This window comes from Streptomyces sp. P1-3 (genome assembly GCF_050613155.1).
Classification (GTDB): domain Bacteria; phylum Actinomycetota; class Actinomycetes; order Streptomycetales; family Streptomycetaceae; genus Streptomyces.
In genome coordinates this window covers 4165001-4276450 of the sequence record NZ_CP192512.1, presented here as the reverse complement: position 1 = coordinate 4276450, position 111450 = coordinate 4165001, and the positions used below count along the sequence as shown (strand labels likewise).

The window sequence follows — 111450 nt, the reverse complement described above, 5'->3', positions numbered from 1 at the left end:
ACCCGCGGCGGGCGGGTCGCCCGGCCCGCCCGCGCCGCCGACCCCCCGCCCGCACCGCATAGGGTGCGCACCATGACCGGTGACACCCGCACAGCCCCGCAGCCGCCCGCACAGCCCGTACGCCCCACCCAGGCCGTGGTCCTGGCCGGAGGCCAGGGCTCCCGGCTGCGCCCGTACACCGACGACCGGCCCAAGCCGATGGTCGAGATCCCCGGCACCGGGACGCCGATCATCGGCCACCAGCTCGCCTGGCTGGCCGCCGAAGGCGTCACCGACGCCGTCGTCTCCTGCGGCCACCTCGCCGACGTCCTCCAGGACTGGCTCGGCTCGGCCGACCTCCCGTTGCGGGTCACCACCGTCGTGGAGTCCGAGCCGCTCGGGCGCGGCGGCGGCCTCAAGTACGCCGCCGCCTCCCTCCCTCACCCGGACCAGCCCTGGTACGCCACCAACGGCGACATCTGGACCCGCTTCTCGCTGCGCGACATGGCCGACTTCCACCGCGAGCGCGACGCCGTCGCCACGCTCGCCCTGGCCCGCCCGCGCATCCCGTGGGGCGCCGTGGAGACCGACGAGTTCGGCCACGTCCTGGACTTCATCGAGTCGCCGCCCTCGCCCTACCTGATCAACGCGGGCGTCTACGTCTTCTCATCGGACTTCACCGCGCTGCTGCCCGACCGCGGCGACCACGAGCGCACCACCTTCCCCCGGCTGGCGCGGGAACGCCGCCTGGCGGGCTTCCCGCTGCCGCATGGTGCGTACTGGCGCGCGATCGACACGGCGAAGGACCTCACGGAGGCGGCGAAGGAGCTCGCGGCTCACGCCTGAGCCCGGTCTTCCACCTCCCCGCCCGGCCGACGAGCTGACGCATCTGCCCGGGCCCACCCCGGTCGCACACGCAACGGGCCCCACCGCGGTCGCACACGCAACGGGCCCGTACGGAGCGTTCTCACTCTCCGTACGGGCCCGAAGGAGCCGCCGAGCTCCGCTTCTCAGCCGAGCAGCCCGCCCAGCGCCCCGCCGCTGTCGGCACCGCTGTCGCCGGACGAGCCTCCGCCCGTCCCATCACTGCCGGTGGATCCGCCCGAAGCCGGTCCCGACGTCACCGCCGGGGCGTCCGGCTTCCGCTGCGGGGCCTGCTGCCGGGACTGCGCCCCCTGCGTGGCGCCCTGCGTCTGGCTGGGGACGCTGCCGGCCCCGGTGGTCGCCGCGGACTCGCGCGCCGCCCCCGGCCCGGCGGAGGACGACGCCGACGCCGACGGGCGTGCGCTGCGCTCGCGCGCGGACGGCGAACCGGCCGTCCCCGCCGGGCCCGTGGTGTGCCGCTGCCCGCGCTCCCCGGACTTCCGGGGCAGCGGTGAACCGGGCAGGTCATTGGTCGGAAGATCGCTCGGGCCCGGGGCGTTGACCATGTCGGACGAGCGCACCGCCCCGCCCAGCATCGACCCGAACAGCAGCGTCAGACCCGACACCACGGCCACCATGACCGTGCCCCGGCGCAGCACCCGCCGCCGCAGCTGCGCCAGTTCGACGCGCGGGCCCAGCCGGCGCCACGCCTCACTCGCCAGCCGCGCGTCCACCGAGTACACCGGCGCGCCCGCGATGATCAACGGGCTCCAGGCGGCGAGATAGATGATGTCCGGCGCGTCGTACGCCGGAACGGTCCGCCAGCTCACCGTCACCAGCAGGGCGGCCGACAGCAGCGCGCCGAACGCCGCCGCCACCCGCTGCCACAGCCCCAGGACCGTGAGCACGCCGACCAGGACCTGGAGGAACGCCACGGTCAGCCCGGCACCGACCGGGTGGCTCAGCGCGAAGTCCCGCAGCGGCTCGGCGACCGGCCACGGGTGCAGCGACTGGAGCCAGGTGACCATCGAGCCGCGTCGGCCGCCGTCGAAGTAGACGGGGTCGGAGAGCTTGCCCATCCCCGCGTAGACGGAGATCAGGCCCAGGAAGACCCTCATGGGCAGCAGCACGACGCCGAGGTTCATCCGGCGGCCCGGGTAGTACGCGTGCCGCACGCTCGACGCACCGGCGGACGACGCCGACGCGCCGGCGCGCCGCTGCCGACGGGACGACTCGGCCCCGGCGAACCCGGCGGACTCCTCGGCCCCGGCGGACTCGTCAGGCTCCGCGGTCCGCGTGGCCCTCACGAACCGCCGACCGGCCGCCAGGCGTTCGCCGCGACCCTCCCGCCCGTCCTCGGACCGGCCCCCGGAGCCGCCCGCGGCGCCCGTGCCATACCCGTCGTACTCCTCGTATGCCATGCGGGCCGCGGGCAGCTGGGCGGTCTCCTGCAACGGGTCGTGCCGGTCCTGCGGGCTGCGCGGACCCACGACGGTGGCCGCGGGGTCGGCGGGCCGCCGGGTGCCGTCCAGGCCCACCCGTGGCAGCACCTGGGTGGCACCGGCCTCCTCCTCCGCGGCGCCCGAGGCCCAGGTCCGGCCCGAGTGCCGGACGGCCTGGAGCAGTTGCGCCGCCGGGTCGCCACCCGGCTCGGTGCGCCCGCTCCACACCACAGGGCGGCGGCGGGTCCCGGCCGGCACGGCGTCCAGCCGCTCCGTGTCATCCAGCGTGCTGCCCGTGACCGGACTGGCGAGCTGCACACGGAAGCTCGCGTGATTGACGATGACCTGCGCGGGATCACTCGGCACCTTGGCCATGATCAGATGCGGCTCGTCATCGAATCCCGGTGAGCGTCCCCCCGTAGGCGTGCGGGGTTTTCTGGTGTCCACACTCATCTAACCGAGTGACCCGCGCTTAAGACACTGCCTCACCCGGGGCGAAGTGTCCGAGACCCGTCAAACGGCGATCGGGTGTACGACGCGCCGCCGCCCGTGCGACGGCGCGCCCCGGGGGTCAGGCGCGGCGGCGCGACGCCTCGTACAGCACCACACCGGCCGCGACGCCCGCGTTCAGCGACTCCGCGCCACCCGGCATCGGGATCCGCACCCGCACGTCGCAGGTCTCGCCGACCAGCCGCGACAGGCCCTTGCCCTCGCTGCCGACCACGATCACCACCGGGCCGTCGAGCACCTCCAGGTCCTGGAGCTCGGCCTCGCCGTCGGCGGCCAGGCCGACGACCGTGAGCCCGGCCTTCTGGTACGACTCGAGCGCCCGGGTGAGGTTGGTGGCGCGCGCGACCGGCGTACGGGCCGCGGTGCCCGCCGAGGTCTTCCACGCGCCCGCCGTCATCCCGGCCGCGCGCCGCTCCGGCACGACCACGCCGTGGCCGCCGAACGCGGACACCGAGCGCACCACCGCGCCCAGGTTGCGCGGGTCGGTGACCCCGTCGAGGGCGACGATCAGCGGGTCCTCGCCCGCGGTGGCGGCCTCGTCGAGGAGGTCCTCCGGGTGGGCGTAGTCGTACGGCGGCACCTGGAGCACCAGGCCCTGGTGGTTGAGCCCGTTCGTCATCCGGTCCAGCTCGGGGCGCGGCGCCTCCATGAGGTTGATGCCACCGCGCTCGGCCGCGAGCTGGAGCGCCTCGCGGACCCGCTCGTCGTTGTCGATGAACTGCTGGACGTACAGCGCGTTCGCGGGGACGCCCTCGCGGAGCGCCTCCACCACCGGGTTGCGGCCCACGACCAGCTCGTTGGTGCCCTTGGGGCCGCCGCGCCGGGGCGCCGGGCGGCGGGCCGCCTGCTTGGCGCGGGCGTTCGCGGCACGCTGCTTGACGTGTCCCTTGCGCATCTCGGCGGGCGGGGTCGGGCCCTTGCCCTCGAGGGCGCGGCGCCGCTTGCCGCCGCTGCCGACCGTCGCGCCCTTCTTGTTGGCGGTACGGCGGTTCCTGCGCTGGCTGTTGCCGGCCATGAATGTCACCTGTCTCTTCATTGCTCAGCACTGCTCAGCAAACGTACGTACGTGCTACTGGTCAACAGTGTGCCGCCCGGGCGACCGGGCGGCACAAAAGGCGAGGTCAGCGCGAGCCGAGCTCCCAGCGGGGGCCGGCGGGGGTGTCCTCGATGACCAGCCCGGACTGCTGGAGCTGGTCGCGGATGGCGTCGGCGGTCGCGTAGTCCTTGCGGGCGCGGGCGGCCTGCCGCTGGTCCAGCACCAACCGGACCAGGGAGTCCACCACCCCGTGCAGATCCTGACCGCGCTCCGGGACCCCCGCCCACCGCTCGTCCAGCGGGTCCAGGCCGAGCACGCCGAGCATCGCCCGCACCTCCGCCAGCCGCGCCACCGCCGAATCCTTGTCATCGGCGGCAAGAGCGGAGTTGCCCTGCCGGACGGTGGTGTGCACGATCGCCAGCGCCTGCGGGACCCCCAGATCGTCGTCCATCGCCTCGGCGAACGCCGGCGGCACCTCCGGCGCGGGCTCGACCGGCTCCCCCGTCAGCTCGGTGACACGCTGCATGAAGCCCTCGATCCGCGCGAACGCGGACTCGGCCTCGCGCAGGGCCTCCTCGCTGTACTCGATCGCCGAGCGGTAGTGCGGGGTGCCCAGGTAGTAGCGGAGCACGATGGGCCGCCACTGCTTGACCATCTCCGTCACCAGCACCGAGTTGCCCAGCGACTTCGACATCTTCTCGCCGCTCATGGTGACCCAGTGGTTGTGCACCCAGTAGGCCGCGAAGTCGTCACCGAACGCCTTCGCCTGCGCGATCTCGTTCTCGTGATGCGGGAAGATCAGATCGATCCCACCGCCGTGGATGTCGAACGCCCGGCCCAGGTACTTGTGGGCCATCGCCGAGCACTCCAGATGCCAGCCCGGACGCCCACGCCCCCACGGGGTCTCCCACGACGGCTCGCCCGGCTTGGCCGCCTTCCACATCGCGAAGTCACGCGGGTCCCGCTTGCCGGTCTCGACGTCCCCCGCCGCCTGGAGGTTCTCCAACAACTGGTTGGACAGCTCCAGATAGCCGGGGTACGAGCGCACGTCGAAGTACACGTTCCCCTCGGCGGCGTACGCGTGGCCCCGCTCGATGAGCCCGCGCATCATCTCGATCATCTCCGGCACGTGTCCGGTGGCCCGCGGCTCGTACGTGGGCGGCAGGCAGCCGAGCGCGTCGTAGCCCGCGTTGAACGCGCGCTCGTTCTCGTACCCGATCGACCACCACGCACGCCCCTGGTCCGCGGACTTGGCGATGATCTTGTCGTCGATGTCGGTCACGTTCCGCACGAACGTCACGTCATAGCCGCGGTAGGCGAACCAGCGGCGCATGATGTCGAAGTTCAGCCCCGACCTGATGTGCCCGATATGCGGGGCGGCCTGCACGGTCGCGCCACACAGGTAGATCGAGACACAGCCCGGAACGAGCGGAGTGAAGTCACGGATCTGCCGGGCGCTGGTGTCGTACAGGCGAATAGTCACGCATCAAGGGTAGACGGAACGCAGTGGTGCCCCGCGACCCCGCGGCACGAGGTCATCGAAGCGTGACACGGCGGGGACCGGTCAGAGGCCCATGCCGGTGATGTGGGTGGGCGTGATCCGCACGATGACGCGCGGCGCGTCGTCCGCGGCCGCCGGGTTGAACTCCGCGTACTTCCTGCCGGTGTACTTCATCGACAGGTCGTCGATCAGCTCCTGGGCGCGCTCCGAGGAGAGCTGCGCCCGGCCGCGGATCTCCGCGTAGGTGTACGGCGCGTCGCACGGCTGCACCACCACCGACACCCGTGGATCCCGCCGCAGGTTCCGCTCCTTGCGGCGCCCCTCGGTGGTGGAGATCAGCACGTCGTCGCCGTCTCGCGTCACCCAGGTCGGCGACGCCTGCGGGCTGCCGTCGTCGTTGAGCGTCACCAGGGTGACGAAGACCGGCGTGTCCAGCAGGGCCTTGACTTCGTCGGAGAGCACGGGTGGTTTCCTTCCGGGTCAAGCCCTCGCGGGCCGCGTACGGATACGTGTTCCGCGCCCGACCGTGCCGGGAGCCTGCCGGCATCCCGCTTCCACCCGTAGGGCCACGCACGTTACGCCGGAAGGACCAGCCGCTACGCCCGCGCCGGGTACACCAGCGCCGTGGCGATCGCCGCCAGCCCCTCGCCCCGGCCCGTCAGCCCCAGTCCGTCCGTCGTCGTACCGGACAGGGCGACCCGCGCGCCGACCGCCTCGGACAGCACGCGCTGCGCCTCGTCCCGCCGCTTGCCGATCTTGGGCCGTACGCCGATCACCTGGATGCCCACGTTGCCGATCTCGAAGCCGGCGGCCCGCACGATACGGGCGGCCTCGGTCAGCAGGGTGACGCCGGACGCGCCGGACCACTCGGGGCGGTCGGTGCCGAAGTGCGCGCCGAGGTCGCCGACGCCCGCGGCGGAGAACAGCGCGTCGCACGCGGCGTGCGCGGCGACATCGCCGTCGGAGTGCCCGGCGAGGCCGTACTCGGCGTCGTCCCAGCGCAGCCCGGCGCACCACAGCTCCCGGCCGCGCTCGAAGGCGTGCACATCCGTGCCGATCCCGACCAGCGGGAGCACCGGGCCCGTACCGTCAGAAGCCATCGGTGGCCCTCCGCCGCGCGAGTACTGCCTCGGCCAGCACCAGGTCCAGCGGCCGCGTCACCTTGAACGCCTCCTCGTGGCCGGGCACGACCACGACCTCGACGCCGAGCCGTTCGACCATGCCCGCGTCGTCCGTCGCGCCTTCACCCTCAAGGGCGATCTTCGCGTGCGCCTCGGCCAGCGTGGCGCGGTCGAAGCCCTGCGGGGTCTGCACGGCGCGCAGCAGGGCGCGCTCGGGGGTGCCGGTGACGGGCTCGGGCTCGCCCGCCCGATCGCCGGTGCGCGGGTCGACCTGCTTGACGGTGTCGGCCAGCGGCAGGCCCGGTACGACGGCGGGCGCCCCGTCCCGTACCGCCGCGACCACCGCGTCCACCGTGTCGACGGGGACCAGCGGGCGGGCGGCGTCGTGCACGAGAACGGTGGTGATGTCCTCCGGCAGCGCCGCCAGGCCGAGGCGGACCGACTCCTGGCGGGTGGCGCCGCCGGGGACGACCACGACGTCGGTGGAGCCGGGCTGCAGATACTCGTCCAGGAGGTGGCGGACCTCGGTGGCGCCGTCCGCCGGCGCGACCACGACGACGAGGGAGACGGCCCGGGATCCGGCCATCGCCCGTACGGCGTGGACCAGCATCGGTACGCCGCCGAGCGCGCGGAGCGCCTTGGGGGTGCCGGGGCCGAGGCGCACGCCACGGCCGGCCGCGGGGATGACCGCGGCGGTGCGGGAAGGCCGCTCGGAGCGCTCAGCTGCCCCGGAGGCGGACATTGCGTTGGCGTTCAGGTTTGCTTCCTCGGCCGAAATGGGTATGGGCTGGGGGTACCCCCTGCTCGTAGAGCTTGGGAGAGTGCCAGGCGTGATGTGCCCGACCGACCCCTTCCGTGACGACTGGTCGCGCCAGCTGCCCGGGCCCGGCACGCCCAGTACGTCCAAGGTACGCACAGATGCCGCAGCGCCCGGCGACAGCGGACACGGAACAAATGTCACCATGTCAGGTCGCGGGCGCCACGGCATCGACGCTGTGAATCAAGCCACTGCATCGGATCCAACGCAACATTGGATCCAACACGGTGTCAGGACGCGAGAACCTCGTCGAGCAGGGCCTCTGCCTTGTCCTCGTTCGTGCTCTCCGCGAGGGCGAGCTCGCTCACCAGGATCTGGCGGGCCTTCGCGAGCATGCGCTTCTCACCGGCGGACAGTCCACGCTCCCGCTCACGACGCCACAGGTCGCGCACGACCTCGGCGACCTTGATCACGTCGCCGGAGGCGAGCTTCTCAAGATTTGCCTTGTAGCGACGGGACCAGTTCGTCGGCTCTTCCGCGTACGGTGCGCGCAGCACCTCGAAGACCCGGTCCAGCCCGTCCTGGCCGACCACATCGCGCACACCGACGAACTCCGCATTGTCCGCTGGCACACGAACCGTCAGGTCGCCTTGCGCGACCTTCAGCACCAAGTAGGTCTTGTCCACGCCTTTGATCTGGCGAGTTTCGATGGCCTCGATCAGCGCGGCCCCGTGATGGGGATAGACCACGGTGTCGCCAACCTTGAACGTCATGTGACAGGTACCCCTTCCGTGGCTATCCAGGGTAACACGTGAGCGCCCCGTTCTGAATGGCGTTTCCGCAGGTCAGGGCATATCTCGGGGCTTGACAACAGCGGCCGCGACGTGCTTCGAGGGGGGTGCGGAACCGGGTATTCGCAGGTGGGAGCCGCTGTCCAGGGGAAGTGAAACGGGCACGTTACGGCTTCCGGAACGGCCATGCGAGTGGTTGTACGTCCCGTTTTGCCGGAGTCCACCGGCGGAACTTCCGCTACTCCGTTCGGTCGCCAGGCGCCGCGACCCGAGCGATTCCCGAATTGATCACGCCATACATGATCATCATCTTGATCAATTCTCCCGGAGCTCTCCGCATTCCTTACCGATAATCCCCGCTCCAGACACCGACGCGATATTCCGACCTACCGGAGATCGTCTCGGGGCGGGTCGGGTGCGGCGGCGCGGGGGCGGCTCGGTAACCTAAGCCCGCTGATCCAACCTTTACTTCGTCCTAGGAGATGCCGCCGCCGTGAGCAGCGACCTTCGACGCGGCGCCCTCGCCGCCACCGCCCTCGTGCTCTCGCTCGCCCCGCTCTCCGCCTGCGGGGCCGGAAACGACGCGCAGTCACTGGAGATCAAGCCGGACAACGCCGCGACGTCGGTCGGCAACATCAAGATCCAGAACGTGACGGTCGTCACGCAGCCGGACCGCAAGACGAAGGGGCCGGCCGTGATCACGGCCCGGATCTTCAACAACGGCGACGGCCCGCAGGCGCTCAAGGCCATCACCGTCGGCGACACCAAGGTCAAGCTCTCCCCGGCCAAGGGCACGGGCGAGCTGATCGTCCCGGAGCACGGCGAGCTGACGCTCGGCGGCAAGGGCAACGCCGCGGCGGTCATCGAGAACGGCCGGGAGGCCGCCCGCGACGGCGACGCCCAGTCCGTCGTCTTCGACTTCAACAAGACGGGCGAGGTCGAGCTGAAGGCGTTCGTCGTCCCGGCCACCAGCTACTTCGACAAGTGGGGCCCGGAGAAGCCGCCGGCCCCGAAGCCGACGCAGCCGGCCACGCCGACCACCCCGGCGGGCACGCCCACCGGCACCGCCCCGGCGTCCCCGGGCGGCGAGGCCGGGGACAAGAACCCGGGCAAGCCGAACGGCAGCACCGTGCCGGCCAAGCCGAACGGCACGGCGACCACGCCGCCGCAGGGCCAGGGCATCGCCTCGGGCGAGCCGGACCCGAACGGCCACGCCGGGCACTGACACAGATGGGCACCGACGCCCACGCGACAGCGGGCGGCCCGCCGGATCGAATCCGGCGGGCCGCCCGCTGCTGTCATGCGCCGATGGACCGCGGCGCCTCGTACGGCGCTGCTCTCTACGGCTCGAACTTGTAGCCCAGTCCGCGCACCGTCACCAGGTAGCGCGGCGCGCCCGGGTCCGGTTCGATCTTGGCGCGGAGCCGCTTGACGTGGACGTCCAGCGTCTTGGTGTCGCCGACGTAGTCCGCGCCCCAGACCCGGTCGATCAGCTGCATGCGGGTCAGCACCCGGCCCGCGTTGCGCAGCAGCATCTCCAGCAGGTCGAACTCCTTCAGCGGCAGGTCGACCTTGCCGCCGTCGACGGTGACCACGTGCCGGTCCACGTCCATCCGCACCGGCCCCGCCTCCAGCGCCGCCGGGGCGACCTCCTCCGGCTCGCCGCGGCGGCGCAGCACGGCGCGGATCCGGGCGACCAGCTCGCGCGAGGAGAAGGGCTTGGTCACGTAGTCGTCGGCTCCTATCTCCAGGCCGACGACCTTGTCGATCTCACTGTCCTTGGCGGTCACCATGATGACCGGGACGTTGGAGCGGCCGCGCAGCTGGCGGCAGACCTCCGTACCGGGCAGGCCCGGCAGCATGAGGTCGAGCAGCACCAGATCGGCGCCGTTCCGCTCGAACTCATCCAGCCCCTCGGGCCCCGTCGTCGCGATCGCGACCTCGAACCCCTCCTTTCTGAGCATGTACGACAACGCGTCGCTGAACGACTCTTCGTCCTCGACGACGAGCACTCGGGTCACGGAAGGACCTCCGGGGCAGAGAGTGGATCGTTGGTGAAGGTCTCGTACGCCCGGTCCTGCTCCTCGCCTTCGAGGTCGTCAGGACCGATCAGTGGGCGGCCACCGCGGCGGAGCTTCCGCTCCGCCTCGGCCCGGTCCCGGACGCTGCCGGCCTCCGGAAGCCGCAGGGTGAAGGTGGAGCCCTGGCCTTCGGCGCTCCACACCGTGACCTCCCCGCCGTGCGAGGCGGCCACGTGCTTGACGATGGCGAGACCGAGCCCGGTCCCGCCGGTCTGCCGCGAGCGCGCCGGATCGACGCGGTAGAACCGCTCGAAGATCCGCTCGCGGTCCGTCGTAGAGATGCCGATCCCCTGGTCGGTGACGGCGATCTCGATCAGGTCTCCGCCGGGCGCGTTGACGCGCCGGGCCGCGACGCCCACCCGGGTGCGGGCCGGGCTGTAGTTGACCGCGTTCTCCACGAGGTTCCCCAGGGCCGCCGCCAGCTGGCCGCGGTTGCCCCAGACGTGCAGCTCGGCGGTGCCGCCCGCGGCGATGTTGATCTGCTTGGTGCCCGCCTGGTGGCGGCAGCGGTCGATCGCCTCGGCGACCAGTTCGTCCACCCGGACCGGCTCGGCGTCCTCCAGCGGGTCGTCGTTCTGCACCCGGGAGAGGTCGATCAGCTCCTGGACCAGGCTGGTCAGCCGGGTCGCCTCGATCTGCATCCGGCCGGCGAAGCGGGTGACCGCCTCGGGGTCGTCGGAGGCGTCCATGACGGCCTCGGAGAGCAGGGACAGCGCACCGACCGGGGTCTTGAGCTCATGGCTGACGTTGGCGACGAAGTCGCGGCGCACGGCCTCGATCCGGCGGGCCTCGGTGAGGTCCTCCACCAGCAGCAGGACGAGCCGGGAGCCCAGCGGGGCGACCCGGGCGGAGACCGCCAGCGCGTCGCCGCGGCCGGTGCCGCGCCGCGGCAGGTCCAGTTCGATCTGCCGTATCTCTCCGTCGCGGCGGGTGTCGCGGGCCATGGCCAGCATCGGTTCCACGGCGAGCTTCCCGCCTCGTACCAGGCCCAGGGCGTACGCCGCCGAGCTGGCCTTGACCACCGCGTCCGCCTCGTCGAGCACCACGGCGGACGAGCGCAGCACCGACAGCACGGTGTCCACACCCGGCGGCAGCGCGGCTTCGGTGTGCAGCGAGGTACGGGTGGGCTTGGCCTGGTCACGCTCGCTCCAGCGGAACGCCAGCATGGCGATGACGCCGGTGCATACCCCGGCGATCGCTGCCACTGCGGCGACGGCCGCGTCCACGTTCATGCATCCAGGTTATGCACGGATCGAGACACCTCCACAGCCGCTGACCGGAGCCCTCGAACAGACGTTGCCGAGAGTTCACCGGGGGGTCGGCGCCGGTTCACTCCGTACGGTGCGCTTACCGCCTTCGCCCAGTTGGCGTACCTCCTCCGTCGCCCTCCGTACACCTGACCTGCACCATGCCACATCCTTGTGACCAGGATCACTCTTACGGTCGTAGTGAAAACGTATGTTCCCTAGAGTTCACCGGGGTGATGGTGGGGGTTCATACGGGATGCCGCCGCGCGACGCGTTTCGGCCGGACCTTGGAAGTCATCGACCACACGCAGGTTCACAGGGAGAGAAGGTCACTGATGCGGGACGCGTACCACGAGGAGCTGGACTCGATCGGCGAGGGCCTGGTCGAGATGGCCAGGCTCGTCGGCTCGGCCATCGGCCGCGCCACCACGGCGATTCTCGACGCTGACCTCAAGCTCGCCGAGAGCGTGATCGCCGCCGACGGCAAGGTCGACGACCTCCAGCGGGACCTGGAGCAGCGCGCCATCGCCCTGCTCGCCCGGCAGCAGCCGGTCGCCACCGACCTGCGGATCGTGGTCACGAGCCTGCGGATGAGCGCGGACCTGGAGCGCTCCGGCGACCTGGCCCAGCACGTCGCCAAGCTGGCCCGGCTGCGTTTCCCCGAGTCGGCCGTACCGCGCGACCTGCACGCCACGATCCTGGAGATGGGCCAGCTCGCGCAGCGGCTGATGGCCAAGGCCGCCGAGGTCATCATCACCAAGGACGTCGACCTGGCGATGCAGCTGGAGCAGGACGACGACGCGATGGACCTGCTCCACCGCGCCCTGTTCCAGCACCTGATGGACGACCGCTGGAAGCACGGCATCGAGACGGCCGTGGACGTGACGCTGCTGGGCCGCTACTACGAGCGGTTCGCCGACCACGCGGTCTCGGTCGCCAAGCGCGTGGTGTACCTGGTGACCGGCGAGCACGCGGACGAGATCGCAGCGGCGGCGGACCCGGTCGAGGGAGCGTGAGCGGTCCGGTCGAAGGGGCCTGAGGGGCCACTGTTGCGGGAGATGGCCGGACTTGGCGTTTTACCTCCACGCGCCGTTGATGCGCCCGTACCTGTGGCGGTCCAATGGGCTACGTCAGGTTCCGACCGACTCAAGGAGGTCACTCCATGACAGGCCCCTCCGTCCCGAACCCGGCCCCGCCCGCCAGCGGCTGCCAATGCGGCCCCGGCTGCAGCTGCGGCTGCCAGCAGGGCGGCTCGTGCCAATGCGGCGGTAGCTGTAGCTGAACCTGAACCGTACGACGTGTACGGAGAGCCCCCGGCCGGCATCCGGTCGGGGGCTCTGCCACGTCCGCGCGGGGACGACTTCTCCCCGCGGCCGGACTACTTCTTCTTGCCCTGGTTCTTCACGGCCTCGATGGCGGCGGCCGCGGCCTCCGGGTCGAGGTAGGTGCCGCCCGGGTTCAGCGGCTTGAACTCGGCGTCCAGCTCGTAGGAGAGCGGGATGCCGGTGGGGATGTTCAGGCCCGCGATGTCGGCGTCGGAGATGCCGTCGAGGTGCTTGACCAGCGCGCGCAGGCTGTTGCCGTGCGCGGCGATCAGCACGGTGCGGCCCGCGAGCAGGTCCGGGACGATGCCGTCGTACCAGTACGGCAGCATGCGGGTGACGACGTCCTTGAGGCACTCGGTGCGCGGCCGCAGCTCCGGCGGGATCGAGGCGTAGCGCGGGTCGCCGCTCTGCGACCACTCGGCGCCGTCCTCCAGCGCGGGCGGCGGGGTGTCGTACGAGCGGCGCCACAGCATGAACTGCTCCTCGCCGAACTCGGCGAGGGTCTGCGCCTTGTCCTTGCCCTGGAGCGCGCCGTAGTGCCGCTCGTTGAGCCGCCAGGAGCGGTGGACCGGGATCCAGTGGCGGTCGGCGGACTCCAGCGCCAGCTGCGCGGTGCGGATCGCGCGCTTCTGGAGGGAGGTGTGGACCACGTCGGGCAGCAGGCCGGCGTCCTTCAGCAGCTCACCGCCGCGGACCGCCTCCTTCTCGCCCTTCTCGTTGAGGTTGACGTCCACCCAGCCGGTGAACAGGTTCTTCGCGTTCCACTCGCTCTCGCCGTGGCGGAGGAGGATCAGCTTGTACGGTGCGTCGGCCATGCCCCTGAGCGTAATAGACGCCGCTGAGCCCGCCCGACGACGTCCGCATCGCGGCCTTGTTTGACGTGTCCAGTCAAAAGACTGGCGGCCGGGGATCATCGGGCCGTAAGGTACAGCTACCGCATGAGCCACTTACATCGTGGGGCATCGTGGGCTTACATCGTCGGGGGATTCGGGGGAAAGATGCTGTCCGCTGCGACCGCGAAACGGGCCGTACGAGAGAGCGTCTCGGGGCTGCCCCGGGAGTTCTGGTGGCTGTGGACCAGCACACTGGTCAACCGGCTGGGCGCCTTCGTGGCCACCTTCATGGCGCTGTATCTGACCATGGAGCGCGGCTATTCGGCCACGTACGCCGGCCTGGTCGCCTCGCTGCACGGGCTGGGCGGCGTCGTCGCCGCGCTCGGCGCCGGGGTCATGACCGACCGGCTCGGGCGGCGGCCCACCATGCTCGTCGCCCAGCTCTCGACAGCGGTGTCGGTGGCGGTCCTCGGCTTCATGACGCACCCGGTCGCCATCGCGGCCGTCGCGTTCGCCGTCGGCATGGCCAGCAACGCCTCCCGCCCGGCGGTGCAGGCCATGATGGCCGACATCGTGCGCCCCGAGGACCGGGTCCGCGCCTTCTCGCTCAACTACTGGGCGATCAACCTCGGTTTCGCGTTCTCCTCGACCGGCGCGGGCCTGCTCGCCGAGTACAGCTACCAGGCCGGCTTCCTGATCGAGGCCGCCATGACGCTGGTGTGCGCCCTGGTCGTCTTCGCCAAGCTTCCGGAGTCCCGCCCGGACCGCCCGGCCGGTCCGGGCGCGGCCGCCGAACCGGAGATCGGCCTGGGCACGGTGGTGCGGGACCGCCGCTTCATGGCCCTCGTCGGGCTGTCCTTCCTCATGGCCTTCCTCTTCCAGCAGGGGTCGGTGGGCCTGCCGGTGACCATGGGCGCGGAAGGCTTCTCCAGCTCGGACTACGGGCTGGCGATCGCGGCCAACGGCGTACTGATCGTCGCCCTGCAGATTCCCGTCACCCGTTACGTCGAGCACCGCGACCCGCGGCTGCTGCTCGCCCTCTCCGCCCTGCTGACGGGGTACGGCTTCGGGCTGACCGCGTTCGCGGGCTCGCTCGGCGTGTACGCGCTGACGGTGTGCGTGTGGACCCTCGCGGAGATCGTGAACCTGCCGACGCAGATGGGCCTCGTGGTGCGCCTCTCCCCCACCCACGGCCGCGGCCGCTACCAGGGCATGCACACCATGTCCTGGTCCGCGGCGGGTCTCACCGCCCCGCTCCTGTCCGGCCAGGTCATCGACCGGTACGGGGCGGGCTGGCTGTGGGGCGGGTGCGCGGTGGTGGGTACGGTCGCGGCGGCGGGCTACTGGCTGCTGATGCGGGCGCTGCCGACGGCCGCGCCGACGGTGGAGGCAGGGCCCGCGGGCCCTGCTCCGGCCGACCCGGTGGAGCGGGTGGCCTAGCCGGGCATGCGGCGGTCCTCCCTGGCCCGGGCCTCGTTGACGCTGATGTTGCGGCCGTCCAGCTCGGATCCGTCGAGTTCGGTGATGGCTTTGGCCGCGCCCCGGCTCATCTCGACGAAGCCGAAGCCTTTGGACCGATTCGTATCGCGGTCGTAGACGATCTGGGCGTCCAGCACCTCGCCGTACCGTCCGAAGAGATTCACAAGGTCGTCTTCCGTCACCTGGTAGGTCAAGTTGCCGACGTACAGCTTCTTCGCCATGACCGGCGCTCCCTCACTCTCGACGATGGCCGGACGGATGTCACATGCCAGGGTCAAGACTCCTGGGGCGGTACACGGCGGGCCAGCGGGCGTGGGCCGAACCGGTGACCGCCCCGCCGCGGCCTACTCCGTGACGCAGAGTTCGTTGCCCTCCGGGTCGGCGAGGGTGACCCACGTGGAGGGCCCCTGGCGGCCTCGGTGCAGGAACGTCGCCCCCTTGGCGGTCAGCCGCTCGACCACGTCGTCCATGCTGTCGGACCCCGTGCGCACGTCCAGATGCACCCGGTTCTTGACCGTCTTGGGCTCCGGCACGAGCTGGAAGAGAACGCGTGGCGCGCGGTCCGTGCCCTCCGGATGGCGGATGGCGGCGCCGACCTTCCACACGAGCGTGCCGTGGTGGGTGGTCGTGTCCTCCTCCCTCGCGCGGCCCTCCGCGACCATGCGCCGGATGAACGCCTCGTCACTCGGCTCCACCTCCCAACCGAGGGCATCGGCCCACCAGTCGGCGAGCACGTGAGGATGGGCCGAGTCGATGGTCACCTGGAAGTCGTAAGCCATGGCCGGACACTAGCGGGGGCCACAGACAACCGAGGCCGCGTCAGTCCGTCAGGTCGCGGGTCAGGTGTTCGAAGGCTTCGAGGTTCCGCGTGGACTCGCCGCGTGAGGTGCGCCAGGCGTACTCCTTGCGGATCGCGGTCGCGAAGCCCATCTCCAGGAGCGTGTTGAAGCTGCCGTCCGCGTTCTCCAGGACCGTGCCCAGCAGCCGGTCCAGTTCCTCCGGGGTGACCGCGGACAGCGGCAGTCGCCCCACGAGGTAGATGTCGCCGAGCCGGTCGACCGCGTAACTCAGGCCGTACAGCTTGGTGTTGCGCTCCAGCAGCCAGCGGTGCACGGCCGCCTCGTTCTCGTCCGGGTGCCGGATCACGAAGGCGTTGACGGAGAGGGAGTGCTTGCCGAGCCGCAGCGCGCAGGTGGTCGAGAGCTTGCGGATGCCGGGGAGCGTGACGACGTAGGCGCCGTCGGCCCCGCTCTCCCACTCCAGCTCCGCGTCGCGGAGCGTCCGCTCGATGACGGCGGCGGCTCCGCCGCCCGCACCGGTGGGGGCGCCGGCATCGGTGCTCGCGCCCGTACCGGTACCGGTACCGGTACCGGTGTTCGTGCTGGTGGTTGTCGTGTCGGCGTCCGCGTCACCCATGGGCATGGGCTGATCGTAGGCGACGACGCTCGTGCATCGCGGCCTGATAGACGTCCGCCGTCGCCGCGGCGGCCGTGTCCCACCCGAACGACTGCGCGTGCAGGGCGGCGGCGGCGCCCATCCGGTCGACGAGTTCGGCCCCCGCCGCCCCGGCGGCGAAACGGCGCAGCACGCGCGCGTAGTCGGCGGGGTCGTGGCCGCTGACCAGGAATCCGGACACGCCGTCCCGTACCGCCACGGGCAGTCCGCCGACCGCCGCCGCGACGACCGGCGTGCCGCACGCCTGCGCCTCGATCGCGACCAGCCCGAAGGACTCGCTGTAGGAGGGCATGACCAGGACGGACGCGGCCCGGTACCAGTCGGCGAGCTGGTCCTGCCCGACGGGCGGGCGGAAGCGTACGACGTCGCTGATGCCGAGGCACGCGGCGAGCTTCTGCAGCCGCTCGGGCTTGGCGAGCCCGGTCCCGCTGGGCCCGCCGACCACCGGTACGACGAGCCGGGACCGGAGCGCGGGCTCCTCGTCCAGCATGATCGCCACGGCGCGCAGCAGGACGTCCGGCGCCTTGAGCGGCTGGATACGGCCCGCGAAGAGCGGGATGACGGCGTCGGCCGGGAGCCCGAGCCGGGCGCGGGCGGCGGCGCGGCCGGCGGCGATCCGGCTCGCGGTGAAGTCGCGCGCGGTGGCGCCGCTCGCGTCGGTGCGGATCGTGTCGGTGCGGATCGTGTTCGCGCGGGTCGCGTCCGGGCGGCTCGCACCGGTGCGGATCGCGTCGTCCCGCGCGCCGTACCGCTGCGGCGGGACCTCGGGTCCGTACGGGCGGAACCGGTCGAGGTTGACGCCGGGGTGGACGACGGCGACCTTGCCGCGATCGGCGTCGTAGTGCCGGATCAGCTCGTCGGCCTCCTCCTCGGTGTTGGCGACGAGCCGGTCGGCGGCGCGGACGATCTGCGTCTCGCCGATGACGCGGGCGGCGGGCTCGGGCGTGTCGCCCTCGGCCAGCGCGGCGTTCTTGACCTTGGCCATGGTGTGCATGGCGTGCACGAGCGGCACGCCCCACCGCTCGGCGGCGAGCCAGCCGACATGGCCGGAGAGCCAGTAGTGGGAGTGGACGAGGTCGTAGTAGCCGGGCCGGTGCCCGGCCCAGGCCCGCATGACGCCGTGGGTGAAGGCGCACAGCTGGGCCGGCAGCTCCTCCTTGGCGAGCCCTTCGTAGGGGCCGGCGTCGATGTGCCGGACCAGGACGCCGGGGGCCAGCTCGACGGCGGGCGGGAGGGCGCCGGTGGTGGCGCGGGTGAAGACCTCGACCTCGATGTTCAGGGCGGCCAGGCGCTTGGCGAGCTCGACGATGTAGACGTTCATCCCGCCGGCGTCGCCGGTACCGGGCTGGTGGAGGGGTGAGGTGTGGACGCTGAGCATGGCGATACGGCGGGGCCGTCGGCCGTGCCACCGCAGCCGCTGATGCGGCGGCGCGGCCCCGCTCCCGGGACCGCGCCCCTGGGTACGGCCTCGCAGGTTGCCGAGCCGGGATATGTACTGGCTCACCGCGCGATCCTCCTTGCCGGGCGCCGGACGGGCGTCCACTCCAAGGGGTCAACGCCGGAACCGTCGGCTCCCATTTCCGCTTTGCCAAAGCGTGACGTATGCCCTCCCGGGCGGGGGCGCGGATACGGAGCCCCGCCCCGGGCAGGGGCGGGGGTCCGGGGCCGTCCCCATGGGTTCAGTCGCGGTCAGGGGATGGCGTGGCCGATGGCGTGGCTGATGGCGGGTGGGCGGGCGCGGAAGGCGCTGGGGCTCACGCCCCGTACCCGCTTGAACGCCGCGCTGAAGCCGAACGCGTCCGCGTACCCCACCCGGCGCGCCACCGACGCCACCGTCGCCGCCGGTTCCACCAGCAGGTCGGCCGCCAGCGCCATCCGCCACTGGGTGAGGTAGGCCAGCGGCGGCTCGCCGACCAGGTCGTGGAAGCGCTTCGCCAGCGTCGTACGGGAGACCCCCGCCCGGTCCGCCAAGGACGCCAGCGTCCACGGCTCGCCCGGGGCCTCGTGCAGCGCGCGCAGCACAGGGCCCACCACCTCGTCGCCCAGCGCGCGGTACCAGCCGGGCGTCTCCGCCTCGGGGCGGGCGAACCAGTCCCGCAGCGTGCACACCAGCAGCCAGTCCAGCAGCCGGTCCAGCACGATCTGCCGACCCGCGCCGCCCGCGCCGCCCTCGAGCAGCTGCGCCTCCAGGTAGTCGCGCATCGCCGTGCAGTCATGGTCGTCCGGCACCACCAGCACCGGTGGCAGCACCCGCAGCAGCCGCTCCGGCACCTCGCCGCGTACGTGGTACGCCCCCGCCATCAGCACCGTACGCGCCGCCGCGTCCCCCGCCAGCTCACCGGCCACGTCCCGGCCCGCCCGCTCGCCGGGCCACACGTCCCCGCACCGCACCTCGCGCGGCGTCGCCGCCCCCGAGGCGACGGTGGCGGGGTCGTCGGTGAAGACGAACGGCTGGGGACCGCGCACGACCGCCGCCTCGCCCATCCGTATCCGCCACGGCCCCTGCCCCGTGCCGCTCCCGCCCGCCGCACTCCCGGCGGCCTCGCCGGCGTCGGCACCCCTCTCCCGTACGATCCAGCCTTCACCGCGCAGCGGTACGCACAGCGTCAGGGACGCCCCGTCGGTGAATCTCAGCGCCCACGGCGGTGCCAGCACCGACCGCCCGAACACCGCGCCGTCGGCGCGCACACCCCTCAGCAGATCGTCGAACGGGTCCATGACCTCACCCTATGCGGGCCGTTCGAATCCCCGTACGCACACACATGCATGCCGTACGAGCAGCCATGTGCCCGGCCGCCTCCGCCCGGTTGACTCGCTGACATGACGACAGACAGCAAGCACGACAGCGACATCCTGATCCTCGCCGCCACCGGCAAGACCGGCCGCCGGGTGGTGGAGCGGCTGCGCGCGCAGGGCGCGGCGGTACGGGCGGCCTCCCGCTCCAGCGACGTACGGTTCGACTGGACCGCACCCGCCACCTGGAAGCCCGCGCTGGCCGGCGCCTCGGCGGTGTACCTGGTCGCGCCGGAGGACGCCGCCCCGGTGGAGGAGTTCGTGCCGCTCGCGGTCGAGTCCGGGGTGCGCCGCTTCGTGGCACTGTCCGGGCGCGGCCTGGACCGGGTCGGCCCGGACTTCGGCGCGGGCATGGCCGCCGCGGAGCGGGCCGTACGCGGATCCGGCGTGGAGTGGACGATCATCCGGCCCAACAACTTCAACCAGAACTTCGACGAAGACGTGTGGCGGCAGCCGCTCCGCGACGGCCGGCTCGCCCTGCCGATCGGGTCCACCCCCGAGCCGTTCATCGACGCGAACGATGTGGCGGAGGTGGCCGCCACACTGCTGACGGGTGCCGGGGACCGGCACACCGGGGAGGTCTACGACCTGTCGGGGCCGCGCGGGCTGTCGTTCGGCGAGGCGGTCGGGACGATCGCGCGGGCGGCGGGCCGGGAGATCGCGTACGTGGAGCTGACGCCGGAGGAGTACCACGCGGAGCTGCTGGCCGAGGGGTGGCCGGAGGAGGCGGCGAAGGCGTTCGGGGCGTTGTTCGCCCTGCACCGGACGGGATACACGGCGGCGCCGGTGGACGGGGTCCAGCGCGTGCTGGGCCGGGAACCGGCGGACTTCACGGCGTACGCGGAGCGGGCGGCGGCCGCGGGGGCGTGGGCCTGACACTCCGGCCTCGCCGCCCCCGCGCACGCTCGCCCGGCGCTCCGGCCCCGCGACCTCGGCCTGGCCCGGCCTGGCCCGCCCGCGCGGGTGTCCGGCTGGCGCGGGTGTCCGGCGGGCGCGCGGGTGTCCGGGAGCACGCCCGGCCGCTTAAAGTCACGCGCCCCGGCCGCTTACAGTCATACGTATGGCCGCACGCACCCCCTCGCCGACCCGACCCGTCGGATCGGCGACCCGCGGCACCACCAACCCCAACCGTCTGCGCCGCATGGACCGCTGGATCGCCGCCGTCCACGGCCCCGCCCTGCGCCGCGTCGCAGCGCCCGTCGCCGTCGACCTCGGGTACGGGGCCGCGCCCTGGACCGCCGTCGAGCTGCTGGACCGGCTGCGGACGGGGGCGCACGGGACGCCCGGCGTCCGCGTCGTCGGCATAGAGATAGACCCCGGCCGCGTCGCCGCCGCCAAGCCGTACGAGCGCGACGGCCTGACCTTCACGCACGGCGGCTTCGAGGTGCCGCTGCCCTCCGGACACGGCGCCCGCCCCGCCCTCATAAGGGCGGCCAACGTGCTGCGGCAGTACGACGAGGAGGAGGTCGCCGAGACATGGCGGCGGCTCTGCGCGCGGCTGCTGCCCGGCGGGCTCCTCGTCGAGGGCACCTGCGACGAGATAGGGCGGCGGCACGTCTGGGTGGCGCTCACCCCGGAAGGGCCGGCGACCGTCACCTTCGCCGCCCGGCTCGGTTCCCTCGACCGCCCCTCCGACCTCGCCGAACGCCTTCCCAAGGCCCTCATCCACCGCAACGTGCCGGGCGAGCCCGTCCACGCGTTCCTGCGCGACTTCGACCGCGCCTGGGCGGCGGCCGCCCCGTACGCGTCGCTCAGCGCGCGTCAGCGCTGGGTCCGCGCCTGCGCGGCGCTGCGCGCGGACTGGCCGCTGACAGACGGGCCGCGGCGGTGGCGGCAGGGCGAGGTCACCGTGGCCTGGGAGGCCCTGGCCCCACAGGCGGCGCCCACGGTGAGGTGACGCGGGCCGCTCAGCGCGCCCCGACCCGCACCGCGGCCTCCGCGCGCCCGGCCGCCTCCGCCGCGCCCCTCGCCTCGACGCCGCTCGCAACGTCCCTCGGCTCGTCGACCGCCGCCCCGTCGACCGCCGTCGCCTCTGCCGGCGCCGTGGCGCCCGAGGCCGCCAGTGCCCGCAGAGCACGCTCCGTACGGGAGCCGCGCTCCGCCGTGTACGTGCACAGCATCTGGCCCTCGTCCGTCGGCAGCAGCAGCACCTCGTACGTCACCCGCAGCTCCCCCACCCGGGGGTTCCGGATGCGCTTCGTCCCGTGCGTGCGCTCCGTCACCGCCTGCGCCTCCCAGTGGCGGCGGAAGTCGTCGCTGCGTTCCAGCAGTTCGCCGACGAGGCGGCACAGCCACGGGTCCTCCGGGTGGCGCCCGGCCTCCGCGCGCAGCGCCGCGACCGTCTCCTCCGCGAGCTGCTCCCAGTCCGGGTGGAGATCCCTGGCGTCCGGGTGCAGGAAGACCAGCCGGGCCGCGTTGCGCTCGGCCTCCGGGATCGCGGCCAGGTCGAAGCCGACCAGTCCGGCCAGCCGGTTCCAGGCCAGGATGTCCATCGCCGGGCCGTACACGAACGCCGGGACCGTGTCGTCCAGCGCGTCCAGGAGCTGCCGGACCTGCGGCCGTACCCGCTGCCGCGCCGCGCGCTCGCCCGGGTGCGGCCCCGTAGCGACACTGCAGCCGCCCCCGGCGCCGCCGCTCCCGCCCGGTACCCGGCGGCGCATCTGGGTGATGTTCCGCAGGTACGTGTGCTCGGCGGGGGTCAGCCGCAGCGCCCGCGCGACGGCGTCGAGGACCGCGTCCGAGATGGCGTGGGCGCGGCCCTGTTCGATGCGGGTGTAGTAGTCGACGCTGATCCCGGCGAGCTGGGCGACCTCCTCGCGGCGCAGCCCGCGCACCCGGCGCCGGGTCACTCCCTCGGGCAGCCCGACCGAGTCCGGGTCAAGCGCCGCACGGCGTGAGGTCAGGAACGCGTTGATCTCCGGTTCGGAAAACACCATCGGTCCATTATCGCGGCAGGCCGCCGAAGGTGGTCCTGCCGGACCCAGGTTGAAGCGGGCCTGTCGCCGCACGACACCGCACGCGAGGGTGGATCACGCAACGGAAGACACGGCCAGGCAATCAGCGAACAGGTACGGGAGACGGAACCATGCAGCGCAGGATCCTCGGCGGCACCGGCATCTCGGTCAGCGAGTACGCGCTCGGCGCGATGATGTTCGGGGGCTGGGCCAACAGCGACCACGACGACGCCGCGCGGATCATCCACCGGGCCCTCGACGGCGGTATCAACTTCATCGACACCGCCGACATCTACTCGGGCGGCGAGTCGGAGGAGATCGTCGGCAAGGCGCTCAAGGGCCGCCGCGACGAGGTGGTGCTGGCGACGAAGGCGCGCGAGTCGATGAGCGAGGAGCCCAACCACAGCGGCGGCTCGCGGCGGTGGATCACCCGCGAGATCGAGGACAGCCTGCGCCGCCTGGACACCGACCACATCGACCTCTACCAGATCCACCGCCCCGACCCGCACACGGACATCGACGAGACCCTGGGCGTGCTGTCCGATCTGGTACGCGCCGGAAAGGTCCGCGCGGTGGGCAGCTCGATGTTCCCCGCGGAGCAGATCGTGGAGGCGCAGTGGGTCTCGGACCGGCGCGGGCATGTCCGGTTCCGCTCCGAGCAGCCGCAGTACTCGATGCTGGCGCGTGCCGCGGAGGCGGCGGTGCTGCCGACCGCGCAGAAGTACGGGATGGGGGTGCTGACCTGGGGGCCGCTGGCCGCGGGCTGGCTGTCCGGCCGCTACACGAAGGCGTCCGACATCGATCTGGCCGATGGCCGCAGGTCGTTGGAGCGGCAGAAGTTCGACCCCTCGCTGCCGGAGAACGCGCGCAAGCTGGAGGCGGTCGGCGAGCTGGCGCGGCTCGCGGCGGAGAGCGGGCTCTCGCTGCCGCACCTGGCGACCGCGTTCGTCCGGTCGCACCCGGCCGTCACCTCGGTGATCATCGGTCCGCGTACGTACGAGCAGTTGGAGGACCTGCTGGCCGGGGCGGACGTGGTGCTGAGCGGGGACGTACTCGACCGGATCGACGAGATCGTGCCGCCGGGCACCGACCTGAACCGCGCGGACAGCTACTACGTGCCGCCGGCGCTGGCCGACAAGACGCTGCGACGGCGGTAGTCGCGGCGGTGGCCGCGGCGGTGGGCACCGCCGCGGCCCGCGGTCACGGCCCGGGTTCCGCGGTCACGGCCCGGCGCCCGCGGTCACTGCCGCGTCCCGCCCGAGGCGTCGTCGAGGCGGTCGAGCAGCGCGTCGACGAGCAGCCGGTCATGCGCGTAGGTGAGGACGCCACGGGCGGCGGCGGGCGGCAGCCACAGCAGCCGGTCGACCTCCTGGTTGGGGAGGAAGGCGTCGTCGGGGTCCGTCGTCTCGGCGGCCCAGTACCGGACCTCCTTGGGGCGGCCCCGCACCGTGTAGCGGACGGTCGGCAGCGGGGCGCCCGGCGTGCACCTCATCCCGGTCTCCTCCAGCACCTCCCGCACGGCGCCGCGCATCGGGTCCTCGCCCCGTTCGAGCTTGCCTTTCGGGTGGGACCAGTCGTCGTAGCCCGGGCGGTGGACGAGCGCGACCTCCAGCCGCCCGTCGCGCGGCGACCGCCGCCACAGCACGCACCCTGCGGCCCGTATGGGGCGGGCGCCGGGGGCGGGGTCGGGTTGCGAGGGCTGGGCCGCCGAGGCCATGGGGTGCCTCCTCCTGTTCGAGTACCGGAGTCCGGATTCCAGATCACGGATTCCAGATCACGGATCACGAATTCCGGACCGCAGATTACCGATCAAGGGGGCGCGGGCGTCGCGGTGGCGGCAGCGGCGGCGATCCGCTGCCAGACGCGGCCGAAGGCGAAGCGCGCCGCCTCCACCTCGTGCCGCTGGTCGGCGTGGAGCACACCGAGCGCGTACGCGGTGGCCGGAGCGATGCGCGGGGTACGGGCGGCGGCCGCGGCGGCCGCCGACGCCTCCGAGGCGTCGCGGTGCCGCTCCAGGGCCCGCGCGGCGGCCAGCAGCCGTACGGAGAGGGACGGTTCGGCCTCCACCGGACCCGCCCACTCCGCGTACCGGCCCTCGTCCAGCACCTCCAGCGCGTAACGCCGCATCCGTACAAGCTGCCGCACCTGGTGCCAGGGCGCGTCCTGCCGCTCGCTGGCGGGCGGGGCGTCGGCCGCCGGGGTGGCCGCGAGGCCGTGCACCAGCGCCTCGGCGTTGTACGGATGCCCGGCCCGGCCCAGCGGCAGCGCGTCCACGGCCTCGACGAGCCGCCGGTGCGCCAGCTCCGCGAGCGGCGACAGGACCTGCTCGGCGGGGCGTGCCGCTGTGTCGGGATCCAGCGGCACATCGGAGGCGAGCAGGGCGACCGCGTCGGCGACGGCGTGGAAGCGGGCGGAACCGAGCGCCTGGAGCGCGGCGGTGTGCGCGCGGGTCCGGGCGAGGGTGAGCTGCCGCTCCAGCAGTGCCCCGGCCCGCGCGGCGCCTACGGTGAGCGCCCCGCCGGGCTCGCCCGACCGCCCTCCGCCGCGCCCGGCACCGGCCCTTCCCGGCGCCCCGGCGGGCTCACCACGCCCGCCGCGCCGGGCGACACCGCCCCTTGCGGGTGCACCCCGGGCCGCACCGCCCTCTGCCGCTGCCCCGGCGGCCTCATCACGTCCGTCGGCCGCACCAGTCGTCCCTGCCGCGGCCCCTACCGTGGTCCCCGCCGCCGCCCCCGCGGGCTCACCATGCCCACCGCGCGGCGCCACGCGGGCGGGGCGTGCCGCGCCGTGCTCGGCCTCGCCCGACCAGCCGGCGCCCTCCGCGTCCCCGGCACTCTCACCGGAGGTCTCGTCCACCCAGGCAGCGGCCGGGTCGGTGTCCGCAGCCGTCGTGAGTGCGGCGCCCTGGGGGGCCGCGGGGGCTGTCTGCGAGCGGGCGCCTTCTTCGGCGCCCGGGCTGTGCGCCCCCTCGCCCGCCCCCGCGGTGCCCCGCGCGGCAGGCCGCGGGCCGGCCGGGGCCCCGGCCTCGGCGCTCCTGCCCGCGTCGGCACTCGGCGAGGCCCCGTACGGGGCCACCGGGTCGGCCGCGGTGAGGGAGACTCCGCGCCGGGCGCCGCGGCTCGTGGCGCGGACACCCGGTGCCGGGCCTCCGGCACCCGCCCCGACCGGGCGACCCGTGTCAGCGCCCGCCGCGTCGGACGCCGCTCCCGCGGCCGGCGCGGCCGGCCGTTCCGGCTCGTACAGCCCATACGGTTCGTTCGGCCCATACGGCTCCGCGTAAGGGTCCGGCTCGCCGCGAGGAGGCGCCAGGTACGCGTCCTGGGCCGGGATCCCCGCACCCGAGAGCCGGTGCAGGGCGCCGCGCAGTCGGGCCAGGCGGGCGGCGTAGGCGTGTTCGAGGGCGAGCGTGCCCGACAGCCAGGCCAGTTCGGTGCGGAGCTGGTCCGCCCACACCCTGTCCGTCAGCGGCCGGTACGCGTGCAGCGCGCCGCTGATCCGGCGGGCCGAGCGGCGCAGCTGCCGGGCGGCCTCCGCCGCCTCCGCCACATCCGCCCCGCTCTCGCGGTGCAGCCTCAGGCTGCGCAGGAACTCCCCGGCCTGCGCGTTCAGATAGCGCGCCAGCACCTCGCCCGCCGTGGCGGCTGCCAATGGCGTCGCGGGCGCCCCCGCGGGCGCGGCGGCCCCCCTCATGCGCTCCCCCTGTTCCCCCGTGTCGCCCATGCCGTACCCCCCGTGGCCGAAGACATCGGTCGGCGGAGTGCCGGGCGCCGACCGACCGCCCGTCGCCCCCGCCCCGGCCCCCGTAACCTCGGCCGGGTCATCGCGCGCCGGGTCCTGGTTCCGCACGTCCCCGCGGCGCGCGTCCTCGCGCCGCAGGTCAGGTCGGCGCAGGTCAGGTCGTCGCACGTCATGTCGTTGAACCACGTCGGCGCCTCCGGGCGTCGATGAGCATCTCCTGCACGTTCCGCAGCGGCTGCCCGTCCGCGTCCACGGAGTGCCGGGTCCATTCGCCGTCGGGGCCGAGGTGCCAGGAAGCGGTGGAGTCGGAGATACCGGTCTCCAGCAACCTGCTGAGGCTGGCTCGGTGGGCCGGGTCGGCGACCCGGACCAGCGCCTCGATCCGGCGGTCCAGATTCCGGTGCATCATGTCGGCACTGCCGAGCCACACCTCAGGCTCACCGCCGTTCCCGAACGCGAACACCCGTGAATGCTCCAGGAAGCGGCCGAGCACGCTCCGTACCCGGATGTTCTCGGACAGCCCCGGCACGCCCGGCCGCAGCGCGCAGATGCCGCGCACCCAGACGTCCACCGGCACGCCCGCCCGCGACGCGCGGTACAGCGCGTCGACGACGGCCTCGTCGACCATCGAGTTGACCTTGATCCGCACGTACGCGGGCCGGCCGGCGCGCTGGTGGGTGATCTCCTTGGCGATCCGGGAGACCAGCCCGTCCCGCAGCGACTTGGGCGCGACCAGCAGCCGCCGGTAGTTCTCGCGCCGCGAGTAGCCGCTGAGCCGGTTGAACAGGTCGGACAGGTCGGCGCCGACCTGCGGGTCCGCGGTCAGCAGCCCAAGGTCCTCGTAGAGCCGGGCCGTCTTGGGGTGGTAGTTGCCGGTGCCCACGTGCGAGTAGCGCCGCAGCGTGTCGCCCTCCTGGCGAACGACCAGCGACAGCTTGCAGTGCGTCTTCAGCCCCACCAGGCCGTAGACGACGTGGCAGCCGGCCTCCTCCAGCTTCCGCGCCCACTTGATGTTGGCCTGCTCGTCGAAGCGCGCCTTGATCTCGACCAGCACCAGCACCTGCTTGCCGGACTCGGCGGCGTCGATGAGCGCGTCGACGATCGGCGACTTGCCGGACGTCCGGTACAGCGTCTGCTTGATGGCCAGCACGTCCGGGTCGGCGGCGGCCTGCTCCAGGAACGCCTGCACGGAGGTGGAGAAGGAGTCGTACGGGTGGTGCAGCAGCACATCGCGCTCGCGCAGCGCCGCGAAGACGTCGGGCGCGGACGCCGACTCGACCTCGGCCAGATCGCGGTGGGTGCCCGCGATGAACTTCGGGTACTTCAGCTCCGGCCGGTCCAGCGCCGCGATCCCGAACATCCCGGTCAGGTCCAGCGGGCCCGGCAGCGGGTAGACCTCCGCGTCGGAGATCTTCAGCTCGCGGACCAGCAGGTCCAGCACGTACGGGTCGATGGACTCCTCGACCTCCAGCCGCACCGGGGGCCCGAAGCGGCGCCGCAGCAGCTCCTTCTCCAGCGCCTGGAGCAGGTTCTCCGCGTCGTCCTCCTCGACCTCCAGGTCCTCGTTGCGGGTGACCCGGAACATGTGGTGCGCCAGCACCTCCATGCCGGGGAACAGCTCCTCCAGGTGCGCCGCTATGACGTCCTCTAGCGGCACGTACCGCTGCGGGGACGCCTCCAGGAACCGCGACAGCAGCGGCGGGACCTTCACACGCGCGAAGTGGTCGTGCCCGCTGACCGGGTTGCGCACGACGACCGCGAGGTTGAGCGAGAGTCCCGAGATATACGGGAACGGGTGCGCGGGGTCCACCGCCAGCGGCGTCAGGACCGGGAAGATCTGCTGGCGGAAGAGCGTGAAGAGCCGGGACTGCTCCTTCTCCGTCAGGTCCGGCCAGCGGATCAGGTGGATGCCCTCATCGGACAGGGCCGGGGCCACATCCTGCTGGAAGCAGGCGGCGTGCCGGGCCATGAGCTCGCGGGACCGGGTCCAGATCAGGTCCAGCACCTCGCGCGGCTGGAGCCCGGAGGCGGAGCGGGTGGCCACCCCGGTGGCGATCCGCCGCTTGAGCCCGGCGACCCGCACCATGAAGAACTCGTCGAGGTTGCTGGCGAAGATCGCGAGGAAGTTGGCCCGCTCCAGCAGCGGCGTCGCCGGGTCCTCCGCCAGCTCCAGCACCCGCTCGTTGAACGCCAGCCAGCTGCGCTCGCGGTCCAGGAACCGGCCCTGCGGCAGCTCTCCCCCGTACGGCCCGTCGCCGTCCTCGCTCTGCCCGTCGAGCTCGCCGAGCTCGTAGCCGTCCACATCGGCGTCGAGGTCGGGGTCGAGCCCGCCGACGTGCCGTGCGGCGACGGCGTTGGGCCGGTGCGCCGCGATGGAACCGACCGACGGCTGGTGCGGCGGCTGCGGGGACTGCGGAGGCTGCGAGGGGACGGACGCCTGGCCACTGGGCTGGTTCATGTACTTATTCTTCCGCGTCCCGGGCGTGTCGGGCGCGCCGGAAGACGGCTCCGGGGCGGCTCGGAGCCTCCGGGGCCTGGGCGTGGGCGCGGCGGGCTGCATTCAGCGATGCTCGCAACCAAGATTGAATCGCCGGTAACGGAGACATGGCGCGTAGGAAATCGCGGCGCATCCCGCAGGGGTTCCGCCTCCCGGCGAGGGGCCGTGCACGCTGGGGGCACCCCTGGGGGCACCCCCAGCGGCAGCGCCGGGGAAGGAGACCGGGGGAGCTACGTCTCCGTGCGGTACATCAGGTCCACCTCATGCGTCGTGAACCCCATCCGCTCGTAGACCGTGACCGCCGCCTTGTTGTCCGCGTCCACGTACAGCATCGCGGTCGGCAGTCCCTGGGCCGCCAGGTGCCGCAGCCCGACCGCGGTGAGTGCCTTGCCCAGCCCCCCGCCCTGGGCGTCCGGGCGCACGCCCACCACGTACACCTCACCGAGCCGGTCTTCCGCGTGCACCTTCGTCCAGTGGAAGCCCACCAGCTCGCCACCGCGCTCGGCCAGGAAGAAGCCCTCCGGATCGAACCACGGCTCGGCCTTGCGGTCGTCCAGGTCGCGCTGGGTCAGTGAGCCCTGCTCGGGGTGGTGCGCGAAGGCGGCGGCGTTCGCGGCCAGCCACGCCGCGTCGTCCTCCCCCGGCCGGAAGGTCCGTACGGTCACCCCTTCCGGCAGCACCGGCTCGGCGATCTCCGGCAGCCCCGGCCCCAGCGCGGCCGCCGCCGCGGTGCCCGGCAGCGCCAGCGGCCGCCGCATCTGGCGCAGTTCGCGGAAGAGCGCCATGCCCAGCGACTGGGCCAGGTGGCGGGCGGCCGGGTGGCCGCCGTGCGCCCAGACCCGCAGCCGCCTGCCCGACTCCTTCAGCAGCGCCGTCCCCAGCGCCCGGCCGTGACCGCGGCCACGGTGCGCCGGGTGGACGACGAGCTCCGCCGCCGGGGCCTCCACCGGATCGGTGTCCTCCAGCTGGCCGTAGCCGACCAGCTCCCCCAGCTCGTCGCGGAGCAGCAGATGCCGCACCCCGGGCCGCCGCCCGCGCAGTTGCAGCCGCCCCTGCTCCGACACGGCGGGCTGCCCATCGGTGCGCGCGGCCTCAGAGACCAGCTCCAGCACGCGCCGCGCCATGTCGGGGGTCAGCTCGTCGACGACCTCGATCGGCCGCCCGCCGACCGTCTCGTTCAGCACGTGATCCATAAGGCCGAGCCTACGACCGACCCGGCCCCGCTGCCCGCATGACCAACGCATGGCCGAGAACCCCTGCCACCCCGGGACCGGCCACCACACGCAACCAGCTCGTAACCTCGTCCCCCCTGCCGCGCTACGCGCGTGGACCGTAAGCTTCCGCCGACCCGTACCTGATCTGTACGCAACAGTTCCGCGCATCACAAGGGGAGCAGATGCCAGCTACACCTCAACGCCGACGACCCTCACGCCGGTTGGCCGCCTCGGTGGGGGCCCTCGCCGCCACCGCCGGTGTGCTCGCCCTCGCGATACCCGCCGACGCCGGCACCCCCTCCGACGCCGATGCCAGGGCCGTCGAGCGGGCGTACCCCGGCCGCACCGTCGACGTGCAGCTGCTCTCCTTCAACGACCTGCACGGCAACCTCCAGCCGCCGCAGGGGTCCTCCGGCAACGTCACCGAGGTCCAGCCGGACGGCACCACCAAGGCCATCCCGGCGGGCGGCGTCGAGTACCTCGCCACCTCGCTGCGCACGGCCCGCCAGGGCCACCCGTACAGCGTCACCGCCGCGGCCGGCGACATGATCGGCGCCAGCCCGCTGCTGTCCGGGCTCTTCCACGACGAGCCGACCGTCGAGGCCCTGAACAAGCTCGACCTCGACGTCACGTCCGTCGGCAACCACGAGTTCGACGAGGGCGCGCGTGAGCTGGCCCGGATGCAGAACGGCGGCTGCCACCCCAAGGACGGCTGCTTCGAGGAAGGCAAGACCTTCGCCGGCGCGGACTTCCCGTACCTGGCCGCCAACGTCGTGAACGAGAAGACCGGCAAGCCCCTCCTCAAGCCCTACACCGTGTGGAAGCACAAGGGCGTGAAGATCGGCTTCATCGGGGTCACCCTCGAAGGGACCCCGGACGTCGTCAACGCCGAGGGCATCAAGGGACTGAAGTTCCGCGACGAGGTCGAGACGATCAACAAGTACACCAAGGAGCTCGAGCGCAAGGGCGTGAAGTCCGTCGTCGCGCTCATCCACGAGGGCGGCATGCCCGCCTCCGGCGCGTACAACTACGACTGCGACAGCCCCGGCCCGGGCAACGGCATCTCCGGCCCGATCGTCGACATCGCCAAGAAGGTGACCTCGAAGGTCGACGCGCTGGTCACCGGCCACACCCACCAGGCGTACGCGTGCACCATCCCGGACCCGTCCGGCACCCCGCGCACCGTCACCTCCGCCGCCTCCTTCGGCCGCCTCTACACCGACACCACGCTCACCTACGACCGCCGCACCGGCGACATCGTGCGCACCAGCGTGAAGTCGGCCAACCACGTGGTCGACCGCGAGCAGCCCAAGGCCAAGGACATGACCGCGCTCATCGAGCGCTGGGGCAAGCTCGCCGCGCCGATCGCGAACAAGCCCGTCGGCCACATCTCGGCCGACATCGCCGGCCGGGGCGCGACCACGCCCGAGACCCCGCTCGGCGACCTGATCACCGACGCCCAGCTCGAGGCGCTCGCACCCGCCGACAAGGGCGGTGCCCAGATCGCCCTGATGAACCCGGGCGGCGTCCGCTCCGACCTCGCGTACAAGGCCGCGGGCGGCGAGGGCGACGGCGTGGTCACCTACGGCGAGTCCTTCACGGTCCAGCCGTTCACCAACATGATGACCACGCTCGACCTGACGGGCGAGCAGCTGCTGACCGCGCTGCGCCAGCAGGTCAGCGGCCCGAACCAGGCGGACCCGAAGATCCTCCAGGTGTCGAACGGCTTCACCTACACCCTGGATCTGACGAAGACCGGTGCCGACCGGATCGTGACGGACTCGGTCAAGCTGAACGGCCAGCCCATCGACCCGTCGAAGACCTACCGCGTCGCGATGAACGAGTTCCTCGCGGGCGGCGGCGACGGCTTCCCCGCCTTCAAGGAAGGCAAGAACAAGCTGGTCGGGGCCTCCGACCTTGAGGTGCTCAACACCTACCTGGGGGCGCACTCCTCGGCGCAGTCCCCGCTGGCCCCGCCGAAGGCCGACCGCATCACCGTCGTGAAGTAGCACCGCTACGGCTTACCGGGGGCCGGGGCTTCAAGCCCCGGCCCTTCGGTTTCAGTTCCGATTCAGCATGCGGGTCACACCGGCGACCACGGCGGTGGTGAGCATCCAGCCCAGGGCGACCAGCAGGTACGACAGGGCCTGCGGGACGCCGCTTGGGAAGTGCCAGGCCCCGCGCTGACCGAGACCGCCGATGGGAATCAGCAGGTCGAGGGTGTAGACGAAGGCGTTGAACGGCGGCCCTTCGCCGGGCTTGTTCGGCACCGGGGAGGCGGTACGGAAGACCAGGGCGCCGAGCAGGGTCAGCGCGATCAGCCAGATCCCGGCCAGCCAGGGCCGGTAGCCGTAGCCGACGGTGCCGTCGAGGAGCCGGCCCCATGCCCGCCCGGCCGGGTGCAGCGTCCGGCGGCGGTGCCGCTGCTTGGCCAGCAGCACCCGGCGGGCCTCGTCGTCATGGCCGAGCCGCCGGTAACAGCTCGCCAGCTGCTCGTACGGCTGCGGGTGGTAGCGCGGGCTGTGTCGGACCCAGCGCAGCCGCCGGGCCACGTCGTCCCGGAAGGACGAATCCACGCTCTCGAACCGCGCCGAGCCGTAGGAGAAGCCCTCCAGCTCCAGGACCTCCGGCCAGGTGTCCTCGGTGTCCTGGTACCAGGTGGCCTGCGCGCTGCGGAGGTCCAGCGCCCCGGACGGCCGCTCACCGAAGGCCAGATCGAGGTCCTCGCAGCGCATCCCTATGCACACCAGGGCCTTCTTGGCACCCCGCAGCCGGGCCCCTTCGAAGCTCACCAGATCGGCGATCTGCGCGCCCCGCAGCCGTACCGTCCCCCGCGCGGTGAAGCCGTCCGTGCACCGCACGGTCGACCCCGTCGCGTTGTCCATCAGGAGCGTGAGCCCGTCGGTGTCACCGAGCCGGGCGTCCGCCAGGTAGAACCCACCGGGCAACTGCGCACCCAGCAGCCGCAGTCCGCCGTCGGTGCGCAGCCCCTTGGCGAAGAGCGCGCCACCCATGACGAGCCCGCCCGCGAACACGGACCACCGACCGGGGGACCGTATCGTCGCGCGGTTGAGGCTCAGCTCTCCCGCGACATGGGTGTTGACCAGCGACAGGCCGGAGCCGTCCACGGTGGACCGGGCCAGATCGAGGTAGCCCTCGATACGGGCCAGCCCGCCGTTGAGGCCGGGGAGCCGGCTGTCGACGATCCGGATCGTCCGCGTCGAGGCCCCGTAGAAGCTCGCCCTCTCCTCCAGCCGGCACCACTTGAGCCAGAGCGTGTGGCTGATCTCCGCCCCGGCCAGGTCGAGTCGCCCGGTGATGCGGGCCCCGGCCAGCCGCAGCGAGGCGACGGCACCGGCCGGCGCCGCGTTGGCGCCGAGCAGCAGCGCGGCGATGACCTCGGCCCGGACCGTACGCTCCGGCCCCCACCGGTCGCCGCCCGCCGGATCGTCGGCCTCCGCCGTACCGGTCCGCAGGTCGACCCAGCGCCCGGCCGGGAAGGCGTCCCACAACTCCCGTTCCGGCGGCGTCAGCTCGTCGTATGCCAGCATCCGTGCAGCGTAACGACGGGCTGCCGTCCGGGACGGCGGCCCCTTGGTACGATCCGTCGGCGCGCGAAGTCCGCGACTGCCACCGGGACAAGGGAGGTTGATGAATATGGCCCGCCAGACGCTTCGTCAGCATGCCCATGTCCGGGTCGCGCGAGGGTAGATCAGCGGCCCGGTCGTCTGAAACGACCAGGAGTGTCGCGTGTCATCTTTCTCTTCGACCGGTACGGATCTGACCACTGACCGTCTCGTGCTGCGGCCATGGAGCGCCGCCGAACTCGCCGCCGTCGTCGGTGACGCCCGGTCGGCGCACTGGGCGGAGGACTTCCCCGCCGAGGGAGACCGGGTCATCGCCGGATTCCTCACCGAGCACCCGGGCGGCCTGAACGAGTACGGTCACCGGCAGATCATCGAGCGGGCCAGCGGCCTGGTGGTCGGGGCCATCGGACTGTTCTGGCCGCCCAGCGAGGGCTCCATCGAGGTGGGTTACGGCGTCGTCGCATCGCGTCGGGGCCGCGGTTACGCTTCGGAGGCCACCCGGGCCGTCGTGGAGTTCGCCCTGACCGCGCCGGATGTGCACACGGTGCGGGCCGACGTGGAGCTGTCGAACCCGGCCTCGGTCCGCGTGCTGGAGAAGGCCGGACTGCGGCGCTGGAGCGATGACGGAACCATCGCCCGGTTCCGTACGACGGCATCGGATCTGTCGCAGCGGTAGTCCCACGAGGTGGCCCGGCCGGGGAGGTGGACCTTCCCGGCCGGGATCACTTCGGCAGCCGGTCGAGGATCCAGCCGCCCAGTTCCTCGGTCATGACGGCGTGTCCCCCGTTCTCGGAGGCGCACGCGAACTCGTCCAGCTCGCTCTGTCCCGGCGGCAGCGAGTCCACGTCGATGTACAGATGGTCCTGCCTGTCGAGGTCCCTGATCGCCACGGCGCTGACGGTGGGCACGAAGCACACCGAACGCCAGTCGACCGTCGCACGGCCGAGCTTGTTCAACTCGTCGGCGAGGATGCCGAAGGAGTCGAGCGTGCCGCCCGGGGCGCCGTCGAGTTCGGGCAGCCCGTTGGTCTTCACCGTCGCCGGGAGCGCCAGAATGCTGCGCAGCTCGCCGACCGCGACGCCGTCACCCGCGGCCTGGGTGGACAGCGTGGTGCCCCGGAACACCAGGCCGGTGGCCTTGAGCGCTTCCGCGCCGGCGGGGATGCCGTTGCCCGTACCGTCGGACCGGCCGTTGGCCACGCCGATCTTGACGGGCCGCATCGGCCACCAGCCGACCTCGCGCAACGCGGCGAGGAACTTCTTCCGCTCGTCGTGCTCGTTCGGCGGGCTGTCCACCTCCGGGATGTGCCGCCACAGCAGCTGGCGCGCGGCATCGCTGTTGATCTGGCGGGAGAAGCCGGACTTGAGGGGCCGGATGTAGTGCGCGAACGCCTGGAGGGCGATGGGCACCCAGGCGCCCCGGTGGGGGCTGTCGTACGAGACGTAGACCGCCGTCTGGTGGTCGACGCGCTCGTGCTCCATCCCCGCCAGGGCATACCGGGCGACCAGGCCGCCCATGCCGAACCCGCCGACGGACAGGGGAGCGTCGCCGCGCCGCCGCGCGATCGACTCCAGGACTGCGGACCGCACGGCCTCCGCGTTCTCCAGGATCGAGCGGCTGCGCTCGCCGTAGCCGACGAGGACGAGGTCGTGGCCGCGGCGCCGCAGTTCGGTGGCGAACGGGTACGCTCCCCGCTCCACGGCCTCCCAGAATCCGTTCAGGTCGGACGGCCCGGAGTTGAAGCCGTCGGCCAGGATGACCGGCCGGACCAGCTCGTCGTGTCCGTCGCCGTAGTACACCCACGCGGTGCCGTTGGGCAGCGCCCACATGGCGTCCGGCCTGGGCGCGGGCTCGATCACCGTCGCCTCCGGGGGCCTGATGAACCCGAAGGTGGCGATGGCCCTCTCCGCGGACTCCTCCCCGGGCTTCACCGCGGACTCCTCCTCGGGCTTCTCCGCGGCCTTCCCTCCGGGCTTCTCCGCGTCGGCCTCTGCCCGTGCCGCCTGGTCTGCCATGCGGTCCCCTTCTCGGCCGTCGGCACGCGTCGCGGCCGTTCCCGGGCAGCGGGAACGGCCGCGACACGCTCGCCCCATACGGCGGTTGCGAGATCCATCCTCACGCCCGAGCACGGACTGTCGCCACACAATTGCCGAGAGTCATCACATCGAGGGGATGTGCGCCGCACGGGGTTTGCGGGGCGAGGGGGCAAGGGGCAAAGGGTGGTCGCGGCTCACGGGTTCTGGAACTTCACCTCCGGGTTCGCCCGCGACGGCCCGTCCAGCAGCGGCTGCGCCTCGCCCCGCAGATGCAGGTCGAAGAAGGCCGCCACATAGTCGTGGGTGATCTCCGCCGAGCGCTTGCCCGACAGCGGTGCGTCAGGGTCGGGCAGGCCGAGCTGGTCGCCCAGGATCGGCAGGTCCGTGAAGGTCATGTGGCCCGAGCCGGCGACCGTCAGCCAGCGCTTCCAGCCGTCCAGACGGGGCCATGTCTCGTCCCAGGTCTTGTCCTTGCCGCCCGGCCGGTGCCACTCGTCGTCTGTGCCCAGCATCATGAACGGGCGGCCGTCCAGCCCGTTCTCGGGAACGGGGGCGGCGAACGTGCCGTCCATGTTGATCCCGGCGCGGACCCGCCGGTCCGTCGCCATCGTCTCGGCGGCGGAGGCGCCTCCGATGGAGTGGCCCGCCATGCCGATCCGCTTCGGGTCGATCAGCCCGGCGTGCCGCCAGGCCGGGTGGCGGCCGGTGAGCCGGTCGAGGAGGAAGGACACGTCCGCGGCGCGCACCTCGGGGACGCGGGCGATCCCGGTCTCCTTCACCTTGTCGCACGCCACGCAGGTCAGCACCCGCCCGCCGGGGAAGCGCGTACCGAGCGACTCGTAGGCGTGGTCGACCGCCGCGACCACGTAGCCCCGGCTGGCCAGTTCACCGGCGAGGTGGGTCAGCGTGGCGCGGTTCATGCCGAAGCCCGGGGAGAGGACCACCAGCGGGAACCTGCCGTGGGTCGGGCGGGCCCCGGCGCGCACCTGGGTGCCGGTCGCGCTCACCGTCCGGGGCGGTACGACCTCGTCCAGATCCTGGCTCTCCAGCAGCAGCCGCGCCTCCTCCGTCGTCATGTACGGGGCCGCGCGACCGGTGCCGGGGCGGGTGGGGAAGTACAGGTCGACCATCAGCTCGCGGGCCTTCGCCTCGGGCACCCACGGGTCCGGGCGGGACCGGTCGGTCAGATGGATGGTGTCCCGGCCGACCGCGTACGGGCCGCTGAGGCGCGGCAGTTCCAGGCGTATGTCCTGGTTCGACCGTATGTCCTGGGCGGTGGCGGCCGTGGCCGCGGCGGTCGAGGACGACGCGGCGGTACGCGTTTCCGCCGACGCCGCGCCCGCTCCGGCGAGCGGCAGGGACACGGCGGCGACGAGGACGGCGGCGAGCGCCGCGCGACGGGTTCTGGTCATGACGGCACGTTAACTTCCGTCCCCTGCCGACCGCGTCCTCCGCAGGTCGGGAGGTCAGCCCTCACGTATGGACCCCAAGGACTACGGGCATCGGGCGGCATCCACCGCACGTCGGAGCCGGTCCGCCGCCGGAGCATGTCCGACGACTGGACCGCGACGCCCGCGTCGCGGCGGCTGAATCGCATCGTGCCGTTCACCACCTACTGGCGGTACAACTTGCGTTCGATGTGGTCTCGCATGGTGGGATTGGCCGATGCGAACCCCCACGCGCATATCCACTCCGCCGCTTCCGGACGTCACGCAGCCGCTTCCCCAGCTTCCCGCGACTGACGAGCTCGCGCCCCGCAACCCGTACGACGAACTGGCCGAGCTCGCCGACCCGTACGACCCCGACGATCCGCTGGGCCTCGGTCTCAAGCCGGACGAGGCGGAGGCCGAAGACGAAGCACCCTGGTCGCCGCCCAACCACCGCAAGCGCAAGCGCGGCCGCCGCCGCCCCCTGTCCGGGGTCTCGCTGCTCCTCAAGCTGGTGATCGCCGCCGCCGCGTGCACCGTGATCCTGGTGCTCGCGGACCGCTGCGCCGTGATGTACGCGGAACGGGAAGCGGCTCAGCGGGTGCAGAAGCAGCTCGGGCTGGAGGCCGCGCCCGAGGTGGAGATCAGGGGCTTCCCGTTCCTGACCCAGGTGCTGGACGGGCGGCTGGACCAGGTGGACGTCACCATCCCCGATGTGCCGGCGGACCGGGTCTCGCTGGCGCAGGTACGGGCCAGCGCCCGGGACATCCGGATCGTCGGCAGCCTCCCCGACTCCGTCGAGGGCGCCACCGTCGACAGCCTCGACGGCGACGTCCTGCTGTCCTTCGACGACATGAACCGCGAACTCGGGGCCTCCCAGGTGCGGTTCACCGGCCACGGCCCCGAATCCGTACTCGCCGCGGGGAAGCTGCCGGTGGCCGGGCAGGAGGTACAGGTGCGGGCCAAGGCGCGCATCAAGCGCGACGGCGCACGCGGGATCTCCACCGACATCACCGGCATGCGGCTCGACATCCCGGAGGTGGCGACCTACCGGCCGGGCAAGCACGCCGGGCTGCGGCTGCACCGCGAGAGCGCCGAACGGATCGCCCAGGACGCGGGCAAGGCCAAGGCGATGCTTGCGGTCCCGTCGCTGGCGCGGCGGCTCGGCGTGCCGGACCAGGTGGCTGCGGAGGCGCTGCACAACGACGCGCGGCTGCACGAGATCACCAGTTCGCCACGGTTCGTCGAGGCTCTGATGCGGGTGAACCTGGTCGACGCGGTCACCGAGCACCCATGGGTGCTCGAGCGGATCGGCATCGACCCGAAACTGGCGGCGGCCCTGACCCGGCTCCAGCCGCCGGAGCTGTCGGAGCGGCTGGCGCTCTCCTTCCAGCTCCCCGAGAAGGCGGGTGATCTGCGGCTGCGGAACATCACCGTCGAGCGCGACGGCATCCACGCCGACCTGGCCGGCGACCACCTGGACTTCGGCAAGGCGAAGGAATAGGGCGGTCGCCGCCGGTGCTGTGCGGGCTATTTGCGGGTGAACACGTCGCTGGGACTGCCGTCGTCCCAGGTGAGCGTGAGCCGCTGCCCGCCCTCGCTGAGCACGGCCTTGCCGGTCGAGGTCTCGCCCCCGACGGTGGCCCTGGTGGTCATGTCGGCGTTGATCGTCCCGGACAGGGATTTTTCGCACCGGATTCCTTGTCACAGGTAAAGCCAATTCGCTGTGAGCCTGTCACAGGAAACAAGCCGGAATCCAGGCCAACAAACCTGTTCCATTGGTTAGTTGCACTGCACTGCGGATCAGAGAAGCGCAGGTCAGAAGGGGCAGGTCAGAAAGGGGCGGCCGCCCCCGGCAGCCGGACCCGCGCGACCGTGCCCCCGCCCGGTGCGGGCCGGAGTGCCACCTCGCCGCCCACCGACCGGACCGTACGGGCCACGATGGACAGGCCCAGTCCCGAGCCCGGCAGGCTGCGGGCGGACGGGGACCGCCAGAAGCGGTCGAAGACGTGGGGCAGTTCGTCCTCCCGGATGCCGGGGCCGTGGTCCCGGACCGTGAACTCGCCGTCGGCCAGCGCGACCTCGACCGTCCCGCCGGGCGGGCTGAACTTCACAGCGTTGTCCAGCAGGTTCACCAGGGCCCGCTCCAGTGACGCCGGTTCGGCCCGTACGTACCACGGGTCCAGCGCGGCGGTGAAGGTCACCTCCGCGCCGCGCAGTCTCGCCCGCTCCAGCGCCGCGTCCGCCACCTCGTGCAGCGCCACCACCTGCACCGGGCCGCTGCCGGGCGCCGCGTCCGGGCGGGACAGCTCCTGCAGATCGCCGATGAGCGCGGCCAGTTCGGTCATCTGGGCGGTGACGCCGGCAAGCAGCGCCCTGCGGTCCTCCGGCGGCAGCGCGCGCCCGGTCTCCTCGCTGCGCGCCAGCAGTTCGATGTTGGTACGCAACGAGGTCAGCGGGGTGCGCAGCTCGTGCCCCGCGTCCGCGATCAGCTGCTGCTGCCGGTCGCGGGAGGAGGCGAGCGCGGCCGTCATGGCGTTGAACGAGCGCGACAGGCGGGCGATCTCGTCCTCCCCCTCCACCGGGATGCGGACCGCCAGGTCCTCGGTGCGGGCCACGTGCTCCACGGCGTCGGTGAGCCGGTCCACCGGCTTCAGGCCGGTCCGGGCGATCCACAGGCCGGCCGTCGCCGAGAGGACGACTCCCCCGCCCGCGACGGTGAGCAGCACCAGGGCGAGGGTGTCCAGCGGCCGGGTGACCTCGGCCAGCGGACGGGACACCGACACGGTCAGCTCACCGGTCCGGCCGTCCGGAAAATTGACCTGGACGTGCTCGGTGCGGACCCGGACCTCCCGGCCGTCCGCGGTGGTGCCGTCGTGCGTGGCGTCGGTGAACAGCGGGGCGTGGGCCACGTCGACGTCCTCGCGCGTCACCCGCACCCGGTCCGAGCCCGGCGCGACACAGGGGGTGCCGTCGTTCCGGACGACCTGCACGTTGGCCGCGCCGGGCCGCAGATCGCGAGAGCCCTGGCTGTCGGTCGTGCAGTCGTAGTCCCGCAGCCGGCCGAGGTCGATCCGCCGTACGTCGTCCCGCAACCGGTCGTCCAGCGCGCCGACGAGCTGGTCGCGGGTAACGAACCAGCAGGCCAGCGCCGAGATCGCGACGGCGAGGGCCACCGCGGCGGCGGTCAGCAGCGCCAGCCGCGACCGCAGCGGCAGCCGCCGGAACCACCGGATCACGGCGTGCCGTCCCGTCCGGTGCCGGGGGCGCTGCCGGGGCCCGTACCGCCGCTGCCGGGGCCATCTCCGCCGCGCAGGACGTAGCCCACCCCGCGCACGGTGTGCACCAGCCGCGGCTCGCCGCCCAGTTCGGTCTTGCGGCGCAGATACATCACGTAGACATCCAGGGAGTTGGAGGACGGCTCGAAGTCGAAGCCCCAGACCGCCTTGAGGATCTGCTCGCGGGTGAGCACCTGGCGCGGGTGGGCCAGGAAGAGCTCCAGCAGCGTGAACTCGGTGCGGGTCAGCTCCACCTGCCGCGCGCCCCGCGTCACCTCCCGCGTCGACAGGTCCATCCGCAGATCGGCGAAGGACAGGACGTCTCCGGCGCCCTGGTCCGCCCCGCCGGCCGGCGCCCCGCCGCCCGCCGCCGTGGCGTACGCGCTGCGGCGCAGCAGCGCGCGGATCCGGGCCAGCAGCTCGTCCAGCTCGAAGGGTTTGACGAGGTAGTCGTCGGCGCCCGCGTCGAGACCGGTGACCCGGTCGCCGACGGTGTCGCGCGCGGTCAGCATCAGGATGGGCACGGTCACGCCGGTGGCGCGCAGTCGGCGGGCGGCGGTCAGCCCGTCCATGCGCGGCATCAGCACGTCGAGGACGATCAGCTCCGGGTCGCAGCGGCCGACCTTCTCCAGCGCGTCCAGCCCGTCGACGGCGGTCTCGGTGCGGTAGCCCTCGAAAGCCAGGCTGCGCCGCAGCGCCTCGCGGACGGCCGGTTCGTCGTCGACGATCAGCACGCGGGAGGGCTGCTCGGCGGGGTCGGCGGTGCTCATCGGATGGCTACCTCGGGGTCCTGACGGGGCGCGCGGTCACCCGTCCAGCGTGACACGGACGACCTCAGCTCCCGCCGTCGCGCAGCGCGTCCAGGTCGGCGGTGACCGTCTCGACGGGGATGGCGAAGCCGAGTCCGACGCTGCCCGCGCTGCCGGACGCCTGCGCGCCCGAGGGCGAGTACATCGCCGAGTTGATCCCGATGATCTGCCCCTTCATGTTGATCAGGGCGCCGCCGGAGTTGCCCGGGTTGAGCGAGGCGTCGGTCTGGATGGCCTTGTACGTGGTGGTGGAGGAGCCCACGTCGCCGTTGTAGCGGCCGCCGCCGAACTCGAACGGCCAGCCGCCGGAGCCGCCGCCCTGCTGCCGCCCCTGGCTCTCATCGGTGGACACGGTGACGTCCCGGTCGAGGGCCGAGACGATGCCGCTGGTGACGGTGCCGGTCAGGCCCTCGGGCGAGCCGATGGCCACCACCTGGTCGCCGACCCGCACGCTGTCGGAGTCACCGAGCGTGGCCGCCTTCAGGCCACTGGCGCCTCGCACCTTGATCAGCGCCAGGTCCTTGCCGGGGTCGGTGCCGACGACGGACGCGGTCTTGCTGCTGCCGTCACTGAAGGTCACCTTGACGCTGTCCGCGCCCGCGATGACGTGGTTGTTGGTGATGATCTCGCCGTCGCCGGTGATGATCACGCCGGAGCCGGTGGACTCGCCCTGCCCGGAGCTCGCCTTGATCTCCACGATGCTGGGGCCGACGGCCTGGGCGACGGCGGAGACGCTGCCGCCCGTGGTGGCGTTGGCGTTGACCACGGGGGTGGCGGTGCCGCCACCGGACTTCTCGGTGGCGTTGCCGACCAGCGCGGCCGTTCCGGCGCCGAGCGCGGCCGCCGCGATGGCGACGGCGGCGACCAGGGCGACGGGGCCGCGTCCGCGGGCCCGTCGCCGGGTGCCGGTCCCGGCCGGTCCTGGCGGGGCCGGGGGCACCGGCGGCGCGGCCGCGAAGGAGGCGTACGGATACGAGGGGTCCGCGGGGGATCCGGGCCGCACGGAGTACGGCTGGTACGGCTGCTGGGCCTGGGGCTCGTGGTCGCCGCTTGGGCGCATGCTGTCCGTCATGCCTTCGACAGTGCGCGGCGTTCCTGAGAATTGTCTGAGTGCCCGCTGAGAAGCCCGACAGAAATCGGGGAAATCGGGGTCCGGGGCGGAGCCCCGGTCACACGGCTCAGTGGCAGCCGCAGGAGCGCCGGACCACCAGCGCGGACGGGAACTGCTTCAGCCGCTCGCGGCGCGACCCCGGCACCCGCAGGCCGTCGTCCAGCACCAGGTCCACCGCGGCGCGCGCCATCGCCTCGCGGTCGGAGGCGACGGTGGTCAGCGGCGGATCGGTGAGCGCCGCTTCCTTCACGTCGTCGAAGCCCGCGACCGCCAGCTCCCCCGGCACGTCGATCCGCAGCTCACGCGCGGCCCGCAGCACGCCGATGGCCTGGTCGTCGGTGGCGCAGATGATGGCGGGCGGGCGCTCCGGCCCGGCCAGCAGCTTCAGTGCCACCTGATAGGCGTCGTAGCGGTTGTACGGGGCCTGGAACAACAGGCCCTCGGTGGACTTCCCGGACTCCCGCATGGCCCGCCGCCAGCCCTCGACGTGGTCGGTGACCGGGTCGCCGACGGTCGGGGTGATCTCCAGACCGCCGAGGCAGGCGACATACGGATGGCCGTGCTCCAGCAGGTGCCGGGTGGCCAGGTGCGCGCCGCCCACGTCGTCCGTGACCACGGCGACGTCCTCGATCGCCTCGGGGCGGCGGTGCAGCAGGACGACCCGCGCGTCCCAGGCGTCTATCTCGGCGGCCGCGTGCTCGCTGGGGCCCTGGCTGATCAGGATCAGCCCGGAGACCCGCATGCCGAGGAAGGCACGCAGATAGTGCACCTCGCGCTCGTCGAGGTAGTCGGAGTTACCGACCAGCACCATCTTCCCGCGCTCGGCGGCCGCCCGTTCGACGGCGTGCGCCATCTCGGCGAAGAACGGCTGGCGGGCGTCCGGCACGATCAGGCCTATGAGGTCCGTGCGCCGGCTCGCCATAGCCTGCGCGACACGGTCGGGCCGGTACCCGAGCTCCTTGATCGCGGCGAGCACGCGCTCCCGCGTGGCCGGGGCGACCGGCCTCGGTCCATTGTTGATGACGTAGCTGACGACCGCGGTCGAGGTCCCCGCCAGCCTTGCCACATCGTCCCGCGTCACCTTGGCCACGCCGGGCAGTCTACGCGGGTCCATCTACCCCTTGGCCGGTCGTGCGGCGGCGACTTCGGCGTCCTCGCGGCGGGCCGCCCCGGCCGATGCCTTGGCCTTCGCCTTGGCCTCCTCGGCGGCCCGCTCCACCTTCTCCGGTACGACGAAGCGATAACCGACGTTTCGCACCGTTCCGATCAGGGATTCGTGCTCGGGGCCGAGCTTGGCGCGCAGCCGCCGCACGTGGACGTCGACGGTCCGGGTGCCACCGAAGTAGTCGTAGCCCCAGACCTCCTGGAGCAGCTGGGCGCGGGTGAAGACGCGCCCGGGGTGCTGCGCCAGGTACTTCAGCAGCTCGAACTCCTTGAATGTGAGATCCAGCACACGACCCTTGAGCTTGGCGCTGTAGGTCGCCTCGTCCACCGACAGGTCGCCGTTGCGGATCTCCATCGGGCTGTCGTCCGTGGTGATCTGCTGGCGGCCCATCGCGAGCCGCAGCCGCGCCTCGACCTCCGCGGGGCCCGCGGTGTCCAGCAGGACGTCGTCGATGCCCCAGTCCGCGGTGACGGCGGCGAGCCCGCCCTCGGTGACCACCAGGATCAGCGGGCAGCCGGGGCCGGTGGAGCGCAGCAGCTGGCACAGGCTGCGCACCTGCGGCAGGTCGCGGCGGCCGTCGATGAGGATGACGTCGGCGCCGGGGGTGTCCACGAGCGCCGGGCCCTCCGCCGGGGCGACGCGCACGCTGTGCAGCAGGAGGCCGAGAGCGGGCAGCACCTCCGTCGACGGCTGGAGTGCGTTGGTCAGCAGAAGCAGTGAGCTCATCGGTCGCCACCTGCCTTGGCCGTGGTCGCGGTCTCGCCTAGCTCGCCCATAACGTCGGTTCCTCCTCGGTCCCTGCGAGGGCACTGCTCGTACCGGTGTTTGCTGCGTGCGGCTCCGCGCCCTGGGGCGCGCGTGCGCTCAAGCGCGCGGAACGCGCCTGAAAGCACAAAAGGACCCGGGGGCTGCGTTGCCCGAGTCCTCTTCGAAGCAGAATAGCCCACATGACGCGCGGATCAGAGGCCGAATCTGCACGCAGTCGTGTTCTGCCGGTCACGTCAGGGGTCCTGAGAGTGACGCTGCTGACGGATGACGGGGTCCCGATCGACGCGGCGTACGAGGCCGCCGGCACCGCCGTGGACGACCTGGCCTTCGTCGTCGCGCACGGCTTCACCGGCGCGCTGGAGCGTCCCGCGCTACGGCGTGCCGCCCGAGCGTTGTCCCAGCGTGCGGCCGTGATCACGTTCTCCTTCCGCGGGCACGGCCGGTCCGGCGGCCGCTCCACGGTCGGCGACCGCGAGGTCCTGGATCTGGCCGCGGCGGTGCGCTGGGCGCGTCGGCTCGGCCACCGGCGGGTGGTCACGGTCGGGTTCTCGATGGGCGGCTCGGTGGTGCTGCGGCATGCCGCGCGCGCCGGGACGGCCGTGGGGACCGCGTCCGGGGGAGCCGCCGCCCTGGGGGCGACCGTCGAGATCCAGCCATACGCGACCGGAGGCGGGAAGGGGCGCACGCAGGAGCATGGAGAGCGCGTGGGGCGCGGGGATGCGCATGCCGACGCGGTGATCGCCGTGAGCGCCCCCGCCCGCTGGTTCTACCGCGGTACGGCGCCCATGCGGCGTCTCCACTGGGTGGTGACGCGCCCCGCCGGCCGCCTGGTCTCCCGCTACGGCCTCCGCACGCGGGTCGCCCCGGAGCGCTGGAACCCGGTTCCGCTCTCGCCGGTGGCCTCGATCCCGATGATCGCCCCGACCCCGGTGCTGATCGTCCATGGGGACGCGGACCCGTACTTCCCGCTGGACCATCCCCGCGCGCTGGCGGCGGCCGCCGCCCCGTCATCCACAGAGCTGTGGATCGAGCGGGGTTTCGGGCACGCGGAGAACTCCGCCGGGGAGGACCTGCTGAACCGGATCGCGGAGTGGGCCGCGGCCCACACGTAGCCGACCGAAGCGCCTCCCGGGCCGCGCCCACACGTGGCCGCAGTCCTCCGGGCCCCGGCCACCCCCAGGCGCCGCTAGTCCGCCACCGGGGCGGCGAACTGAGCCTCGTACAGGCGCGCGTACGCGCCCCGGGCCGCCAGCAGCTCCTCGTGTGTGCCCTGTTCCACGATGCGGCCCGCCTCCATCACCAGGATCAGGTCCGCGTCACGGATCGTGGAGAGCCGGTGGGCGATGACGAAGCTGGTGCGGCCGTCCCGCAGGGACGCCATCGCGTGCTGGATCAGGACCTCCGTACGGGTGTCCACCGAGCTGGTCGCCTCGTCCAGCACGAGGATCGCCGGTTCGGCCAGGAACGCCCGCGCGATGGTGATCAGCTGCTTCTCGCCGACGCTGACGCCTCCGCCCTCTTCATCCAGGACCGTGTCGTAGCCGTCCGGGAGGGTCCGTACGAAGCGGTCCACATGGGTGGCCTTCGCCGCCGCGACGATGGCCTCCATCGACGCCCCGTCCGCCCCGTAGGCGATGTTCTCCGCGATCGTGCCGCCGAACAGCCACGTGTCCTGGAGGACCATGCCGATGTGGGAGCGCAGCTCCTCGCGCGGGACCGTGGCGATGTCGACGCCGTCGAGGGTGATCCGGCCGCCGCTGACCTCGTAGAACCGCATCAGCAGATTGACCAGGGTGGTCTTCCCCGCGCCCGTCGGGCCGACTATGGCCACCGTCTGGCCGGGCCGCACCGACAGCGACAGGTCCTCGATCAGCGGCTTGTCCGGCTCGTAGCGGAAGGAGACGTCCTCGAACGCGACCCGCCCGCTGACCGGCTCGCGGCGCGGGCCCCTCGACGGCGCCGGGTCCGGGATCTGCTCCTCCGCGTCCAGCAGCTCGAAGACCCGCTCGGCCGACGCCACGCCCGACTGCACCAGGTTGGCCATCGAGGCCACCTGGGTCAGCGGCTGGCTGAACTGGCGCGAGTACTGCACGAACGCCTGCACATCGCCGATCGACAGCGCGCCGGAGGCCACCCGCAGACCGCCGACCACCGCGACCAGCACGTAGTTGAGGTTGCCGATGAACATCATCGCGGGCTGGATGATCCCGGAGATGAACTGGGCCCGGAAACTCGACGCGTACAGCTGCTCGTTGTGCTCCCGGAAGATCGCCGCGGACTCCCGCTCCCGCCCGAAGACCTTCACCAGCGAGTGGCCGGTGTACATCTCCTCTATATGGGCGTTGAGCTTGCCGGTCGTCTTCCACTGGGCGACGAACTGCGGCTGCGCGCGCTTGCCGACGCGGGCCGCCACGAACACCGACAGCGGCACGGTCAGCAGCGCCACCAGGGCCAGCAGCGGCGAGATCCAGAACATCATCGCCAGTACGCCCACGATCGTCAGCAGCGAGGCGATGACCTGGCTCATGGTCTGCTGGAGGGTCTGCTGGATGTTGTCGATGTCGTTGGTCGCCCGGGACAGCACCTCACCGCGCGGCTGCTTGTCGAAGTACGACAGCGGCAGGCGGGCCAGCTTCTCCTCGACCTCGCGCCGCATGCGGAACACGGCCCGCTGGACGACGACGGTGTAGATACGCGCCTGTACGAGGCCGAGGACCGCGGCGCCCACGTAGAGCAGCACCACCCACAGCAGCACGACGCCGACCGCGTCGAAGTCGATGCCCCGGCCGGGCACGACGTCCATCGCGGAGATCATGTCCGCGACCGTGCCGTCGCCGTGCTCGCGCAGCCGCTCGACGGTCTCCGCCTTGGTCTCGTCCGCGGGCAGTTGGCGGCCGACCACCCCCTCGAAGATCAGGTCCGTGGCATGGCCGAGGATCTTGGGCCCGAGCACGGTCAGCGCGATGCTGAGCACCGCGAAGCCGAGCGCCACCAGCAGCATGGTGCGCTCCGGACGCATGGTGGCGAGCAGCCGGCGGCCGGAGCCGCGGAAGTCCATGGAGCGCTCGGTGGGCTGGCCGCCCATCCAGCGCGCGGGCCCGGCGGCCGGGGCCGGTCCCCTGCGGGGCGCCGCGACGGTCGCCTTGCCCTCGCTCACGCCGCCCCCGCCCTTGCCCGTGCCTCCCTCACTCACGCCGCCCCCGCCCTTGCCCGTGCCTCCCCCGCTCACGCCGCCTCCTCCTCGCTCAGCTGCGACAGCACGATCTCCCGGTACGTCGGGTTGCCCGCCATCAGTTCGGGATGGGTGCCCGTACCGACCACCCGGCCCTCGTCCAGGACGACGATGCGGTCCGCGTGCCGGATCGTGGCGACCCGCTGGGCGACGATGACGACCGTCGCCTCCCCGGTCTCGTCCGCCAGCGCCGCGCGCAGCCGCGCGTCCGTGGCGTAGTCCAGGGCGGAGAAGGAGTCGTCGAAGAGGTAGATCGCCGGGCGGCCGACCAGCGCGCGGGCGATGGCCAGGCGCTGCCGCTGCCCGCCGGACACGTTGCCGCCGCCCTGCGCGATGGGCGCCTCCAGGCCCTCCGCCAACTCCGCCACGAAGTCCCGGGCCTGGGCCGTCTCCAGCGCCCGCCACAGCTCCTCGTCGGTGGCGTCGGGTCTGCCGTAGCGCAGGTTGGAGGCGACGGTGCCGGAGAAGAGATACGGCTTCTGCGGCACGAGTCCGATCGTCCGGGCCAGCTCCGCCGGATCGAGCCGCCGCACGTCCACCCCGTCCACCCGCACGCTGCCCGCCGTCGGGTCGAACAGCCTCGGCACCAGGCCGAGCAGCGTGGACTTGCCGCTGCCGGTGGAACCGATGACGGCCGTGGTCTCGCCGGGCCGGGCGAGCAGCGAGATGTCGCGCAGCACCGGTTCCTCGGCCCCCGGATAACGGAACTCCACGCCGTCCAGCTCCAGCAGACGGCCGGTCGTGCCGCGCCGCCCGGCGGCCGTCGCGGCCGTCGCCGCGGCCGGCAGCGGCACCGGGTCGGCGGGCGGCCGCACGCTGGTCTCGGTGTCCAGCACCTCCTGGACGCGCTCGGCGCACACCTCCGCGCGCGGCACCATCATGAACATGAAGGTGGCCATCATGACGGCCATCAGGATCTGCATCAGGTACGCGAGGAACGCCGTCAGGGCGCCGATCCGCATGTCCCCGCTGTCGATGCGGTGCCCGGCGAACCAGACGACGGCGGCACCGGCGACGTTCACCACCAGCATCACCGACGGGAACATCAGGGCCATCAGCCGCCCGGCGCGCAGCGACACGTCCATGAGCGCGTGGTTGGCCTCGTCGAAGCGCTCCCGCTCATGCCGGTCGCGGACGAACGCGCGGATCACGCGGATGCCGGTGATCTGCTCGCGCAGCACCCGGTTGACGGTGTCGATGCGCTCCTGGACGCCCCGGAACAGCGGCCGCATCCGGCGCAGGATCAACGCGACGACGACGCCGAGGACCGGGACGATGACCAGCAGCAGCCCGGACAGCGGCACGTCCTGGTCGAGCGCCATGAGGACGCCGCCCACGCACATGATCGGCGCCGAGGCCATGATGGTGAAGGCCATCAGGCACAGCATCTGCACCTGCTGGATGTCGTTGGTGCCGCGGGTGATCAGCGACGGGGCGCCGAACCGGCCCAGCTCGCGGGAGGAGAACGACTGCACCCGGTCGAAGACGGCGGCGCGGATGTCGCGGCCGAGCGCCATGGCCGTACGGGATCCGAAATAGACCGCGCCGATGGCGCAGCAGATCTGGAGCAGCGTGACGGCGACCATGACGCCGCCCACCCGGAGGATGTAACCGGTGTCCCCCTTCACCACGCCGTCGTCGATGATGTCCGCGTTGAGGGCCGGTAGATAGAGCGTGGCCAGCGTCTGCACCAACTGGAGCAGCACGACCAGCGCGATCGGTCGGGTGTAGGGCCCCAGATGCGCCCGTATTAGTCGTACCAGCACACGCGAACCCTATGCGGCGTACTGTGCGGCGTCGCGCGGATTTCCGCACTCCGTCCACCCGTCATCATGGAGGGCGGTAATCCGCCCGGGCCGAGCGCCCGCGCGCGGACGGGAAGCGAAAGGGGTCGCCATGGCGACAAGCGACGAGACGGACCGGACGGGCGGTACGGGGGGCACGGCGGACGTGCCCGCCGGCACGATCCGGTACTGGGCCGCCGCCAAGGCCGCGGCCGGCACCGCCGAGGAGCCCTACGCCGCCGCGACGCTCGCGGAGGCCCTCGACGCGGCTCGGCGGCGGCATGCGGAGCGCCCGGAGTTCGCCCGGGTGCTGCTGCGCTGTTCGTTCCTGGTCGACGGGGAAGCCGTCGGCACACGCGACCATGCGACGGTCGCACTGGCCGAGGGCGGCACGGTCGAGGTGCTCCCGCCGTTCGCAGGAGGGTGACCGAAGCGCGATGAGCAACCAGCCGCAGAACCCGGACCCGTACGGGCACGAGCACGGGCCCCGCGATCCGTACGCGCCGTACGCGCCGCACGAGGGCTACGACCCGCAGGGCGGGCAGCAGCCCGGCACGTGGCCCGGTTACGAGGGGTACGAGGGATACGACGGGCAGCAGGCGTATCAGCACCCGCAGCAGCCGCAGCAACCCCAGGCGCCGTACGGGCAGCAGCAGCAGCCCGGATACGGGGAGGCATACCCGGACCCGTACGCGGCCGGGTACCAGGAGCCGTACGGGCACCAGGGGCACCAGCAGCAGTACGGCGAGCCGTACGGGCAGCCGTACGCGGAGCAGCAGCATCAGCCGTATCCGAACCAGGCGTACGCCGGGCAGCAGTACGGCGAGCCGTACGGGCAGCCGGGGGCCGGGGAGCAGCAGTACGGCACGCAGCAGTACGGGCAGCAGCCCTGGGACGCGCCCGCGCAGCAGCAGGCCGCCCCCGCCCACCCGGCCGCCTCCGGCTTCGGGCCGCAGACCGGCGCATACGGCGCGCAAGGGCACCCCGAGCACGCCGCGCCCGCGAGCCCGGCGGACGGGCGGCACGCGCCCGGACCCGACGTGGCCGCGCAGCCGGCGGACGGGCGGCCCGGCGCGCGCCCGCAGCGCACCGCGGCGGCGGCCACCGCTACCCTCGCCGAGCCGACGCCCGCGGCCGCCACCGCGGCGGCGCCCCAGACCCCGTCCGTGCCCGCGCCCGCGAGGCCGCTGACCGCCGCCCAGCGGGCCCGCGCCGAGGGCCGGTCGCCGATCATCGACCCCGGGATGACGCCCGCGCTGCTCACGGCGGCCATCGCCGGGCTGCTGGCCGCCACCGCGCCGCTGCCCCGCCCGGCGACCGCCGCCGTCGTGGCGCTGCTCCAGGCCGTGACCGCCGCGGGCTGGTTCCGGCTGAACGGCATGTGGCCCGCGCGCCAGGGGATCATGCTCGCCTTCGCCGGCGGACTGGCCGCCGACGTCGGGCTGCTGGCGACCGACCGGGAGGACGCCCCGACGGTCGTCATCGGCACGCTCGGGGTCTGGCTGCTGCTCGTCCTGATCCTCCAACTGCGCAACCGCAGCACGCCCGACGAGCGCATGTACAGCCTCACCGCCACCACCGTCTCGACCGCCGTCACGGTCATCGCGGCCGGACACCTGGCCGCGGTCGCCGAGTCCTCCGACGCCGTCGTCCTGGGCGCCGCCGCCATCGCCGCCGCCGCGCTCGCCCGCGCGCTGCCGCTGCCCACCGCCGTGTCGGTGGTGGCCGCGCTGCTCGCGGCGGCGGGCGCCGGCCTGGCCGCCGGGCATCTGACGGACACCGCCGCCACGGGCGCCGCCGGGCTGGGCGCGGCGGCCGGTGTGTGCGCGCTGATCGGGCTGCGGGTGGCCGCGTACGACTACCCGTCGCGCTTCGTGCACATGACCGCGGGCGTCGCCCTCCCCCTCGCGGCGGCCGCCCCGGCCGTCTACCTGATCGGCCGGGCGATCGCCTAGGCCGGGTTACGGGAGGGGGCCGGGCGGGGAAGGCGTTTCGTTAGGCTCGCAGCCACAGGCAAACGCCTGACCGAGGAGTGGGGGACGAACGTGACCGAGCCGACGCACACCACGAACGCCGCGTACCCGGCGGACTCGCCGTACCCGCCGGCGGCCGCCGACGCGCACCAGCAGCCCGCGTACCAGGAACCCGCATACCAGGAGCCCGCGGACCCGGAACCCGCGCGGCGGGAGCCGAGGAGAAGGCGGGGGCGCGGGCTGCGCATCACGCTGGTCGTGCTGGTGGTCCTCGGCGGCCTGGGCGTCGTGGCCGACCGGGTCGCGGTCGACTTCGCGGAGACCGAGGCCGCGGAGAAGATCAAGAGCCGTCAGGGCCTCTCGATCACCCCCGAGGTCTCGATCAAGGGCTTCCCCTTCCTGACCCAGGCGCTGGACAAGAAGCTGGACGAGGTCGAGGTGGGCCTGGACGGGCTGACGGCCACCACCGACGACGGGCACAACGTCACGATCACCGAGCTGTCCGCCACGCTGCACCAGGTGAAGATCTCCGGCGACTTCTCCTCCGCCACCGCCGACCGCGCCTCCGGCCGCGCGCACATCAGCTACGCGGACCTGTCCGCGGCCGCGGGCGAGGGCATACGGGTGAGCCAGGCGGGCAAGGCCGGAGCGAATGCCAACCGGGTCAAGATCACCGGCAGCTTCATGGGCCTCGGCCTGAGCGCGGACGGCACGGTCTCGGTGGTGAACGGCGACACGATCCGGCTGCGCATCGACGCCGTCCCGGAGGGGATCCCCGCACGGTTCGAGGGGCAGATCCGCGAGAAGACCGACAAGGACTGGAAGATCAGCGGCATGCCGAACGGGCTGCGCCTGGAGAAGGTGGAGACCACGCAGGACGGGATCGACCTGTCGGGGGCCGGCACCGCGGTGAGCCTGACCAGCTGAGCCGTGGACGGGGCCGCGTCCATCCACTGAGACGGCCGCGTCCGCACCGCAGATTCCCATGGCCGCAAGGGCCCGAAGCGGGTCCTTGCGGCCTTCAACCTTTCCCCGTCGTCTCGCATATCAGACGATCGCGTCTCACCATGCGACACACCGGTGACACGTCCGTCGGTCCGTCCCTACCATCGGCCCATGCAGAGCTGGATTAGCGGTCCCCGCCACCGGGGACAGGCGGACCTCACGAAGCGGCGGGCAGTCGACCTGTGTCGTGTCGCCGCCATGCTCTGTCGCACCGTCTGAACGGGTGAGCGCACGCCCGCTCCCCATCCTCATCCGCCCGATCAAGGGCACCCTCTCTCGTACAGCGCCACGCGCCTCCCCGCGCCGCGCCGTCCCCGCGTACCCGCACCGCCCCGTACCGCCGCAACCGCCCCGGAGGAGAGAACATGAGCCGCAGTGACGTCCTGGTGGACGCCGACTGGGTCGAGGCCCGCATCGACGACCCCAAGGTGGTCATCGTCGAGGTCGACGAGGACACCTCGGCCTACGAGAAGAACCACATCAAGAACGCCGTCCGGATCGACTGGAAGCAGGACCTCCAGGACCCGGTGCGCCGCGACTTCGTGGACCAGGCCGGGTTCGAGAAGCTGCTGTCCGCGAAGGGCATCGCCAACGACCACACGGTCGTCCTGTACGGCGGCAACAACAACTGGTTCGCGTCCTACGCCTACTGGTACTTCAAGCTCTACGGCCACCAGGACGTCAAGCTCCTCGACGGCGGCCGCAAGAAGTGGGAGCTGGACTCGCGCGACCTGGTCGCCGAGGTCCCCACCCGCCCGGCGACGGAGTACAAGGCCAAGGCCCAGGACAGCTCGATCCGCGCCTTCCGCGACGACGTCGTGGCCGCGATCGGCTCGCTGAACCTGGTCGACGTGCGCTCCCCCGACGAGTTCTCCGGCAAGCTGCTCGCCCCCGCCCACCTGCCGCAGGAGCAGTCGCAGCGTCCGGGCCACGTACCGTCCGCCCGGAACATCCCGTGGTCGAAGTCGGCCAACGACGACGGCACGTTCAAGTCCGACGACGAGCTCAAGGAGCTGTACGAGGGCGAGGGCGTGGACCTGGCGAAGGACACCATCGCCTACTGCCGGATCGGCGAGCGCTCCGCGCACACCTGGTTCGTGCTGCACGAGCTGCTCGGCCAGGCCAACGTCAAGAACTACGACGGCTCCTGGACCGAATACGGCTCGCTCGTCGGCGTGCCGATCGAGCTCGGCGCCAACAGCTGACCTCCCCGCCTCCCAGAACGTAAGGAAAGACACCCATGTGTGGAGCACAGGCCGGCGGCCCCGACGCGTCGACCATCAAGCCCGGTGAGACCACGATCCAGGGTTCGGTGACCCGCGACGGCCAGCCCGTCACCGGTTACGTACGCCTGCTGGACAGCACCGGCGAGTTCACCGCCGAGGTCCCCACCTCGGCGACGGGCCAGTTCCGCTTCTACGCCGCCGAGGGCACCTGGACGCTGCGCGCCCTGGTGCCGGGCGCGACCGCGGACCGCACCGTCGTCGCCCAGCAGGGCGGTTTGGCGGAGGTCGCCATCGCCGTCTGAGCCGAGACCCGGCTCACGGGCCGAGAGCCGCACCCCGGGGTTGGACGCCTCGGCGGGGTGCGGCTCTCGGTCGTACGCTGAAAGCGTGTACGCACGACGGCGCCGTGCTTATTTCATCCTGATGGGCGCGTGTCTGACGCTGTTCATCACGGCATGGGCCTTCGTGCGCCTGTGGTCCGTGCCCGTGGCCGTCGCCATGTGCGTCGTCGCCATGGCCATCCCGCCGTTCGCCGCGATCGTCGCCAACCGCAGAGGGCCGGACGACCGCTGGTGGGACGAGACGGGCGACCGGCAGTCGGACGAGTGGTGGCGCGAGCTGGACCGCCGCAGCTGATGGACCGCCGCGGCCAAGTCGGGGCGAAGCCCCGTGCGGCGGTCAGTACACGAGCGCCTGCACACCGTCCGGCATGATCTCGCTCACGAACATCTGCATCCCGGCGATCCGCGCGCCCTTGATGAGGTCCTTCTCCTCGATCCCGCGCCGGGCCGCGCACTGCGAGCACACCGTGATCGTCCCGCCGCCCGCCAGGATGCCGTCGATCAGATCCGGCAGCGGCGCCGCGTGCGGCAGCTCGAACTCCGCCGCCCGCCCCGGCAGCGCGAACCACGTCGACTCCCCGGTCAGATACAGCGAGACCTCGACCCCGCTGGCCGCGGCCACCGCCGCCGCCGTGAACCCCTGCGAGCACCGCTCCGGCGCGTCGGCACCCGCGGTCACCTTGATCACCAGCTTCTTGGCCATGGCCCCAGCCTAGGTGAGGCGGCATCGCGGATTAGACTGACGACGGTCCGTAATACCTCACTCCGTCCGAGGAGCGCGCTCGTGCTTGAGGCAGTCTTCACCACCCTGATGATCCTGGTCGCGGTCGCCACGCTCGCCTTCGTCGGGCTGACCTGGAAGAAGCTGTACCAGGGCCAGCGCTGACCGCTCCCTTCCGCTCACTAGCAGAACGCCTGATTCCATGATCGAGATCCCGTCCGACCTCCACCCGGACCTCGTGCCCCTCGCCTTCCTCCTCGGCAACTGGACGGGGGCGGGCGTCGCCGACTTCCCGGGTTCCAAGAAGTGCAACTTCGGACAGGAAGTGACCTTCAGCCACGACGGCCGGGACTTCCTGGAGTACGTCTCGCGCACCTGGGTGCTGGACGCGGAGGGCAAGCAGGTCGAGCCGCTGGAGACCGAGTCCGGCTACTGGCGGATCGACAAGGACCGCAAGGTCGAGATCGTGATGATCCGCGACCAGGGCGTCGTCGAGGTCTGGTACGGCGAGCTGGCGGCGCAGAAGCCCCAGATCGACGTGGTCACCGACGCCGTCGCGCGCACCGCCGCCTCCGGCCCGTACTCCGGCGGCAAGCGGCTGTACGGCTACGTCAAGGGCGACCTGATGTGGGTCGGCGAGAAGGCCACCCCCGAGGTGCCGCTGCGCCCCTACATGTCGGCGCACCTGAAGAAGTCCGTCACCCCGGAAGAGGTCGCCGCCTGGGCCAAGGACCTGGGTGACCTGCCGGACGACGGCATCGCCTTCTTCCGCTGATCCCCCGCTTCTCACACCGCCCCGCGGGGGAAGTCCGGTCGAAGTCCGGCGCTGACCCGCAACGGTAGGCGGCCCCTCGGCGGGGCCGCGAGCCCGATCACCCGCGGCGGCGGCAGCTCCTGACAACTCGCCGTGGACTGCGAGGGGACCGCCACCGCACGGTGTGCCCGGGCCCGCGCTCCTTTCCCGTACGGACGCGGCCCGAGGCGAAAGCGATCCGGACGTGGCCAGCACCACCGACACCGCGGACCCGCGCACACGGACCGGCGCGCCCCGCCGGATCCCGCTGCCGCCGCTGGTCGGCGCGCTCTGCTGCGCGCTCGTGGTCTCCCTGGTCTGCGGGGTGGGCCTCGGGTCCGCCGGGCTGTCCTGGTCCGAGGTGCTGCGCCTGCTGGGCGCCGGGCTGACCGGGGGCACCATCGGGCAGGACGAACTCGCCGCGTACACCATCGTGTGGGAGCTGCGCTTCCCGCGCGCCGTCCTGGCCGCCGTCGTCGGGGCCGGGCTCGCGGCCGTCGGGGTGGCCGTCCAGGCGATGGTGCGCAACGCGCTCGCCGACCCGTTCGTCCTGGGCATCTCCTCGGGCGCGGCGATCGGCGCCAACGCCGTACTGCTCTTCGGCACGCTGGCCAGCCTGGGCGTCTGGGCGCTGTCGCTCTCCGCGTTCGTCTCGGCGCTGGCGTCGATGGCGCTGGTGTACGCGGCCGCCCGCACGCCGCAGGGGCTGGCCCCGCTGCGCCTGGTGCTGACCGGTTCCGCGATGTACTACGGCTTCTCGGCGATCACCACGCTGATGGTCTTCTCCGCCGACCGGGGCGAGGCAGCCCGCTCCGCGATGATGTGGCTGCTGGGCAGCCTGAGCGGGGCCAGCTGGGCGTCGGTGCCGATCGCGGCCGCCGCCGTCACGGCCGGGCTCGCCTACCTGGCGCTCTCCGCCCGCCGTCTCAACGCGCTCGCCATGGGCGACGAGACCGCCGCCGCACTCGGGGTGGACGCGGCCCGGCTGCGGACCGAGCTGTTCGTGGTGACCGCCGCCGTCACCGGCGCGGTGGTCGCGGTCAGCGGTGCGATCGGGTTCGTCGGGCTGATGGTGCCGCATCTGGCGCGGATGCTGGTCGGCGCCGACCACCGCCGGCTGCTGGCCGTCGCGCCGCTGCTCGGCGCGGTGCTCCTGGTGTGGGTGGACATCCTGTCCCGGGTGCTACTGCCACCCGTCGAACTGCCGGTCGGCGTCATCACGGCCGTCATCGGCGTGCCCTGCTTCGTCCTGCTGATGCGCCGCCGCGGCTACACCTTCGGGGGCGCGTGATGCGGGTCGACATCGAGGGCCTGAGCGTGGAGATCGCGGGCGCGCGGCTCGTCGACGACATCGCGCTGCGGGCCGGCAGCGGGCAGCTGGTGGGGCTCGTCGGCCCCAACGGCAGCGGCAAGTCCACCCTGCTGCGCTGCGTCTACCGGGCGCTGCGCCCCGCCGCGGGCACGGTGCGGCTCGACGGCGCGGACCTGCACGCCATGAGCGCGCGGGAGGGCGCGCGGCGGCTGGCCGCGCTGCCGCAGGAGGCGGCGAGCGAGTTCGGCTTCACCGTCGCCGAGGTGGTCGCCATGGGCCGGCTGCCGCACCAGCGCGCCGCCGGGCGGGTCACCGGCGCCGACCGGGAGGCGTGCGCGGCCGCGCTGGCCCGGGTGGGCGCGGACCATCTCGCCGACCGCGGCTTCCCGTCCCTGTCCGGCGGCGAGAAGCAGCGGGTGCTGATCGCCCGCGCGCTGGCGCAGGAGCCGCGGGTGCTGGTCCTGGACGAGCCGACGAACCACCTGGACATCGCCCAGCAGCTGGAGGTGCTGGCGCTGGTGCGGGAGAGCCGCCTCACCGTGCTGACCGCCCTGCACGACCTGAACCTCGCCGCCGTCCACTGCGATCTGCTGTACGTGATCGCGCGCGGCCGGATCGTCGCCTCCGGCGCCCCCTACGACGTCCTCACCCCCGAGCTGCTGGCCGAGGTCTTCGGCGTCCGGGCGCACCGCGTGCCGCACCCCGAGACCGGTGCCGTGCAGCTGCTTTTCGACCTTCTCCCCGCTCCTCCCGCTCGCCCCGCTTCTCCCGCTCTCCCCGCTCTTCGTAAGGACGGCCCATGCGCCTGACGCCCCTCGCCCTCGTGCTCGCCCTCGGCCTCGGCCTGACCGGGTGCGGCGCCCATGTGGCGGACGACGCCGCGGACGACGGCGCCCGCGGCGGCAAGCCGTCCGGCCACTACCCGGTGACCGTCGAGAACTGCGGTACGAAGGTCACGTACGACAAGGCGCCGGGGCGCGTGGTCACCAACGACGTGGGCAACACGGAGATCATGTTCGCCCTGGGTCTGGAGGACCACATGGCCGGCTTCGTGATGCCGGACGACAAGGGCGACCTGGACGCCGTGCCGTGGAAGGACGGCTACCGCACGGTCCCCTGGCTGTCGAAGAAGGAGATCACCAAGGAGCTCGTCCTCGACGCCGAGGCCGATCTCGTCTTCGCGGGCTGGAACTACGGCTTCAGCGAGGCCACCGGCGTCACCCCCGCCGCGCTGAAGAAGCTCGGCGTCGGCTCCCACGTCCTGACCGAGTCCTGCCGCAACGGCCAGGGCGCGGCGCGCGGGGTGATGCCGCCGCTGGAGGCCCTGTACACCGACCTGACCACCCTGGGGAAGATCTTCGACGTCGAGGACCGGGCGGCCGCGCTGGTGCGGGACTTCAAGAAGCAGGTCGCCGACGCCCGGGCGAAGACCCCGAAGAGCGGCCACCGCCCCACCGTCTTCCTCTACGACGACGGCCGGGACCGGCCGTTCACCTCGGGCCGCTACGCCGGGCCGCACGACATCATCACCAAGGCGGGCGGCGACCACGTCATGAAGGACCTCGACGACTCGTGGACGACCGTCGGCTGGGAGACCGTCGTCGAACGCGATCCCGAGGTCATCGTGATCAACGACTACGGGGACACCAGCGCCGCCCGGAAGCGGGAGTTCCTGCTGTCCTACGGGCCGCTGCGGAACGTCTCGGCCGTCAAGCACCGGCGGATCTACATCATGGACTACGCCGACCTGGTCGAAAGCCCCCGCAACCCGGCGGCGATCGCCGCCCTGGCCGCGTATCTGCGCGGAATCGGGGGTCCGCGCCCTGAGTGAGGGCCACCCGTACTGCCTACACTGGGCCCGTGGCGACCACCGACTGGAAGACCGATCTTCGAGAGCGCGGCTACCGCCTGACCCCGCAGCGCCAGCTCGTGCTGGAGGCTGTCGACCACCTCGAGCACGCCACCCCGGACGACATCCTCACCGAGGTACGGCGCACCGCGAGCGGGATCAACATCTCCACCGTCTACCGGACGCTGGAGCTGCTGGAGGAGCTGGGGCTGGTCAGCCACGCCCATCTCGGGCACGGCGCGCCGACCTACCACCTCGCCGACCGGCACCACCACATCCACCTGGTGTGCCGGGACTGCACGCAGGTGATCGAGGCCGATCTGTCGGTGGCCGAGGAGTTCACCGCCAAGCTACGCGAGGACTTCGGCTTCGACACCGACATGAAGCACTTCGCGATCTTCGGCCGGTGCAGCGCCTGCGGTGCGGGCGAGGGACGGGCCGAGGCGCCCGCGGAGCGGGGCAACTCCCCTGAGGGCGCGGCCGGGTCGTCGTAGGCTTGGCGCATGAAGAGCCCTTTGCTGTCGCTGCCCGGCGCCGTCCCCGGCGAGGGCCCTGACGAAGGCGTCGCCGCCCACTACGGCGACCTGTTCCGTGAGCAGCGCTCGCTGGCCGACGGCACCGGCTTCGTGGACCTCTCGCATCGCGGGGTGGTCACCGTCACCGGTGCCGACCGGCTGAGCTGGCTGCATCTGCTGCTCACCCAGCACGTCAGCGAGCTGCCGCCGGGACAGGCCACCGAGGCGCTGATCCTCTCCGCCCACGGGCACATCGAGCACGCCCTCTATCTCGTCGACGACGGCGAGACGACCTGGGCGCACGTGGAGCCGGGCACGCAGGAGGCGCTGATCGCCTATCTGGAGAGCATGAAGTTCTTCTACCGCGTGGAGATAGCGGACGCGACGGAGGCGTACGCGGTCGTGCACCTCCCCGCGGGCAGCATCACCGCCGCCCCCGGCGGCGCGATGGTCCGCGAGACGGCGTACGGCCGGGACGTGTTCCTGCCGCGCGAGGCGCTGGAGTCCTTCGCCGCGGACCACGGTCCGGCGATCGGGGTGCTGGCGTACGAGGCGCTGCGCGTGGAGGCGCACCGGCCGCGGCTGGGCCTGGAGACCGACCACCGGACGATCCCGCACGAGCTGGGGTGGCTCGGCACGGCCGTCCACCTCCAAAAGGGTTGCTACCGCGGCCAGGAGACCGTCGCCCGGGTGCAGAACCTGGGCAAGCCGCCGCGCCGCCTGGTCTTCCTGCACCTGGACGGCAGCGAGGTGAAGCTACCGGGGCACGGGGCGCCGGTACGGCTGGCGCGGGACGGCGAGGACGGGCGGCAGCTCGGGTTCGTCACCACCTCGGCCCGCCACCACGAGCTGGGCCCGATCGCGCTGGCGCTGGTGAAGCGGAACGTCCCCGTGGACGCGGAGCTGATCGTGGACGGTACGGCGGCGGCGCAGGAGGTCGTGGTGGAGCCGTAGGTTCCGCACTCCCCGCCGCGGCCGGGTACCTCCCCGCCGCGGCCGGGCACCCTCCCCGCCGTGGCCGGGCCGAGAGCGCTCAGACCTCGACCAGCACCGTGAACGGGCCGCTGTTCGTGAGCGAGACCTTCATGTCCGCTCCGAACCGGCCCGTCTCCACCGGTGCGCCCAGCTCCCGCAGCCGCGCCACCACCTCGTCCACCAGCGGCTCGGCGATCTCGCCGGGGGCCGCCGCGTTCCAGGTGGGGCGGCGGCCCTTGCGGGCGTCGCCGTAGAGCGTGAACTGGCTGATGACCAGGAGCGGGGCGCCCAGGTCCGAGCAGGACTTCTCGCCCTCCAGCACCCGCAGCGACCACAGTTTCCGGGCCAGCTGGGCCGCCTTCTGCGGGGTGTCGTCGTGGGTCACCCCGACCAGCACGCACAGGCCCTCGCCGACGATCTCGCCGACCGTCTCCCCGTCCACGACGACGCTCGCGCCGTCGACTCTCTGTACCACAGCTCGCATACGGTCCATCATGCCGTGCGTCCATCCGGGGCCGATCGGCGCACACGCACTGCAAGCCATAGGCCCGCGATGGCACGATGCGTCCACGCAGTGCGCGATGTGGCCAGCGCGGCCGGTGCCGCGTACCGAAGGGGACGGAAGCACATGAGCACACCCACCACCGGGCAGGCCCCCGGGTCCGTACCGACATGCACCATGGAGCGCGGCGCCGTGCGGGGCGCCCCCGCCGGGCCGCGGGCGGGCGTGGCGCGGCTGGTCGAGCTGCGGCTGGCCGAGCTGCGGGCGCTGCGCCGCGGCTCGCAGCGCGAGGAGGCCGACCTGTCCTACCTGCGGAGGCTGCTCCAGGGCAGGATCGACATCCTCCGCGCCGAGCTGGGGCACCGGGCGGCGCCCGGCACGTCCGTCGTCGACCGGCTGCCGCAGATCCTGGCCGACGAGCCACCGCGGCACCGCAGCTCGGCCCGGCACGTGACGCTCGGCACGCCGCACACCGAGGAGTACCGGCGGCTGGCCGAGTCGGTGCTCGCCGAGGTGGAGCTGTCCGACCTGCGGGCCCGTACGGACGAGGAGCTGCACGGCGCGATGGGCCGGCTGATGACCTACGAGCAGCAGGTCTCTCGGCGGCGGCAGGAGCTCCAGCACACCGCGGACGATTGCAGCGCCGAGATCGCGCGCAGGTACCGTGAGGGGGAAGCTCAAGTAGATGATCTGCTCTCGTAATCTTCCGAAAAACCGTCCGAACCCGTCGGCGGCGGCCGACCGGACGTGACGGACGCGGCCGGACATGACGGACGCGGCAGGGGGCAGATCTCGCACCGTCCCCGGAAGGCCGCTGATGACCTCCTCCCCGCTCGCCACGCACCCGGTCCTCGCCGAGGTCGTCCGCTCCGGCTTCGTCGAGGGCCGCCACCGGGGGTCTCTTGTGGTCCTGGCGGCGGACGGCGGCGTCGAGCTGGCGCTGGGCGATCCGTCCGCGGCGGTCTTCCCCCGGTCCAGCAACAAGCCGATGCAGGCGGCGGCGGTGCTGCGGGCCGGTCTCGACCTCTCTGGTGAGCGGCTGGCCATGGCCGCCGCGAGCCACTCTGGAGAATCGTTTCACCTCGATCTCGTACGGCGGATGCTCGCCGAGTACGAGCTGTCCGCCGACCACCTCCAGACCCCGCCGGACCTGCCGCTGGACCCGGCCGAGGCGGAGGCGTACCTGGCCGCGGGCCGGGTACGGGACCGGATCGCCATGAACTGCTCCGGCAAGCACGCCGCGATGCTCGCGGCGTGTGCTGCCAACGGCTGGCCGCTCAAGACCTATCTGGACCCCGGCCACCCGCTCCAGTTGCTGGTCCGCGACGTCGTGGAGGAGGCGGCCGGCGAGCGCGTGGCCCACCTGGGCACCGACGGCTGCGGGGCGCCGCTGATGGCCCTGTCCCTGACCGGTCTGGCACGCGCCTTCCGGTCGTTCGTGCTGGCCGAGCCGGGGACGGAGACGCGGCGGGTGGCGGACGCGATGCGCGCCCATCCGGAGTACGTGGCGGGCACCCGGCGCCCCGACACCTGGCTGATGCGCGAGGTTCCGGGGGCGCTGGCGAAGATGGGCGCGGAGGCGGTGCAGGCGGTGGCGCTGCCGGACGGCCGGGCGCTGGCGTTCAAGATCGACGACGGGGCGGCGCGGGCGATGGGTCCGGTACTGGCACGGGCTCTGGAGCTGCTGGGCGTCTCGTCCCCGGTGGTCACGCGAATCGGCGAGGCGCCGCTGCTGGGCGGCGGGGAGCGGGTCGGCGAGATCCGCGCGGCGTTCTAGCATCCGCGGCCCTGGGAGCCCGGGACGGCAACCCCGGGGGGCCGAGGCGGGAGATCCGGGGGACCCAGAGTGGGAGCCCAGGGCCCCAGGGCGGGAACTCCCGTGCCCCAGGACGGGAACCCCAGGGCCCCAGGGCGGGGCCCCGGAAAACCGCGTGCGTCCCGCCCTGGCCGCCCCCTAGCGTGACCCCATGGCCCTCGACATCCACACCATCGACGCGTCCGACGAGCCCGAACTGAGCGCCTGGATCCTGGCGCTGCGGACCGGCTTCCTGCAGCCGCCGGCTGTGGAGAAGGAGGAGGTCGAGATCCGGCGCGAGACCATCTATCCGGACCGCGCGCAGGGGGCCTTCGACAGCGACGCGGGGCGCTGCGTGGCGACCTTCCGGAGCTTTCCGCAGCAGCTGACGGCGGTCGGCGGGGCATCGGTGCCCGCCGACGCCATCAGCAACGTCACCGTCTCGCCCACCCACCGGCGGCGCGGTCTGCTCAGCCGGATGATGGACCGCGACCTGCGGGCCGCCAAGGAGCGCGGGGACGCGCTCGCCACCCTCGTCGCGGCCGAGTACCCGATCTACGGGCGGTTCGGCTTCGGCCCGGCCTCATGGACCACCGAGTGGCAGGTCGACGTGCCGCGCGCCGGGCTCGACCCGCGGCACGCCGGGCCCGTCGACGGCGGCCGGATCGACCTCGTGGACGGCGCGGCGGTGCGGGAGCTGGGGCCCGTCCTCCATGAGCGGCTGCGGGCGGTCCAGCACGGCGTGATCGACCGGCCCGGGCGCGTGTGGCGCCGGTACACCGGCGAGACGCCGACGCCGGGCCAGCCCTGGAAGGAACCGTTCCACGCCGTCTACCGCTCCCCCGAGGGCACGGTGGACGGGCTGATCACGTACACCGCTGACGACGTGTGGGAGGCGAAGCTCCCGCAGACCACCGCGACCGTGCTGGACCTGATAGCGGTCTCCCCCGCCGCCGAGCGCGCGCTGTGGCACTACGTGCTGTCCGTCGACTGGATCACCACGGTCAAGAGCGGCTGCCGGGCCCCGGACGATCTGCTGCCGCTGCTGCTGCCCGACCCGCGCGCCGCCCGCGTCACCGCGCACGCCGACTTCCTGTGGATACGGCCGCTGGACGTGCCCCGGCTGCTTCAGACCCGTACGTACCCGGTCGCGGACGCGCTCGTGCTGGAGTTCTCCGACCGCGCGGGGCTGGCCGAGGGCCGGTATCTGCTGGAGGCGGGCCCGGACGGGGCCACCTGTGTGCCCACCACCCGCACCGCCGATCTGATCATGGATATCGGCGAGTTGGGCACACTGTGGCTGGGGGACGAGTCGGCGGTGCGGCTGGCCGCGCTGGGGCGGGTCGGGGAGGAGCGGCAGGGCGCGGCCGCGCGGGCGGACGCGCTGCTGCGGACCCCGCGCCGCCCGTGGTGCCCGGACATCTTCTGACGGCCCGCCGCGGCGCGGGCCGCCCGTCTGCCGCGGGAGTCCGTACCGGGTTCCGCGTTCGCCCGCGTTCCGCGTTCGCCCGCCCCGCCCGTCAGGACTTGAGCAGCCGGTGCGAGCCCGCGCCCTGCTCGCCGTACCGGTCGTACGGGTTCGCCAGCGCGCACTTGGAGATGGACAGGCAGCCGCAGCCGATGCACTCCGTGAGGTTGTCGCGGATGTTCTCCAACTGCTCGATGCGCTCGTTGAGGTCCTTGCGCCAGCATTCGGAGATCCGCGCCCAGTCCTCCTTGGTCAGTACATGGTCTTCGGGGAAGAGCGAGAGGACCTCTCGGATCTGCGCCAGCGGCATCCCGACCCGCTGCGAGGCCCGCACGAACGCGACCCGGCGCAGCGTGTGACGCGTGTAGCGGCGCTGGTTGCCGCTGGTGCGGCGGCTGTGGATGAGGCCCTCCCGTTCGTAGAAGCGCAGCGCGGAGGCGGGTACGCCGCTGCGCTGGGAGAGTTCGCCGACCGTGAGTTCGTGGGTTTTCCATGTGAGTTGGGACATGCTGCCGACCCTAGCTTGACTTCAACCTTTCTTTAAGTCCGAGGCTCTCCACATGGACATCGACACGACTTCCACCACCGCCCCCATCCGTCTCGCCATCATCGTCGGCAGTACCCGTGAGGGCCGCTTCGGGCCCACGGTCGCGAACTGGTTCGCGGACCGGGCGCGCGAGCGCGACGACATGACCGTCGACCTCGTCGACCTCGCGGAGACCGAACTGCCCGCCCGGCTCAGCAAGTCGCCCAGCCCCGAGGCGGCCGCCGCTCTGGCCGCCGTCACCCCCCGCCTGGACGCCGCCGACGCGTTCGTCGTCGTCACCCCCGAGTACAACCACAGCTACCCGGCGGGTCTGAAGAACGCCATCGACTGGCACTTCAACGAGTGGCAGGCCAAGCCCGTCGGCTTCGTCTCCTACGGCGGGATGTCCGGTGGCCTGCGCGCGGTGGAGCATCTGCGTCCGGTCTTCGCCGAACTGCACGCCGTCACCGTCCGGGACACCGTCAGCTTCCACAACGTGTGGGACCGCTTCGGGCCGGACGGCCGCCCGGTCGACGACGGCGCCGACAAGGCCGCCGTCGGCATGCTCGACCAGATCGCCTGGTGGGCGCGGGCCGTGCGCGAGGCCCGCGCGATCCGCCCGTACGGCGCCTGAACCGGCCCGTATGCTCCCGCACATGGTGAGAGTCGAGCGGCTTCGGGCCGACCACGCGGCGCCGCTGCTGGCCTTCGAGCGGGAGAACCGGGCGTACTTCGCGCGTTCCATACCGGACCGGGGGGACGCGTACTTCGCGGAGTTCGACGCCCGGCACCGGGCCCTGCTCGCGGAGCAGGAAGCCGGTGTGATCCACTTCCACGTCGTCATGGACGGGGCCGGGGACCTGGTCGGCCGGGTCAATCTCGTGGACGTCGCGGAGGGCGCCGCCGAACTCGGCTACCGCGTCGGCGAGCGCGCCGCCGGCCGGGGTGTCGCGACGGCCGCGGTCCAGGAGATCCGGCGTCTGGCCGCCGCGTCATACGGGCTCTCGGCGCTGACGGCGGTCACCACCCTCGACAATCCGGCTTCCATGGCGGTGCTGGCGCGCACCGGGTTCGCCGCCGTCGAGGACATCCGGATCGACGGGCGGCCCGGTGTCCGGTACCGGTGCCGACTCGAAGTTCAGGACTGAGGGCCGGCCACCGGGGCCATCAGCCCGTACGGCGCCGGAACAGCACCCCGGACAGCGTCACGGCCCGGACGACGAGTTCGTCTTCGGACTGGACCGGATCCTCGACGGCATCGAGGTCCTACTGCGCGATCGCGAATGATGTGCGACCGCGGCTGACCGCGCGGTGCCGGACCACCTGCGACGGGCTTGCCCGCCCCCCTGCCCCGCCCCTTTCCCGAGGGCGGGGCAGGGGGCCGCGTCGGTATGCGCCACGCGGCGGAGCCGCATATCGACACAGCGCCGCGCGACCCACCGGCCACGCCTTAAGGTTCCCCCGTGCGCGTGCTTCTGCACGATCACCGTCCGGGTGGAGCCCCACCCGGACGCGGTGACGCTGGAGATCCTGGACGAGGGGCCCGGGATGTCCGCCGCCGAGCAGCCCCGCGCCTTCGACCGGTTCTGGCGCGGTCAGGGGCTGACCGGCAAGTCCGGCTCGGGGCTCGCGGCCTCGCCATCGTCAAGCAGCTGGTGACGCACGACGGTGGCAGCGTGGCGGGACGCTCCGGGCGGCGGACTGTGCGTCCGGATCGAGCTGCGCCTCAGCTCTCGGCCGGCAGCACCGAGGAGTGGTGGTTGACGATCAGCCACTTGCCGTCGCGCTTCTCGTACTCGTACGTGTAGCGGGCCTCGACGGTCTTCTTCTCGCCGGTCTCGGGGTCCGTCAGGTGGAACTCGTACAGACCGGCGTCGATGGCCGAGTTGCCGTCCAGGACATTGATGACCGACTTGATCTTCTCGCCCTTCGGCCTCTTCTGCAGGAAGTGCTCGAAGTAGTCGACGATCTCCGCGTGGTTGGTGCGGATCTCGGGCGAGGCGGTCGGGAGGAGGACCGCGTCGGGGGCGTAGTGGGCGGCGACTCTCTCGGGGTCGCCGCTCTCCAGGGCGGCGTTCCACCCGTCGAAGAGGGCGGCGATCTCCTGCTCAGACGCCCTGGCCGACTTGCCGTACGCGCCGGTGACTTTGGTGTGCTTGCCGTCCGAGGACCCGTGGTGCGGCGTGGCGGCACCGACACCGACGGTGACGGTACCGGCGGCGACCAGGGCGGCAACGGTGACTATGGTGGCACGGGCGCGCATCTGACGCTTCATCACAACTCCTGGCCTCCGAGGGGGGGTTCTTCCTGTGGTGGAAGTGCCTCCACTCTCGCCGGGCGCCGGTAAAGGCCCGTACAGCACACATCCATGACACGTACAAGGCCGATCCAAATCACTCACCGTCACCGTCCGCACACGGGCGCCTCAGCGGAGCTCGTGGCCGGTCGTCGCGTCGACGTGCTCCGGTACGGGGTCGTGCCGGTCGCCCACCGTCGACGTGCCCGACGGCTCGAACAGCAGCAGCGCCGCCCCGCCGGCGGACGACGGCTTGTGCTCCGTGCCGCGCGGAACCACGAACACCGACCCACGGGGAAGGACCACCTCGCGCTCGTCCGGATCCCGCAGGGCGATCCTCAACTCGCCATCGAGGACCATGAAGAACTCGTCGGTGTTCTCGTGGACGTGCCACAGGTGCTCGCCCGCCACCTTGGCGATCCGTACGTCGTAGTCGTTCACGCGGGTCACGATCCGGGGGCTCCACAGGGCCTCGAAGCTCGCCAGCGCGGTCTGGATATCGATCGGTTCGCTGTTCATACGGTGATCATGCGCGGTGACAGGACCTCGGCGTGAGTGCTAGGAATCGCATATGCCGCAAGATTCCTCGCAGGCGGACGCGCGCCGTCCGCCGCACCGGGTCGCCGTGATCGTCAGCGAGGGCTCCAACCCCTTCGAACTGGGCGTGGCCACCGAGATATTCGGGCTGCGCCGCCCCGAGCTGGGCATCCCCTGGTACGACCTCACCCTCTGCGCCGCGGCCCCGGCGGTCGCCATGCACGCCGGGTTCTTCACCCTCTCCGGCGTCGCCGGACTCGACGCGGCCGACGCCGCCGACACCGTGATCGTGCCCAACCGCCCCGATCCGCACCTGCCCGTCGACCCGGCGGTGCTGGCCGCGATCCGGCGCGCGGCGCTGCGCGGTGCCCGGCTGGTGAGCTTCTGCACCGGCGCGTTCACGCTCGCTGCGGCGGGCGTCCTCGACGGGCGGCGGGCCACCACGCACTGGCGCTGGGCGGAGTCCTTCGCCGCCCGCCATCCCGCCGTACGCCTCGAACCGGACGTGCTGTTCGTGGCGGACGGCGAGGTGCTGACGGCGGCGGGCAGCGCGGCGGCGCTCGACCTCAGCCTGCATCTCGTACGCCGCGACCACGGCGCCGAGGTGGCCAACGCGGTCAGCCGCCGACTGGTGTTCGCAGCCCACCGCGACGGCGGGCAGCGGCAGTTCGTCGAGCGCCCCGTCCCCGAGGTCCCGGACGAGTCCCTGGCCCCTGTGCTGGACTGGGCGCGGCAGCGGCTCGACCAGCCGCTTACGGTGTCGGACCTCGCGGACCGGGCGGCGGTCAGCGCCGCCACCGTGCACCGGCGGTTCCGTGCGCAGTTGGGCACCACCCCGCTGGCGTGGCTCACCGGCGAGCGGGTCGCGCTGGCCTGCCGGCTGATCGAGCGCGGGGAGCAGCGGCTGGACCGGGTGGCCCGGCTCAGCGGCCTCGGTACGGCCGCGAACCTGCGGACCCAGGTGCGGCGCGGGACGGGGCTGAGCCCGACGGCGTACCGGGCGCGGTTCGGCCCGTGATCCCGCGCTGACCGTCGCGCACCGCACACCGGGCCCGCACAACCATTCGGTAGCGTCAGACCGTCATCTGTGGTGAATCCACAGGGGAGGGGAAGGCTTTCATGACGCACGTCCGAATACCCGGCACATCCCACACGTCCCGTACGGCCCGTCGTGCCCGCGGGGCGCTGATCGTCGCGCTGGCCGCCGGCTCGCTCGCGCCGCTGCTCACCGTGGCGACGGCGCAGCCCGCGGCCGCCACCACCGCGCCGGTGAGCTGCACTTCGGCGAAGGCGGGGCTGGCCGACAAGCTCGCCAAGGACATCGACGCGGCGCTGCGCGGACGGTCGGCGACCACCGCCGTCTCGCTGCACGACCGCACCACGCAGACGGTGTGCACGCTGCGCGGCGACAAGAAGTACGACTCGGCGAGCGTCGTGAAGGTGACCGTCCTGGCCACGCTGCTGTGGGACGCGAAGAACCAGGGCCGCCTCCTCACCGAGCGCGAGTCCCAGCTCGCCACCAAGATGATCACCGCGTCGGACAACGCCTCGACCAGCGCGCTGTGGAAGCAGCTCGGCATGACCAAGATCAAGCGCTTTCTGGCGACGGCCGGGATGACCCAGACGGTGCCGGGCAAGGACGGCTACTGGGGCCTGACCCAGATCACCGCCCGCGACGAGCAGAAGCTGATGGACCTGCTCACCGCCCGGAACGCGGTGCTGAGCGACAAGTCCCGCGCGTACGCCCTCAAGCTGATGAACAAGGTCATCAGCTCCCAGCGCTGGGGAACCCCGGCGGGCGCGCCGAGCACCGCGAAGATCCACGTCAAGAACGGCTGGCTATCGCGCGCCACGCACGGCTGGCGGGTGCACAGCGTGGGCGCGTTCACCGGCGGCGGCCACGACTACACGATCACGGTCCTCACCCACGACAGCCGGACCATGAACGACGGCGTCGCCACGATCCAGGCCGTCTCCCGCGCGATCCACAAGGACCTCGCCCCGCGCGCGTCGACGGTGGAGCGCTACGTCCCGACCGGCACGCCGCGGGAGGTGCTGCCCGCGCTGCCTCCGTCGTAGGGCGCATCCGGCGGCGGCCCCGTGCTCGCGGGGCCGCCTGCTCGGGGTTCCGCCGGACGCCGGACGGCTCAGCCGGGGAACTCCCCGCGCTTGACGGCGCTGATGAACGCCGACCATGCGCGTGTCCCCTCCGCTATGCGTCGAAGTCGTACTCAAGCACGTACGCGGCCGAGTCCAGGATCATCTCGTTGACTTCCACAGGGCGGCCGCCATCCGCGAATGCCGTACGGAAGATGAGGATCACGGGCGTGCCCAGGCTGAGGCCGAGCCGGTTCGCCTCCTCCTGGGACGGCATCCGGCAGCGGATCTCTTCACGGAAGCGAACCGGTTTCTGTCCCAGTTCCGCCAGCCGTGCGTAGATACCACCAGGGCCGGTGTCCTCCTGCGTGATCGCCGAGTCGGCCACCAGGTCGGCGGGCAGGTAGCTCGTGGCCAGCAGCACCGGCTTGCCTTCGAGGACAAAGCGACGACTGCGCACGCACGCCGGTTGGTCGGCTTCGATACCGAGCACGTTGGCGATGGCGGCGGGTACCGGCGTCTCGGTGACCGTCACCTGATCGACGACCAATTCCCGGCCGCCGGTGTCGGCCGACCAGATGGACCGGCCTTCCCCCCACTGCTCCCGCGCGAGCCGCTCGACGCCTCGTCGCCGCAACGGCTGGAAGGCACGGACGAAGACACCCGCGCCCCTCCGCGCCTCCGCGATCCCCTCGTTCTGCAGAACGCCGAGCGCCTGCCGTGCGGTCATACGCGCGACCTCGTACGTGGCCATGAGGTCGTTCTCGCCGGGCAGCCGATCACCTGGGCCGTACTCGCCAGCCCTGATCGCCTCCTTCAGCGCCTCAGCAATGCGCTGATACTTCGGCTGGCGGCCGTTGCCCTTGGCGGCCATACGCCCTCCTCTCCCTCATCTCTAGACACCCTAGTCCGCTTGTTCGCGCGCGCAGCACGTGCTCGGCTGCCCGATGAACATCTCTAGAGATGCGTTGACATCTCTAGAGATGGCGCGCTTCACTTAGTCACGGACGGCACCGCCCCGCAGCGGGTCGGGGTGCCCAGACGACGCTTCGCCACGCGCAAGACCCCCGCGACGGGCAACGTCCGGGGGTGTGGCCATCAACCCCACGGAGGTTGACAACATGATCGAGCCTATCCGAAGGCTCTTCGAACAACTGATCCACTTACTGCTGCCCTCATCGGGTCGACACCGCGCCGCCACCCCACCCACCACCTGGGCGCCCGGCGCGACCCAGCACGCACACCCACTCGCACTGACCCTCATCGCCGCGCGGCCAGTGCTGCTCTCGCCGCTCGGCGACGACCTACCCCTCGTCCGCCCGTACGTCCTCACCCCCGAGGAACGGCAGGAACGGCAGGAACAGCGGGCGCAACGCAGTCGCCGCCGCGCCCTATGGCTAGCCGTGCACGGGATCGACGTAGGGCCGCGCTGGATCCACGGCGTGGAGGTGGCGGCGCAATGAACACACCTCGCCTGTTGCCCTGGTCCAGCCCGGAGGGCAAACCCTGCCGCCTCGCCGGGGACGGCACCGGCTACGTCTCGCGTCTGGCCGACGACATGGAGGCCGTACAGCTCCGCATGGGCAGCGAACTGCTCGGCTACGCAGGGCAGATGCTGGACGACCGCAAGGCCACCACTGACGAGCTGCGCTTCCTGGGCAACCGGCTGCGTGAGTCCCTGCGCGACGCGCTCCGGGTCGCCGAAAGCCGCGGCGAGCGGCTGCCCGCCCCCAAAGGCGAGGGGAGCGCCCCATCAGCGAATGGACTCTCGACGCACCATTTCGCCGAACCGGTGTGGTTCAAGGATCCCGAAATCTCGCGGGCCAGTCGTTAGCACAGGGTCCACAAGTTCCCTAGCTGTGCGTCGCGTCCAGGCATCGCTTGCCTGACGCCGGTAGCTCCTGGACGGAGTTCTCGCGGTGGTGGAGGGCCTGGTGCCGGTGGTCCTTGGGCGTGGTGCCGTAGGCGGCGCGGTGGGCGCGGCTGAAGTCGGCTGCGCGGGGGAATCCCCAGCGTGCGGCGATCGCGTGGATGGGGATGGTGCGGAGTGCCGGGTCGGCGAGGTCGCGGCGGGCCGCCTCCAGGCGCAGGCGGCGGATCCACGCGGCGACTGTGGCGTCCTCGTCCTGGAAGAGGCGGTGCAGGTAGCTGGTGGAGATGTGGTGCGCGGCCGCGATCGTGGCCGGGGTGAGGTGCGGGTCGTGCAGGTGCTCCCGGATGAACGCCTGGATGCGCAGGGTGAGGGCCCGTCGGTGGTTCTCCGGGGGGAGGCGGTCGCCGGCTTCGAGGATGTGGGCGAAGAGCGCGGCGACCAGATCGGTCACGATGGCGGCCAGCCGCGGCCGGTCGGCGGGCCGGTACGCGGTCGGGTCCGCGATCAGATGGGTGAGGAACCCCGCCAGCAGGGCACCCATCCCGTCCCGGGCCGACACCGTCGCCCCGACGACTCGGCCGGCCATGTCGCGCGGCAGCGGCAGCAGGGCCTTGGGGACCTCCAGCGCCACCGTCTGGACCGGGTCCCCGGTGCTGTGGACGTCGTTCGGCAATGGTGAGGAGTTGATGAACAGGTCGTCCGGCACGTACTGGGTCTCCCGGTGCCGCCACACGCCCGCCCCGCCCCCGCGTACGACGAGCGACAGGTGGTACACCTCGGGGTCGGACTGCCGGATCAGCTTCGGTGTGCGCCGGAAGACCAGCGGCTGGAACCTTGCGGACCGCACGGTGACGGCACCGAGGTCCAGCACCCCCTGGGCAGCCCGGAAGTCGTCGGCGTGGTCGCTGCACAGCTCCATGGGCGCATGGGTACGGCCCGACAGCTCGGACCGGTGATCGAACCGGTCCGCCGCGGCCAGATCGTCACTCCGGAACACCATCTTGTCCAACAACTGTCTCCCCCAATCTCTGAAGCCTCTGGTCAAGGGCTTCCGCAGGGTGACTGTCCGATTGGACACCCGAGTTCCACTTCGCGCCCACCGGGTGCCGAAGGAGCACCCAGTGACACGACCCACCAGACACGGCCAAGCGCCGGGCACCTCGCCCGGCCCCGCCGATGCTGCGGCTTCCCCCAAGGGCAAGGTCAAGGCCGCTGCCGCCGCGCGTCACCGCGCCCCGGGATGAGGATCAGGGCCACCGCCGCCGCCACCGCCAGCAGCCCGGCGGCCGCGCCGAGCGCCGCTCCGTATCCGTCGCCCTGCGCGGCCCTGCTCATGCCGGGCGCGTCGGCCACCGTGGCGGCGAGCGTGTCCAGGACCGCCAGCCCGATCGAACCGCCCACCTGGCGCGAGCTGTTGACCAGTCCGGAGGCCATGCCCGCCTCGCGCGGGTCGACGCCCGACGTCGCCGCCGTACCCAGCGGCACGAAGCACATCCCGATGCCGGTACTAGCCACCAGCGACGGGCCGAGGACCGCGGCCGCGAACCCGCCCTCCGCGGCGAACGCGAGGCCGAACCAGGCGAATCCGCCCGCGCCGAGCAGTCCGCCGGCCACCATCAGGGCGCGCAGCCCGACCCGGGCGAGGGTACGGGTGGCGATCACCGAGCCGGCCACGATGCCCAGGCAGAACGGCAGGAACGCCGCGCCGGCCGCGGCGGGCCCGTAGCCGAGCACCTGGTGCAGATAGAGCGAGGTGAAGTAGAAGGCGGCGAACTGCCCGGAGCACAGCAGCATCATGAACAGGTTGGCGCCGAGGACTGCTCGGCGGGCCAGCAGGCCCAGGCGCAGCAGCGGTTCGCGCGCCCGGCGTTCGACGGCCGCGAAGGCGGCGAGGAGTACGGCCGCCGCGCCGAGGGTGAGCACGGTGGCGGCCGACCCCCACGGCACGCTGTGGGTCCGTACGACACCGAGCACCAGCACGCTCGCCCCGGCGGTCACCAGGACCGCCCCCGCGAGGTCGATCCGGGGCGCGGTCCGCTCCCGGCGGTCCGGCGCCAGCCGGACCGCGAGGACCAGCGCGAACGCCACGATCGGCACGTTGACCAGCATGACCGCCCGCCAGCTCAGCCACTCGGTCAGCACCCCGCCCGCCAGCACCCCCACCGCGCCACCGGCCGCCGCCGTGGCGCCCCACAGCCCCAGGGCCCGCGAGAGCGCGCGCCCCGGCGGGAATCCGGTGGTGAGCAGGGCCAGCGCCACGGGGGTCAACGCGGCCGCCCCGGCGCCCTGTACGGCGCGGGCGGCGATGAGCGCACCGGGCGACTGCACCAGCCCGCCCACCAGGCTGGCCAGGCCGAACAGGGTCAGCCCGGCCATCAGGGTGCGGCGGCGGCCGGCGATGTCGCCGAGCCTGCCGCCGAGCATCATCAGCCCGCCGAAGGTGAGCGCGTAGGCGTTGACGACCCAGGTCAGGCCCTCGCCGCCGAAGCCGAGGGACGTGCGGATGCCGGGCAGCGCGACGTTCACCACGGAGGCGTCGAGCGCGACCATGAACTGCACGGTGAGGACGACGGCGAGCAGACGCCCGCCGAGGGGCGGCGCGGCGGGGCCCGGCCGGGGCGGCGCGGGGGCCTCCACGGGGGTGTCCATAGGAGATTCCTCTCTTGAGAGACGCCAGTTCTCGAGACGCCAGGGTTTACGTACTCTGTACGTCAACGGGTAGGCAGTCGAACACGTACGATGTACGCGAGTCAAGGAGGAGCCGTGCCCGCACCCCGCAAGTTCACCGAGGAGCAGCTGCGCAACGCCGCGTTGTCACTGGTCGACAGTCAGGGGCTCGCCGCCCTGACCATGCGCAACCTCGCCGCCGCCCTCGGCACGGGGGCCATGACGATCTACAACTACGTGGACGGGCGCGAGGGCCTGGAAGCGCTGCTCGTGGACGCCGTCATGGCCGAGGGCCGGAAGCCGCCGGGCATCCCGTCGGACGACTGGCGCGCGGACGTGCGGGCCCTGGCCGAGGCCCACTGGCGCGCGGTCCGCGCCCACCCGGACGTGATCCCGCTGATCCTCACCCGCCGCACCGTGGACCTGCCGACCCTCGTCACCGCAGAGGACCTGCTGGAGGCCCTGTCCCGCAGCGGCCGCGCGGGCGCCGGCCTGCTGGCGGCCTTCCGTATGCTCACGGGCTTCATCATGGGCTTCGCCCAGGCCGAGCTCGCCGGACCGCTGTCGATCGCCCCGGACGAGGACGTCCACACGCTCACCAAGCGCGTCCGCGCGCTCCCCCCGGAGCGCTTCCCGCACCTGATCGAGATCGCCGAGGCCGCGAGCACCAGCAGCCCGGAGGCGGAGTTCCGCGCGGGCCTCGACCTCGTCATCGCCGGCCTGGACGGTCGCGCCGGCCGGGAGGATCAGCCCTGCCTGGACGGCCAGTAGTCCAGTCCAGGCCGCCCGTCAGCCCAGCGCCTTGAGCATCTCGGCCGCCAGCGGGCCGGCCGAGGACGGGTTCTGGCCGGTGATCAGATTGCGGTCGACGACCACGTTGGGGGCCCACGGCGCGCTCTCCACGAAGTCCGCGCCGAGCGCCACCAGACGGTCCTGGAGCAGCCACTTCGCCCGGTCCGCGAAGTCCGCCTGGGCCTCCTCGGCGTTGGTGAAGCCGGTCAGCCGGTAGCCCGCGAACGGCGAGCCGCCCTCCTCATCGCGCGCGGCCAGCAGCGCGGCCGGGCCGTGGCAGACCACCCCGAGCGGCTTGCCCGACGCCAGGGCCGCGGCCAGCAGCCGACCGGAGTCCGCGTCGCCCGACAGGTCCTCCATCGGGCCGTGGCCGCCGGGGTAGAAGACGGCGGCGTACTCGGCCAGGTCGACCTCCGCCAGCTTCAGCGGAGCCCGCAGCGCGGCGAGGGACGCCAGCGCGTCGGCGATCCTCTCGGCGCCCTCCCGGCCGCCGTTGACCTCGGGGGCCAGGCTCGCACGGTCCACGGTCGGCACCACACCACCGGGAGTGGCGGCCACGACCTCGTGGCCCGCCGCCTCGAACGCCTCGTACGGCGCGACGACCTCCTCGGCCCAGAAGCCGGTCGGGTGCCGCGTACCGTCCGCCAGCGTCCAGTGGTCGGCGCCGGTCAACACGAAAAGGATCTTCGCCATGGCATGCTCCCAGGGGTCGGGCGTCTCGTCTCACCTCTCCTTGGACCGACGGTAGTCCGCACGGCCGCCGCGTCACGTGACCACGCGCCCCGGGCCCGGCGGACTCACCCGCTGGGCTGGTGAACTCACCCCCGGGGCCGGTGGACTCACCCGCCGGGCCGCTGCCCGGACGCGGTAATCCCGTGGCTCGCGCGGAACGCGATCGCGCAGCATGGCGCGCATGCGACGCCATGAGTACGCCGGTCCCGTGGCGCTGCGCGCCATGCAGAGCCTGGCCGTCCGCGTCTTCCCGGCGACGGGCTACCGGCACATCGGCGACCTCGCCTGGAACCGGTGCCTGTCCCTCGACGGCGCCGACGCGGGCCCGACGGCGGTCTGGAGCGACGGGGACCGGACACTGGCCTGGGGCTGGCTGGAGCTTCCGGACAGCCTGACGCTCCAGGTCGACCCGGGCCACCCGGAGCTGACCGACGACGTCCTCACCCGGGCGGAGCGGGCGGCTCCCGGCCCGCTCGCGGTCGACGTCGCCGAGACGGAACCCGCCCTGGCCGCCGCGCTGGAGCGGCGGGGCTACGCCCACGTCGCCGACGGCCCGGCTGCGTCCGATATGCGGCTACCGCCGCGGGGGACCTGCCTCGGCCGTCCGCTCACCGGCCTGCCGGACATGCCCCGCCTGCCGGACGGCTACACCATCCGCGCGCAGCGCGGCCATGCCGACGTGGCGGGCCGCGCCGCCGCCCATCGCGCCGCGTTCGGCTCCACCCGTGTCACGACCGAACTCCCCCAGCGCGGCCGCTGGGAGGTGCCCCCAGCCCGCATGCGGGACACCTGGCCCTACCGCGCCGAGTTCGACCCCGTCGTGGTGTCGCCCGGCGGTGACGTCGTGGCGTACTGCCAGGGCTGGTACGACGAGGTCAACGGCATCGGCGCGTTCGAACCGGTCGGTACCCACCCCGGCCACCGCCGCCTCGGCCTGGCCCGCGCCGCCTGCGTCGCGGTGCTGCACTCGTTCGCCGCCGCGGGCGGTCGGCGGGCCATCGTCTACACCCGCGGCGACGCCGACTACCCCGTGCCCAAACGGCTCTACGAGTCCATGGGCTTCACCGCGTACACCCGCACCCACACCTACGTCGGGCCCCCTACTCGTACTCGTAGTACTTGAGAGCTACGCGGAAGGTGCACTCCCTGGCGGGACGCCGACCACAAGGGGTGATCCATAACTTCCCTACCGGAAGCACGAAAGGCATCCGGAACGGAAGGACCATCCGCCATGGCGCCCCGCCCGCGCACCAACCGTCCGCGCACCAGCCGCCCACGCCGCCCCGGCCGTCCGCGCCGGGTCCTGCTCGCCGCGCTCGTGACCGCGTCGGTGGCGGTGCCGATGTCGTGTGCGGCCCGCCCGGCGGACGTCCCGGCACCCGCCCCGACCGCCGTCGCCCCACTGCGGGCCGCGACCCCGGCGGCCCTCGACGAGCGGTACGCCGCCAGCCGCGACGACATCCGGGCCGCCGAGCGGGCGGCCGCCGGCCACGGCGACCGGAAGCGCGCCGCCGCCCTGCGCGCCATGGCGGGCCCGGCGCGCCACTTCCTGTCCTTCGACGGCCGCGACGGCGGCCGCACCACCGAGGTCTTCGGCGACCTGGCGCACGCCGGGCGGGTCGCCGTGCTGGTGCCGGGCTCGGACACCAACCTCGACACGTACGGGCGCTTACGGGCCGACGCCGTGGCGCTCCGGCGGGAGCTGGGTGACAGGGCCGCCGTCGTGGCCTGGCTCGGCTACGCGACGCCGAGCACGGTGGGCCCCGAGGTGCTGACTGCGGGGCGGGCCGACGGCGCCGCTCCCCGACTCCGGCGGTTCCTCGGCGAGTTGGACGCGGTCAAGCCCGCCGCCCGCACCTCGCTGCTCTGCCACTCCTACGGCTCGGTCGTCTGCGCGCGGGCCGCCGCGGGCCTGCGGGTCGCCGACATCGTCCTGTACGGCAGCCCCGGGACCGGCACCGGCAACGTCCGCGAACTGCACACCCAGGCCACCGTCTGGGCGGGCCGCGGCGCGGACGACTGGATCGCCGGCATACCGCATGTGCGGCTCCGGCTGCCGTTCACCACCGTCGGGTTCGGGGCCGACCCGGTGTCGAAGGGGTTCGGCGCCCGCACCTTCGACGCGGGCGGCGGGGGCCACAGCGACTACCTGAAGCCCGGTTCCGTATCACTGAGGAACATCGCCCGGATCGTCTCCGGGCAGCCGCGCCCCGAGGAGGGCGGCGATGCGTGACCTCGTGGGCCGACATGGCCTCATCAGCACGCGTGACCTCGTGGGCCGACACGGCCTCATCGGCACGCGTGACCTCGTCCGGCGGATCGACGCCGCCACGCCGCCCGACCGCGACCGCGCGGTCGACGCCCTGCGCGCCCTCGCCGTCCTCGGTGTCGTGCTCGGCCATTGGCTGGTCACCGCGCTGGTCGTGGACAGCGGCACGGTACAGGTCGCGAGCCCGCTGCGGTACATGTCCCATCTCGCCCCGGTGTCCTGGGTGTTCCAGACGCTGGCCGTCTTCTTCCTCGTCGGCGGGCACGTGGCCGTACGGAGCCACCTGTCGGCCCGCGCCCTGGGCACGTCCTACGGACGGTGGCTCGGCGCCCGGCTGACCCGGCTGTTCCGGCCCGTCGCCGCCGTGCTCGCGGTATGGACGGTGGCGTTGGGCGCGATGCTCGTCTCCGGCGTCGGCTTCGAGACCGTGTACGCGCTGGGCAGACTGGTGCTTTCGCCGCTGTGGTTCCTGCTGGTGTTCGCGGCGCTGACCGCGGCGACCCCGATGGTCGCCCGGCTCCACCCGCTGTGGCCGCTCACGGTGGTGCTGTACGTCGACCTGTCCCGGTTCGGGTCCGGCGGGGCAGCCGGGCCGGACTGGATCGGCTGGACCAATGTGGCGGCGGGCTGGCTGGTGCCGTACTGCCTGGGCGCGGCCTGGGCGCGCGGCGGCCTGACGGGGCGTACGACCGGCTGGGTCCTGCTGGCCGGGGGCGCGGCGGCCACCGCCGGACTCGTGCTGATCGCCGGATATCCGGCGTCCATGGTCGGCGTGCCGGGCGCCGAGGTCTCCAACCTCAACCCGCCGACCCTCGCCGCCGTCACCTTCGGCCTGGCCCAGTGCGGCGCGGCGCTGCTGCTGCTCGGGCCGCTGCGGCGGATGCTCAGACGCCCGGCGGCCTGGGCCGCGGTGGCGCTGGTCAACCTCTCCGCGATGACGGTCTTCCTCTGGCACCAGACCGCGATGATCGCGGTCACCGCGCTCGGCCTGCTCGCCGGCGGCGCGCTGCCCGGGCTGCACACCGTTCCCGACGGACCGGAGTGGGTGCCGGCGAGGCTGGCCTGGCTGCCGTTGTTCGCGGTGGCGTTGGCGGTGTGCTGGGCGGCGTTCGGGGTCTACGAGCAGGGGCGCCGGGGCGGCACCAGGGTGGTACGCGAGGGACGGCCCGCCCGGACGGAGGCGGTGCGGGGTGCCTAGGGTGGACCGCGTGCGGAAGGGGGAGATGGGGATCAAGGGGGAGGCTGAGGGCAGGGGACGCCTGCTGACAGCCGTGTCGAAGGTGCCGCGCGCCCTGCGCGAGGACCTGTGGACGACGGCCGCCGATCCGCTGCCGCGCATGGGGCAGCCGGGGTGGCCGGTCTGGCGGCCGGTGTCCTGGCTGGCGGTGGTGCTGCTCGCGGTGCTGTTCGCCATCACCAGCACGAACCAGTACGCCTTCGGCTACCACCTGGACCTGGAATTCAGCGTGGTGCTGGCCGGTGTCCAGTCGGCGGCGCTCATCGTCGCGATGTCCCGTCCCCTGCCCGCATGGTGGGCCGGGACCGTCTCCATGGTCGTCGCCGCCACGTCGGCCGCCGTGTCCGGCACCCCCAAGGGCACGCCCTTCCCCTGGGCCGCCACCGGAATCGCCGCGCAGGCCGGGGTGCTGTTCATGCTGGCCCTGCGGGTCCGTCCCCGCGCGGCGGTCGGGGCACTGACGATCAGCGTCCTGGCGGGGCTGGGCTGCGACCTGTTCGTCTCCCGACCGCACGACTCCGACACCGCGGTGGCCGTCATGGTCTTCGCCGCCGCGACCGTGGTCGGCACGGCACTGCGCGGCCGCCGAGAGGCGCGGACACGGCTCGTCGAGCAGGAGACCCTGACCGCCGAGGAGCGGGCCCGGCGCACGCTGCTGGAGGAGCGCAACCGGATCGCCCGCGAACTGCACGACGTGGTCGCCCACCACATGTCGGTGATCTCCATCCAGGCGCAGGTCGCGCCGCACCTGGTCGAGAACCCGTCCGAAGAGCTGAAGGAGAACCTCGCGGGGATCCGCGAGAACGCCGTCGAGGCGCTCTCCGAACTGCGCCGGGTGCTGGGCGTGCTGCGCTCGGAGGACGCCCTGGCCGACGGCGTACGGCACGCCCCCCAGCCCACCCTCGACCGGCTGGACGAGCTGATCGGCAAGGTGCGCGGCACCGGGCTCGCGGTCGCCGTCGAGACCACGGGCGAGCGGCGTCCGCTGCCGCCGGGCGTCGAGCTGTCGGCGTTCCGCATCGTGCAGGAGGCGCTGAGCAACGTGATGCGGCACGCGCCGGGCGCGTCCGTGCGGGTGGCGCTCGCCTACCACGCGGCCGGTCTCACGGTCCGGATCGCCAACACCGCGCCGGACCGCCCCGGCGCGCCCGTGCGGCGTGTCCAGGGTCCCGACGGCTCAGGCGGCTCCGGCGGCTCCGGCGGTGCCGACAACTCCGGCGGCTCCGGCCACGGGCTGCTCGGCATGAGGGAACGTACCGCCATGCTGGGCGGGGAGTTCGCGGCCGGGCCCACCCCCGACGGCGGTTACGAAGTAGTGGCGACGCTCCCCCTGGAGCTGGAGGACGATGCATGACCATCCGTGTGCTGATCGCCGACGACCAGATGATGGTCCGCCAGGGCTTCACGGTCCTGCTCGACGCCGAACCGGACATCGAGGTCGTCGGCCAGGCCGTCGACGGCCTGGACGCGGTCGGCAAGGTCGCCGAACTCGCCCCCGACGTCGTCCTGATGGACATCCGGATGCCCGAACTCGGCGGCATAGAGGCGACGCGCCGCATCACCGAGCCCACGGGCGCCACCGTCAAGGTGCTCGTCCTGACCACCTTCGACCTCGACGAGTACGTGTACGAGGCGCTGCGCGCGGGCGCGTCCGGCTTCCTGCTGAAGGACGCGTCAGCGGCGGAACTCGCCAATGCGGTCCGGGTGGTGGCGGCCGGCGACGCGCTGCTCGCCCCGAACATCACCAAGCGGCTCATCACCGAGTTCTCCCGCATGACCCCCCGCGCCCCGGTCAAGGACCGCGTCGCCGCCCTGACAGAACGCGAGACCGAGGTCCTGTCCCTGGTCGCCCAGGGCCTGTCGAACGCGGAGATCGCCGGCCGCCTGCTGGTGGCGGAGCAGACGGTGAAGACCCACGTGAGCAGGATCCTGGTCAAACTGGGCCTGCGCGACCGGACCCAGGCGGCGGTCTTCGCCTACGAGTCGGGCCTGGTGCGCCCGGCCGGATACTGAGCGCCGCGACCCAGCCGTCGCATGTGTGCCTCCGGACCCCGGGCGGTCAAGGCGATCTGACTCACGGTCCGGCCTCGTCCGCATCGATGACGGTGCGGCCGACCAGGCGCTCATAGCGCTGCCTCGCGGCCTGCGGCGTGCCGAGCCCGAGGCCGAAGGCGATCTCCGGCCAGGTCATGCCGCGCCCCCGCGCCATCTTGAGGAGTCCCGCCTCCAGCTCGTCCATCTCCCCACGGGCCAGCGGCACGAGAGTCAAGGCGGCGGTGATATCGGACCGGTCCACCTCCGGCTCGCCGTCCTCGAGCTGTGCGGCCCCGCTGAGCAGGAACGACACGAGCCTGATGGCTTCGTGCGGCCCGATGACGGAGGGATGGACCTGCCGCCGGCGCTGCCCGTCGGTGGCCGCGTGCCGCTCGGCGATGCGGAACAGGGAGGCGTATACGCGCTGCGCTCGCGCCTCGTCCGGGTGCGGGGGCGTGAAGGGGTCGGTGGGCTGATCGGGAATCGACGCTGCCATGCGCCCAGGTTGCACTGACACACGAGTTGTCGTCAACTAATCATTGTGAACAATCTGTTCATGCATCCTGAGCGTGCTCCGACCACGATGGGGGGAGGATCCACGATGGGTGATTTCGAATCCGACATGGCGATCGCGCCGCAACCGGAGGGCACGGAACTGACGCCCGAGGAAGCGGCCCTGGCCGCCGACCTGGAACAGGGGTCCGCGGCCGCGACGGACGAGGCCGTCTGACCATGCGTGCGGGCGGGAAGGGCGGCCGCCATCGCGCACCGAGCCCCGAGCCCGCGGTGAAAGCGCCCTTCACGCCCCCCTTCACGGCGGAGTCCGCGCGGGCCGTCACGCTCCTGGAGGAAGCGGCCCGCGGTCTTGGGACGCGGCCACGGTGGCGTCGTCAGGCGCGCCTCGACGGAGCCCTGTCCGTGTGGACGTGCGAGCTCGCCGACCCGGCCGGCGCGTCCGTGGCGGCCGGTGCGGGGAAGGGGCGCACGGACACCGGGGCACGGGCCCGGGCGCTCGGTGAAGCCCTGGAACGCCTGCTGGCCGGACCGGCCGGACTCGACCGGGCGGCCGTGCACTTCACCGCCGCCGGACAGCTGGCCGCCGGTATGCTGGCCGGCGAGGCGAGCGCCCCGCTGCTGGCACAGCGCCCGGACCAGGAGATCGCCTGCCTCACCTACGAGCCCCTGCACGCGGGCGCGGACGAAGCGAGCATCCCGCTGTTCCTCGGAGCTCCTTGGTACGCGGGCCCGGACGGACGGGCCCATCGAGACGCGCTCGGCGACCGCGCCTGCTACGGAGCCCTCTCGCGGTACTCGGTCGGTTCCGGGTACGGCTTGGCACCCACGCCCACCCAGGCCACCGTCCACGCACTGCTGGAGACGATCGAGCGGGACGCGTGCTCACTGCTGACGATCCGCACGTTGCTCTCCGGCCGGCGGCCCGTCATCCTCGACCCCGCGACCCCGCCCGACGGGCTTGCCGCGCTCCACGCCTGTGCCGAACACGAGGCATCGGCTCGCGTGTACCTCGTCGACGCCACCAGCGATCTCGGCGTCCCCACCGTCCTGGCCTACAGCACGCCTCGTCCCCCGACGCGCTACGTGCGTGGCCAGGCCGCCGCCCTCAGCTGTCACGACGCCGTCGAGGGAGCGCTCACCGAGCTGCTCGAATCGACCGCACTCCGCCGTCGCACACCGGCCCGACCGGTCCGGCTGGCACTCCTCGAACCTCACCCGGCACTGCACCGCTGCGGGCGGTTCGACCTCACCGACGCTCTCCTCCGGGCCCGGAGCACACCGTTCCGCGACCGGCCCGCGCCCGACGACCCGGCGAACCAGCTCACCGGGCTCCTCGCCCGCCTGAAGGCCGGAGGGTTCACCGCCCGTCAAAGGCGCATCGCCCGACTCGTCGGCGATGTCGACGCCGTCCACACCGTCGTGCCCGGCCTGGAGCGGTTCTTCGCGTCGTCAAAGGCGCTCTCATCCTCCCCGGCCCCCGAGGACGGACGGCGGCGCGGAGCCGTCAGCCCTGAACAGGCAGGCGCCCGGCCGGACAGCCCGGCCCCATCCGTCAAGCGGCGTCGAGGGCTTGGGTGATCTTGCGGGTCATGTCGGCCATGGTGGGGGTGGGCTTGCCCTTGTAGGTTCGGGTCGCTGCCTCGATGGCGACGATGACGGTGCTGCGGAAGTTGTCAGCCTCAGCCGGATCCTGCTTCTTGAGCAGGATCATGGCTCCCGTCAGGGTCGGCAGCACCCGGTCGGCGAGCTCGGCCACGGAGTTGCCGACCAGGTCGCTGCCCTTGGGGTAATCGGTGAGCACGTGCCCGACCAGGCCGGTCGCGGAGGACAGGGCGATGGAGCCGTCGGTGGCGATCCTGTGGGGCTTCCCAGTGCCATCAACGGCGGCCATCAGCGCCACGGCGCCGTACGCGGCGGTCCGCAGGTTGAGCTTGTCCTGGTCGGTAAGGGTGACGGACATGGCTGTGCGCTCCTTTGAATCTGTAGTGGTGCGGGATGGGTACGCCCGCCGAGCGGAGTCAGCCGGGCCCACAACCCCACTGTCCCCACCGGGCCTGACACCGACCTGACACGCCCCTGCCATGGCCCAGCCAACCGATGCGCCACTTTTGCAAGCATGCGCTTGCAAAAGTTAGCGGCGATGGGGCAGCATCGGACTCATGGCATCACTGAACGTCGGCAATCTCGGCGCGTTCCTGCGGGAGCAGCGGCGCACCGCGCAGCTCTCCCTGCGGCAGCTCGCCGACGCCGCAGGGGTGTCCAACCCGTATCTCAGCCAGATCGAGCGTGGCCTGCGGAAGCCGAGCGCCGAGATTCTGCAGCAGCTCGCGAAGGCGCTGCGGATATCCGCCGAGACGCTGTACGTCCAGGCCGGAATCCTCGACGAGCGGGACCGGGACGAGGCGGAGGTGCGCAGTGTGATCCTCGCCGACCCGTCGATCAACGAGCGGCAGAAGCAGGTGCTGCTGCAGATCTACGAATCGTTCCGCAAGGAGAACGGACACCCCGCGAGCGGCGAGCAGACCCCCGCCGACAGTGACGGCAGCGACGACCCCGACGACCGCACCCCATCCTCGAACTGATCCGGGAGGACCATCGCCATGGCCATCGCCGACGACGTACGCAAGACGCTGACCGACCCCACCCCCCTCTACTTCGTGGCCGGCACGGCCGACCTCGCCGCCCAGAAGCTCAAGGAGGTGCCGACGCTGGTCGAGAAGATCCGCGCCGAGGCCCCCGAGCGGATCGCGGCCGTACGGAACACCGACACGCAGGCCGTGCAGGAGCGCGTCGCCCAGCAGGCCCGGGAGGCTCAGGAGAAGCTGACCGAGCTGCTCGGGTCGCTGGACACCGACCTCAAGAAGCTGCGCGACACCGCGCAGGAACTCGCGCTCCAGGGCGTGGGGCGGGCCGCCGAGCTCGCCATCCGGGCGCGGGAGACATACGACGAGGTCGCCGAGCACGGTCGCGAGGCCGTGAAGACCTGGCGCGGCGAGGCGGCCGAGGAGGTCCACGAGGTCGCCGAGCGGGTCGAGCCGAAGAGCAACGGTTCGCAGGGTTCGCGGAGCGACGGCCCGAAGAGCGCACCCGCGAAGGACGACACCGCCAAGGGCGACGCGTCGAAGGCCAGGTCCGCGGCGGCCGCCGGGTCCCGGACCGGCTCCGGAGCCAAGTCCGCGCCCGCCGCCGAGTCCACCACCACGGCCAAGCCCGCGGCCCGCAAGGCCCCCGCCCGCAAGCCCGCGGCGAAGAAGACGGCCCCCAAGCCGGCCGAGTGAGCGCGGGCGGGCCGGCCACCACCCGGTGTGTCCGGCCCGCCGTGCGGGGTACGGTGGCGCGCAAGGTGCCCGTGACGGATCGAAGGGGTGGTGGGCCGCGTGTTGAGTGCGGGGTTCGGCAGCGCCATGTGGTTTCTCGGCGAATGGCTGCCGCGGCTGCTGTGCGTGTTCGCCCTGCTGGCGCTCCTCGATGCCGCGACCACCCGCGAGGACGCCTTCCGCGCGACCGACAAGCAGACCAAGCGCTTCTGGATGACGGTCCTGTCCCTGGCGGCGCTGGTCACGGCGCTTCCCTCGCTCAGTCTGCTGGGCGGCGGCTGGGCCACTCTGGCCGGCATCCTCGGCCCGCTGTGGTTCATCTGCGCGCTGGCCTCACTGGTCGCCACCATCGTCTATTACGTGGACGTACGCGCCACCCTCAAGCAGATCCGCGGACGGCGGAGCTGGCCCCGGCGCGGACCCGGCCGCGGAAACGGCCCGTACGGGCCCTTCAACGGCCGCCGCTGAACGCCGGAATCCGCCTGACGGCCCGTCATTGGCTGTCCTCTCCGCCGGGCTTCCGACCTGCCCCCGCCGCCACGCGTCCAAGCGCGCCCCGGGCGCCTCAGCCGCGGTCGAGCAGCAGCACCGCCAGATCGTCCGTCAGCTCACCGCCGTTCAGCGAGCGCACCTCCGTGACCATCGCGTCCAGCAGTTCCTCACCGCCCAGGCCCGCCGCCAGTTGACGGGCAACGATGTCAACCATCCCGTCCTGGCCCAGGCGCTGCCTGCTGCCCGCCCCGACGCGCCCCTCGATCAGGCCGTCGGTGTACATCATCAGGCTCCAGGCGGCGCCGAGTTCGACCTGGCGGCGCGGCCAGCGGGCCTTCGGCAGCAGGCCGAGCGCCGGTCCGCAGCTGTCCTCGTACGGCAGCACCCGCGGCGGCTGGCCCGCCCGTACCGCCAGCGGCGAGGGGTGACCCGCCAGGCAGACCCCGGCCCGCCGCCCGTCCGGCGCGATGTCCACCGTGCAGACCGTCGCGAAGATCTCGTCATCGGCCCGTTCGTGCTCCAGCACCTGCTGGAGCGTGCCGAGCAGCTGGTCGCCGCAGAGCCCGGCGAACGTCAGCGCGCGCCACGCGATCCGCAGCTCGACGCCGAGCGCCGCCTCGTCCGGGCCGTGCCCGCACACGTCGCCGATCATCGCGTGCACGGTGCCGTCCGGGGTGCGGACGGTGTCGTAGAAGTCGCCGCCGAGCAGCGCGCGGCTGCGGCCGGGCCGGTATCGGGCGGCGAACCGCAGGTCCGAGCCCTGGAGCAGGGGGGTGGGCAGCAGCCCGCGCTCCAGCCGGGCGTTCTCCTGGGCGCGCAGCCGGGACTCGGTCAGCTGGCGCTGGGCCAGGTCGGCGCGCTTGCGTTCCACCGCGTAGCGGATGGCGCGGCTGAGCACCCGGCCGTTGAGCTCGTCACGGAAGAGGTAGTCCTGGGCGCCGACCCGCACCGCCTCGGCGGCGCGCTCCGCGTCGCCTTCGGAGGTGAGCGCGAGAACGGCGTGCGCGGGGGCGAGCCGCAGCACCTGGCGCAGGGCGTCCAGGGCATCGCCGGAGCCGCGCCCGGGGCCGGGCAGAGCGAGGTCGAGCAGGATGCACTGCACGTCGTCGGTGAGCAGCCGGGTCGCCTCGGTGAGATTGCGGGCCGTACGGATACGGACCCGGTTGCCGTCGGCGTCCAGCAGTTCCGGGACGGAGAGGGAGCCGACCGGGTCGTCCTCGATCACCAGCAGCGTCAGTCCGCCGTCGGACAGAGCGACAGGCCGGGCCTGTGGGGTCAGCGCCTCCCGCTGCCGCGGCACGGGTACGGACATGCCTCGCTTCCTTCCCTCCCCCCGAGGGCACAGCGTCCCGCCCCGTGGCGGGCCACCCGTGCTGGCGCACACCAACCGGTCGGTTTCATGGTGTGCACCCGGTCACTGCCTGGCGACCCTAGCGGTAGGGCGCGCCGTAACGGAATGACCTTTGGCAATCAACTTCTGTCATATGCCGAAGCCGTCCGAAAACCTGGCACACATAAGAGGGCGGCGCGATGACGAACGTCACGTGGGCGACAGCTCGCCGGGGCCCTGAGGCCGGCCCCGGGGCTACACCTCCGGGCCGCCCCTGGGTTACTTGTCCGGCCGTACGACGCCCAGGATCGGCATCGAGCCCGCTCCCGCCAGCGTGATCTGCCGACCGGGCCGCGGGGCGTGCACGATCATGCCGTCGCCCACGTACATTCCGACATGGCTGGCGTCCCCGAAGTAAATGATCAAGTCGCCCGGGCGCATCTCCTCGATCTCCACCCGCGGCAGCCGCTTCCACTGCTCCTGCGAGGTGCGCGGTATCGCGTGGCCGCCCGCCGCCCACGCCTTGAGCGTCAGGCCGGAGCAGTCGTACGTGTCAGGCCCCTCGGCGCCCCACACGTAGTCCTTTCCTATCTGCGCCGTCGCGAAGTCCACCGCCCGCTCGCCCGACCCCGACGCCTTTCCCCTGACGTCGTCGAGAATTCCCGAGCGCAGCCACTTCGCCTGCGCCGACCGGGCCTTCTCCTCCTCCAGCTTCCGCAGCCGCGCCAGCTCCTCCTTCTTCAGCTTCGACTCCAGCCGCTTGGCCTTCGCGAGCTTCTCCTTGATCTGCTTACTGGCGGCGGCCTTCTTCGCCCGGCTCTCGTCCAGGCGCTGCCATTCCCGCGACGCGGACTCGGCATTCCGGTCGAGCAGGGCCTGCGTCGACGCCAGCCGGTTGATCACCCCGCTGGTGGCGTGCTGGCCCTTTCGGGCGAGGAACACGCCGTCGAGGAATTCCTGCGGGTCGTCGGAGAGGAGCAGCCGGGCCTCGTGCGGCATGGCACCGTTGCGGTACTGCGCGCGGGCCATCGCCCCCGCCTGCTTCTTCAGGTCGACCATCTCCGCCTGGGCCTTGGCCACCGCCTGCGCGATCCCGACGATCGTCGCCTCCTGCCGGGTCTGCTTCTCACGCGCGAGGTTGTACGCGTCCGTGGCCGACTCGGCCTGCCGGTACAGCGTCTCGACCTGCTTGTGGACCTCTTCCAGGCTCTTGGGCCGCTCCTCCCGGGACGGCTCCGGGTCGTCGGGCGCGGCATACGCCGCCTCCGGGACCACCAGCACGCCGATCGCGCAGACCAGCGCGGTCGCCGTGACGACGCCCGCGCTCCTCCCCCTGCCGTCACGCCTCACCGGTCAGCCTCCGCTCTCCCGTACGCCGGCCCCCGCTTCGCCCGCCGGCGATCGCCTACTGGCGCGTAGGAACGGATGGTGGCATGGCTCACCGCAATCCGGTAGAGCGGTGAGCGCCTTCCGCGTCGCGCCTCCCCCGCCGCGGTGCCCGCACGGGCACGCTCCGCACGCCTCACCGACCCTCGCCGCCCTGCCCGTGGCGACGCCTCCGTCCGCCCCGCCCAAGGCCACCACCCTGACGGCCGAGGTTCACCCTCCGTTCACTCTTCCCCATCGGCCACTTCACCTGTCCTGCCTAATTTCGGCCCTACGGAAGCGAGCCGTGCCCTCAATCCGGCCTCGGCGCCGCATAGCTGAATCTCAGATCCGCACCACTCCTCTTCTCCCACGCCGTCCCCACCGGCGGCTCCCGGAAGGAAACCCCCGAAAGTGAAGCTTCAGCGCAAGAACCGGCTTCGCGCCATCGCCGCCGGTGCTCTCGTCGTCTCCAGCGCCGTGGCCCTGACCGCCTGCGGCTCGGACGACAACAGCAAGTCGAACGGCGGCGAGTCCCAGGGCGCGAGCAACATCAAGTGCGAGGGCAAGGGCAACCTGCTCGCCTCCGGCTCCTCCGCCCAGAAGAACGCCATGGACCTGTGGATCCGCAACTACACCGCGGCGTGCGGCAGCACCAAGGTCAACTACAAGGCGACCGGCTCCGGCGCGGGCATCCAGGAGTTCCTCCAGGGCAAGACCGCCTTCGCCGGCTCCGACTCGGCGCTGAAGGACGAAGAGGTCGCCGCCTCGAAGAAGGTCTGCAAGGACAGCCAGGCCATCAACATGCCGATGCTCGGCGGCCCGATCGCGGTCGGCTTCAACGTCAACGGCGTGGACAAGCTGACCCTGGACGCCGAGACCCTCGCCAAGATCTTCAACTCGGACATCAAGAACTGGAACGACGAGGCGATCCAGAAGCTGAACCCGGACGCCAAGCTTCCCGACCTCAAGATCCAGGCGTTCCACCGCTCCGACGAGTCCGGCACCACGGACAACTTCACCAAGTACCTCAAGGCCGCCGCGCCGTCGGCGTGGCCGCACGAGCCGGGCAAGGCGTGGGAGGGCGAGGGCGGCCAGTCCGCTGACGGCTCCTCCGGCGTCTCCTCCCAGGTCAAGCAGGTCAACGGCGCGATCTCGTACTTCGAGCTCTCGTACGCCACCTCCGGTTCGCTCAAGACCGTCGACCTGAAGACCGGCGCCGCCGCCCCGGTCCAGGCCACCACGGACAACGCCTCCAAGGCGATCGCCGAGGCCAAGGTCGTCGGCAAGGGCAAGGACCTCGCCCTCGAGCTGGCCTACGACACCAAGGCCGAGGGCGCCTACCCGATCACCCTGGTGACGTACGAGATCGCCTGCGAGAAGGGCAACAGCTCCGACACGCTCGAGGCCACCAAGTCCTTCCTGACCTACCTGTCCAGCGAGGACGGCCAGAAGGTCCTCAAGGAGCGCGGCTACGCCCCGCTGCCCGCCGAGATCGCCACCAAGGTCCGCTCGACCGTCACCAGCCTGTCCTGACCCGGTACGGCCGGCCCCGCACGCCGGGGCCGGCCCCCTCCTCATCCGGTGCACCGCCGCGCCAGGAGCCATGACCGGCTCCGCAGACCGGAGAAACCCATGAGTGACATCCCTGACATAGCTTCCCCGGACCCCAGCGGTCCGCCATCGCCCGACGGCGATCTCTCCCCGCTCGACGCGTCCCCGCTGGGCAAAACCAAGGTGAAGAGCACCGGCCGCTTCGGCGACAGGATCTTCGTCGGCCTCTCGCGAGGCGCGGGCATCACGCTGCTGGTGATCATGGCCGCCATCGCGGCCTTCCTGGCCTATCGGGCCAGCGGCGCGCTCTCGGCCAACGAGGGCAACTTCTTCACGACCTTCGAGTGGGAGCCCAACACCGACCCGCCGGTCTTCGGCATCGCGGTCCTGGCGTTCGGCACCATCGTCAGCTCGATCATCGCGATGGCCCTCGCCGTGCCGGTCGCCGTCGCCATCGCGCTGTTCATCACCCACTACGCGCCGCGTCGGCTGTCCGGCCCCATCGGGTACGTGATCGACCTGCTCGCCGCGATCCCCAGCATCGTCTACGGCCTGTGGGGCGCGCTCTTCCTCGTCCCGCACCTCGAGGGCTTCTACAAGTGGCTCGACGACTACCTCGGCTGGACAAAGATCTTCGAGTACAACGACGGGGCGGCCCGCTCGCTGTTCACCGTCGGCATCCTGCTCGCGATCATGATCCTGCCGATCATCACCAGCGTCAGCCGTGAGGTCTTCCGGCAGGTCCCCCGCATGCACGAGGAGGCCGCGCTCGCCCTGGGCGCGACGCGCTGGGAAGTCATCCGGATGTCGGTCCTCCCGTTCGGCCGCTCCGGGGTCATCAGCGCCTCGATGCTCGGCCTCGGCCGCGCGCTCGGCGAGACGATGGCCGTCGCCACCGTGCTCTCCACCAGCTGGGACATCGTCCCCAGCCTGCTCGACGCGGGTGGCGGCACGTTCGCCCAGAACATCGCCAGCAGCTTCAAGGAAGCCTCCGGCGACATGGGCAAGGACGCACTGATCGCCTCCGGCCTGGTTCTGTTCGTGATCACCCTGGTGGTGAACGGCGCGGCCCGCCTGGTCATCGCGCGCCGCAAGGAGTACTCGGGGGCCAACGCATGAGCAACCTCACCAAGGTCCAGCCGTCGGCCTCCGACGACGCCCCGCGTCCCACCACGCTCCGCCAGCCCCGGCTGCCCCGCTGGGCCCCGGCCGCGTTCGCCGCGGGCTCGGCCCTCGCGGGCTGCGGGATCGGGCTCGGCGCCGGGCTGAACAGCAAGGTCCAGTGGGGCCTGATCGCCGCCCTGATCTTCATCCTCGGCTCGTACCTGGCCGCGGCCAAGGTCGAGGGCCGGCGGCAGGCCAAGGACCGGCTCGCCACCAGCCTGGTGTGGGTGGCGTTCCTGCTCGCGGTGATCCCGCTGGTCTCCCTGCTCTCGGAGACCATCAAGCGCGGTTCCAAGGTGCTCGACGGCTACTTCCTGAGCCACTCGATGGCCGGAATGCTCGACGACCAGCCCGGCGGCGGCGTCTACCACGCCATCATCGGTACGCTGGAGCAGGTCGGCATCGCCACCGCGATCGCCGCCCCGATCGGTCTGCTGACCGCCATCTACCTGGTGGAGTACGGGCGCGGCGCGCTCGCCAAGGCCGTCACGTTCTTCGTCGACGTCATGACCGGCATCCCGTCGATCGTGGCCGGTCTGTTCATCCTCAGCTTCTGGATCCTGTGGCTGGACAACGACTACTCCGGTTTCGCGGGCGCGATGGCGCTGGCGATCCTGATGATGCCGGTCGTCGTCCGCTCCACGGAGGAGATGCTCAAGCTCGTGCCCAACGAGCTGCGCGAGGCGTCCCTGGCGCTCGGCGTGCCGAAGTGGCGCACCATCCTCAAGGTCGTGCTGCCGACGGCGATCGGCGGCATCGCCACCGGCGTGATGCTCGCCATCGCCCGTATCGCGGGTGAGACCGCTCCGATCGTGCTGCTGGTGTTCGGCGAGAGGATCATCAACACGAACCCCTTCGAGGGCCCGCAGTCCTCGCTGCCGTACTACGTCTTCGAGCAGTGGTCGGTGGGTTCGGAAGCGTCCTACGACCGCGCCTGGGCGGCGGCGCTCGTGCTGATCGCCTTCGTCATGATCCTCAACCTGGTGGCCCGCGGCATCGCCCGCTGGAAGGCCCCGAAGACCGGCCGCTGACCGGCCACGTAGCAGAAGAGAAGTGATTTCCATGGCCAAGCGCATCGACGTCAGCGGCCTCACCGCGTACTACGGCAACCACAAGGCCATCGAGGACATCTCGATGACCGTCGAGCCCCGCTCCGTGACGGCCTTCATCGGCCCGTCCGGCTGCGGCAAGTCCACCTTCCTCCGCACCCTCAACCGCATGCACGAGGTCACCCCCGGCGGCCGGGTCGAGGGCAAGGTGATGCTGGACGACGAGAACCTCTACGGCTCCGGGGTCGACCCGGTGGCCGTGCGCCGCACCGTCGGCATGGTCTTCCAGCGCCCGAACCCGTTCCCCACCATGTCGATCTTCGACAACGTCGCGGCGGGCCTGCGGCTCAACGGCAGGTACAGCAAGAGCGAGCTCGCGCAGGTCGTCGAGCGGTCCCTGAAGGGCGCCAACCTCTGGAACGAGGTCAAGGACCGGCTCAACAAGCCGGGCGCGGGCCTGTCCGGCGGTCAGCAGCAGCGCCTGTGCATCGCGCGGGCCATCGCGGTCGAGCCGCAGGTGCTTCTGATGGACGAGCCGTGCTCGGCGCTCGACCCGATCTCGACCCTCGCCATCGAGGACCTGATCGGCGAGCTGAAGGAGCGCTTCACGATCGTCATCGTGACGCACAACATGCAGCAGGCGGCGCGCGTATCGGACCGCACGGCCTTCTTCAACCTGGCGGGCGTCGGCCAGCCGGGCAAGCTCATCGAGATCGACGAGACCGAGCGGATCTTCTCCAACCCCTCGGTCCAGGCGACGGAGGACTACATCTCCGGCCGCTTCGGCTGATCCGGCCGATCGGCCACGGGCGCTACGGGAGCTGCCTTGCGGCGCTGCATGGCGGTGCCGCCGCAAGGCGAAGGGCCCGCCCCCCTCAGGGGGGCGGGCCCGTCCGCGTACCGGGTCCGGGGCGGAGCCCCAGGCCAAGGCGACCTCAGCCGAAGGCCAAGTGCACCACGCCGTAGCTCGCCGCGGCGACCGCGGCAGCCGCCGGCATCGTGATGAACCACCCCATGATGATGTTCTTCGCGACGCCCCAGCGCACCGCGTTCACCCGCTTCGTCGCCCCGACGCCCATGATCCCCGAGGTGATCACATGCGTCGTGGAGATCGGCGCGTGGAACATGAACGACGCCGTGTACATCACGGACGCCGCCGTCGTCTCGGCCGCGAAGCCCTGCGGCGGGTCCAGCTCGATGATCCGGCGGCCCAGCGTCCGCATGATGCGCCAGCCGCCCGCGTACGTACCGAGCGACAGCATCAGCGCACAGACGATCTTGACCCACACCGGGATCGGGTCGCCAGCGTCCTCCACATCGGCGATGACCAGGGCCATCACCACGATGCCCATCGTCTTCTGGGCGTCCTGCAGACCGTGGCCGAGCGCCATGCCGGCCGCCGAGACGGTCTGCGCTATCCGGAAGCCGCGCTTGGCCTTGTGCGGGTTGGCCTTGCGGAACATCCACATGATCACGACCATCACCAGATAGCCGAGGATCAGGCCGACGAACGGCGAGACGAACATCGGGATGACGATCTTCTCGACCACCCCGGACCAGATGACGTCGATGCCGCCCGCGAGCGCCGCGCCCACCATGCCGCCGAAGAGGGCGTGCGAGGAGGAGGACGGCAGACCGAAGTACCAGGTGACCAGGTTCCAGACGATCGCGCCGACCAGGGCGGCGAAGAGGATGCCCATCCCCCGGTCGCCGTGGGGCGTCTCGATCAGGCCCTCGCTGACGGTCTTGGCGACCCCGCTGCCCATGAAGGCACCGGCGAGGTTCATCACCGCGGCCATCGCGAGCGCCGCCCGCGGGGTCAGCGCCCGCGTGGAGACCGAGGTCGCGATGGCGTTCGCGGAATCGTGGAATCCATTGGTGTACGTGAAGAAGAGCGCGACCCCGATGGTCACGACAAGCGCGAAGGTGTCCACCGGGGGTCAGGACTCCTTGACCGCGATGGTCTCGACGGTGTTCGCCACGTGCTCGAAGGCGTCCGCGGCCTCCTCCAGCACGTCCACGATCTGCTTGAGCTTGAGCACCTCGATGGCGTCGTACTTCCCGTTGAACAGGTGCGCCAGGAGCTTGCGGTGGATCTGGTCCGCCTGGTTCTCCAGCCGGTTGACCTCGATCCAGTACTCGGTGAGGTTGGTCATCGTGCGCAGGTTCGGCATCGCCTCGGCGGTCAGCTCCGCCGCCCGGGCCAGCACCTCGATCTGCTGCTCGACGCCCTTCGGCAGCTCCTCGACCTGGTAGAGGACGACCAGGTCGACGGCCTCCTCCATGAAGTCCATGATGTCGTCGAGCGACGACGCGAGGGCGTAGATGTCCTCGCGGTCGAACGGCGTGATGAAGGAGGAGTTCAGCTGGTGGAAGATCGCGTGTGTCGCGTCGTCCCCCGCGTGCTCCGCGGCCCGCATCCGTTCGGCAATCTCGGCCCGAGCGGAGGAGTCCGCCCCGAGCAGTTCCATCAGGAGCTTGGAGCCGGTGACGATGTTGTCCGCGGACGCGGCGAACATGTCGTAGAAGCTCGTCTCCCTGGGGGTCAGACGAAAGCGCACTGGGGATCCTCGGGGTACAGCGGATTCGGTCTCGTTGATGCTAGGCGCATCATCCGGCCACGGCTAACCGGCGTTCATCCAGTGTCGCCCATCGAGCAAGGTGCTCATGACCGGGTCGGGACTCAGTCGGACATATGGGGTAAGGTATACCCGCCCGGGGTATACGGATCGATCGCGAACAGCGGAGGACGCCATGACCACCACGGCAGCCGACAGCGGCACGGCCGACGGTGACCAGCAGACCGGAGCGCGCGAGGAGCACCACGGACCGCACGGCTACGCCAAGCAGAAGGACCAGCACCTCAAACGACTGCGCCGCATCGAAGGCCAGATCAGAGGCCTTCAGCGGATGGTCGACGAGGACGTCTACTGCATCGACATACTCACCCAGGTGTCCGCGAGCACCAAGGCACTCCAGTCCTTTGCCCTGCAACTGCTCGAAGAACACCTCCGGCACTGCGTCGCCAGTGCGGCTGTGGAGAGCGCCGCGCACGAGGGGGACGGCGCCGGAGGAGAGATCGACGCCAAGGTCGCCGAGGCCACCGCGGCCATCGCCCGGCTGCTGAGGACCTGACACGGCCCGGTGATCGGCGCCCGGCGCTCGCCGGCTCCTTGGCCGAAAACAATCGGCCCGCGCCCTGCGGACGGCCCGCCCCGCGCGCCTTACCGGTGGTCCTGCCCGACGGAACGGTCCGCCCGGTCGGCGTCGACGCCGAGGATCTCGTCGATCCGGTCCGGGCTGAGCCGGTCCTCGTCCGCGCTCGACGCGGCGATCATCAAGTCACCGTAGAGATCGATCTCGATCAGGGCCACGGAGTCCGGGCCCGAAGAGCCACGACGCGCCACCACGTGCTTCACCTCCCCTTACGAGCACATGCGAGCACTTACGAGCAGCGACTTCCCAGGGTAGGGAGCGGTGCACACGCCGCGCATGGCACGGACGGACCATTTCGCAGGCTCAGGCGGTCCGGCGGCACTAGGGTCCAGGTGACCCGACCGTGCCCGTATAGATGTCCGCGGGCTCCGGCAGCCGGACCGTCACCGGAGCCCCGAAGTCGTACAGCTCGGTCGTGGAGGCGACGTCCTGCCGCCCTCCCGACCCGGCCCACCCGTTGGTCACCGAGAACCGGTGCCGGATCTTCCGCAGCCTCCCCTGCTCGTCGAGATACGCGTCGAAGGCCACGGCGTGCTCGGTGAACCCCTTCGCCGCCGCCCCCAGCGCCTCCCGCACCCCCGGCGACGCGACCCGCGCCGCCCGCCCGATGTCGGTGAGGCCGCGGTAGTGCCGCACGGCCGTGCCGCCCAGCCGCTCCTCGCCGATCACGCTCACATGCCGCGCCGCCCGCAACAGCTCCGCGGCCGTCAGCGGATCGGTCGCCCCGCCGGTGACCAGATTCCCGTCCGAGACCCCCGCCGTGTCCACCCGGACCCATTTGTCCGCTGGGACACCCTCGCCCCGGTTTCGCATGAAAAGGGCACCCGCCGCCAGCAGTTCCGTGATCGGCTCGTGCTCGGCCACCCCCGCCGCGTCCTTCGGCAGCACCACCCTCAGCCGCCCCCGCTGGGCCACGAAGTCGTAGCCGCCGCGGCCCCTGACGGCCACCCGGGTCCCGCCCGTGGCCATCTCCACCGTCGTACGGACCCGGGAACTCCCCGACCGCACCAGCACGTCGGCCGCTCCGCGCAGCTCCGCCACCGCGTCGCCGGCGGCCTGCCCCGCCACCACCACACGCTCCGACGAGCACCCGACGCCCGTCACCATCAGCCCGACGGCCAACCCGCCCGCCACCGCCGTCGCCGCCCGTCTGCCGCCCCCTTTCCCGGCGGAGGCGCCCCCCGGCTCCCTCCCGGGGGACCCCCCGCGCGCCGCTGCCGCACCCGTGCGTCCGCGCTGCCGGCTCACCATCGGCCCTGACCCCCTGGCCACCCTCAGGCTCACGCTGCTCATGACGTGAGTACTCACTACTTCAACGACCCGGCACCGAAGCCCGTCACGGCCCCGGTAGCGTGGTCATGTGCTCGACCCCGGCGCTTCAGACGACCCCGGCCCGCAGCCCGGCCGGCCCAGCGGGCCGCGCGCCCCCGGCCCGCAGCCTCCCCCGGACGCGCCCCACGCCGCCCCGCACCTGGCCACCACCGTGGAGAAGGGCGCCTTCTGCAGCGCCCGCTGCTCCTGCGGCTGGCGGGGCCCGGCACGCCGGGCGCGCGCCCGCGCGCGCGAAGACGCCGCGGACCACACCGCCCACGGCGGTCCGGACACATAGGGAACCGCGAACCTCCGTTCGCCCTCTGCCTAGTGGGGAAGAGAGCACAGAGCGACGGAGGCCGCCATGGACAGGCGCACACTGCTGGCTGCGAGCACCGGAATGGCGGCCGCCGCCGCGTGGGCGGTCGGCTGCGACACCGGGACCGGGAACGCCGCTCCCAGCCGCGGCACCTCGGCCTCCGGCGGTCCCGGCTCGGCCGTCGGTACCACGTCCGGGACTCCCGGCGGCCGGGCGGGCAAGCCCACGGCCACCGACTGGAACGCGCTCGGCAAGGGCCTCCAGGGCCGCCTGATCCGCCCAGGCGACGCCGACTACGCCACCGCCCGCCAGCTCTACAACACCCGCTTCGACAAGCTGCGCCCCGCCGCCGTCGCGTACATCGCGAACACCGCCGACATAGCCGAGTGCCTCGCCTTCGCCCGCCGCCACGGCGCCCGCGTCGCCATCCGCAACGGCGGCCACAGCTACGCGGGTTGGTCCAGCGGCGACGGGCGCCTCGTGATCGACGTCTCCTCGCTCAAAACGGTCCGTACCGGCTCCGGCAGCGCCACCATAGGCGCGGGCGCCAAGCTCATCGACGTCTACACCCAGCTCGGCGCGCACGGCGTGACCATCCCGGCCGGCTCCTGCCCCACCGTGGGAGTCTCCGGACTGACCCTCGGCGGCGGCCACGGCGTCGTCTCCCGGGCGTACGGGCTCACCTCCGACAGCCTCACCGGCGCCAGGATCGTCACCGCCGACGGCAAGACCCTGGACGTTTCCAAGGACCGCGAGTCCGACCTGTTCTGGGCGCTGCGCGGCGCCGGGAACGGCAACTTCGGCGTCGTCACCGAACTGCGCTTCCGCACTCACAAGGCGGCTCCCGGCGTCACGGCGTACCTGACCTGGCCGTGGTCGAAGGCGGCGGCCGTGCTCCGCGCCTGGCAGGAGTGGGCCCCCGCCCAGCCGGACGAGATCTGGTCGTCCCTGCACGTGTCCGCCACGCCCGGCCGCACCCCCAGGATCTCCGTGGCGTGCTTCTCGCTGGGCACGCACGGAGCGCTGCAGAACGCCGTCGACCGGCTCGCCGACCGCGCGGGAGCGCCGGCCTCCAGCGCCTCGCTGCGCCGCCGTACGTACCTGGACGCGATGCGGATGTACGCGGGCTGCAGCTCGTACTCCACCAGCCAGTCCCATCTGCCGGGCAAGACGCCGGGGCGCACCCCGAACGGCGTGCTCCAGCGCGAGACGTACGCGGCGCGCTCGGACTTCTTCGACCGTTCGCTGAGTACGGCGGGCATCCGGGCGTTGCTGGACCAGCCGGAGCGGTACGGCCGCCGGACCGGCGGCGGCGGGGCGGTCTCCATCGCGCTGACCGCGCTGGGCGGGGCGGTCAACCGGGTCGCCCCACTGGCCACCGCGTTCGTGCACCGGCGCTCGCGCTTCCTCGCGCAGTACATGGCCTCGTGGCCGGCGGGCGGCTCGGGCAGCGTCCAGACGGCGTGGCTGGACGGCGCGCATACGGCGATGCGGCGGTACGCGTCGGGTGCGGCGTACCAGAACTACACCGACGCGGGGCTCAAGGACTGGCGCAAGGCGTACTACGGCGACGCGGCCGACCGGCTCACGAAGCTGAAGAAGCAGTACGACCCGAACCGGCTCTTCGACTTCCCGCAGGCGCTGTGACCTTGACCGAAAAACGGCTACGGCCCGCCGCTCCCGTGAGGGAAGCGGCGGGCCGTTCGCTTTGAGGCCTGGTGGCGGAGTGTCACGACCGGACGGCCGGTCAGGCGGCGAGGTCCTCGTCCCGTCCGTCGCGGCGCGACTCGGGCACCGGCGGCGAGGCGGCGGTCTCCTGGCGCGTGCCCGCCCGGCCCCCGCCGGGACCGGCGCGTACCAGCCAGGCCGCGCGGGAGCCCGCGACCGAGGTCATCAGCGGGGTCAGCAGCATCATGGCGAGCGGTGCGAGGAGCAGGGCGACCGCGGTGCCCAGGGCGAAGCCGCCGATCACGTCCGTCGGGTAGTGCACGCCCATATAGACACGGCAGAAGCCTTCCAGGAGCGCGAGGGCGATGGCGCCCACGCCGTACTTCCGGCTGGCCATGAAGACTCCGACGGCCAGCGCCATGGTCAACGTGGCGTGGTCGCTGACGAAGGAGTAGTCGTTCTTGCCCGCCACCAGGACGTCGAGTCCCGGATGATCCTTGAAGGGCCTTGGGCGTTCGACGAAGCCGCGGATCGGGATGTTGGCCAGCAGGGCGATGCCGGCGGCGAGGGGCGCCCAGACCAGCCCGGCGACGGCGCTCGGCGCGTCCTTCGGCCGCTTGCGCACGCTCCACCAGGCACCGACCATCAGCAGCGCCAGGCCGAGCACGATGCCGTACTCGCCGACGAACTCCATGACCCGGTCGAACCAGTGCGGGGCGTCCTTAGCGAGTCCGTTGATGTCGTAGAGCAGGCTGACATCGGGGTTCGAGTCGGACTCCCCCCTCAGCTCCGCCAGGGGGGACCCCAGTGCGAGTCCAGCCATGTGCCGCGGCCCCTTATCTCTTGCCTGTCGCTATGTGCAGCTGCCGGCCCCCGCTCGATGCTGCCTCCTCACCCCTAGCAAACGCCCTGATCACGCTCTGCGTTCCACGCTCAACCCAAAGATCACCGGGCCGTTATCGAAGGGTGACCCATCGTCGCAGCTCAGGCCCAATGCCTTACACAGAGTTCGCGCGGCGCGCCGCATTCGCGCCATCCTGCGTCACCCGCGTCGCGCCGATGTAGTCAGGCGTATCGATCTTGTCGAAACGGATCACCGCGCCGGTGTAGGGCGCGTTGATCATGTATCCGCCGCCGACGTAGATGCCCACATGGTGGATGGACCGGGGGTCGCCGAGATCGTACGCGAAGAACACCAGGTCACCAGGGAGCAGTTCGTCGCGCTTCGGGTGCGGCCCGGCGTTCCACTGGTCGTTCGCCACCCGCGGCAACTCGATGCCCACCGAGTGGTACGCCGCCTTGGTCAGTCCCGAGCAGTCGAACCGCCCGTTCTGCTCCGGGGTGCCGTTGCCGCCCCACAGGTAGGGCGTGCCGAGCTTGTCCTGCGCGAAGTAGATCGCCCCGGCCGCCTGCTGGGACGACGCCACGGGCTGGACCGGCGCCTCGAAGCTCTTGGCGAGCGTGGTGATCCGCTTCACGTAGTTCTGCGTCTCGCGATACGGCGGCACGCCGCGGTACTTGATCACCGCGTACGCGCCCGCGTTGTACGACGCCAGCATGTTGTGCGTCGCATTGCCGGGAACGTCCTTCACGTACCTGGCGAGCGAGCAGTCGTAGGCGGCCGCGGAGGGGATCGCGTCCGCGGGATCCCAGATGTCCCGGTCGCCGTCCTTGTCCCCGTCCACGCCATGCGAGGCCCAAGTGCCGGGGATGAACTGGGCTATCCCCCTGGCGTTCGCGGGGCTCTGCGCCTTGGGGTTCCAGCCGCTCTCCTGGTAGAGCTGGGCGGCGAGCAGGGCGGGGTTGATGGCGGGGCAGAGGTTGCCCCATCGCTGCACGAGGCCCTGATAGGCGGCGGGCACGGCGCCCTTGGCGAGCCCGACGGTCCTGCCTCCGGCGCCGGACGCCAGGTTTCCGGCCACCATGTAGGTGCCGAGGAGGAGCAGCGCCATGAATGAAAGGCACAGCCCGATCCCGACACTGACGCTCAGCCAGACCTTACGCACCCGTTCATCCTCCCCCATTTGAGGAGTGTACGAACGCGCTTTTGTACGGTGCGGCGCGAACTGACCGCTGACGGGCCGGACCGGGCACGACGCCCCCTGAGTCCGCGTGGGTCGGCGTAAGTCCGCGTAGAGTCCGCTCCGCTGCACTGCCCACCGACGACCAGCCGCGAGGAGCGAGACCGATGGAGCTCGACTGGCAACGGCCCGACCCCCTCGAAGGGGACGACCCGAACGAGCCGTACCTGGAGGTGGCCGCCGGCCCGGACGGCCGGATCTACATGCGGGAGAGCCGCGACCCGGACAACATCGTCGTCACGACCCAGGCCAAGTGGGAGGCGTTCCTCAAGGGCGTCAAGGCAGGGGAGTTCGACGACTTCGCGGAGGAGCCGCCGCGCGAGACGGAGCACGGAGCAAGCTGAGGGCAACGCGCCCAGCGGCTTGTCCCAGACACCGAGCGGCTTATCCCCAGACACCGGGCAGCCGTTGCTCAACGTCACAATCAGTGATACACAGAGTGATGATAGGTCGTATGTTCCACCGCACGGCGGCCCGCTCGGCACACCGCGGCCTGCAAGTGGCCTACAACACGTACGAGATCCAGCAAGAAATGCGGCCAAGCCGACATGCGCGGGCGACTTCGTCGGCGAAGATAGAAGCTGACGTGCGCCATGCGGCAGACGTACACAACGATCCATAAGGGGCGGTGAGTTCACAATGTTTCTGGCAGCCGGCGACAAGGGCGACATCAACCTCATCATCGGCGGAATCGCCCCAAACTGGGGGCCTTTCGGCAGCCTGGGCCAAGAGGCCAGGGTGATGGTCGAGGTCGTGATGGCGGTGTCCATCCTCCTCTGCCTCGGCATCGCGATCTGGGGAGCGGCCAAACAGCGCATCGGCGCGACCGCCCTACGCGACACGTTCAGCGCCGAGCAGGGCAAGGGGTTGATCGTGGCAGGCCTGACCGGCGTGTTCATCATCGGCTCACTGGGCACCCTGTTCACGATCGTGTACGGGATGGCCATTTAGCCGGGCACCCGTCCCCGGGCGAACCCCGCGGCCGGCCCGGCTGGAGCCAGGCTGACGGCTGGACGCGGACCGACACCGCGCGCGGGCGAACGCACGCCCCGTACACCGGGGGTGGCCCGGGCCACCGGAAGCCCCCGGAACGCCGGGGGAGGCCCGGGGAGGCCCGGGACACCGGGAAGACCCGGGGGAAGCCTGGGACCACCGGGAACACCCGGGGAAGCCTGGGGCACCGGCCACAGGACGGTCGCGCGGCCCGGAACACCTGGAACGCCAGGGACACCAGGAGTCCCCCAAGCGCCCGGGACACCAGGAGCCCCCCCCCCAGGCGCCCGGGACAGCCCGGCCCCGGGACCGCACGCGGGCGACCGACGACTGGCCCGGGGGAAGCGGTCAGCCCCACACGCCCCGTGTCTCCTCCGTCCTCACTCTCCCCCCGCCCGTCTCCTCCCTCCCATCTGCCCAGTCCACTTGCTGAGGTTGTGTCAGCCTGATGTGCAATCACACTGCCGCCCCCACTCCGCGGCCCGCGCCGCTACCGTCATATGTGGGCGGCATGACAGCTACACCGGTGCACGACACAGCTGAAGGGGCGTACGGGCGATGAGTCTCGGCGGCGACGACGGATACGGGGACGGCTACGGCGGTCAGGACCCGGCCCGCACGGGCGGTACGGGCAGAGGCGGCGGCGACGCCCATCTGACCCGTACCCACCTCCCGGAAGGCGACGGAGACGGCTACGGCTCCCCCCGCCGCCCCACCCGCACCAAGCCAAGCCGCAATCTCATCACCGTCGTGAGCGTCTTCGTCATCCTCATCGCGGCCATCGCCTTCGCCAACCGCGGCGGCGACGACGCCTCCGACGACACCTCCACCAACTCCTCCTCCGGCACCAACGGCAACGACAACGACAACGGCCCCAAGGCAGAAGCCACAGCCCCGACCGGCGAACGCCCGGTGAACGGGAAGAATCAGGTCACGGGGATCGCCTCGGGGTTCGCAAAATCGGAACAGGGGGCGCAGAGCGCGGCGGCGAACTACGCGGTGGCGCTGGGGTCCGTCGATATGTTCAACAAGGACCGGCGGCACGAGCTCGTGCCGCAGATCTTCATGACATCGGCGGCAAGCGACTTTCAGGGAAGGCTCGACAAGGCGTACTCCACCAACATGCTCACGAGCATCGGCCTCGACAAGAACGGCAAGGCCGCCGAGGGCATGACGTACATCTCGCGCACGACCCCCATCGGCACCAAGACCACCGAGCACGCGGATACTTCGGCCACCGTCGAGGTCTGGTGTACAGGGGTTTTCGGCACCGCTGGACAGGGCTCGAAAAACCCAGTGACCAACGACTGGTTCACCATGACGCTCAAACTGCGCTGGGAAGGCGATGACTGGAAGGTCGAGAGCTACTCTCAAAAGAGTGGCCCCGCTCCGGTCAACAGCGACCGCAGCGCATCGACAGCCGATGAGATCGCCAAGGCGGTCGAGCAGTATGGAGGGTTCACCTATGCTCGGTAGCCCACGCCTACGCACGGTCACACTCGTCGGTATCTTGGCCGGCTTGCAGACCACTGCCGTACTTGTGGCAGCCCGTGCCGCTGCTGCGCCCACCCCCAGCCCAAGCCCCTCGGGAAAAGCAGACTGCTCGTTTCTCCTGGGCAAGGCCAAGGAGGACTGTGAAAGGAACAACGGCGACTTCTCAGGAGAGGCACCCGACCCCTCCGCCCCCCTAGACCCCGCCGCCTCCCTAGCCCACAACTGCGCCGACGCCGCCGCCTGGCTCGTCGGCAAAGTCTCCAAGCTCGTCAAAGAGACCTCAAACGTCGACTTCACCAACGAGTCCTTCCTCCGCCAGTACGCCGTCGTCTTCGCCGCCTCCACCATCCTCACCCTCATCCTCTGGCTCCTCGCCGTCGCCAAGCGAGCCATCCGCGGCGTCCCCTTCGTCCAGTCCTTCACCGAAGCCATCGGCTTCCTCTGGCTGACCGTCCTCGCCTCCGCCTTCACCCCCCTCGTCCTCTACACCGTCGTCTCCGCCACCGACGCCGTCAGCGACGTCATCGCCTCCGGCACAGGCGCCGACAACACCGCCTTCTTCAACTCATTCGCCCAAGCGCTCAAGCAGGACAAGGACATCGGCGGCGGCCCCATCATGCTGATCGTCGTCTCCCTCGTGACCATCCTGGCCGCCGGCGTCCTGTGCCTGGAGCTCGCCATCCGCGCCGCCCTGCTCTACGTCGGCGCCCTCCTCGGCACCGCCGTCTACGCCGGTCTCGTCGACAAGAACATGTGGCGCCACGTGCGCCGCTGGGTCGGGCTGATGGTCGCCGTCATCCTCGTGAAGCCGGTCATCGTCATCGTGCTCGCCCTCGCCGGAGCGCTTTCCTCCACCGGCGACGAGCCCGACGCCTTCTCCGCCGTCGTCTCCGGCCTGTCGATCATCATCCTGGCCATCTTCGCCAGCGCGATGATCTACCGCTTCGTGCCCGGCTTCGGCGACGAGATCATCCAGTCCCGCAGCGCCAGCTCCGACCCGGCCTCCCGCCAGGCCGCCGCCATCATCCGCTCCCCCGCCTCCCTCGTGAAGCAGGGGATCAGCACCCACAGTGCCCGCAGCACCGGCGGCGAGGGCGGAGGCGGCGGAGGCGCGGGCCAGCCCAAGCCCGCCAACCCGGTCTCCGGCGGCGTGGCCGCCCACAGCACGCGCAACACGCCCCCCGCCCCAGGCGGCTCGGGCGGCGGCGGCAGCGCCACGCCCGCCACCCCCGCGCCCCGCAGCCCGAGCAACCGCACCAGCACCAGCACCAGCACCAATCCGGGAGGTGACCGGCGTTGACGATTGAGGCCCAGTCCCACCCCATCGCGCCCCGCCGCACGTATCTGATCGGCCGCGCCCGCCCCAACGCGATCGTCGGCAAGAACCGCGAATCCGGCGAGATCGCACTGATCATCGGCGGCGCCTTCGTCGGCATGATGTGCGGCCTGCTGATCCCTCTGCTGATGCTCCGCATCGTCGCCCTCGTCGGCTTCCCCACGCTCGCCCTGGCCGCGGTCTACGTCCCGTACAACGGCCGCACCTTCTACAAGTGGTTCGAGATCAACCGCTCGTACAAGCGCATCACCCGCAAGGGCGGCGCCGTCTACCGTTCCACCGCCGCCGAGGCCGGCACGCGCATCGACGGCCGCGAGATCGAGATCGGCCCGCCCCCCGGCATCGGCCGCATCAGCTGGCTCGCCGCGCCCTTCGGCCCCGACGAGATCGCCGTCCTGCTGCACGCCGACCGCCGCACCGTCACCGCCGCCATCGAGATCGAGGGGCCCGGCGTCGGCCTGCGCGACTCCGAGGACCAGGAGGCCCTCGTCGACCGGTTCGGCACCCTCCTCAAGCACGTGGCCAACGGCGACGGGTTCGTGACGCGGCTGCAGATGCTGGCCCGTACCCTCCCCGCCGACCCCGACGCGCACGCCAAGGACGTCGAACGGCGCGGCGACCACGAGGCCCCCGCCTGGCTGAAGGACTCCTACGACCAGCTCCAGTCCATGGTGTCCACCTCCTCCGAGCAGCACCGCGCCTATCTCGTGGCCTGCATGCACTACACGCGCGACCTCGCCACCGAGGCCCAGGTCATCGCCCGCGCCACCCGGCAGAGCACCGGTGGCCGCAAGCTCGACAAGGACGCCGGCCTCGCCGTCGTCATGGCACGCGAACTGACCGACATCTGCGCCCGCCTCGCCGAGGCCGACATCCGCGTGCGGCAGCCGCTCGGCCAGGGCCGCCTGTCGTCCCTCATCCACTCGATGTACGACCCGGACCATCCCATCGACCACATCCAGGCGATGACCCAGCGCAACGCCTGGCCCGCCGAGCTGGACGCGATGGAACCCACCTACCTCCAGGCCAAGACCCGCGAGTCCAGCACCCGCGAGCCCTGGTGCCACGCCACCGCGTGGGTGAAGGAGTGGCCCATGACGCCCGTCGGCGTCAACTTCCTGGCGCCCCTGCTCGTCCACACCCCCGACGTGATCCGCACGGTCGCGGTCTGCATGGACCTGGAACCCACCGAGGTCGCCATCGAGCGGATGCTGACCGAGAAGACCAACGACGAGGCCGAAGCCAGCCGCGCCGCCAAGATGAACCGCACCGTCGACCCGCGCGACATCGCCGCGCACGGCCGACTGGACCAGCGCGGCGAGGACCTGGCGAGCGGCGCCGCGGGCGTCAACCTCGTCGGGTACATCACCGTCTCCTCCCGCTCCCCCGAGGCACTCGCCCGCGACAAGCGCACCATCCGCGCCTCCGCGGGAAAGAGCTACCTCAAACTGGAGTGGTGCGACCGCGAACACCACCGGGCCTTTGTGAACACCTTGCCGTTCGCGACCGGCATCCGCCGCTAGCGCCGCCAGGACCGGACAAGGACGTAAGGACGAGAGGGGCTTGGCCGTGGTCGATCCGATGGGCGCCATCACCGACGCCTTCACCAGTTTTGTCTTCGGGAAGGTGGAGTCGACCCGGCTGCCGGTCCGTACCTCCACGGGGCAGGCGCAGGCCGTCTATCTGCCCACCGCCGCCCCCGGACTCGGCGACTCCGGCGTGATCATCGGCCGCGAGGTCTATTCGGGGAAGGGCTACATCTACGACCCCTTCCAGCTCTACGGACAGCAACTGCCCGCCCCCCACTGGCTGGTCCTCGGCGAGTCCGGAAACGGCAAATCGGCCCTGGAGAAGACGTACGTCCTGCGCCAGCTGCGTTTCCGCGACCGCCAGGTCGTCGTCCTCGACGCACAGGGCGAGGACGGCGTGGGCGAATGGAACCTCATCGCCCAGGAGCTGGGCATCACGCCCATCCGGCTGGACCCGATGGCCGCACTCGACGGCGGGATCCGGCTCAACCCGCTCGACCCGACGATCACCACCACCGGCCAGCTCGCCCTGCTGCGCACCATCATCGAGGTCGCCCTGGGGCACGGCCTGGACGAACGCTCCGGCTTCGCGCTCAAGGTCGCGCACGCCGCCGCGCTGAATCAGTTCGGCTCCGCCGAGGGCAACCGGACCGACCGGCAGCCGGTCCTCACCGACATCGTCGAGCAGCTGCGCCACCCGAAGCCGGAGTCGGCCGAGGCGATGAACGTCGACATCGACGACGTACGGGCCTGGGGCCTGGACGTCGCGCTGGTGCTGGACCGGCTGGTCGACGGCGACCTGCGCGGCATGTTCGACGGCCCGACGACCGTCGGCATCGACCTCGACGCGCCCCTGATCGTCTTCGACCTGTCGCACATCGACCGCAACTCCATCGCCATGCCGATCCTCATGGCGATCGTCGGCGTCTGGCTGGAGCACACCTGGATCCGGCCCGACCGCAAGAAGCGCATCTTCCTGGTCGAAGAGGCCTGGCACATCATCAACAGCCCCTTCGTCGCCCAACTCTTTCAGCGGCTGCTGAAGTTCGGCCGCCGACTGGGCCTGTCCTTCGTCGCCGTCGTTCACCATCTGTCGGACGTGGTCGACGGCGCGGCGGCGAAGGAGGCCGCCGCCATCCTCAAGATGGCGTCTACCCGGACCATCTACGCGCAGAAGGCGGACGAGGCACGCGCCACCGGCCGGGTGCTCGGCCTGCCACGCTGGGCCGTCGAGATCATTCCCACCCTGACCCCCGGCATCGCCGTCTGGGACGTCAACGGCAACGTACAGGTGGTCAAACACCTGATCACCGAGGCCGAGCGCCCGCTCGTCTACACCGACCGGGCCATGACCGAGGACGGGCTAGCGCTGGAAATGGCCGCCCAAGCGGAGGCCGAGGAACGGGCCGCGGCGGCGGTGGAGCAACACCTCGCCGAAGAGGCGGAAGCGGCGTATGGCGGTCCCTCCTACGGAGGGTCGTCATACGGGTCGACGGTGGCGTGACATGGCGGCAGGAGATCCACGGCGCGGCGGCAAGGGCGGCGCACAGTCCGGACGAGGTGGCGGCAGCGCGCGGGGTCCCGAAGGCCCGCCGGAGCGCGGAATCCCGGACAGCCTGCTGATCGGCGTCATCGGCTTCCTGGTCGGGATGACACTGCTGATGTGGTCGGCGACCGGCCTGGCCGGGCTGCTCGCCAAGGGCGCCTGGCCGGACAACGTGACCTTCGTCCGTACGCCGAAAGCGCTGCGCAGCCTCATATCCGAGCCCCACGACCTGGCGGCGGCCTGGCCGGAGACACCAGCGGAACAGCTCTCCGGGTACGGGCTGTTCTGGGGCCTCTTCATCGGCCAGCTGATGATCCTCTTCGTCCTGACGGTCTTCGCGATCGGCACGACGGCCCGTTACCGGATCGTGCGGGCCCGCCGCCGCCAGGAGGCCACCGACCGCCGGGCCGCGGCCGAGGACGTGTCCGTGCCCGCCGCTCCGGACGGAAGCGCGCCGGCATACGAGAGGACCTCTGCCCCGTACGACAGGCTCCCCGCCCGGTACGAGAACGCCGCCCCGGACGAGAGGGCCGCCTCGCACGGTCGCGCGGACACGGGCCCCGGCACAAGATCCGTGCCCGGTCAGGGGGCGGTCGATGGGGCCGCGCCGCCACTCGGCGGGGCTCCGCCCTCACGGCCTGTCCCGGCAGCCGCGGCGATCGGTGCGCCTTCGCAGCCCGCGGACGGCTCTCCCACGGCCTCGGAGGGGCCGTCGGCCCCGTACGGCGACAAGGCCGAGACGGCGGCCCAGGCGCCCGCACACGCCCCTCAAGCGGCAGATCAGCAGCCTCCGTACGCATCAGGGACGCCCGTCGCGCCGTCGATGGAGGTGTCCGCCGCGCCCGGCACGCCCGTCGCGGCTCCGCGCGCCGCCTTGTTCCCGTCGCCCGAACCGTCCCTGCCACGCGTCCTCTACGGCCCGCAGCGCGGCGACGCCGCCGTCCGCACGGTGCTGGACGCCGAGGGCCCGGTCCTGGTCGTGACCAGTGACCCGGAGGTGTGGTCCGCCACCAAGGACGCGCGGGCCAAGCTCGGCGCCGTGCACGTCTTCGACCCCGCCCACCTTCTCGACACCCCGGCCCGGCTGCGCTGGAACCCCGCGGCAGGGTGCGAGGTACGGGACGTGGCGGCGGCTCGGGCCGCCGCCCTACTCGCGCCGGTGCGGCCCGCGCACGCCCTCGACCGGCCCACCGCCGACGCGGCGGAGACGCTGCTGCGCTGCTGGCTGCACGCCGCCGCCGTCGACGGCCGGCCCTTCCGCCAGGTACACCGGTGGGCACAGGGCGGCTCGGCACACGAGCCGGTCCGCATCCTCCGTACGCATCCGAAGGCCCTCGGCGGTGTGGCGGGCGAGCTGGAAGCCACCCTCACCGCGCACCCCGAACGCCGTGACGTGGCCCTGGAGCTGACGGCCCGTGCCCTCTCGGCGCTGTCCTCGATCCATATAAGAGACGCGTGCAACCCGGGGCGAGCCGATGCGCTCGCGCTGGAGTCATTCATCGCCGAGGGGGGAACGCTCTACCTCGTGGGCGAATCCATCGAGGATCCGCGGACCCACCCGGGTGCGATGCCCTTGCTCACCGCACTCGCATCAAGCGTGGTCGAGCACGGCCGGCGCATGGCCGAACGGTCATCCTCCGGTCGGCTCGACCCACCAGTCACCCTGGTTCTCGACGACGTCGCCGCGGTCGCCCCGATCCCAGCCCTGCCCGACCTGATCGCGCAGGGCGCGGCCCAAGGGCTGTTGACGCTGGCCCTGATGCGCTCTCAGGAGCAGGCCCGCGCCCGCTGGCCCCACCGCGCGCTCGTCCGCTAGTCCGCTAGCCCGTACGGCGTGGGGGTTCCGGCTATCGCGTGCCGCCGCCGTCCGGCCGCGGCAACGCCATCTCGAATTCGGTCCTGGACGGCGCCTTGGGATCGGGCGCCGAGGCACTGGTCCGCACGAAACCGAGCTTGCGATAGAAGCCCTCGGCGCGGACGTTGTCCTCGTGCACCCAGAGACGCACACGTTCGATACGGGGCGACTCCAACTCCCAGCTCCATCGGATCGCGGCGTCGAACAGCTGACGGGCGAGACCTGTCCCCCTGTGCTCCGGGCGCATATAGACGGCGACGAGGTGAGCGGTATCCAGATCCAGGGACGCGTCCTCGCCCTTCGGCTCGCCCTGCCCACTCGGCTCGACCAGGACGACGACCATTCCGGCCCAGGTGCCCTCCGCGGTCTCGCCGATGTACGTCGTCATATCCGTCCCGGCCGCGCTGCGCTCCGTCCGGACACGCCACACGTCGTCGGCATAGTTGGAGGCGTTGTGCCATGTCTCGTGGAAGGCGACAGGCGCGATGGGGTCGGCGAGCGCGGTCAGCCGCAACTCCTTGACCTGCTGCCACTCATCGGCCTTGATGGTCCGAACCTGATATCCCATCAGGTGATGATACGCAAAAACGCCGTGTTCCTTTGAGTTTCCTCAAAGGAACACGGCGTTTTCTAAAATTTGTTCGGCGGCGTCCTACTCTCCCACAGGGTCCCCCCTGCAGTACCATCGGCGCTGAAAGGCTTAGCTTCCGGGTTCGGAATGTAACCGGGCGTTTCCCTAACGCAATAACCACCGAAACACTATGAAGATAACAACCGGACATGCTGTATTCAAAGAACAGCACCTGGTTCATTACTTCAGAACCAACACAGTGGACGCGAGCAACTGAGGACAAGCCCTCGGCCTATTAGTACCAGTCAACTCCACCGGTTACCCGGCTTCCATATCTGGCCTATCAACCCAGTCGTCTACTGGGAGCCTTACCCTCTCAAGGAGGTGGGAATACTCATCTCGAAGCAGGCTTCCCGCTTAGATGCTTTCAGCGGTTATCCCTCCCGAACGTAGCCAACCAGCCATGCCCTTGGCAGAACAACTGGCACACCAGAGGTTCGTCCGTCCCGGTCCTCTCGTACTAGGGACAGCCCTTCTCAATATTCCTACGCGCACAGCGGATAGGGACCGAACTGTCTCACGACGTTCTAAACCCAGCTCGCGTACCGCTTTAATGGGCGAACAGCCCAACCCTTGGGACCGACTCCAGCCCCAGGATGCGACGAGCCGACATCGAGGTGCCAAACCATCCCGTCGATATGGACTCTTGGGGAAGATCAGCCTGTTATCCCCGGGGTACCTTTTATCCGTTGAGCGACGGCGCTTCCACAAGCCACCGCCGGATCACTAGTCCCGACTTTCGTCCCTGCTCGACCCGTCGGTCTCACAGTCAAGCTCCCTTGTGCACTTACACTCAACACCTGATTGCCAACCAGGCTGAGGGAACCTTTGGGCGCCTCCGTTACCCTTTAGGAGGCAACCGCCCCAGTTAAACTACCCACCAGACACTGTCCCTGATCCGGATCACGGACCCAGGTTAGACATCCAGCACGACCAGAGTGGTATTTCAACGACGACTCCACACACACTGGCGTGCATGCTTCACAGTCTCCCACCTATCCTACACAAGCCGAACCGAACACCAATATCAAGCTATAGTAAAGGTCCCGGGGTCTTTCCGTCCTGCTGCGCGAAACGAGCATCTTTACTCGTAATGCAATTTCACCGGGCCTATGGTTGAGACAGTCGAGAAGTCGTTACGCCATTCGTGCAGGTCGGAACTTACCCGACAAGGAATTTCGCTACCTTAGGATGGTTATAGTTACCACCGCCGTTTACTGGCGCTTAAGTTCTCAGCTTCGCCCCACCGAAATGGAGCTAACCGGTCCCCTTAACGTTCCAGCACCGGGCAGGCGTCAGTCCGTATACATCGCCTTACGGCTTCGCACGGACCTGTGTTTTTAGTAAACAGTCGCTTCTCGCTGGTCTCTGCGGCCACCCCCAGCTCAGGAAGTAAATTCCATCACCGGAAATGGCCCCCCTTCTCCCGAAGTTACGGGGGCATTTTGCCGAGTTCCTTAACCATAGTTCACCCGAACGCCTCGGTATTCTCTACCTGACCACCTGAGTCGGTTTAGGGTACGGGCCGCCATGAAACTCGCTAGAGGCTTTTCTCGACAGCATAGGATCATCCACTTCACCACAATCGGCTCGGCATCAGGTCTCACCCTTGTATGAGAGACGGATTTGCCTATCTCTCGGGCTACACCCTTACCCCGGGACAACCACCGCCCGGGCTGGACTACCTTCCTGCGTCACCCCATCACTCACCTACTACAAGTCTGGTCCGTCGGCTCCACCACTCCCCATCACTCCGAAGAGATCAAAGGCGGCTTCACGGACTTAGCATCGCCTGATTCAATGTTTGGCGCTTCAAAGCGGGTACCGGAATATCAACCGGTTGTCCATCGACTACGCCTGTCGGCCTCGCCTTAGGTCCCGACTTACCCTGGGCAGATCAGCTTGACCCAGGAACCCTTAGTCAATCGGCGCAAACGTTTCTCACGTTTGTATCGCTACTCATGCCTGCATTCTCACTCGTGAACCGTCCACAACTACCTTCCGGCGCTGCTTCACCCGGCACACGACGCTCCCCTACCCATCACAGTCCCCGTTGGGGGTATGTACTGCAATGACACGACTTCGGCGGTACGCTTGAGCCCCGCTACATTGTCGGCGCGGAATCACTTGACCAGTGAGCTATTACGCACTCTTTCAAGGGTGGCTGCTTCTAAGCCAACCTCCTGGTTGTCTCTGCGACTCCACATCCTTTCCCACTTAGCGTACGCTTAGGGGCCTTAGTCGATGCTCTGGGCTGTTTCCCTCTCGACCATGGAGCTTATCCCCCACAGTCTCACTGCCGCGCTCTCACTTACCGGCATTCGGAGTTTGGCTA

Annotated in this window: 108 protein-coding genes, 2 rRNA genes and 2 pseudogenes (1 of these 112 running past the window's edge); 58 read left to right on the top strand and 54 right to left on the bottom strand. The window is 71.7% G+C overall.

The window, feature by feature from the left end:
- Positions 1-72 precede the first annotated feature (72 nt).
- A complete protein-coding gene (locus ACQUSR_RS18430; RefSeq protein WP_431043661.1) occupies positions 73-825 on the top strand; it encodes a nucleotidyltransferase family protein in 753 nt (250 codons plus the stop codon).
- Between the two features lie 164 nt (positions 826-989).
- On the opposite strand, the gene ACQUSR_RS18425 is transcribed toward ACQUSR_RS18430, so the two are convergent.
- From ACQUSR_RS18425 to ACQUSR_RS18395, 7 genes are all read right to left on the bottom strand, one after another.
- Positions 990-2738 carry a DoxX family membrane protein gene (locus tag ACQUSR_RS18425; RefSeq protein ID WP_431043660.1) on the bottom strand — a complete coding sequence of 583 codons (1749 nt, stop codon included), beginning with the start codon at positions 2736-2738 and terminating at the stop codon, positions 990-992.
- Positions 2739-2856: 118 nt separating this feature from the next.
- A complete protein-coding gene (gene rlmB / locus ACQUSR_RS18420) occupies positions 2857-3810 on the bottom strand; it encodes a 23S rRNA (guanosine(2251)-2'-O)-methyltransferase RlmB (protein ID WP_431043659.1) in 954 nt (317 codons plus the stop codon).
- Between the two features lie 106 nt (positions 3811-3916).
- The gene (cysS, locus tag ACQUSR_RS18415) at positions 3917-5314 is read right to left on the bottom strand and encodes a cysteine--tRNA ligase (protein WP_431043658.1); all 1398 of its coding nucleotides are present in this window, start codon (positions 5312-5314) and stop codon (positions 3917-3919) included.
- An 81-nt stretch (positions 5315-5395) separates the two neighbouring features.
- Complete coding sequence (locus ACQUSR_RS18410) at positions 5396-5794, bottom strand: PPOX class F420-dependent oxidoreductase (RefSeq protein ID WP_431043657.1); 399 nt, start codon at positions 5792-5794, stop codon at positions 5396-5398.
- Positions 5795-5928: 134 nt separating this feature from the next.
- Positions 5929-6432, bottom strand: coding sequence for a 2-C-methyl-D-erythritol 2,4-cyclodiphosphate synthase (gene ispF, locus ACQUSR_RS18405; protein WP_431043656.1), 504 nt, complete (start codon positions 6430-6432; stop codon positions 5929-5931).
- Entirely contained in the window at positions 6422-7195 is a 774-nt protein-coding gene (gene ispD / locus ACQUSR_RS18400; protein ID WP_431043655.1) for a 2-C-methyl-D-erythritol 4-phosphate cytidylyltransferase, read from the bottom strand. Before ispD ends, ispF begins: the two co-directional genes overlap by 11 nt.
- Before the next feature lie 305 nt (positions 7196-7500).
- Positions 7501-7983 (bottom strand): CarD family transcriptional regulator, encoded by a 483-nt coding sequence (locus ACQUSR_RS18395; protein ID WP_009716930.1) that lies wholly within the window; start codon positions 7981-7983, stop codon positions 7501-7503.
- Between the two features lie 511 nt (positions 7984-8494).
- Here ACQUSR_RS18395 and ACQUSR_RS18390 point away from each other — a divergent pair.
- A complete protein-coding gene (locus ACQUSR_RS18390) occupies positions 8495-9226 on the top strand; it encodes a DUF461 domain-containing protein (protein ID WP_431043654.1) in 732 nt (243 codons plus the stop codon).
- 115 nt (positions 9227-9341) lie between these two features.
- Here ACQUSR_RS18390 and ACQUSR_RS18385 read toward each other — a convergent pair whose 3' ends face one another.
- Positions 9342-10022 carry a response regulator gene (locus ACQUSR_RS18385; RefSeq protein ID WP_431043653.1) on the bottom strand — a complete coding sequence of 227 codons (681 nt, stop codon included), beginning with the start codon at positions 10020-10022 and terminating at the stop codon, positions 9342-9344.
- Positions 10019-11314 carry a sensor histidine kinase gene (locus ACQUSR_RS18380; protein WP_431043652.1) on the bottom strand — a complete coding sequence of 432 codons (1296 nt, stop codon included), beginning with the start codon at positions 11312-11314 and terminating at the stop codon, positions 10019-10021. The genes ACQUSR_RS18385 and ACQUSR_RS18380 overlap by 4 nt, the downstream gene beginning before the upstream one ends.
- Positions 11315-11664: 350 nt before the next feature.
- Here ACQUSR_RS18380 and phoU point away from each other — a divergent pair, with 350 nt between their 5' ends.
- Positions 11665-12345 carry a phosphate signaling complex protein PhoU gene (phoU, locus tag ACQUSR_RS18375; RefSeq protein ID WP_431043651.1) on the top strand — a complete coding sequence of 227 codons (681 nt, stop codon included), beginning with the start codon at positions 11665-11667 and terminating at the stop codon, positions 12343-12345.
- Positions 12346-12707: 362 nt separating this feature from the next.
- Here phoU and ACQUSR_RS18370 read toward each other — a convergent pair whose 3' ends face one another.
- Positions 12708-13469: a phosphoglyceromutase gene (locus ACQUSR_RS18370; RefSeq protein ID WP_431043650.1), complete on the bottom strand. Its 762-nt coding sequence runs from the start codon at positions 13467-13469 to the stop codon at positions 12708-12710.
- A gap of 183 nt (positions 13470-13652) precedes the next feature.
- Here ACQUSR_RS18370 and ACQUSR_RS18365 point away from each other — a divergent pair, with 183 nt between their 5' ends.
- The gene (locus tag ACQUSR_RS18365; RefSeq protein ID WP_431043649.1) at positions 13653-14927 is read left to right on the top strand and encodes an MDR family MFS transporter; all 1275 of its coding nucleotides are present in this window, start codon (positions 13653-13655) and stop codon (positions 14925-14927) included.
- Here the strand turns inward: ACQUSR_RS18365 and ACQUSR_RS18360 are convergent.
- The 5 genes from ACQUSR_RS18360 to ACQUSR_RS18340 all read right to left on the bottom strand — a co-directional run bounded on the left by ACQUSR_RS18360 (position 14924) and on the right by ACQUSR_RS18340 (position 19139).
- On the bottom strand, positions 14924-15187 hold the full coding sequence (locus ACQUSR_RS18360; RefSeq protein ID WP_431043648.1) for an RNA recognition motif domain-containing protein: 264 nt from the start codon (positions 15185-15187) through the stop codon (positions 14924-14926). The genes ACQUSR_RS18365 and ACQUSR_RS18360 overlap by 4 nt on opposite strands.
- Before the next feature lie 123 nt (positions 15188-15310).
- Complete coding sequence (locus ACQUSR_RS18355; protein ID WP_431043647.1) at positions 15311-15745, bottom strand: VOC family protein; 435 nt, start codon at positions 15743-15745, stop codon at positions 15311-15313.
- 40 nt (positions 15746-15785) lie between these two features.
- Positions 15786-16382: a YbjN domain-containing protein gene (locus ACQUSR_RS18350; RefSeq protein ID WP_431047671.1), complete on the bottom strand. Its 597-nt coding sequence runs from the start codon at positions 16380-16382 to the stop codon at positions 15786-15788.
- On the bottom strand, positions 16375-17925 hold the full coding sequence (locus ACQUSR_RS18345) for a glycosyltransferase (protein ID WP_431043646.1): 1551 nt from the start codon (positions 17923-17925) through the stop codon (positions 16375-16377). Before ACQUSR_RS18345 ends, ACQUSR_RS18350 begins: the two co-directional genes overlap by 8 nt.
- A gap of 185 nt (positions 17926-18110) precedes the next feature.
- Positions 18111-19139 carry an AraC family transcriptional regulator gene (locus tag ACQUSR_RS18340; RefSeq protein WP_431043645.1) on the bottom strand — a complete coding sequence of 343 codons (1029 nt, stop codon included), beginning with the start codon at positions 19137-19139 and terminating at the stop codon, positions 18111-18113.
- Positions 19140-19241: 102 nt separating this feature from the next.
- Between ACQUSR_RS18340 and ACQUSR_RS18335 the strand changes: the two genes are divergently transcribed.
- Both ACQUSR_RS18335 and ACQUSR_RS18330 read left to right on the top strand, forming a co-directional pair.
- Positions 19242-20090: an NAD(P)H-binding protein gene (locus tag ACQUSR_RS18335; RefSeq protein ID WP_431043644.1), complete on the top strand. Its 849-nt coding sequence runs from the start codon at positions 19242-19244 to the stop codon at positions 20088-20090.
- Positions 20091-20274: 184 nt separating this feature from the next.
- Positions 20275-21111 (top strand): class I SAM-dependent methyltransferase, encoded by an 837-nt coding sequence (locus ACQUSR_RS18330; RefSeq protein ID WP_431043643.1) that lies wholly within the window; start codon positions 20275-20277, stop codon positions 21109-21111.
- A gap of 10 nt (positions 21112-21121) precedes the next feature.
- On the opposite strand, the gene ACQUSR_RS18325 is transcribed toward ACQUSR_RS18330, so the two are convergent.
- Entirely contained in the window at positions 21122-22150 is a 1029-nt protein-coding gene (locus ACQUSR_RS18325; RefSeq protein ID WP_431043642.1) for a helix-turn-helix domain-containing protein, read from the bottom strand.
- 149 nt (positions 22151-22299) lie between these two features.
- Here ACQUSR_RS18325 and ACQUSR_RS18320 point away from each other — a divergent pair, with 149 nt between their 5' ends.
- Positions 22300-23325 carry an aldo/keto reductase gene (locus ACQUSR_RS18320; protein ID WP_431043641.1) on the top strand — a complete coding sequence of 342 codons (1026 nt, stop codon included), beginning with the start codon at positions 22300-22302 and terminating at the stop codon, positions 23323-23325.
- Positions 23326-23408: 83 nt separating this feature from the next.
- On the opposite strand, the gene ACQUSR_RS18315 is transcribed toward ACQUSR_RS18320, so the two are convergent.
- From ACQUSR_RS18315 to mshD, 5 genes and pseudogenes are all read right to left on the bottom strand, one after another.
- Positions 23409-23885: an NUDIX hydrolase gene (locus tag ACQUSR_RS18315; protein ID WP_431043640.1), complete on the bottom strand. Its 477-nt coding sequence runs from the start codon at positions 23883-23885 to the stop codon at positions 23409-23411.
- A 92-nt stretch (positions 23886-23977) separates the two neighbouring features.
- The gene (locus ACQUSR_RS18310; RefSeq protein ID WP_431047669.1) at positions 23978-25411 is read right to left on the bottom strand and encodes a CHAD domain-containing protein; all 1434 of its coding nucleotides are present in this window, start codon (positions 25409-25411) and stop codon (positions 23978-23980) included.
- Between the two features lie 99 nt (positions 25412-25510).
- Positions 25511-25858: pseudogene (locus ACQUSR_RS18305) on the bottom strand (CHAD domain-containing protein); the annotation flags it as partial.
- Positions 25859-26075: 217 nt separating this feature from the next.
- On the bottom strand, positions 26076-28364 hold the full coding sequence (locus ACQUSR_RS18300; RefSeq protein WP_431043639.1) for an RNA degradosome polyphosphate kinase: 2289 nt from the start codon (positions 28362-28364) through the stop codon (positions 26076-26078).
- A gap of 269 nt (positions 28365-28633) precedes the next feature.
- A complete protein-coding gene (gene mshD / locus ACQUSR_RS18295; protein WP_431043638.1) occupies positions 28634-29596 on the bottom strand; it encodes a mycothiol synthase in 963 nt (320 codons plus the stop codon).
- 203 nt (positions 29597-29799) lie between these two features.
- Here mshD and ACQUSR_RS18290 point away from each other — a divergent pair, with 203 nt between their 5' ends.
- Positions 29800-31626, top strand: a complete 1827-nt coding sequence (locus ACQUSR_RS18290; RefSeq protein ID WP_431043637.1) for a bifunctional metallophosphatase/5'-nucleotidase — start codon at positions 29800-29802, stop codon at positions 31624-31626.
- Between the two features lie 51 nt (positions 31627-31677).
- Here the strand turns inward: ACQUSR_RS18290 and ACQUSR_RS18285 are convergent, their stop codons facing one another.
- Positions 31678-33168, bottom strand: a complete 1491-nt coding sequence (locus ACQUSR_RS18285; RefSeq protein WP_431043636.1) for an oxidoreductase — start codon at positions 33166-33168, stop codon at positions 31678-31680.
- A gap of 199 nt (positions 33169-33367) precedes the next feature.
- Between ACQUSR_RS18285 and ACQUSR_RS18280 the strand changes: the two genes are divergently transcribed.
- Positions 33368-33880, top strand: a complete 513-nt coding sequence (locus ACQUSR_RS18280; protein ID WP_431043635.1) for a GNAT family N-acetyltransferase — start codon at positions 33368-33370, stop codon at positions 33878-33880.
- Between the two features lie 46 nt (positions 33881-33926).
- Here ACQUSR_RS18280 and ACQUSR_RS18275 read toward each other — a convergent pair whose 3' ends face one another.
- Both ACQUSR_RS18275 and ACQUSR_RS18270 read right to left on the bottom strand, forming a co-directional pair.
- Entirely contained in the window at positions 33927-35219 is a 1293-nt protein-coding gene (locus tag ACQUSR_RS18275) for an esterase/lipase family protein (protein WP_431043634.1), read from the bottom strand.
- A 215-nt stretch (positions 35220-35434) separates the two neighbouring features.
- A complete protein-coding gene (locus ACQUSR_RS18270) occupies positions 35435-36652 on the bottom strand; it encodes an alpha/beta hydrolase family protein (RefSeq protein ID WP_431043633.1) in 1218 nt (405 codons plus the stop codon).
- A gap of 253 nt (positions 36653-36905) precedes the next feature.
- Between ACQUSR_RS18270 and ACQUSR_RS18265 the strand changes: the two genes are divergently transcribed.
- Positions 36906-38171, top strand: coding sequence for an LmeA family phospholipid-binding protein (locus ACQUSR_RS18265; protein WP_431043632.1), 1266 nt, complete (start codon positions 36906-36908; stop codon positions 38169-38171).
- Positions 38172-38197: 26 nt separating this feature from the next.
- Here the strand turns inward: ACQUSR_RS18265 and ACQUSR_RS18260 are convergent, their stop codons facing one another.
- The 6 genes from ACQUSR_RS18260 to ACQUSR_RS18235 form a co-directional block, all read right to left on the bottom strand.
- Positions 38198-38323, bottom strand: coding sequence for a hypothetical protein (locus ACQUSR_RS18260; protein WP_431043631.1), 126 nt, complete (start codon positions 38321-38323; stop codon positions 38198-38200).
- 176 nt (positions 38324-38499) lie between these two features.
- Entirely contained in the window at positions 38500-39906 is a 1407-nt protein-coding gene (locus tag ACQUSR_RS18255) for a HAMP domain-containing sensor histidine kinase (RefSeq protein ID WP_431043630.1), read from the bottom strand.
- Positions 39903-40715, bottom strand: coding sequence for a response regulator transcription factor (locus ACQUSR_RS18250; protein ID WP_431043629.1), 813 nt, complete (start codon positions 40713-40715; stop codon positions 39903-39905). The genes ACQUSR_RS18255 and ACQUSR_RS18250 overlap by 4 nt, the downstream gene beginning before the upstream one ends.
- A gap of 64 nt (positions 40716-40779) precedes the next feature.
- The gene (locus ACQUSR_RS18245; protein WP_431043628.1) at positions 40780-41826 is read right to left on the bottom strand and encodes a S1C family serine protease; all 1047 of its coding nucleotides are present in this window, start codon (positions 41824-41826) and stop codon (positions 40780-40782) included.
- 106 nt (positions 41827-41932) lie between these two features.
- Positions 41933-42955: a LacI family DNA-binding transcriptional regulator gene (locus tag ACQUSR_RS18240; protein ID WP_431043627.1), complete on the bottom strand. Its 1023-nt coding sequence runs from the start codon at positions 42953-42955 to the stop codon at positions 41933-41935.
- 24 nt (positions 42956-42979) lie between these two features.
- Positions 42980-43756 (bottom strand): response regulator transcription factor, encoded by a 777-nt coding sequence (locus ACQUSR_RS18235; protein ID WP_431043626.1) that lies wholly within the window; start codon positions 43754-43756, stop codon positions 42980-42982.
- 221 nt (positions 43757-43977) lie between these two features.
- Between ACQUSR_RS18235 and ACQUSR_RS18230 the strand changes: the two genes are divergently transcribed.
- The gene (locus tag ACQUSR_RS18230) at positions 43978-44910 is read left to right on the top strand and encodes an alpha/beta hydrolase (RefSeq protein WP_431043624.1); all 933 of its coding nucleotides are present in this window, start codon (positions 43978-43980) and stop codon (positions 44908-44910) included.
- A gap of 74 nt (positions 44911-44984) precedes the next feature.
- On the opposite strand, the gene ACQUSR_RS18225 is transcribed toward ACQUSR_RS18230, so the two are convergent.
- Both ACQUSR_RS18225 and ACQUSR_RS18220 read right to left on the bottom strand, forming a co-directional pair.
- Positions 44985-46883, bottom strand: coding sequence for an ABC transporter ATP-binding protein (locus ACQUSR_RS18225; RefSeq protein ID WP_431047667.1), 1899 nt, complete (start codon positions 46881-46883; stop codon positions 44985-44987).
- 140 nt (positions 46884-47023) lie between these two features.
- Entirely contained in the window at positions 47024-48796 is a 1773-nt protein-coding gene (locus ACQUSR_RS18220; protein ID WP_431043623.1) for an ABC transporter ATP-binding protein, read from the bottom strand.
- Positions 48797-48995: 199 nt separating this feature from the next.
- On the opposite strand from ACQUSR_RS18220, the gene ACQUSR_RS18215 reads away from it, so the two are divergent.
- From ACQUSR_RS18215 to ACQUSR_RS18190, 6 genes are all read left to right on the top strand, one after another.
- On the top strand, positions 48996-49241 hold the full coding sequence (locus ACQUSR_RS18215; RefSeq protein WP_431047665.1) for a MoaD/ThiS family protein: 246 nt from the start codon (positions 48996-48998) through the stop codon (positions 49239-49241).
- 10 nt (positions 49242-49251) lie between these two features.
- The gene (locus ACQUSR_RS18210) at positions 49252-50769 is read left to right on the top strand and encodes a hypothetical protein (RefSeq protein ID WP_431043622.1); all 1518 of its coding nucleotides are present in this window, start codon (positions 49252-49254) and stop codon (positions 50767-50769) included.
- Positions 50770-50859: 90 nt separating this feature from the next.
- Positions 50860-51714 carry an LmeA family phospholipid-binding protein gene (locus tag ACQUSR_RS18205; RefSeq protein ID WP_431043621.1) on the top strand — a complete coding sequence of 285 codons (855 nt, stop codon included), beginning with the start codon at positions 50860-50862 and terminating at the stop codon, positions 51712-51714.
- 443 nt (positions 51715-52157) lie between these two features.
- On the top strand, positions 52158-52997 hold the full coding sequence (locus ACQUSR_RS18200; RefSeq protein WP_431043620.1) for a sulfurtransferase: 840 nt from the start codon (positions 52158-52160) through the stop codon (positions 52995-52997).
- A 35-nt stretch (positions 52998-53032) separates the two neighbouring features.
- Positions 53033-53320, top strand: a complete 288-nt coding sequence (locus ACQUSR_RS18195; RefSeq protein ID WP_030372838.1) for a DUF1416 domain-containing protein — start codon at positions 53033-53035, stop codon at positions 53318-53320.
- 85 nt (positions 53321-53405) lie between these two features.
- Complete coding sequence (locus ACQUSR_RS18190) at positions 53406-53654, top strand: DUF3099 domain-containing protein (protein ID WP_431043619.1); 249 nt, start codon at positions 53406-53408, stop codon at positions 53652-53654.
- 42 nt (positions 53655-53696) lie between these two features.
- Here the strand turns inward: ACQUSR_RS18190 and ACQUSR_RS18185 are convergent, their stop codons facing one another.
- On the bottom strand, positions 53697-54062 hold the full coding sequence (locus ACQUSR_RS18185) for a DsrE family protein (RefSeq protein WP_431043618.1): 366 nt from the start codon (positions 54060-54062) through the stop codon (positions 53697-53699).
- Positions 54063-54282: 220 nt separating this feature from the next.
- Between ACQUSR_RS18185 and ACQUSR_RS18180 the strand changes: the two genes are divergently transcribed.
- The 6 genes from ACQUSR_RS18180 (at position 54283) to ACQUSR_RS18155 (ending at position 59503) form a co-directional block, all read left to right on the top strand.
- Positions 54283-54855, top strand: a complete 573-nt coding sequence (locus ACQUSR_RS18180; protein ID WP_431043617.1) for an FABP family protein — start codon at positions 54283-54285, stop codon at positions 54853-54855.
- A 223-nt stretch (positions 54856-55078) separates the two neighbouring features.
- The gene (locus ACQUSR_RS18175) at positions 55079-56164 is read left to right on the top strand and encodes a FecCD family ABC transporter permease (protein ID WP_431043616.1); all 1086 of its coding nucleotides are present in this window, start codon (positions 55079-55081) and stop codon (positions 56162-56164) included.
- Positions 56164-56994 (top strand): ABC transporter ATP-binding protein, encoded by an 831-nt coding sequence (locus ACQUSR_RS18170; protein WP_431043615.1) that lies wholly within the window; start codon positions 56164-56166, stop codon positions 56992-56994. The genes ACQUSR_RS18175 and ACQUSR_RS18170 overlap by 1 nt, the downstream gene beginning before the upstream one ends.
- Entirely contained in the window at positions 56985-58016 is a 1032-nt protein-coding gene (locus ACQUSR_RS18165) for an ABC transporter substrate-binding protein (RefSeq protein ID WP_431043614.1), read from the top strand. The genes ACQUSR_RS18170 and ACQUSR_RS18165 overlap by 10 nt, the downstream gene beginning before the upstream one ends.
- 29 nt (positions 58017-58045) lie before the next feature.
- On the top strand, positions 58046-58528 hold the full coding sequence (locus tag ACQUSR_RS18160) for a Fur family transcriptional regulator (protein ID WP_431043613.1): 483 nt from the start codon (positions 58046-58048) through the stop codon (positions 58526-58528).
- Positions 58529-58537: 9 nt separating this feature from the next.
- Entirely contained in the window at positions 58538-59503 is a 966-nt protein-coding gene (locus tag ACQUSR_RS18155; protein WP_431043612.1) for a YgfZ/GcvT domain-containing protein, read from the top strand.
- 79 nt (positions 59504-59582) lie between these two features.
- On the opposite strand, the gene dtd is transcribed toward ACQUSR_RS18155, so the two are convergent.
- The gene (gene dtd, locus ACQUSR_RS18150) at positions 59583-60008 is read right to left on the bottom strand and encodes a D-aminoacyl-tRNA deacylase (protein ID WP_431043611.1); all 426 of its coding nucleotides are present in this window, start codon (positions 60006-60008) and stop codon (positions 59583-59585) included.
- Positions 60009-60152: 144 nt separating this feature from the next.
- On the opposite strand from dtd, the gene ACQUSR_RS18145 reads away from it, so the two are divergent.
- The 3 genes from ACQUSR_RS18145 (at position 60153) to ACQUSR_RS18135 (ending at position 63250) form a co-directional block, all read left to right on the top strand.
- Positions 60153-60728, top strand: coding sequence for a hypothetical protein (locus ACQUSR_RS18145; protein ID WP_431043610.1), 576 nt, complete (start codon positions 60153-60155; stop codon positions 60726-60728).
- Positions 60729-60843: 115 nt separating this feature from the next.
- Complete coding sequence (locus ACQUSR_RS18140) at positions 60844-61803, top strand: asparaginase (protein ID WP_431043609.1); 960 nt, start codon at positions 60844-60846, stop codon at positions 61801-61803.
- A gap of 190 nt (positions 61804-61993) precedes the next feature.
- Complete coding sequence (locus tag ACQUSR_RS18135; RefSeq protein ID WP_431043608.1) at positions 61994-63250, top strand: GNAT family N-acetyltransferase; 1257 nt, start codon at positions 61994-61996, stop codon at positions 63248-63250.
- Positions 63251-63341: 91 nt separating this feature from the next.
- On the opposite strand, the gene soxR is transcribed toward ACQUSR_RS18135, so the two are convergent.
- Positions 63342-63797, bottom strand: coding sequence for a redox-sensitive transcriptional activator SoxR (gene soxR / locus ACQUSR_RS18130; RefSeq protein WP_431043607.1), 456 nt, complete (start codon positions 63795-63797; stop codon positions 63342-63344).
- A 52-nt stretch (positions 63798-63849) separates the two neighbouring features.
- On the opposite strand from soxR, the gene ACQUSR_RS18125 reads away from it, so the two are divergent.
- The 3 genes and pseudogenes from ACQUSR_RS18125 to ACQUSR_RS18115 form a co-directional block, all read left to right on the top strand.
- On the top strand, positions 63850-64449 hold the full coding sequence (locus ACQUSR_RS18125) for an NADPH-dependent FMN reductase (protein ID WP_431043606.1): 600 nt from the start codon (positions 63850-63852) through the stop codon (positions 64447-64449).
- A gap of 22 nt (positions 64450-64471) precedes the next feature.
- The gene (locus ACQUSR_RS18120) at positions 64472-64963 is read left to right on the top strand and encodes a GNAT family N-acetyltransferase (protein WP_431043605.1); all 492 of its coding nucleotides are present in this window, start codon (positions 64472-64474) and stop codon (positions 64961-64963) included.
- A 331-nt stretch (positions 64964-65294) separates the two neighbouring features.
- Positions 65295-65579, top strand: a pseudogene (locus ACQUSR_RS18115) (sensor histidine kinase); the annotation flags it as partial.
- Here the strand turns inward: ACQUSR_RS18115 and ACQUSR_RS18110 are convergent.
- A complete protein-coding gene (locus tag ACQUSR_RS18110) occupies positions 65542-66090 on the bottom strand; it encodes an SgcJ/EcaC family oxidoreductase (protein WP_431043604.1) in 549 nt (182 codons plus the stop codon). The pseudogene ACQUSR_RS18115 and the gene ACQUSR_RS18110 sit on opposite strands and share 38 nt — an antisense overlap.
- A 150-nt stretch (positions 66091-66240) precedes the next feature.
- A complete protein-coding gene (locus tag ACQUSR_RS18105; protein WP_431043603.1) occupies positions 66241-66630 on the bottom strand; it encodes a cupin domain-containing protein in 390 nt (129 codons plus the stop codon).
- A 52-nt stretch (positions 66631-66682) separates the two neighbouring features.
- Between ACQUSR_RS18105 and ACQUSR_RS18100 the strand changes: the two genes are divergently transcribed.
- Together ACQUSR_RS18100 and ACQUSR_RS18095 are read left to right on the top strand one after the other, a co-directional pair.
- Entirely contained in the window at positions 66683-67666 is a 984-nt protein-coding gene (locus ACQUSR_RS18100; protein ID WP_431043602.1) for a helix-turn-helix domain-containing protein, read from the top strand.
- A gap of 101 nt (positions 67667-67767) precedes the next feature.
- Positions 67768-68727: a serine hydrolase gene (locus tag ACQUSR_RS18095; RefSeq protein ID WP_431043601.1), complete on the top strand. Its 960-nt coding sequence runs from the start codon at positions 67768-67770 to the stop codon at positions 68725-68727.
- 133 nt (positions 68728-68860) lie between these two features.
- Here ACQUSR_RS18095 and ACQUSR_RS18090 read toward each other — a convergent pair whose 3' ends face one another.
- On the bottom strand, positions 68861-69619 hold the full coding sequence (locus ACQUSR_RS18090) for a GntR family transcriptional regulator (RefSeq protein WP_431043600.1): 759 nt from the start codon (positions 69617-69619) through the stop codon (positions 68861-68863).
- Positions 69620-69866: 247 nt separating this feature from the next.
- On the opposite strand from ACQUSR_RS18090, the gene ACQUSR_RS18085 reads away from it, so the two are divergent.
- Positions 69867-70208, top strand: coding sequence for a hypothetical protein (locus ACQUSR_RS18085; protein ID WP_431043599.1), 342 nt, complete (start codon positions 69867-69869; stop codon positions 70206-70208).
- Positions 70205-70579, top strand: a complete 375-nt coding sequence (locus tag ACQUSR_RS18080) for a hypothetical protein (RefSeq protein ID WP_431043598.1) — start codon at positions 70205-70207, stop codon at positions 70577-70579. The genes ACQUSR_RS18085 and ACQUSR_RS18080 overlap by 4 nt, the downstream gene beginning before the upstream one ends.
- Positions 70580-70598: 19 nt before the next feature.
- Here ACQUSR_RS18080 and ACQUSR_RS18075 read toward each other — a convergent pair whose 3' ends face one another.
- Complete coding sequence (locus tag ACQUSR_RS18075; protein ID WP_431043597.1) at positions 70599-71630, bottom strand: helix-turn-helix domain-containing protein; 1032 nt, start codon at positions 71628-71630, stop codon at positions 70599-70601.
- A 191-nt stretch (positions 71631-71821) separates the two neighbouring features.
- A complete protein-coding gene (locus ACQUSR_RS18070; protein WP_431043596.1) occupies positions 71822-73267 on the bottom strand; it encodes an MFS transporter in 1446 nt (481 codons plus the stop codon).
- A 114-nt stretch (positions 73268-73381) separates the two neighbouring features.
- Here ACQUSR_RS18070 and ACQUSR_RS18065 point away from each other — a divergent pair, with 114 nt between their 5' ends.
- A complete protein-coding gene (locus ACQUSR_RS18065; RefSeq protein WP_431043595.1) occupies positions 73382-74056 on the top strand; it encodes a TetR/AcrR family transcriptional regulator in 675 nt (224 codons plus the stop codon).
- 18 nt (positions 74057-74074) lie between these two features.
- Here ACQUSR_RS18065 and ACQUSR_RS18060 read toward each other — a convergent pair whose 3' ends face one another.
- Positions 74075-74770 carry a type 1 glutamine amidotransferase domain-containing protein gene (locus ACQUSR_RS18060; RefSeq protein ID WP_431043594.1) on the bottom strand — a complete coding sequence of 232 codons (696 nt, stop codon included), beginning with the start codon at positions 74768-74770 and terminating at the stop codon, positions 74075-74077.
- Between the two features lie 220 nt (positions 74771-74990).
- On the opposite strand from ACQUSR_RS18060, the gene ACQUSR_RS18055 reads away from it, so the two are divergent.
- From ACQUSR_RS18055 to ACQUSR_RS18035, 5 genes are all read left to right on the top strand, one after another.
- A complete protein-coding gene (locus ACQUSR_RS18055; RefSeq protein WP_431043593.1) occupies positions 74991-75932 on the top strand; it encodes a GNAT family N-acetyltransferase in 942 nt (313 codons plus the stop codon).
- 108 nt (positions 75933-76040) lie between these two features.
- Positions 76041-77042 carry an alpha/beta hydrolase gene (locus tag ACQUSR_RS18050; protein WP_431043592.1) on the top strand — a complete coding sequence of 334 codons (1002 nt, stop codon included), beginning with the start codon at positions 76041-76043 and terminating at the stop codon, positions 77040-77042.
- Positions 77035-78276 carry an acyltransferase family protein gene (locus tag ACQUSR_RS18045; RefSeq protein ID WP_431043591.1) on the top strand — a complete coding sequence of 414 codons (1242 nt, stop codon included), beginning with the start codon at positions 77035-77037 and terminating at the stop codon, positions 78274-78276. The genes ACQUSR_RS18050 and ACQUSR_RS18045 overlap by 8 nt, the downstream gene beginning before the upstream one ends.
- Positions 78277-78301: 25 nt before the next feature.
- Positions 78302-79669 (top strand): sensor histidine kinase, encoded by a 1368-nt coding sequence (locus ACQUSR_RS18040; protein WP_431047663.1) that lies wholly within the window; start codon positions 78302-78304, stop codon positions 79667-79669.
- Positions 79666-80328 (top strand): response regulator, encoded by a 663-nt coding sequence (locus ACQUSR_RS18035; protein ID WP_431043590.1) that lies wholly within the window; start codon positions 79666-79668, stop codon positions 80326-80328. The genes ACQUSR_RS18040 and ACQUSR_RS18035 overlap by 4 nt, the downstream gene beginning before the upstream one ends.
- A gap of 61 nt (positions 80329-80389) precedes the next feature.
- Here ACQUSR_RS18035 and ACQUSR_RS18030 read toward each other — a convergent pair whose 3' ends face one another.
- Positions 80390-80845 (bottom strand): DNA-binding protein, encoded by a 456-nt coding sequence (locus ACQUSR_RS18030; protein ID WP_431043589.1) that lies wholly within the window; start codon positions 80843-80845, stop codon positions 80390-80392.
- 105 nt (positions 80846-80950) lie between these two features.
- Here ACQUSR_RS18030 and ACQUSR_RS18025 point away from each other — a divergent pair, with 105 nt between their 5' ends.
- Positions 80951-81079: a hypothetical protein gene (locus ACQUSR_RS18025; protein WP_431043588.1), complete on the top strand. Its 129-nt coding sequence runs from the start codon at positions 80951-80953 to the stop codon at positions 81077-81079.
- Positions 81080-81267: 188 nt separating this feature from the next.
- Complete coding sequence (locus ACQUSR_RS18020; protein WP_431043587.1) at positions 81268-82443, top strand: YcaO-like family protein; 1176 nt, start codon at positions 81268-81270, stop codon at positions 82441-82443.
- Here ACQUSR_RS18020 and ACQUSR_RS18015 read toward each other — a convergent pair.
- Entirely contained in the window at positions 82418-82825 is a 408-nt protein-coding gene (locus ACQUSR_RS18015) for a hypothetical protein (protein ID WP_431043586.1), read from the bottom strand. The two genes, ACQUSR_RS18020 and ACQUSR_RS18015, sit on opposite strands and share 26 nt — an antisense overlap.
- A gap of 199 nt (positions 82826-83024) precedes the next feature.
- Here ACQUSR_RS18015 and ACQUSR_RS18010 point away from each other — a divergent pair, with 199 nt between their 5' ends.
- The 3 genes from ACQUSR_RS18010 (at position 83025) to ACQUSR_RS18000 (ending at position 84650) form a co-directional block, all read left to right on the top strand.
- Complete coding sequence (locus ACQUSR_RS18010; protein ID WP_431043585.1) at positions 83025-83447, top strand: helix-turn-helix domain-containing protein; 423 nt, start codon at positions 83025-83027, stop codon at positions 83445-83447.
- Positions 83448-83465: 18 nt separating this feature from the next.
- Positions 83466-84143 (top strand): hypothetical protein, encoded by a 678-nt coding sequence (locus tag ACQUSR_RS18005; RefSeq protein WP_431043584.1) that lies wholly within the window; start codon positions 83466-83468, stop codon positions 84141-84143.
- 99 nt (positions 84144-84242) lie between these two features.
- Positions 84243-84650 carry a DUF2516 family protein gene (locus tag ACQUSR_RS18000; protein ID WP_431043583.1) on the top strand — a complete coding sequence of 136 codons (408 nt, stop codon included), beginning with the start codon at positions 84243-84245 and terminating at the stop codon, positions 84648-84650.
- A 97-nt stretch (positions 84651-84747) separates the two neighbouring features.
- On the opposite strand, the gene ACQUSR_RS17995 is transcribed toward ACQUSR_RS18000, so the two are convergent.
- Together ACQUSR_RS17995 and ACQUSR_RS17990 are read right to left on the bottom strand one after the other, a co-directional pair.
- A complete protein-coding gene (locus ACQUSR_RS17995) occupies positions 84748-85986 on the bottom strand; it encodes a PP2C family protein-serine/threonine phosphatase (protein WP_431043582.1) in 1239 nt (412 codons plus the stop codon).
- 297 nt (positions 85987-86283) lie between these two features.
- Positions 86284-87354 carry an NlpC/P60 family protein gene (locus tag ACQUSR_RS17990; protein WP_431043581.1) on the bottom strand — a complete coding sequence of 357 codons (1071 nt, stop codon included), beginning with the start codon at positions 87352-87354 and terminating at the stop codon, positions 86284-86286.
- Positions 87355-87783: 429 nt separating this feature from the next.
- On the opposite strand from ACQUSR_RS17990, the gene pstS reads away from it, so the two are divergent.
- From pstS to pstB, 4 genes are all read left to right on the top strand, one after another.
- Positions 87784-88905, top strand: coding sequence for a phosphate ABC transporter substrate-binding protein PstS (gene pstS, locus ACQUSR_RS17985; protein WP_431043580.1), 1122 nt, complete (start codon positions 87784-87786; stop codon positions 88903-88905).
- A 99-nt stretch (positions 88906-89004) separates the two neighbouring features.
- On the top strand, positions 89005-90042 hold the full coding sequence (gene pstC, locus ACQUSR_RS17980) for a phosphate ABC transporter permease subunit PstC (protein ID WP_431043579.1): 1038 nt from the start codon (positions 89005-89007) through the stop codon (positions 90040-90042).
- A complete protein-coding gene (pstA, locus tag ACQUSR_RS17975; protein ID WP_431043578.1) occupies positions 90039-91118 on the top strand; it encodes a phosphate ABC transporter permease PstA in 1080 nt (359 codons plus the stop codon). Before pstC ends, pstA begins: the two co-directional genes overlap by 4 nt.
- Before the next feature lie 31 nt (positions 91119-91149).
- Positions 91150-91926, top strand: coding sequence for a phosphate ABC transporter ATP-binding protein PstB (gene pstB, locus ACQUSR_RS17970; protein ID WP_431043577.1), 777 nt, complete (start codon positions 91150-91152; stop codon positions 91924-91926).
- 145 nt (positions 91927-92071) lie between these two features.
- Here the strand turns inward: pstB and ACQUSR_RS17965 are convergent, their stop codons facing one another.
- Both ACQUSR_RS17965 and ACQUSR_RS17960 read right to left on the bottom strand, forming a co-directional pair.
- Positions 92072-93070: an inorganic phosphate transporter gene (locus ACQUSR_RS17965; RefSeq protein ID WP_431043576.1), complete on the bottom strand. Its 999-nt coding sequence runs from the start codon at positions 93068-93070 to the stop codon at positions 92072-92074.
- A 6-nt stretch (positions 93071-93076) separates the two neighbouring features.
- Positions 93077-93697, bottom strand: coding sequence for a DUF47 domain-containing protein (locus ACQUSR_RS17960; RefSeq protein ID WP_304462560.1), 621 nt, complete (start codon positions 93695-93697; stop codon positions 93077-93079).
- A 193-nt stretch (positions 93698-93890) separates the two neighbouring features.
- On the opposite strand from ACQUSR_RS17960, the gene ACQUSR_RS17955 reads away from it, so the two are divergent.
- A complete protein-coding gene (locus ACQUSR_RS17955; RefSeq protein WP_431043575.1) occupies positions 93891-94271 on the top strand; it encodes a metal-sensitive transcriptional regulator in 381 nt (126 codons plus the stop codon).
- A gap of 89 nt (positions 94272-94360) precedes the next feature.
- Here ACQUSR_RS17955 and ACQUSR_RS17950 read toward each other — a convergent pair whose 3' ends face one another.
- Together ACQUSR_RS17950 and ACQUSR_RS17945 are read right to left on the bottom strand one after the other, a co-directional pair.
- On the bottom strand, positions 94361-94546 hold the full coding sequence (locus tag ACQUSR_RS17950; RefSeq protein WP_431043574.1) for a hypothetical protein: 186 nt from the start codon (positions 94544-94546) through the stop codon (positions 94361-94363).
- Between the two features lie 127 nt (positions 94547-94673).
- Positions 94674-95486 carry a hypothetical protein gene (locus ACQUSR_RS17945; protein ID WP_431043573.1) on the bottom strand — a complete coding sequence of 271 codons (813 nt, stop codon included), beginning with the start codon at positions 95484-95486 and terminating at the stop codon, positions 94674-94676.
- Positions 95487-95712: 226 nt separating this feature from the next.
- Here ACQUSR_RS17945 and ACQUSR_RS17940 point away from each other — a divergent pair, with 226 nt between their 5' ends.
- Together ACQUSR_RS17940 and ACQUSR_RS17935 are read left to right on the top strand one after the other, a co-directional pair.
- Positions 95713-95961, top strand: a complete 249-nt coding sequence (locus ACQUSR_RS17940) for a hypothetical protein (protein WP_431043571.1) — start codon at positions 95713-95715, stop codon at positions 95959-95961.
- A 66-nt stretch (positions 95962-96027) separates the two neighbouring features.
- Positions 96028-97629, top strand: a complete 1602-nt coding sequence (locus tag ACQUSR_RS17935; RefSeq protein WP_431043570.1) for an FAD-binding oxidoreductase — start codon at positions 96028-96030, stop codon at positions 97627-97629.
- 100 nt (positions 97630-97729) lie between these two features.
- Here the strand turns inward: ACQUSR_RS17935 and ACQUSR_RS17930 are convergent, their stop codons facing one another.
- Both ACQUSR_RS17930 and ACQUSR_RS17925 read right to left on the bottom strand, forming a co-directional pair.
- Complete coding sequence (locus ACQUSR_RS17930) at positions 97730-98473, bottom strand: phosphatase PAP2 family protein (protein WP_431043569.1); 744 nt, start codon at positions 98471-98473, stop codon at positions 97730-97732.
- A 175-nt stretch (positions 98474-98648) separates the two neighbouring features.
- A complete protein-coding gene (locus tag ACQUSR_RS17925; protein WP_431043568.1) occupies positions 98649-99674 on the bottom strand; it encodes an NlpC/P60 family protein in 1026 nt (341 codons plus the stop codon).
- A gap of 164 nt (positions 99675-99838) precedes the next feature.
- On the opposite strand from ACQUSR_RS17925, the gene ACQUSR_RS17920 reads away from it, so the two are divergent.
- The 7 genes from ACQUSR_RS17920 to ACQUSR_RS17890 all read left to right on the top strand — a co-directional run bounded on the left by ACQUSR_RS17920 (position 99839) and on the right by ACQUSR_RS17890 (position 108445).
- A complete protein-coding gene (locus ACQUSR_RS17920; protein ID WP_431043567.1) occupies positions 99839-100075 on the top strand; it encodes a DUF397 domain-containing protein in 237 nt (78 codons plus the stop codon).
- Positions 100076-100370: 295 nt separating this feature from the next.
- On the top strand, positions 100371-100682 hold the full coding sequence (locus tag ACQUSR_RS17915; RefSeq protein ID WP_304462567.1) for a hypothetical protein: 312 nt from the start codon (positions 100371-100373) through the stop codon (positions 100680-100682).
- 600 nt (positions 100683-101282) lie between these two features.
- Positions 101283-102200 carry a hypothetical protein gene (locus tag ACQUSR_RS17910; protein ID WP_431043565.1) on the top strand — a complete coding sequence of 306 codons (918 nt, stop codon included), beginning with the start codon at positions 101283-101285 and terminating at the stop codon, positions 102198-102200.
- Positions 102190-103518, top strand: a complete 1329-nt coding sequence (locus tag ACQUSR_RS17905) for a hypothetical protein (protein WP_431043564.1) — start codon at positions 102190-102192, stop codon at positions 103516-103518. The genes ACQUSR_RS17910 and ACQUSR_RS17905 overlap by 11 nt, the downstream gene beginning before the upstream one ends.
- Positions 103519-103520: 2 nt before the next feature.
- Positions 103521-105077: an SCO6880 family protein gene (locus ACQUSR_RS17900; RefSeq protein ID WP_431047661.1), complete on the top strand. Its 1557-nt coding sequence runs from the start codon at positions 103521-103523 to the stop codon at positions 105075-105077.
- Positions 105078-105135: 58 nt separating this feature from the next.
- Positions 105136-106587, top strand: a complete 1452-nt coding sequence (locus ACQUSR_RS17895) for an ATP-binding protein (RefSeq protein ID WP_431047659.1) — start codon at positions 105136-105138, stop codon at positions 106585-106587.
- Between the two features lies 1 nt (position 106588).
- Positions 106589-108445, top strand: coding sequence for a hypothetical protein (locus tag ACQUSR_RS17890; RefSeq protein ID WP_431043563.1), 1857 nt, complete (start codon positions 106589-106591; stop codon positions 108443-108445).
- A gap of 31 nt (positions 108446-108476) precedes the next feature.
- Here the strand turns inward: ACQUSR_RS17890 and ACQUSR_RS17885 are convergent, their stop codons facing one another.
- The 3 genes from ACQUSR_RS17885 to ACQUSR_RS17875 form a co-directional block, all read right to left on the bottom strand.
- A complete protein-coding gene (locus tag ACQUSR_RS17885) occupies positions 108477-109052 on the bottom strand; it encodes a GNAT family N-acetyltransferase (protein ID WP_431043562.1) in 576 nt (191 codons plus the stop codon).
- 71 nt (positions 109053-109123) lie between these two features.
- Positions 109124-109240, bottom strand: a 5S ribosomal RNA gene (rrf, locus tag ACQUSR_RS17880).
- Positions 109241-109330: 90 nt separating this feature from the next.
- Positions 109331-111450 (bottom strand): 23S ribosomal RNA (locus ACQUSR_RS17875) (it continues 1005 nt past the right edge of the window).

Coding starts and splice junctions, on each gene's coding strand:
- ACQUSR_RS18430 (WP_431043661.1), top strand. CDS start 73: ATGACCGGTGACACCCGCACAGCCCCGCAGCCGCCCGCACAGCCCGTA.
- ACQUSR_RS18425 (WP_431043660.1), bottom strand. CDS start 2,738: ATGAGTGTGGACACCAGAAAACCCCGCACGCCTACGGGGGGACGCTCA.
- rlmB (WP_431043659.1), bottom strand. CDS start 3,810: ATGGCCGGCAACAGCCAGCGCAGGAACCGCCGTACCGCCAACAAGAAG.
- ispF (WP_431043656.1), bottom strand. CDS start 6,432: ATGGCTTCTGACGGTACGGGCCCGGTGCTCCCGCTGGTCGGGATCGGC.
- ispD (WP_431043655.1), bottom strand. CDS start 7,195: ATGTCCGCCTCCGGGGCAGCTGAGCGCTCCGAGCGGCCTTCCCGCACC.
- ACQUSR_RS18395 (WP_009716930.1), bottom strand. CDS start 7,983: ATGACGTTCAAGGTTGGCGACACCGTGGTCTATCCCCATCACGGGGCC.
- ACQUSR_RS18380 (WP_431043652.1), bottom strand. CDS start 11,314: ATGAACGTGGACGCGGCCGTCGCCGCAGTGGCAGCGATCGCCGGGGTA.
- phoU (WP_431043651.1), top strand. CDS start 11,665: ATGCGGGACGCGTACCACGAGGAGCTGGACTCGATCGGCGAGGGCCTG.
- ACQUSR_RS18370 (WP_431043650.1), bottom strand. CDS start 13,469: ATGGCCGACGCACCGTACAAGCTGATCCTCCTCCGCCACGGCGAGAGC.
- ACQUSR_RS18365 (WP_431043649.1), top strand. CDS start 13,653: ATGCTGTCCGCTGCGACCGCGAAACGGGCCGTACGAGAGAGCGTCTCG.
- ACQUSR_RS18360 (WP_431043648.1), bottom strand. CDS start 15,187: ATGGCGAAGAAGCTGTACGTCGGCAACTTGACCTACCAGGTGACGGAA.
- ACQUSR_RS18355 (WP_431043647.1), bottom strand. CDS start 15,745: ATGGCTTACGACTTCCAGGTGACCATCGACTCGGCCCATCCTCACGTG.
- ACQUSR_RS18350 (WP_431047671.1), bottom strand. CDS start 16,382: ATGGGTGACGCGGACGCCGACACGACAACCACCAGCACGAACACCGGT.
- ACQUSR_RS18340 (WP_431043645.1), bottom strand. CDS start 19,139: ATGGACCCGTTCGACGATCTGCTGAGGGGTGTGCGCGCCGACGGCGCG.
- ACQUSR_RS18335 (WP_431043644.1), top strand. CDS start 19,242: ATGACGACAGACAGCAAGCACGACAGCGACATCCTGATCCTCGCCGCC.
- ACQUSR_RS18330 (WP_431043643.1), top strand. CDS start 20,275: ATGGCCGCACGCACCCCCTCGCCGACCCGACCCGTCGGATCGGCGACC.
- ACQUSR_RS18325 (WP_431043642.1), bottom strand. CDS start 22,150: ATGGTGTTTTCCGAACCGGAGATCAACGCGTTCCTGACCTCACGCCGT.
- ACQUSR_RS18320 (WP_431043641.1), top strand. CDS start 22,300: ATGCAGCGCAGGATCCTCGGCGGCACCGGCATCTCGGTCAGCGAGTAC.
- ACQUSR_RS18315 (WP_431043640.1), bottom strand. CDS start 23,885: ATGGCCTCGGCGGCCCAGCCCTCGCAACCCGACCCCGCCCCCGGCGCC.
- ACQUSR_RS18300 (WP_431043639.1), bottom strand. CDS start 28,364: ATGAACCAGCCCAGTGGCCAGGCGTCCGTCCCCTCGCAGCCTCCGCAG.
- mshD (WP_431043638.1), bottom strand. CDS start 29,596: ATGGATCACGTGCTGAACGAGACGGTCGGCGGGCGGCCGATCGAGGTC.
- ACQUSR_RS18290 (WP_431043637.1), top strand. CDS start 29,800: ATGCCAGCTACACCTCAACGCCGACGACCCTCACGCCGGTTGGCCGCC.
- ACQUSR_RS18285 (WP_431043636.1), bottom strand. CDS start 33,168: ATGCTGGCATACGACGAGCTGACGCCGCCGGAACGGGAGTTGTGGGAC.
- ACQUSR_RS18275 (WP_431043634.1), bottom strand. CDS start 35,219: ATGGCAGACCAGGCGGCACGGGCAGAGGCCGACGCGGAGAAGCCCGGA.
- ACQUSR_RS18270 (WP_431043633.1), bottom strand. CDS start 36,652: ATGACCAGAACCCGTCGCGCGGCGCTCGCCGCCGTCCTCGTCGCCGCC.
- ACQUSR_RS18265 (WP_431043632.1), top strand. CDS start 36,906: ATGCGAACCCCCACGCGCATATCCACTCCGCCGCTTCCGGACGTCACG.
- ACQUSR_RS18260 (WP_431043631.1), bottom strand. CDS start 38,323: ATGACCACCAGGGCCACCGTCGGGGGCGAGACCTCGACCGGCAAGGCC.
- ACQUSR_RS18250 (WP_431043629.1), bottom strand. CDS start 40,715: ATGAGCACCGCCGACCCCGCCGAGCAGCCCTCCCGCGTGCTGATCGTC.
- ACQUSR_RS18245 (WP_431043628.1), bottom strand. CDS start 41,826: ATGACGGACAGCATGCGCCCAAGCGGCGACCACGAGCCCCAGGCCCAG.
- ACQUSR_RS18235 (WP_431043626.1), bottom strand. CDS start 43,756: ATGAGCTCACTGCTTCTGCTGACCAACGCACTCCAGCCGTCGACGGAG.
- ACQUSR_RS18230 (WP_431043624.1), top strand. CDS start 43,978: ATGACGCGCGGATCAGAGGCCGAATCTGCACGCAGTCGTGTTCTGCCG.
- ACQUSR_RS18225 (WP_431047667.1), bottom strand. CDS start 46,883: ATGGGCGGCCAGCCCACCGAGCGCTCCATGGACTTCCGCGGCTCCGGC.
- ACQUSR_RS18210 (WP_431043622.1), top strand. CDS start 49,252: ATGAGCAACCAGCCGCAGAACCCGGACCCGTACGGGCACGAGCACGGG.
- ACQUSR_RS18200 (WP_431043620.1), top strand. CDS start 52,158: ATGAGCCGCAGTGACGTCCTGGTGGACGCCGACTGGGTCGAGGCCCGC.
- ACQUSR_RS18195 (WP_030372838.1), top strand. CDS start 53,033: ATGTGTGGAGCACAGGCCGGCGGCCCCGACGCGTCGACCATCAAGCCC.
- ACQUSR_RS18185 (WP_431043618.1), bottom strand. CDS start 54,062: ATGGCCAAGAAGCTGGTGATCAAGGTGACCGCGGGTGCCGACGCGCCG.
- ACQUSR_RS18180 (WP_431043617.1), top strand. CDS start 54,283: ATGATCGAGATCCCGTCCGACCTCCACCCGGACCTCGTGCCCCTCGCC.
- ACQUSR_RS18170 (WP_431043615.1), top strand. CDS start 56,164: ATGCGGGTCGACATCGAGGGCCTGAGCGTGGAGATCGCGGGCGCGCGG.
- ACQUSR_RS18165 (WP_431043614.1), top strand. CDS start 56,985: ATGCGCCTGACGCCCCTCGCCCTCGTGCTCGCCCTCGGCCTCGGCCTG.
- ACQUSR_RS18155 (WP_431043612.1), top strand. CDS start 58,538: ATGAAGAGCCCTTTGCTGTCGCTGCCCGGCGCCGTCCCCGGCGAGGGC.
- dtd (WP_431043611.1), bottom strand. CDS start 60,008: ATGCGAGCTGTGGTACAGAGAGTCGACGGCGCGAGCGTCGTCGTGGAC.
- ACQUSR_RS18145 (WP_431043610.1), top strand. CDS start 60,153: ATGAGCACACCCACCACCGGGCAGGCCCCCGGGTCCGTACCGACATGC.
- ACQUSR_RS18140 (WP_431043609.1), top strand. CDS start 60,844: ATGACCTCCTCCCCGCTCGCCACGCACCCGGTCCTCGCCGAGGTCGTC.
- ACQUSR_RS18135 (WP_431043608.1), top strand. CDS start 61,994: ATGGCCCTCGACATCCACACCATCGACGCGTCCGACGAGCCCGAACTG.
- soxR (WP_431043607.1), bottom strand. CDS start 63,797: ATGTCCCAACTCACATGGAAAACCCACGAACTCACGGTCGGCGAACTC.
- ACQUSR_RS18125 (WP_431043606.1), top strand. CDS start 63,850: ATGGACATCGACACGACTTCCACCACCGCCCCCATCCGTCTCGCCATC.
- ACQUSR_RS18120 (WP_431043605.1), top strand. CDS start 64,472: ATGGTGAGAGTCGAGCGGCTTCGGGCCGACCACGCGGCGCCGCTGCTG.
- ACQUSR_RS18110 (WP_431043604.1), bottom strand. CDS start 66,090: ATGAAGCGTCAGATGCGCGCCCGTGCCACCATAGTCACCGTTGCCGCC.
- ACQUSR_RS18105 (WP_431043603.1), bottom strand. CDS start 66,630: ATGAACAGCGAACCGATCGATATCCAGACCGCGCTGGCGAGCTTCGAG.
- ACQUSR_RS18100 (WP_431043602.1), top strand. CDS start 66,683: ATGCCGCAAGATTCCTCGCAGGCGGACGCGCGCCGTCCGCCGCACCGG.
- ACQUSR_RS18095 (WP_431043601.1), top strand. CDS start 67,768: ATGACGCACGTCCGAATACCCGGCACATCCCACACGTCCCGTACGGCC.
- ACQUSR_RS18090 (WP_431043600.1), bottom strand. CDS start 69,619: ATGGCCGCCAAGGGCAACGGCCGCCAGCCGAAGTATCAGCGCATTGCT.
- ACQUSR_RS18085 (WP_431043599.1), top strand. CDS start 69,867: ATGATCGAGCCTATCCGAAGGCTCTTCGAACAACTGATCCACTTACTG.
- ACQUSR_RS18080 (WP_431043598.1), top strand. CDS start 70,205: ATGAACACACCTCGCCTGTTGCCCTGGTCCAGCCCGGAGGGCAAACCC.
- ACQUSR_RS18070 (WP_431043596.1), bottom strand. CDS start 73,267: ATGGACACCCCCGTGGAGGCCCCCGCGCCGCCCCGGCCGGGCCCCGCC.
- ACQUSR_RS18060 (WP_431043594.1), bottom strand. CDS start 74,770: ATGGCGAAGATCCTTTTCGTGTTGACCGGCGCCGACCACTGGACGCTG.
- ACQUSR_RS18055 (WP_431043593.1), top strand. CDS start 74,991: ATGCGACGCCATGAGTACGCCGGTCCCGTGGCGCTGCGCGCCATGCAG.
- ACQUSR_RS18050 (WP_431043592.1), top strand. CDS start 76,041: ATGGCGCCCCGCCCGCGCACCAACCGTCCGCGCACCAGCCGCCCACGC.
- ACQUSR_RS18045 (WP_431043591.1), top strand. CDS start 77,035: ATGCGTGACCTCGTGGGCCGACATGGCCTCATCAGCACGCGTGACCTC.
- ACQUSR_RS18040 (WP_431047663.1), top strand. CDS start 78,302: ATGGGGATCAAGGGGGAGGCTGAGGGCAGGGGACGCCTGCTGACAGCC.
- ACQUSR_RS18035 (WP_431043590.1), top strand. CDS start 79,666: ATGACCATCCGTGTGCTGATCGCCGACGACCAGATGATGGTCCGCCAG.
- ACQUSR_RS18030 (WP_431043589.1), bottom strand. CDS start 80,845: ATGGCAGCGTCGATTCCCGATCAGCCCACCGACCCCTTCACGCCCCCG.
- ACQUSR_RS18025 (WP_431043588.1), top strand. CDS start 80,951: ATGGGTGATTTCGAATCCGACATGGCGATCGCGCCGCAACCGGAGGGC.
- ACQUSR_RS18015 (WP_431043586.1), bottom strand. CDS start 82,825: ATGTCCGTCACCCTTACCGACCAGGACAAGCTCAACCTGCGGACCGCC.
- ACQUSR_RS18010 (WP_431043585.1), top strand. CDS start 83,025: ATGGCATCACTGAACGTCGGCAATCTCGGCGCGTTCCTGCGGGAGCAG.
- ACQUSR_RS18005 (WP_431043584.1), top strand. CDS start 83,466: ATGGCCATCGCCGACGACGTACGCAAGACGCTGACCGACCCCACCCCC.
- ACQUSR_RS17995 (WP_431043582.1), bottom strand. CDS start 85,986: ATGTCCGTACCCGTGCCGCGGCAGCGGGAGGCGCTGACCCCACAGGCC.
- pstC (WP_431043579.1), top strand. CDS start 89,005: ATGAGTGACATCCCTGACATAGCTTCCCCGGACCCCAGCGGTCCGCCA.
- pstA (WP_431043578.1), top strand. CDS start 90,039: ATGAGCAACCTCACCAAGGTCCAGCCGTCGGCCTCCGACGACGCCCCG.
- pstB (WP_431043577.1), top strand. CDS start 91,150: ATGGCCAAGCGCATCGACGTCAGCGGCCTCACCGCGTACTACGGCAAC.
- ACQUSR_RS17955 (WP_431043575.1), top strand. CDS start 93,891: ATGACCACCACGGCAGCCGACAGCGGCACGGCCGACGGTGACCAGCAG.
- ACQUSR_RS17935 (WP_431043570.1), top strand. CDS start 96,028: ATGGACAGGCGCACACTGCTGGCTGCGAGCACCGGAATGGCGGCCGCC.
- ACQUSR_RS17930 (WP_431043569.1), bottom strand. CDS start 98,473: ATGGCTGGACTCGCACTGGGGTCCCCCCTGGCGGAGCTGAGGGGGGAG.
- ACQUSR_RS17925 (WP_431043568.1), bottom strand. CDS start 99,674: ATGGGGGAGGATGAACGGGTGCGTAAGGTCTGGCTGAGCGTCAGTGTC.
- ACQUSR_RS17920 (WP_431043567.1), top strand. CDS start 99,839: ATGGAGCTCGACTGGCAACGGCCCGACCCCCTCGAAGGGGACGACCCG.
- ACQUSR_RS17915 (WP_304462567.1), top strand. CDS start 100,371: ATGTTTCTGGCAGCCGGCGACAAGGGCGACATCAACCTCATCATCGGC.
- ACQUSR_RS17910 (WP_431043565.1), top strand. CDS start 101,283: ATGAGTCTCGGCGGCGACGACGGATACGGGGACGGCTACGGCGGTCAG.
- ACQUSR_RS17905 (WP_431043564.1), top strand. CDS start 102,190: ATGCTCGGTAGCCCACGCCTACGCACGGTCACACTCGTCGGTATCTTG.
- ACQUSR_RS17895 (WP_431047659.1), top strand. CDS start 105,136: ATGGGCGCCATCACCGACGCCTTCACCAGTTTTGTCTTCGGGAAGGTG.
- ACQUSR_RS17890 (WP_431043563.1), top strand. CDS start 106,589: ATGGCGGCAGGAGATCCACGGCGCGGCGGCAAGGGCGGCGCACAGTCC.
- ACQUSR_RS17885 (WP_431043562.1), bottom strand. CDS start 109,052: ATGGGATATCAGGTTCGGACCATCAAGGCCGATGAGTGGCAGCAGGTC.